The 113829-nt window shown below is 70.3% G+C and carries 100 protein-coding genes, 1 tRNA gene and 3 pseudogenes (2 of these 104 cut by a window edge); 60 read left to right on the top strand and 44 right to left on the bottom strand.

Annotated features, from left to right (window positions below):
• The 5 genes from KI385_RS19820 to KI385_RS19800 form a co-directional block, all read left to right on the top strand.
• Nucleotides 1-851: the 3' portion of an amidohydrolase family protein gene (locus tag KI385_RS19820; protein WP_342593462.1), read on the top strand. It extends 382 nt beyond the left edge of the window; 851 of the gene's 1233 nt are visible here — the last part of the coding sequence; the start codon falls outside the window, past its left edge; it ends in the stop codon at nucleotides 849-851.
• A gap of 134 nt (nucleotides 852-985) precedes the next feature.
• Nucleotides 986-1570, top strand: a complete 585-nt coding sequence (locus tag KI385_RS19815; RefSeq protein ID WP_238573493.1) for a hypothetical protein — start codon at nucleotides 986-988, stop codon at nucleotides 1568-1570.
• A gap of 290 nt (nucleotides 1571-1860) precedes the next feature.
• Entirely contained in the window at nucleotides 1861-3111 is a 1251-nt protein-coding gene (locus KI385_RS19810) for a helix-turn-helix domain-containing protein (RefSeq protein ID WP_238573492.1), read from the top strand.
• A 132-nt stretch (nucleotides 3112-3243) separates the two neighbouring features.
• Nucleotides 3244-3564 (top strand): hypothetical protein, encoded by a 321-nt coding sequence (locus tag KI385_RS19805; protein WP_238573491.1) that lies wholly within the window; start codon nucleotides 3244-3246, stop codon nucleotides 3562-3564.
• Complete coding sequence (locus KI385_RS19800) at nucleotides 3561-3914, top strand: hypothetical protein (protein WP_238573490.1); 354 nt, start codon at nucleotides 3561-3563, stop codon at nucleotides 3912-3914. The genes KI385_RS19805 and KI385_RS19800 overlap by 4 nt, the downstream gene beginning before the upstream one ends.
• Nucleotides 3915-4596: 682 nt before the next feature.
• Here KI385_RS19800 and KI385_RS19795 read toward each other — a convergent pair.
• A complete protein-coding gene (locus KI385_RS19795; protein WP_238573489.1) occupies nucleotides 4597-4905 on the bottom strand; it encodes a hypothetical protein in 309 nt (102 codons plus the stop codon).
• A 298-nt stretch (nucleotides 4906-5203) separates the two neighbouring features.
• Complete coding sequence (locus tag KI385_RS19790; protein WP_238573488.1) at nucleotides 5204-8011, bottom strand: toll/interleukin-1 receptor domain-containing protein; 2808 nt, start codon at nucleotides 8009-8011, stop codon at nucleotides 5204-5206.
• Nucleotides 8012-8247: 236 nt separating this feature from the next.
• Here KI385_RS19790 and KI385_RS19785 point away from each other — a divergent pair, with 236 nt between their 5' ends.
• The 7 genes and pseudogenes from KI385_RS19785 to KI385_RS19755 form a co-directional block, all read left to right on the top strand.
• Nucleotides 8248-9120 (top strand): DUF4231 domain-containing protein, encoded by an 873-nt coding sequence (locus KI385_RS19785; RefSeq protein ID WP_238573487.1) that lies wholly within the window; start codon nucleotides 8248-8250, stop codon nucleotides 9118-9120.
• A gap of 273 nt (nucleotides 9121-9393) precedes the next feature.
• Nucleotides 9394-10302: an LLM class F420-dependent oxidoreductase gene (locus tag KI385_RS19780; RefSeq protein ID WP_238577762.1), complete on the top strand. Its 909-nt coding sequence runs from the start codon at nucleotides 9394-9396 to the stop codon at nucleotides 10300-10302.
• Between the two features lie 113 nt (nucleotides 10303-10415).
• Nucleotides 10416-11201, top strand: a complete 786-nt coding sequence (locus tag KI385_RS19775; RefSeq protein WP_238573486.1) for an SDR family NAD(P)-dependent oxidoreductase — start codon at nucleotides 10416-10418, stop codon at nucleotides 11199-11201.
• 118 nt (nucleotides 11202-11319) lie between these two features.
• Complete coding sequence (locus tag KI385_RS19770; protein WP_238573485.1) at nucleotides 11320-12444, top strand: LLM class flavin-dependent oxidoreductase; 1125 nt, start codon at nucleotides 11320-11322, stop codon at nucleotides 12442-12444.
• A gap of 120 nt (nucleotides 12445-12564) precedes the next feature.
• A complete protein-coding gene (locus tag KI385_RS19765) occupies nucleotides 12565-14304 on the top strand; it encodes an N-acyl-D-amino-acid deacylase family protein (RefSeq protein WP_238573484.1) in 1740 nt (579 codons plus the stop codon).
• Entirely contained in the window at nucleotides 14301-15800 is a 1500-nt protein-coding gene (locus tag KI385_RS19760) for an aldehyde dehydrogenase family protein (RefSeq protein WP_238573483.1), read from the top strand. Before KI385_RS19765 ends, KI385_RS19760 begins: the two co-directional genes overlap by 4 nt.
• Nucleotides 15760-16104 (top strand): annotated as a pseudogene (locus tag KI385_RS19755) (amino acid transporter); the annotation flags it as partial. The gene KI385_RS19760 and the pseudogene KI385_RS19755, both read left to right, overlap by 41 nt.
• Before the next feature lie 206 nt (nucleotides 16105-16310).
• Here the strand turns inward: KI385_RS19755 and KI385_RS19750 are convergent.
• Complete coding sequence (locus KI385_RS19750; protein WP_238573482.1) at nucleotides 16311-17216, bottom strand: zinc-binding dehydrogenase; 906 nt, start codon at nucleotides 17214-17216, stop codon at nucleotides 16311-16313.
• Nucleotides 17217-17446: 230 nt separating this feature from the next.
• On the bottom strand, nucleotides 17447-18967 hold the full coding sequence (locus tag KI385_RS19745) for a CehA/McbA family metallohydrolase (RefSeq protein WP_238573481.1): 1521 nt from the start codon (nucleotides 18965-18967) through the stop codon (nucleotides 17447-17449).
• Nucleotides 18968-19137: 170 nt separating this feature from the next.
• Here KI385_RS19745 and KI385_RS19740 point away from each other — a divergent pair, with 170 nt between their 5' ends.
• On the top strand, nucleotides 19138-19962 hold the full coding sequence (locus KI385_RS19740) for a TIGR03619 family F420-dependent LLM class oxidoreductase (protein ID WP_238573480.1): 825 nt from the start codon (nucleotides 19138-19140) through the stop codon (nucleotides 19960-19962).
• A gap of 102 nt (nucleotides 19963-20064) precedes the next feature.
• Here KI385_RS19740 and KI385_RS19735 read toward each other — a convergent pair whose 3' ends face one another.
• A complete protein-coding gene (locus KI385_RS19735; RefSeq protein ID WP_238573479.1) occupies nucleotides 20065-20304 on the bottom strand; it encodes a hypothetical protein in 240 nt (79 codons plus the stop codon).
• 17 nt (nucleotides 20305-20321) lie between these two features.
• Between KI385_RS19735 and KI385_RS19730 the strand changes: the two genes are divergently transcribed.
• From KI385_RS19730 to KI385_RS19720, 3 genes are all read left to right on the top strand, one after another.
• Nucleotides 20322-20723: a VOC family protein gene (locus KI385_RS19730; protein ID WP_238573478.1), complete on the top strand. Its 402-nt coding sequence runs from the start codon at nucleotides 20322-20324 to the stop codon at nucleotides 20721-20723.
• A 133-nt stretch (nucleotides 20724-20856) separates the two neighbouring features.
• Nucleotides 20857-23505: a bifunctional FO biosynthesis protein CofGH gene (locus KI385_RS19725; protein ID WP_281066880.1), complete on the top strand. Its 2649-nt coding sequence runs from the start codon at nucleotides 20857-20859 to the stop codon at nucleotides 23503-23505.
• A gap of 645 nt (nucleotides 23506-24150) precedes the next feature.
• Nucleotides 24151-27627, top strand: a complete 3477-nt coding sequence (locus KI385_RS19720; protein WP_238573477.1) for an ATP-binding protein — start codon at nucleotides 24151-24153, stop codon at nucleotides 27625-27627.
• 216 nt (nucleotides 27628-27843) lie between these two features.
• Here the strand turns inward: KI385_RS19720 and KI385_RS19715 are convergent, their stop codons facing one another.
• Nucleotides 27844-28098 (bottom strand): hypothetical protein, encoded by a 255-nt coding sequence (locus KI385_RS19715; RefSeq protein WP_033271241.1) that lies wholly within the window; start codon nucleotides 28096-28098, stop codon nucleotides 27844-27846.
• A 190-nt stretch (nucleotides 28099-28288) separates the two neighbouring features.
• Nucleotides 28289-29248 carry a D-2-hydroxyacid dehydrogenase family protein gene (locus tag KI385_RS19710; RefSeq protein ID WP_238573476.1) on the bottom strand — a complete coding sequence of 320 codons (960 nt, stop codon included), beginning with the start codon at nucleotides 29246-29248 and terminating at the stop codon, nucleotides 28289-28291.
• Between the two features lie 196 nt (nucleotides 29249-29444).
• Between KI385_RS19710 and KI385_RS19705 the strand changes: the two genes are divergently transcribed.
• On the top strand, nucleotides 29445-30566 hold the full coding sequence (locus KI385_RS19705) for an ADP-ribosylglycohydrolase family protein (protein WP_238573475.1): 1122 nt from the start codon (nucleotides 29445-29447) through the stop codon (nucleotides 30564-30566).
• Between the two features lie 325 nt (nucleotides 30567-30891).
• On the opposite strand, the gene KI385_RS19700 is transcribed toward KI385_RS19705, so the two are convergent.
• On the bottom strand, nucleotides 30892-31668 hold the full coding sequence (locus KI385_RS19700) for an AraC family transcriptional regulator (RefSeq protein ID WP_238573474.1): 777 nt from the start codon (nucleotides 31666-31668) through the stop codon (nucleotides 30892-30894).
• 19 nt (nucleotides 31669-31687) lie between these two features.
• Here KI385_RS19700 and KI385_RS19695 point away from each other — a divergent pair, with 19 nt between their 5' ends.
• Nucleotides 31688-32197 carry a DUF4345 domain-containing protein gene (locus KI385_RS19695; protein ID WP_238573473.1) on the top strand — a complete coding sequence of 170 codons (510 nt, stop codon included), beginning with the start codon at nucleotides 31688-31690 and terminating at the stop codon, nucleotides 32195-32197.
• A 159-nt stretch (nucleotides 32198-32356) separates the two neighbouring features.
• Here KI385_RS19695 and KI385_RS19690 read toward each other — a convergent pair whose 3' ends face one another.
• On the bottom strand, nucleotides 32357-33988 hold the full coding sequence (locus KI385_RS19690; protein ID WP_238573472.1) for a sodium:solute symporter family protein: 1632 nt from the start codon (nucleotides 33986-33988) through the stop codon (nucleotides 32357-32359).
• A 225-nt stretch (nucleotides 33989-34213) separates the two neighbouring features.
• Between KI385_RS19690 and KI385_RS19685 the strand changes: the two genes are divergently transcribed.
• Nucleotides 34214-34582: a hypothetical protein gene (locus KI385_RS19685; protein ID WP_238573471.1), complete on the top strand. Its 369-nt coding sequence runs from the start codon at nucleotides 34214-34216 to the stop codon at nucleotides 34580-34582.
• Here the strand turns inward: KI385_RS19685 and KI385_RS19680 are convergent.
• Both KI385_RS19680 and KI385_RS19675 read right to left on the bottom strand, forming a co-directional pair.
• Nucleotides 34543-35328 (bottom strand): SDR family oxidoreductase, encoded by a 786-nt coding sequence (locus tag KI385_RS19680; RefSeq protein WP_238573470.1) that lies wholly within the window; start codon nucleotides 35326-35328, stop codon nucleotides 34543-34545. The two genes, KI385_RS19685 and KI385_RS19680, sit on opposite strands and share 40 nt — an antisense overlap.
• 164 nt (nucleotides 35329-35492) lie before the next feature.
• Entirely contained in the window at nucleotides 35493-36728 is a 1236-nt protein-coding gene (locus KI385_RS19675) for an aminotransferase-like domain-containing protein (protein WP_238573469.1), read from the bottom strand.
• 238 nt (nucleotides 36729-36966) lie between these two features.
• On the opposite strand from KI385_RS19675, the gene KI385_RS19670 reads away from it, so the two are divergent.
• From KI385_RS19670 to KI385_RS19660, 3 genes are all read left to right on the top strand, one after another.
• Complete coding sequence (locus KI385_RS19670) at nucleotides 36967-37338, top strand: hypothetical protein (RefSeq protein ID WP_238573468.1); 372 nt, start codon at nucleotides 36967-36969, stop codon at nucleotides 37336-37338.
• A gap of 94 nt (nucleotides 37339-37432) precedes the next feature.
• Nucleotides 37433-39793, top strand: coding sequence for a tetratricopeptide repeat protein (locus KI385_RS19665; protein WP_238573467.1), 2361 nt, complete (start codon nucleotides 37433-37435; stop codon nucleotides 39791-39793).
• Nucleotides 39794-39868: 75 nt separating this feature from the next.
• A complete protein-coding gene (locus tag KI385_RS19660) occupies nucleotides 39869-40708 on the top strand; it encodes a hypothetical protein (RefSeq protein ID WP_238573466.1) in 840 nt (279 codons plus the stop codon).
• 140 nt (nucleotides 40709-40848) lie between these two features.
• On the opposite strand, the gene KI385_RS19655 is transcribed toward KI385_RS19660, so the two are convergent.
• The 3 genes from KI385_RS19655 to KI385_RS19645 form a co-directional block, all read right to left on the bottom strand.
• The gene (locus KI385_RS19655; protein WP_342593523.1) at nucleotides 40849-41031 is read right to left on the bottom strand and encodes a DUF397 domain-containing protein; all 183 of its coding nucleotides are present in this window, start codon (nucleotides 41029-41031) and stop codon (nucleotides 40849-40851) included.
• A gap of 195 nt (nucleotides 41032-41226) precedes the next feature.
• On the bottom strand, nucleotides 41227-42090 hold the full coding sequence (locus KI385_RS19650; RefSeq protein ID WP_238573464.1) for a helix-turn-helix domain-containing protein: 864 nt from the start codon (nucleotides 42088-42090) through the stop codon (nucleotides 41227-41229).
• Between the two features lie 249 nt (nucleotides 42091-42339).
• The gene (locus tag KI385_RS19645; RefSeq protein ID WP_238573463.1) at nucleotides 42340-43104 is read right to left on the bottom strand and encodes a GOLPH3/VPS74 family protein; all 765 of its coding nucleotides are present in this window, start codon (nucleotides 43102-43104) and stop codon (nucleotides 42340-42342) included.
• Between the two features lie 239 nt (nucleotides 43105-43343).
• On the opposite strand from KI385_RS19645, the gene KI385_RS19640 reads away from it, so the two are divergent.
• The 3 genes from KI385_RS19640 (at nucleotide 43344) to KI385_RS19630 (ending at nucleotide 49363) form a co-directional block, all read left to right on the top strand.
• Entirely contained in the window at nucleotides 43344-46196 is a 2853-nt protein-coding gene (locus tag KI385_RS19640) for a D-alanyl-D-alanine carboxypeptidase (RefSeq protein WP_238573462.1), read from the top strand.
• A 230-nt stretch (nucleotides 46197-46426) separates the two neighbouring features.
• Complete coding sequence (locus tag KI385_RS19635) at nucleotides 46427-47881, top strand: glycosyltransferase family 39 protein (RefSeq protein ID WP_425356933.1); 1455 nt, start codon at nucleotides 46427-46429, stop codon at nucleotides 47879-47881.
• Nucleotides 47882-48532: 651 nt separating this feature from the next.
• A complete protein-coding gene (locus KI385_RS19630) occupies nucleotides 48533-49363 on the top strand; it encodes an isocitrate lyase/PEP mutase family protein (protein WP_128507652.1) in 831 nt (276 codons plus the stop codon).
• Nucleotides 49364-49384: 21 nt separating this feature from the next.
• On the opposite strand, the gene KI385_RS19625 is transcribed toward KI385_RS19630, so the two are convergent.
• Nucleotides 49385-49669, bottom strand: a complete 285-nt coding sequence (locus KI385_RS19625; protein ID WP_238573460.1) for a hypothetical protein — start codon at nucleotides 49667-49669, stop codon at nucleotides 49385-49387.
• Between the two features lie 273 nt (nucleotides 49670-49942).
• Here KI385_RS19625 and KI385_RS19620 point away from each other — a divergent pair, with 273 nt between their 5' ends.
• Nucleotides 49943-50662, top strand: coding sequence for a hypothetical protein (locus KI385_RS19620; protein ID WP_238573459.1), 720 nt, complete (start codon nucleotides 49943-49945; stop codon nucleotides 50660-50662).
• Complete coding sequence (locus tag KI385_RS19615; protein WP_238573458.1) at nucleotides 50659-51945, top strand: sensor histidine kinase; 1287 nt, start codon at nucleotides 50659-50661, stop codon at nucleotides 51943-51945. The genes KI385_RS19620 and KI385_RS19615 overlap by 4 nt, the downstream gene beginning before the upstream one ends.
• Before the next feature lie 319 nt (nucleotides 51946-52264).
• Here the strand turns inward: KI385_RS19615 and recQ are convergent, their stop codons facing one another.
• Together recQ and KI385_RS19605 are read right to left on the bottom strand one after the other, a co-directional pair.
• The gene (recQ, locus tag KI385_RS19610) at nucleotides 52265-54337 is read right to left on the bottom strand and encodes a DNA helicase RecQ (RefSeq protein WP_238573457.1); all 2073 of its coding nucleotides are present in this window, start codon (nucleotides 54335-54337) and stop codon (nucleotides 52265-52267) included.
• Between the two features lie 670 nt (nucleotides 54338-55007).
• On the bottom strand, nucleotides 55008-56420 hold the full coding sequence (locus KI385_RS19605) for an aminotransferase-like domain-containing protein (protein WP_238573456.1): 1413 nt from the start codon (nucleotides 56418-56420) through the stop codon (nucleotides 55008-55010).
• Here KI385_RS19605 and KI385_RS19600 point away from each other — a divergent pair.
• From KI385_RS19600 to KI385_RS19590, 3 genes and pseudogenes are all read left to right on the top strand, one after another.
• On the top strand, nucleotides 56419-57675 hold the full coding sequence (locus KI385_RS19600; protein ID WP_238573455.1) for an aminotransferase class V-fold PLP-dependent enzyme: 1257 nt from the start codon (nucleotides 56419-56421) through the stop codon (nucleotides 57673-57675). The two genes, KI385_RS19605 and KI385_RS19600, sit on opposite strands and share 2 nt — an antisense overlap.
• Nucleotides 57675-58979: an MFS transporter gene (locus KI385_RS19595; RefSeq protein ID WP_238573454.1), complete on the top strand. Its 1305-nt coding sequence runs from the start codon at nucleotides 57675-57677 to the stop codon at nucleotides 58977-58979. The genes KI385_RS19600 and KI385_RS19595 overlap by 1 nt, the downstream gene beginning before the upstream one ends.
• Before the next feature lie 337 nt (nucleotides 58980-59316).
• Nucleotides 59317-60028: pseudogene (locus tag KI385_RS19590) on the top strand (tyrosine-type recombinase/integrase); the annotation flags it as partial.
• A 238-nt stretch (nucleotides 60029-60266) separates the two neighbouring features.
• On the opposite strand, the gene KI385_RS19585 reads toward KI385_RS19590, so the two are convergent.
• Entirely contained in the window at nucleotides 60267-60461 is a 195-nt protein-coding gene (locus tag KI385_RS19585; RefSeq protein ID WP_238573453.1) for a hypothetical protein, read from the bottom strand.
• Between the two features lie 237 nt (nucleotides 60462-60698).
• Between KI385_RS19585 and KI385_RS19580 the strand changes: the two genes are divergently transcribed.
• The 3 genes and pseudogenes from KI385_RS19580 to KI385_RS19570 form a co-directional block, all read left to right on the top strand.
• Complete coding sequence (locus tag KI385_RS19580) at nucleotides 60699-61271, top strand: hypothetical protein (protein WP_238573452.1); 573 nt, start codon at nucleotides 60699-60701, stop codon at nucleotides 61269-61271.
• Between the two features lie 447 nt (nucleotides 61272-61718).
• Nucleotides 61719-62138, top strand: coding sequence for a hypothetical protein (locus tag KI385_RS19575; RefSeq protein WP_238573451.1), 420 nt, complete (start codon nucleotides 61719-61721; stop codon nucleotides 62136-62138).
• Nucleotides 62139-62696, top strand: a pseudogene (locus KI385_RS19570) (tyrosine-type recombinase/integrase); the annotation flags it as partial.
• A 68-nt stretch (nucleotides 62697-62764) separates the two neighbouring features.
• Here KI385_RS19570 and KI385_RS19565 read toward each other — a convergent pair.
• Together KI385_RS19565 and KI385_RS19560 are read right to left on the bottom strand one after the other, a co-directional pair.
• Nucleotides 62765-62840 (bottom strand) — tRNA-Arg (locus KI385_RS19565).
• 74 nt (nucleotides 62841-62914) lie between these two features.
• Nucleotides 62915-63523, bottom strand: coding sequence for a TetR/AcrR family transcriptional regulator (locus KI385_RS19560; RefSeq protein ID WP_238573450.1), 609 nt, complete (start codon nucleotides 63521-63523; stop codon nucleotides 62915-62917).
• A gap of 63 nt (nucleotides 63524-63586) precedes the next feature.
• Between KI385_RS19560 and KI385_RS19555 the strand changes: the two genes are divergently transcribed.
• Nucleotides 63587-64420: an alpha/beta fold hydrolase gene (locus tag KI385_RS19555; RefSeq protein WP_238573449.1), complete on the top strand. Its 834-nt coding sequence runs from the start codon at nucleotides 63587-63589 to the stop codon at nucleotides 64418-64420.
• Nucleotides 64421-64506: 86 nt separating this feature from the next.
• Here the strand turns inward: KI385_RS19555 and KI385_RS19550 are convergent, their stop codons facing one another.
• Together KI385_RS19550 and KI385_RS19545 are read right to left on the bottom strand one after the other, a co-directional pair.
• Entirely contained in the window at nucleotides 64507-64827 is a 321-nt protein-coding gene (locus KI385_RS19550) for a hypothetical protein (RefSeq protein WP_238573448.1), read from the bottom strand.
• Nucleotides 64824-65024 carry a hypothetical protein gene (locus KI385_RS19545; RefSeq protein WP_238578100.1) on the bottom strand — a complete coding sequence of 67 codons (201 nt, stop codon included), beginning with the start codon at nucleotides 65022-65024 and terminating at the stop codon, nucleotides 64824-64826. Before KI385_RS19545 ends, KI385_RS19550 begins: the two co-directional genes overlap by 4 nt.
• Before the next feature lie 67 nt (nucleotides 65025-65091).
• Between KI385_RS19545 and KI385_RS19540 the strand changes: the two genes are divergently transcribed.
• Entirely contained in the window at nucleotides 65092-65754 is a 663-nt protein-coding gene (locus KI385_RS19540; protein WP_238573447.1) for a TetR family transcriptional regulator, read from the top strand.
• Between the two features lie 9 nt (nucleotides 65755-65763).
• On the opposite strand, the gene KI385_RS19535 is transcribed toward KI385_RS19540, so the two are convergent.
• Nucleotides 65764-67011: a M6 family metalloprotease domain-containing protein gene (locus KI385_RS19535; protein WP_238573446.1), complete on the bottom strand. Its 1248-nt coding sequence runs from the start codon at nucleotides 67009-67011 to the stop codon at nucleotides 65764-65766.
• 378 nt (nucleotides 67012-67389) lie between these two features.
• Here KI385_RS19535 and KI385_RS19530 point away from each other — a divergent pair, with 378 nt between their 5' ends.
• Nucleotides 67390-68052 carry a TetR/AcrR family transcriptional regulator gene (locus tag KI385_RS19530; RefSeq protein WP_238573445.1) on the top strand — a complete coding sequence of 221 codons (663 nt, stop codon included), beginning with the start codon at nucleotides 67390-67392 and terminating at the stop codon, nucleotides 68050-68052.
• Between the two features lie 168 nt (nucleotides 68053-68220).
• Complete coding sequence (locus KI385_RS19525) at nucleotides 68221-69759, top strand: MFS transporter (RefSeq protein WP_238573444.1); 1539 nt, start codon at nucleotides 68221-68223, stop codon at nucleotides 69757-69759.
• Nucleotides 69760-69909: 150 nt separating this feature from the next.
• Here KI385_RS19525 and KI385_RS19520 read toward each other — a convergent pair whose 3' ends face one another.
• Nucleotides 69910-70407 (bottom strand): MarR family winged helix-turn-helix transcriptional regulator, encoded by a 498-nt coding sequence (locus KI385_RS19520; RefSeq protein ID WP_128507692.1) that lies wholly within the window; start codon nucleotides 70405-70407, stop codon nucleotides 69910-69912.
• Between the two features lie 156 nt (nucleotides 70408-70563).
• On the opposite strand from KI385_RS19520, the gene KI385_RS19515 reads away from it, so the two are divergent.
• The gene (locus KI385_RS19515) at nucleotides 70564-71340 is read left to right on the top strand and encodes a dioxygenase family protein (protein ID WP_238573443.1); all 777 of its coding nucleotides are present in this window, start codon (nucleotides 70564-70566) and stop codon (nucleotides 71338-71340) included.
• A 70-nt stretch (nucleotides 71341-71410) separates the two neighbouring features.
• Here the strand turns inward: KI385_RS19515 and KI385_RS19510 are convergent, their stop codons facing one another.
• Nucleotides 71411-72460 (bottom strand): questin oxidase family protein, encoded by a 1050-nt coding sequence (locus KI385_RS19510; protein ID WP_238573442.1) that lies wholly within the window; start codon nucleotides 72458-72460, stop codon nucleotides 71411-71413.
• Between the two features lie 170 nt (nucleotides 72461-72630).
• On the opposite strand from KI385_RS19510, the gene KI385_RS19505 reads away from it, so the two are divergent.
• Nucleotides 72631-73281 (top strand): pyridoxamine 5'-phosphate oxidase family protein, encoded by a 651-nt coding sequence (locus tag KI385_RS19505; RefSeq protein WP_238573441.1) that lies wholly within the window; start codon nucleotides 72631-72633, stop codon nucleotides 73279-73281.
• Here the strand turns inward: KI385_RS19505 and KI385_RS19500 are convergent.
• From KI385_RS19500 to KI385_RS19490, 3 genes are all read right to left on the bottom strand, one after another.
• Nucleotides 73226-73753: a PPOX class F420-dependent oxidoreductase gene (locus KI385_RS19500; RefSeq protein ID WP_281066879.1), complete on the bottom strand. Its 528-nt coding sequence runs from the start codon at nucleotides 73751-73753 to the stop codon at nucleotides 73226-73228. The two genes, KI385_RS19505 and KI385_RS19500, sit on opposite strands and share 56 nt — an antisense overlap.
• Nucleotides 73754-73830: 77 nt before the next feature.
• Nucleotides 73831-74379: a hypothetical protein gene (locus KI385_RS19495; protein WP_238573440.1), complete on the bottom strand. Its 549-nt coding sequence runs from the start codon at nucleotides 74377-74379 to the stop codon at nucleotides 73831-73833.
• Between the two features lie 126 nt (nucleotides 74380-74505).
• Nucleotides 74506-75123, bottom strand: a complete 618-nt coding sequence (locus tag KI385_RS19490; protein ID WP_238573439.1) for a GNAT family N-acetyltransferase — start codon at nucleotides 75121-75123, stop codon at nucleotides 74506-74508.
• A 186-nt stretch (nucleotides 75124-75309) separates the two neighbouring features.
• On the opposite strand from KI385_RS19490, the gene KI385_RS19485 reads away from it, so the two are divergent.
• The 6 genes from KI385_RS19485 to KI385_RS19460 all read left to right on the top strand — a co-directional run bounded on the left by KI385_RS19485 (nucleotide 75310) and on the right by KI385_RS19460 (nucleotide 82321).
• A complete protein-coding gene (locus tag KI385_RS19485; RefSeq protein ID WP_238573438.1) occupies nucleotides 75310-76311 on the top strand; it encodes a sigma-70 family RNA polymerase sigma factor in 1002 nt (333 codons plus the stop codon).
• 260 nt (nucleotides 76312-76571) lie between these two features.
• Complete coding sequence (locus tag KI385_RS19480; RefSeq protein WP_238577759.1) at nucleotides 76572-77354, top strand: DeoR/GlpR family DNA-binding transcription regulator; 783 nt, start codon at nucleotides 76572-76574, stop codon at nucleotides 77352-77354.
• Nucleotides 77351-78298: a 1-phosphofructokinase gene (pfkB, locus tag KI385_RS19475; protein ID WP_238573437.1), complete on the top strand. Its 948-nt coding sequence runs from the start codon at nucleotides 77351-77353 to the stop codon at nucleotides 78296-78298. The genes KI385_RS19480 and pfkB overlap by 4 nt, the downstream gene beginning before the upstream one ends.
• 132 nt (nucleotides 78299-78430) lie before the next feature.
• On the top strand, nucleotides 78431-80485 hold the full coding sequence (locus KI385_RS19470) for a PTS fructose transporter subunit IIABC (RefSeq protein WP_238573436.1): 2055 nt from the start codon (nucleotides 78431-78433) through the stop codon (nucleotides 80483-80485).
• Between the two features lie 116 nt (nucleotides 80486-80601).
• The gene (locus KI385_RS19465) at nucleotides 80602-81264 is read left to right on the top strand and encodes a hypothetical protein (protein WP_238573435.1); all 663 of its coding nucleotides are present in this window, start codon (nucleotides 80602-80604) and stop codon (nucleotides 81262-81264) included.
• Nucleotides 81265-81439: 175 nt separating this feature from the next.
• Nucleotides 81440-82321, top strand: coding sequence for an NAD(P)-dependent oxidoreductase (locus KI385_RS19460; protein WP_238573434.1), 882 nt, complete (start codon nucleotides 81440-81442; stop codon nucleotides 82319-82321).
• A gap of 12 nt (nucleotides 82322-82333) precedes the next feature.
• Here the strand turns inward: KI385_RS19460 and KI385_RS19455 are convergent, their stop codons facing one another.
• Complete coding sequence (locus KI385_RS19455) at nucleotides 82334-83116, bottom strand: TetR/AcrR family transcriptional regulator C-terminal domain-containing protein (RefSeq protein ID WP_238573433.1); 783 nt, start codon at nucleotides 83114-83116, stop codon at nucleotides 82334-82336.
• 146 nt (nucleotides 83117-83262) lie between these two features.
• On the opposite strand from KI385_RS19455, the gene KI385_RS19450 reads away from it, so the two are divergent.
• Nucleotides 83263-84852: an MDR family MFS transporter gene (locus KI385_RS19450; RefSeq protein WP_281066878.1), complete on the top strand. Its 1590-nt coding sequence runs from the start codon at nucleotides 83263-83265 to the stop codon at nucleotides 84850-84852.
• A gap of 110 nt (nucleotides 84853-84962) precedes the next feature.
• Here the strand turns inward: KI385_RS19450 and KI385_RS19445 are convergent, their stop codons facing one another.
• Together KI385_RS19445 and KI385_RS19440 are read right to left on the bottom strand one after the other, a co-directional pair.
• Nucleotides 84963-86309 (bottom strand): L,D-transpeptidase, encoded by a 1347-nt coding sequence (locus KI385_RS19445; RefSeq protein ID WP_238573432.1) that lies wholly within the window; start codon nucleotides 86307-86309, stop codon nucleotides 84963-84965.
• Between the two features lie 81 nt (nucleotides 86310-86390).
• Nucleotides 86391-87623 (bottom strand): CaiB/BaiF CoA transferase family protein, encoded by a 1233-nt coding sequence (locus KI385_RS19440; protein WP_238573431.1) that lies wholly within the window; start codon nucleotides 87621-87623, stop codon nucleotides 86391-86393.
• A 329-nt stretch (nucleotides 87624-87952) separates the two neighbouring features.
• On the opposite strand from KI385_RS19440, the gene KI385_RS19435 reads away from it, so the two are divergent.
• Complete coding sequence (locus KI385_RS19435) at nucleotides 87953-88312, top strand: hypothetical protein (protein ID WP_238573430.1); 360 nt, start codon at nucleotides 87953-87955, stop codon at nucleotides 88310-88312.
• A 97-nt stretch (nucleotides 88313-88409) separates the two neighbouring features.
• On the opposite strand, the gene KI385_RS19430 is transcribed toward KI385_RS19435, so the two are convergent.
• Nucleotides 88410-89033: a hypothetical protein gene (locus KI385_RS19430; RefSeq protein ID WP_238573429.1), complete on the bottom strand. Its 624-nt coding sequence runs from the start codon at nucleotides 89031-89033 to the stop codon at nucleotides 88410-88412.
• A gap of 85 nt (nucleotides 89034-89118) precedes the next feature.
• Here KI385_RS19430 and KI385_RS19425 point away from each other — a divergent pair, with 85 nt between their 5' ends.
• The gene (locus KI385_RS19425) at nucleotides 89119-89835 is read left to right on the top strand and encodes a VIT1/CCC1 transporter family protein (RefSeq protein ID WP_238573428.1); all 717 of its coding nucleotides are present in this window, start codon (nucleotides 89119-89121) and stop codon (nucleotides 89833-89835) included.
• 267 nt (nucleotides 89836-90102) lie between these two features.
• Here KI385_RS19425 and KI385_RS19420 read toward each other — a convergent pair whose 3' ends face one another.
• From KI385_RS19420 to KI385_RS19405, 4 genes are all read right to left on the bottom strand, one after another.
• Nucleotides 90103-91218, bottom strand: a complete 1116-nt coding sequence (locus tag KI385_RS19420) for a P1 family peptidase (protein ID WP_238577757.1) — start codon at nucleotides 91216-91218, stop codon at nucleotides 90103-90105.
• A complete protein-coding gene (locus KI385_RS19415) occupies nucleotides 91211-92044 on the bottom strand; it encodes a L,D-transpeptidase family protein (protein ID WP_238573427.1) in 834 nt (277 codons plus the stop codon). The genes KI385_RS19420 and KI385_RS19415 overlap by 8 nt, the downstream gene beginning before the upstream one ends.
• 364 nt (nucleotides 92045-92408) lie before the next feature.
• Nucleotides 92409-93554, bottom strand: coding sequence for a low temperature requirement protein A (locus tag KI385_RS19410; protein WP_238573426.1), 1146 nt, complete (start codon nucleotides 93552-93554; stop codon nucleotides 92409-92411).
• Nucleotides 93555-93681: 127 nt separating this feature from the next.
• Complete coding sequence (locus KI385_RS19405; protein WP_238573425.1) at nucleotides 93682-94713, bottom strand: methyltransferase; 1032 nt, start codon at nucleotides 94711-94713, stop codon at nucleotides 93682-93684.
• 188 nt (nucleotides 94714-94901) lie between these two features.
• Here KI385_RS19405 and KI385_RS19400 point away from each other — a divergent pair, with 188 nt between their 5' ends.
• Nucleotides 94902-96230: an amidohydrolase gene (locus KI385_RS19400; RefSeq protein WP_238573424.1), complete on the top strand. Its 1329-nt coding sequence runs from the start codon at nucleotides 94902-94904 to the stop codon at nucleotides 96228-96230.
• A gap of 142 nt (nucleotides 96231-96372) precedes the next feature.
• Complete coding sequence (locus KI385_RS19395; protein WP_238577756.1) at nucleotides 96373-97431, top strand: MerR family transcriptional regulator; 1059 nt, start codon at nucleotides 96373-96375, stop codon at nucleotides 97429-97431.
• A 101-nt stretch (nucleotides 97432-97532) separates the two neighbouring features.
• Here KI385_RS19395 and KI385_RS19390 read toward each other — a convergent pair whose 3' ends face one another.
• From KI385_RS19390 to KI385_RS19380, 3 genes are all read right to left on the bottom strand, one after another.
• Entirely contained in the window at nucleotides 97533-98747 is a 1215-nt protein-coding gene (locus KI385_RS19390) for an NAD(P)/FAD-dependent oxidoreductase (protein WP_238573423.1), read from the bottom strand.
• A gap of 63 nt (nucleotides 98748-98810) precedes the next feature.
• The gene (locus tag KI385_RS19385; RefSeq protein WP_238573422.1) at nucleotides 98811-99881 is read right to left on the bottom strand and encodes a sulfite exporter TauE/SafE family protein; all 1071 of its coding nucleotides are present in this window, start codon (nucleotides 99879-99881) and stop codon (nucleotides 98811-98813) included.
• 1 nt (nucleotide 99882) lies between these two features.
• A complete protein-coding gene (locus tag KI385_RS19380; RefSeq protein ID WP_238573421.1) occupies nucleotides 99883-100683 on the bottom strand; it encodes a GntR family transcriptional regulator in 801 nt (266 codons plus the stop codon).
• Nucleotides 100684-100979: 296 nt separating this feature from the next.
• On the opposite strand from KI385_RS19380, the gene KI385_RS19375 reads away from it, so the two are divergent.
• Nucleotides 100980-102407, top strand: coding sequence for an MBL fold metallo-hydrolase (locus KI385_RS19375; protein WP_238573420.1), 1428 nt, complete (start codon nucleotides 100980-100982; stop codon nucleotides 102405-102407).
• Nucleotides 102408-102500: 93 nt separating this feature from the next.
• On the opposite strand, the gene KI385_RS19370 is transcribed toward KI385_RS19375, so the two are convergent.
• Complete coding sequence (locus KI385_RS19370; protein WP_238573419.1) at nucleotides 102501-102815, bottom strand: hypothetical protein; 315 nt, start codon at nucleotides 102813-102815, stop codon at nucleotides 102501-102503.
• Nucleotides 102816-103106: 291 nt separating this feature from the next.
• On the opposite strand from KI385_RS19370, the gene KI385_RS19365 reads away from it, so the two are divergent.
• The 8 genes from KI385_RS19365 (at nucleotide 103107) to KI385_RS19330 (ending at nucleotide 110147) form a co-directional block, all read left to right on the top strand.
• Nucleotides 103107-103640 (top strand): AMP-binding protein, encoded by a 534-nt coding sequence (locus tag KI385_RS19365; protein WP_238573418.1) that lies wholly within the window; start codon nucleotides 103107-103109, stop codon nucleotides 103638-103640.
• A gap of 302 nt (nucleotides 103641-103942) precedes the next feature.
• The gene (locus tag KI385_RS19360; protein WP_425357081.1) at nucleotides 103943-104884 is read left to right on the top strand and encodes an MFS transporter; all 942 of its coding nucleotides are present in this window, start codon (nucleotides 103943-103945) and stop codon (nucleotides 104882-104884) included.
• A 64-nt stretch (nucleotides 104885-104948) separates the two neighbouring features.
• Complete coding sequence (locus KI385_RS19355; protein ID WP_238577755.1) at nucleotides 104949-107246, top strand: molybdopterin oxidoreductase family protein; 2298 nt, start codon at nucleotides 104949-104951, stop codon at nucleotides 107244-107246.
• A complete protein-coding gene (locus KI385_RS19350; RefSeq protein ID WP_238573416.1) occupies nucleotides 107243-107842 on the top strand; it encodes a 4Fe-4S dicluster domain-containing protein in 600 nt (199 codons plus the stop codon). Before KI385_RS19355 ends, KI385_RS19350 begins: the two co-directional genes overlap by 4 nt.
• Complete coding sequence (locus KI385_RS19345; protein ID WP_238573415.1) at nucleotides 107839-108504, top strand: QcrA and Rieske domain-containing protein; 666 nt, start codon at nucleotides 107839-107841, stop codon at nucleotides 108502-108504. Before KI385_RS19350 ends, KI385_RS19345 begins: the two co-directional genes overlap by 4 nt.
• Nucleotides 108501-108977 carry a hypothetical protein gene (locus tag KI385_RS19340; protein WP_238573414.1) on the top strand — a complete coding sequence of 159 codons (477 nt, stop codon included), beginning with the start codon at nucleotides 108501-108503 and terminating at the stop codon, nucleotides 108975-108977. The genes KI385_RS19345 and KI385_RS19340 overlap by 4 nt, the downstream gene beginning before the upstream one ends.
• 47 nt (nucleotides 108978-109024) lie before the next feature.
• Nucleotides 109025-109177 (top strand): hypothetical protein, encoded by a 153-nt coding sequence (locus KI385_RS19335; protein ID WP_238573413.1) that lies wholly within the window; start codon nucleotides 109025-109027, stop codon nucleotides 109175-109177.
• Nucleotides 109178-109670: 493 nt separating this feature from the next.
• A complete protein-coding gene (locus KI385_RS19330; RefSeq protein WP_238573412.1) occupies nucleotides 109671-110147 on the top strand; it encodes a GNAT family N-acetyltransferase in 477 nt (158 codons plus the stop codon).
• Between the two features lie 50 nt (nucleotides 110148-110197).
• Here KI385_RS19330 and KI385_RS19325 read toward each other — a convergent pair whose 3' ends face one another.
• A complete protein-coding gene (locus KI385_RS19325; protein ID WP_238573411.1) occupies nucleotides 110198-110707 on the bottom strand; it encodes a DUF1877 family protein in 510 nt (169 codons plus the stop codon).
• Nucleotides 110708-111008: 301 nt separating this feature from the next.
• On the opposite strand from KI385_RS19325, the gene KI385_RS19320 reads away from it, so the two are divergent.
• Entirely contained in the window at nucleotides 111009-111269 is a 261-nt protein-coding gene (locus KI385_RS19320) for a hypothetical protein (protein ID WP_238573410.1), read from the top strand.
• Between the two features lie 40 nt (nucleotides 111270-111309).
• Here KI385_RS19320 and mscL read toward each other — a convergent pair whose 3' ends face one another.
• The 3 genes from mscL to KI385_RS19305 form a co-directional block, all read right to left on the bottom strand.
• Nucleotides 111310-111813: a large conductance mechanosensitive channel protein MscL gene (gene mscL / locus KI385_RS19315; RefSeq protein WP_238573409.1), complete on the bottom strand. Its 504-nt coding sequence runs from the start codon at nucleotides 111811-111813 to the stop codon at nucleotides 111310-111312.
• A 740-nt stretch (nucleotides 111814-112553) separates the two neighbouring features.
• The gene (locus KI385_RS19310) at nucleotides 112554-113387 is read right to left on the bottom strand and encodes an S-methyl-5'-thioadenosine phosphorylase (RefSeq protein WP_238573408.1); all 834 of its coding nucleotides are present in this window, start codon (nucleotides 113385-113387) and stop codon (nucleotides 112554-112556) included.
• A 159-nt stretch (nucleotides 113388-113546) separates the two neighbouring features.
• Nucleotides 113547-113829 carry the 3' portion of an FmdB family zinc ribbon protein gene (locus KI385_RS19305; protein WP_238573407.1) on the bottom strand. It continues 59 nt past the right edge of the window, so the window shows 283 of its 342 coding nt (coding positions 60-342); its start codon lies beyond the right edge, outside the window; it ends in the stop codon at nucleotides 113547-113549.

Below are 113829 nucleotides of genomic sequence, written 5' to 3'. Positions count from 1 at the left end.
CCTTCCCCCGTTTCTGTGGCCAAACTTTCACCGAGGCCAAGGACCGCGAACTGGGCCTGCTGGGCGTGCGGGCGTACAACGACTGGATGGTGGAGGAGTGGTGCGGCCCGCAGGCGCGCGGCCGGCTGATCCCGCTCACCCTCGTCCCCCTCTGGGACGCGGAGCTGGCCGCCGCCGAGGTGCGGCGCAACGCGGCCCGCGGCGTACGGGCGGTCTGCTTCAGCGAGATCCCTCCGCACCTGGGGCTGCCCAGCATCCACACCGATTACTGGGACCCGTTCCTGCGCGCCTGCGACGAGACCGGCACGGTCATCGCCATGCACATCGGCTCCTCGTCGAAGATGCCGTCGACCTCCGCCGACGCCCCGCCCGCCGTCGGCTCCACGATCACCTTCGCCAACTGCTGTTTCTCGATGGTCGACTGGCTGATGAGCGGCAAGTTCGACCGCTTCCCCGATCTGAAGATCATGTACGCCGAGGGCCAGATCGGCTGGATCCCGTACATCCTGGAGCGCGCAAACGTCGTCTGGGAGGAGAACCGCGCCTGGGGCGGCGTCGCCGACAAGGTCCTCCGCCCACCGTCCGAACTCTTCACCGAGCACGTCTACGGCTGCTTCTTCGACGACGCCTTCGGCCTCAAGAACCTGGACGCGATCGGCGTCGGCAATGTGCTGTACGAGACCGACTACCCGCACTCCGACTCGACATGGCCGAAGTCGAGAGAGGTCGGCGAGGCGCAGATGGGCCACCTGGCCCCGGACGTCGTGGAGCGCATCGTCCGGGGGAACGCGATCGAACTGCTGGGGCTGACGGGGGAGGGGCTCTGGGGGCCGTCGGCACCGGGCGCGTAGTTCCGTCCTCACCGCTGTACGGCCCTGGGTCCCGCCCGCAAGCACAGGCAGGTCGAGTGACCGCGCCTCCCCTGACATCGGCCCGCTTATCATGTGCAGGTCAATGCTCATGACGGGGGAACGGGGGAGAGCAGATGGCTTTCTTCACCCTCGCAGCCGAGCGCACCGCCGCATCCGGCCGGCGCGCGCGGCTCGAAGCCACATCTGCAAAGGAAGTCATGCGTCACCACCGAACACTTGCCATCGTCGGAACCCTGTTCGCCTTGGCATCGGTTTCCGCATGCGGCGGCCTGCCGTCCGCGGGTTCGCCCCAGGAGGCCGGGAACTTCCTCACAGGGACGCTCGGCTGCGAGCGCATCAACTTCGCCACGCCCCGCGAGGTGCAGCAGGTGCAGGCCATGGGGATGAGGGGCATCAACGGCGGCGGCGAGTGCGACGACCCGGCGGGCGGCGACGGTGACGCCGACTTCCTCACCATCGAGGACATGGAGGCGTTCCAGGCCGCCGTCAAGGCGGACGAGGACGAACAGGACGACCTCATGATCGGCGACGACTTCGCCGTCGACCCCAGCAGCGACGATCAGCGGCGCCAACTCCTCCAGTCCGGACTGCTGTTCCTCAATTGCACCCCGGACTTCAAGGCGCCGTCGGGCAGCACGGTCGAGGACGGCGAGGTCGACGGCTGCGCCACGACCGACTATTCGGAGGACCTTGACTGAGTCGCGTCGACGGATCCGCGTGGATGTCGTCCGCGTGGATCCGTTCCGCCGGTCGCGGACGGTCCGTCCCGTCCGCGACCGGCGGAAGGCGGTACACGGACGCCAGGGGCGCGTCTTTCTTCAGGTGCCCACTGCCGCGGAGAACCGCGAGGCCGCTGTGCAGCTGGCGCAGTCGGTTCCGGCGACGCAGGGCACCAGCGCCACCAAGGCAGGTTTTCCACAGGGGATCAACACGAACGGCCCCGCCCCGTACGCTGACAGTGACGAGCTGTACAGAGAGGGGCAAGGCCGTGTCTTCAGATGCTACGCCGGACCCGTACGCCGAGCCGGTGGTCTTCGGCCAGCGCATGCAGATCCTGCGGACCCGCAGAGGGATGAGCCGCAACGTCCTGGCCGGTCTGCTGGGCAAGTCGCCGAGCTGGGTGAAGCAGATCGAGGCCGGGCGTCTGCAGATGCCCAAGCTGCCCATGGTCCTCCGTATCGGGGAGGCTCTCAGGGTTCGGGACCTGTCCGAGCTGACCGGTGATCAGTCGATGTCGATCGGCCTGTTCGAGGGGCCAGGTCATGTGCGTCTGCCTCACGTACGTGCTGCGATCGATGCATTCCCGTTGACCACGCAGCGAGCGGCACCGTCCCCGGGGCACCTTCGTGAACGACTGACCCGGGCCTGGCGCGCCCGGCACTCCGCGCCGAACCACCGCGACATCATCGGGGCTCTTCTGCCGTCCCTCATCCAGGATGCACAGCTTGCCGTGTTGCAAGCCGACTCGGCGCGCGAGCGGCGGGTGGCGCAAGGTCTGCTCTCCGAGGCGTACAGCCTGAGCCAGTTCTTCCTCGCGTACCAGCCGGATGCCTCGTTGCTGTGGCGGGTCGTCGAGCGCGCGATGATCTCTGCGCAGGAATCGGAGGATCCGCACACCATCGGCGTGTCCGCGTGGCTGGCGACACAGGCGCATCGCGACAGCGGGCCGGCCCGTTTCGACGCAGCCGACGCGGTGAACCTGGAGACCCTCCGCTACCTGGATGCACTCCTGCCGGATGCGAGTAATGACGTGCTCGCCATCGCCGGTGCGTTGCAATTCGAGGCCGGGTACACCGCAGCCCGGCGGGGGGAGACGGGAACTGCATGGCGCTACTGGGACAAGGCCCACGCCATCGCAGAACGGCTGCCGGCCGACTACTACCACCCCGTGACCTCGTTCTCCCAGGCCGTCATGGGAGCACACGCGGTCACGGTCGCGGTCGAGCTGCACGCGGGCGCGGAGAGCGTACGGCAGGCGTCGGCCGCGGATGCTATGACGATCCCCTCCCGGCCCCGGCGTGCGCGGCACCGGATCGAGGAGGCACGTGGCTATCAACTCGATGGTCAAGCGGAGGCTGCCCTCGCGGCTCTCGGCAAGGCGTACGAAGCCGCACCGGAGACTATCCGCTACAACGGCTACGCACGGCGCATCGTCTTGGAGGAAGCGGAGTCGAAGAGCCCTGCGCAGCGGCGGAGGGCGAGTGAACTTGCCGTGAAGATCGGCGTATTGGCGGCCTGAGCAAGGGGGCACAAAGTGTGCCCCCTCTCCTCGTCGTGGGGCCATACGGTCAGTCACCGCACGACTACCGAAGACCCCCGTGACCGCGCGAACGGCCCGGGGGTACGGCCAACGCCTCGTAGGAGCGTCGACATGCCGCACTGTATCGCCCGTATCTTCGAGCCGCTGTTGCGGCTGTTACTGCCCGCGCCGGGACGTCATCGGTCGGAGGGCACGTACTCGTACGTGTCCATGCCGCCGCGTACGGATCGGCCGCCCGTACGGTCGCGGCTGGTGCGCGTACAGATTGTGCGGGGCGAGGACACCGTCATGGTGCGCCCGTATCTGGTGGCATACGAACGGCGGCAGGAGGAGCGGCTCCAATGCGTGTGGCGGCAGGCCCGGCAATCGGGAGCGCAGGGCGTGGGCTTCGGGCGCCGGACGATGCATGGGGCGGAGGTGGCCGCGCGATGAGCGAGCCGCAGGCGGTCACCCGGCTGCTGCCGTGGGTGAGCCCCGACGGGAAGACCTGCTTCCTCGTGAGCGACGGCAAGGGGGAGGGCGGGCTCTCCCGAGTCGCGGACCGCGTCGAAGCCGTACAGCCCGACATGGCGTACGGGCTGCTCGATCACGCGGCCGGAATGCTCGGGGACGGCAAGGTGCCGGAGCGGGAACTCCCCTTTCTTGGCTGCCAGTTGAGTGCGGCGCTCAGAGACGTATGCCGCCTCGCGGAGAGCAGGCGCGCGCGCCTGTCGGAGTCGGAGTCGGAGTGCGATGGCTATGAGGTCGAGCGAGGAGAGGGTGGGCGGCCGGGTGCGAAGTAACTTCCCACCAGTACGGAGGAGGAGTGCGGCGCCGTGTGAGTCCCGACGTGGCTTTGGCGGCCTGCCTGCTGGTCGCGTTTTCCGGCATCACCTGCCGGATGCCGGGTCGGCGCCGATAGGCGCGAGTCTTGGGGTTGCTGCGCGGCGGGTGGGCGGGCGTGGGTGGTCCGGCTGGCGGGCGTAGCGGTGTCGTGCGGGTGGGGTGACGGCGTCCCTGAGGAAACGGCGGACAGCATTCCGGATTCGAAGATTTTTCTAGAAAAAGATTCCATAATTGCTGTCCGTCGGGGCACACTTGACGGGTGCCGGCTCACGGGTAGGCGTCGTGACCGGGAAGGCAGGGTCGCCCCCGTTCCAGCTGCGCTCAAAGAGGAGGCTTCTGGTGAGGATCAAGGGTTATCAGTACTTCTGTGGGGAGTGCCGATTCCGCACTTCCCGGCGGAGTCAGTCGCAGAGTCTCGACGAGATGCAAGACCACTACGAAAAGCGCCACCCTGGCATTTACCCGCCTGAGCTCCTCTACCGGGTCAAGATCAAGCGTGGCCTGTTCGGATAGAGCCGGGACGGTCGCGCACTCGCCGCCTACTGTCACCAAATCTCTGACTCATGTCGCTGGGTCGTGTCTCTCCGATCGTGACCGGAGAGACGCAACCGCATGCGAAACCGAGTGCGAAAAGGCCGGTCACGGCCACATGATCACCGGCTGGCCCTCCATCACAGCGCCATGGATTTCCAAACGGGTGCCCACGTTGTTCTGCATCATCGCCACCCACTCGTTGTAGAACCGGGTGCCTGCCGGCGGCCCGCTCTCACCCGGCTCAACCCTGTGCAGCGCGAGCGCCCGGTCGTCGCAGACCAGCACCAGTTGCTCGGCGTCCTTGACGCCACTGTTCCGCAGCGCCGCAGCCGCCCTGCCCTGATCTGCGACGACGTCGTCTTCATCCAGGAGCTGTTGAAGGTCGGCGCGGGCCGAGTGCGGGTCGTTGAACACCGCCCACCGGAACCGTCCGGAGGGGCCCGAGGACGACCATGGTGCGTGGACGGCCATCCAGCTCCATCCGGGCCCCGACCGCCCTGTGGAAGCCGGGGAGTCCTTGTTCGGCATGATGCCGTTGAACGGTGATATCGCGGTGGGGTGTGCACCCAGCCGCTTCAAAGCTCCTCCTTGAGCCTGCTTCGCGCCAGGACGTTTCGGTAGCGGCGCTCGCGCACGGCGCTGCGCCTGAAGGCGATGCCTCCCGGCCACCGAGGTTGCGTTGCGAACGGCGGTGCGGCCAACTGCCCTGCCGTCAGCCGCAGGTGGGCCGGGACGGCGGGGTGGTCCCCACATAGCGGCGCCATTCGGCGTCGGTCAGATTGCGGTCGGCGATCCGGCAGAGGCTCTCGATCCAGGAGTTGACCGAGAAGTCCCAGGACAGGACCTCGCCGCCTTCGGTGGCCGTCCACAGCGTGCCCGTGCCGTCCACCATGAAGCTGGTGTGCAATCCGATGCCGCCCGTCCCCGACAACGTATGGGGCGGGATGGGGAGGTCGGGGCCGCCCAGCCGGTCCCCGGTGTCCGTGTCCCACCGGGTCAGGGTGCCGTTGTCGGCCAGGGTGATGACCGTACGGCCGTCCTCGCTCGCCGCCACCTTCACCCCGTTCGGCTCGTCGCTCTGCCAGCGGAACCGCCGCTCGTCCAGGTCCCAGCGGGCGAACGTCTTGCCGCCGTCGAGGAACAGCGAGCTTCCGCCGGCTGCCAGCGCGAACGCATTCACCTTCTCGCCGTTGAGGCGCACCGACTGCAGCTTCCGCCCGGAGCCGACGTCGTAGAGGTCGACGGCGCCCTGGGTGTTCTCCATGGCGGCCGTCCGGCCGTCGGCGCTCAAGGAGGAGAACAGCAGCTGCTGGGGGTCTTCGGAACCGCGTGGCACCGCGATCCGGGTGCGCTGCGCGGACGGGTCGGCGACATGGACGGCCCCGTCGGCCGTGGCGACGACCAGGGAGCCGTCGGCGCGCGGGGCGATGTCGAGCGGGATTCCCTGATAGCCGTTCACCGGCCCGGCGAGGGTCACCGTGCGTCGCTGCTCCAGGCGGGTGTCCTGGACCTGCCATGACTCCACCGCGCCGGCGAGGCCGGCGTACAGCATGTGGCCGTCGGGGCTGAAGGCGAGCGCGTAGTGGCCGGGGGCTTCCCCGCCCGTGAGCGTGCCGGGACGCTTCGGGCTCCAGAGGTGCAGCTTGGTGGCCTTGTCGAACGGTTCGTCCTCCATGAGGTTGCTCCAGGCGACCCGGCCGCCCGGGCCGGTGGCCAGGGGCGGGGCGACGAGCATGGTCTGCTCGTCCGCGAGGGACAGGCCGTGCGTATGAGCGATCCGGGAGGCCTGGTCGAAGTTCCACAGCGCGACCGTCCGGCCGTGTGCGGAAGCGAGCCTGGTGCCGGTGTTCGAGAACTTCAGCAGTGAAGGCCGGCCGACGCCGGTGAGCGTACGGACCTGGCTCGCCTGGACATCGGTCTGCGCGTCGACCGCCGTGATGCCGGACGCCGTACCCACGGCCATCCGGCCGTTGTCGGTCAGCGCCAGCATCGTGGCTTCCTCGTTGGGGAGCGTGGGGAAATTCGCGCAGGTGTCGGGGAGGGACTCGTGGCCGTTGACCTTCGGCAGCCGGCTGCTGGTGAAGAACCCGTACTTGAGGTATCCGAAGCAGTGGCCACCGTTGGAGACGGCCGGCGCGGCCTGGCCCGCGGGCAGTGAGAATTGCCTGCTGTCCTGGACCGTCCGCAGGTCGGGCACGGTGTAAAGGGCTCCGCCGCCCACGCCGTCGCGTAGCAGAAGGTGGGACTCGATGTTCTGGAAGACGACCACGCTGCTGTGGTGGCCGGTGCGCTTCGAACGGATTTTCTTCCTGGCCTTCTCGTAAAGCGTCACCGTGCCGTCCTCGTCCACGGCGGCCAGATGTCCCCCCAGGCTGAATTCCAGCGAGGAAACGGCCTTCGGCAGGGGAGCGAGCCGTCGCAGGGCCTTGCCCGTCAGGTCGTAGACGCCCACATTGCCCTGGCTGTCCCCGGCGGCCAGCTGCTTCCCGTCCGCGCTGAAGCCCACTGCCGTGATCCGGCCCGGCAGCGAGGTCCGGGCGCGCAGGGCGCTGCCGTCGGAGCGCCATACCGCCACCGCACCGCCCTCGTCCCCGACGGCGACCGCCGTGTCGTCCGCGCTGAAGACGAGCGCGCTGACGTTCTTCGCGCTGGGCATCATGCTCACCAGATGCGGGCTGTCCGTGGCGAGCCGGTTCAGCGCCGCGATGGCCTCGGGTGACTCCTGGATGCGGTACGCCTCGATCGCCAGCAGTGACGCCAGTCGCAGATTTCCGTCCTTCAGGTTCAGGGCGGTCGCGGCCAGCTGCCGGGAGGTCGCCAGCCGGGCCTGCTTCTGCGCTTCGTCCCGCTGGTGGAGGGCGTCCACCCACGCCAGGCCGGCCGCGACGGCGAGCGTGGTGATGACCGCGAGCGTGCCCCGTACGAGCCGTCTGGTTTTGCGCTGCTGGGTGACGTCCGCACCGATCAGGTCCTCTTTGGGGCGCCCGTGCAAGGGGGCCGCCAGATCGGCCACGCAGTGCTGGAAGCGAGGGTCCCGCAGCGAGCCGGGATCCTGTTCCGACATCCAGCGCAGATCGACCCAGCGCGGCTCGTCGGTGAACATTCCCGCCATCGTGCGTGGCAGGCAGGTGGTGCGCTCCCAGTCGAAGTCCCCCGCTTCGTGGTCCCACACCAGCTCGCCGTCGGTGACGGCGATCAGCATCCGCCGCGCCCCCAGGCCGGCGCGCCACCAGTTGATCTCCTTCTGTACCCAGGCCGAGCCGGCGGACGTCGGACAGGCGAGCAGAATGAAGGCGCCGGAATCCGCGAGATGACGCTCGATTTCGGGCCACAGCCCCGGGTTCGCCGACAGCGAGGCATTGTCGAGAAAGATGCGCAGCGCGCGTAACTGCCGCCAGCTGCGCGCGAAATTCTGCAGCCCCCGCCGCAGCCGATCGGCTTTGGTGCTGTCGGCCGTATGGCTGTAGGAAATGAAGGCGTCGTATCGGTGGGTGCGGTGCGGTGCGTTCTGGCCATCCATTCCGGATCCCCCGTCCGTCAGGTCGTCCACGGGACCATCGCGGACCCCGTCGCCGCATCATCCACATCGCCGGGAACGGTCGCAATGGCGCGTCACCGAAAGGGTTTTGGCGCCCCCCGCTTCCCGCCCCGGGCCCAGCTCTCCCTCCCCGATCCCCGGGTGGCCGCAGGCGCCCGGCTCTACACTCCTTTCGTATTTCGGACTCATGTTGCGGGGTGCGAGGGGGCGGGGCTGCTGTGAGCGACGTGCAAACGCTCGGTGAAGAGGATTTCCCGGCGGTGTTCCGGTCGGCGGACGCCGCTTCCCTGTCGGGGCAGCGCCGCCATATGTCGGGCACCAAATGGCGGCTGATGCTGGCGATCGTCGCAGCCGTCTGCGCGGTGTCGAACAAGGATGCCGCGGTGGCGGTGGTGCTCCTGGCCTTCCTGGCGACCGTCTACTTAGAAGTGTGGATGCTCACGGAGCGGCCGGAGCGGGCCTGGTACGACGGACGTGCCCTGGCGGAGTCGGCCAAGACGCTGTCCTGGCGGTACGCGGTGGGCGGCGAGCCGTTCCCGGCCACCCTGCCCGCGGACACCGCGGAGCGCAGATTCCATGAGCGGCTGGAGGTCCTGCTCCGGGAGGCCCCGGTCGACAGCATCGTCCCGGTGGGCTCGATGGCCGCCACCCGGACCATGGGTGAGTTGCGCCGGAGTCCGTTCGCGGTCCGTAAGCAGGCGTATCTCGCCGGGCGCATCGTGGACCAGCAGCAGTGGTACGGATCCAAGGCGGCCATGAACATCGCCCTGGCCCACCGCTGGCGGATCGGCCTCATCGTCGTGGAGGGGCTGGGTGTGCTCGCTGCCGTGCTGCGCCTGATGAAGGTCATCGACTTTGATCTGCCGGGTGTACTGGCGGCCGTACTGGGTGCCGGAGCCGCCTGGTTCGCGGTGCGGCAGCACGAGTCGCTCGGCCGTGCCTACACCTTCGCGGCCACCGAGCTGAGCATCGTGCACCAGCGGCTGTCCGCGACCCGTGAGGAGTCGGACTGGGCGCAGGAGGTGGCCGACGCCGAGGAGGCGATCAGTCGCGAACACACCATGTGGCGGGCGTCCCGGGGCGCCGCGTAGCCGGTTGCGCCCGCGGTGCCGCCCCCTTGCCTGATGGTGCGTCAGGCACGACGATGTCCCGCGCAAGCTATATGACGAACCGTCAGATATGGCTGGAGGGTGCGCGTGGACGGCACGAACGACACGGACGGTGTCGGCGGCACGAACAGTGTGGGCGGCGTGGGCGGCGTGGGCGGCGTGGACGGCACGGACGGCGTGGGCGGCGCGGACGGCGTGGGCGGCGTGGGCGATGGCGGCGTATGGCGGCCCGAGGGCGGGCGGCTGGCGTACGGGATGCAGCTTCCGGTGCAGTCGCAGAGCACCCTCTACGCGGAGAGCTGGGAGGCCGCGGCGGGTCCCGCCGATCTCGTCGAGCTCGCGCGGGCCGCCGACCGGTACGGATTCGCGTATATCGCCTGCTGCGAGCACATCGCGATCCCGCGGCGGCTGGCCGAGGCGATGAGCACGGTCTGGTACGACCCGGTCGCCACCCTCGCGCATCTGGCCGCGGTCACCGAGCGGGTCCGGCTGCTGAGCCATGTCGCGGTGGTCGGGCTCAGGCATCCGCTGATCACGGCCAAGCAGTACGCGACGCTGGACCGGCTCTCCGGTGGGCGGCTGATCCTCGGGGTCGGTGCCGGGCATGTGACGGAGGAGTTCGAGGCGCTGGGCGTGGACTTCGCGCGGCGTGGGGCGGTGCTGGACGAGACGGTCGATGCGCTGAAGGCGGCGCTCGGCCCGGAGGAGTTCCCGAAGTTCGCGGGGGAGCGGTTCGCGTTCGAGGGGCTGGGGCAGGCGCCGCGACCCGTGCAGACGCCGCGGCCGCCGATCTGGGTGGGCGGCTCCTCGCCCGCCGCCGTACGCCGGGCCGCGGAGCGCGGTGACGGCTGGCTGCCGCAGGGCGACCGGCGCGAACAGCTGCCCGCGCAGATCGCCAAGCTGCGGCGGCTGCGGGAGGCGGCCGGGGCCGGGGAGCCGGCGGTGATCGGCACCATCGCCGAGCCGCTGTACGTCGGCGAGCCGGGATGGGCGGTCGGCCGGCGGACCCTGTCCGGGGCGCCGGAGCGGATCGCGGACTCGCTGCGGGAGTACGGCGCGATGGGCGTGCACCAGATCCAGGTGCGGTTCCGCAGCCGCAGCCGCGGTGAGCTGGTCGATCAGATGGCGGCGTTCGCCGCCGATGTCGTGCCGTACCTGAACTGAGCGTCCGCACGTGAAGCGAGCGGCCGTACCTGAACTGGGTATCCGCGTCCGAGCCGACCGGCCGTACCTGAACCGAGCATCCGCACCTGAACAGATCAGCCAAGGAGGCTTTCATGGGCAAGTTGGACGGGCGTGTCGTCCTCATCACCGGTGCGGCGCGCGGTCAGGGCGAACAGGAGGCGCGGCTCTTCGCCGCCGAGGGGGCGAAGGTGGTGCTCGCCGACGTCCTCGACGACCAGGGGGAGGCGCTCGCCAAGGAGGTAGGGGAGGGGCGGGCCGCCTATGTCCACCTGGACGTGCGCCAGGAGGACGACTGGAGCGCCGCCGTCGCCGCTGCCAAGCAGGCCTTCGGGAAGATCGACGGCCTGGTCAACAACGCCGGCATCCTGCGCTTCAACGAGCTGACCAGCACCCCGCTCGACGAGTTCTTGCAGATCATCCAGGTCAATCAGGTCGGCGCCTTCCTCGGCATCAAGACCGTCGCGCCCGAGATCGAGGCCGCAGGGGGCGGCAGCATCGTGAACACCGCCTCGTACACGGGCGTCACGGGCATGGCCTACGTCGGCGCGTACGCCGCCACCAAGCACGCGATCGTGGGTCTGACCAAGGTCGCCGCACTCGAACTCGCGGCCAAGAGGATCCGGGTGAACGCCGTGTGCCCGGGCGCCATCGACACCGCCATGAGCAACCCGGCCCAGCTCGACCCGGAGGCGGACGGCGAGGAGGCCGCGCAGGCCCTCGACGAGCTGTACAGGAAGCTCGTGCCGCTGGGGCGGATCGGGCGGCCGGAAGAGGTCGCCAAGCTGGCGCTCTTCCTGTCCTGCGAGGACTCGTCGTACATCACCGGGCAGCCGTTCGTCGTCGACGGCGGATGGCTGGCCGGGGTCAGCGTCTTCTGAGGTATGACGATGCGTCAGTTCGCCTGGTGAGGCTCTTGACGCTCCTGGCGTGCGATGGAACAGTCGGCACATCGAATCTGACGGTACGTCAGAAAATGCTGAGGGACGGTGAACCTCCATGGAATTCGGGCTCTTTGTACAGGGATACGTGGGCAAGCGGGCCGAGACCGACCCGCTCGCGGAGCACAAGGCGCTGATGGAGGAGACCGAGTACGTCATCCAGGCGGACACCTCCGGCTTCAAGTACGCCTGGGCGTCCGAACACCACTTCCTGGAGGAGTACTCCCACCTCTCCGCCAACGACGTCTTCCTGGGCTACCTCGCCCACGCCACCGAGCGGATCCACCTGGGATCCGGCATCTTCAACCCGCTCGCCCAGGTCAACCACCCGGTGAAGGTCGCCGAGAAGGTCGCCATGCTCGACCATCTCTCCGAGGGCCGCTTCGAGTTCGGCAGCGGGCGCGGGGCCGGATCCCACGAGATCCTCGGCTTTCTGCCCGGCATCACCGATATGAACCACACCAAGGAGATCTGGGAAGAGACCATCGCCGAGTTCCCGAAGATGTGGCTCCAGGAGGAGTACGTCGGGTTCCAGGGCAAGCACTGGCAGCTGCCGCCGCGCAAGATCTTCCCCAAGCCGTACGGGGCCTCGCACCCGGCGATGTGGTACGCGGCCGGATCACCGTCCTCCTACGCCATGGCGGCGAAGAAGGGCCTGGGCGTCCTCGGCTTCAGCGTCCAGAAGGTCTCCGACATGGAGTGGGTGCTGGAGCAGTACAAGACGGCGATCCGGGACGCCGAGCCCGTCGGCGACTTCGTCAACGACAACGTGATGGTGACGTCGACGGCGATCTGTGCCGAGACGCATGACAAGGCCGTGGAGATCGCCGTCAACGGGGGGCTCAACTACCTCCAGTCGCTGGTCTTCCGCTACCACGACACCTTCCCGCGGCCCGAAGGCATCCCCGAGTGGCCCGAGCTGCTGCCCGACTACACCGCCGAGATCATCGAGCTGCTGATCGCCGAGGAGCTGATGATCTGCGGCGACCCGGACGAGGTGCTCCGGCAGTGCAAGCGCTGGGAGCAGGCCGGCGCCGATCAGCTGAGCTTCGGGCTGCCGATCGGGGTGTCGTACGAGGACACCATGAACACCATCAAGCTCATCGGTGAGCACGTGATCCCGAAGATCGACACGGATCCGGTGCACCGGACGACCCGGTTCCGGCAGGCGGCGGGCAGCTGATTCGCCGGGTTCGCCGAGCGATCGGACGAGTATCAGCCGGGTTCACAGAGTTCCGCCGGGTTCCGCCGGGTCCCGCAGAGTTCAGCCGAGTTCCGCCGAGGGGAAGGGGGCGCTCCGCCCATGCTCGACCACCTGATCAAGGGCGCGACCGTAGTGGACGGGACGGGCGCGCCCTCGTACACCGCCGATGTCGGCATCCGCGACGGGCGTATCGCGGTCATCGCCCCGCCCGCCACCGTCACCGAGGAGGCGAGGGCGAGCGAGGACGCGACCGGGCTGGTCCTCGCCCCCGGCTTCGTCGACCCGCACACCCACTACGACGCCCAGCTCTTCTGGGACCCGTACGCGACCCCGTCGCTCAACCACGGCGTGACGACCGTCGCGGGCGGCAACTGCGGCTTCACCCTGGCCCCGCTCCACCCCGAGCGGCCCGAGGACGCCGACTACACCCGCCGGATGATGTCCAAGGTCGAGGGCATGTCCCTGGTGGCGCTGGAGGAGGGCGCGCCCTGGTCGTGGAGTTCGTTCGGCGAATATCTGGACGCCCTCGAAGGGCGGATCGCCGTCAACGCGGGCTTCATGGTGGGGCATTGTGCGCTGCGCCGGTACGTCATGGGCGCCGACGCGGTCGGCGGTCAGCCCAGCGAGCGGCAGCTGGCGCAGATGCTCGACCTCTTCCACGAGGCGATGGCGGCCGGGGCGTGGGGCCTGTCCACCACCCAGTCGTCCACCCACTCCGACGGTGACGGGAAGCCGGTCGCCTCGCGGCACGCCCGGCCGGCGGAGCTGCTCGCCCTGTCGCGGGCCGTGGGCGAGCACGAGGGCACCCAGATCGAGGCGATCGTGGCCGGGTGCCTGGACCAGTTCAGCGACGACGAGATCGATCTGTTCGTGGAGATGAGCGCGGCGGCCGGGCGCCCGCTGAACTGGAATGTGCTGACGATCGACGCCGCCGTTCCCGAACGGGTGCCGCGCCAGCTGATCCCGAGCGAGCGGGCCCGGAAGGCGGGCGGCCGCATCGTGGCGCTGACGATGCCGATCCTCACCCCCATGAACATGTCCCTGGGCACCTTCTGCGCCCTGAATCTCATCCCCGGCTGGGGCGAGATCCTCGGCCTTCCGGTCGACGAGCGGATCGCCAGGCTCCGCGACCCGGACGTACGGGCCGAGATGCTGCGACGTGCGGACAGCAAGGAGGCGGGCGTCTTCCGGCGGCTCGCCCACTTCGGCCGCTATGTCATCGGCGACACCTACTCGGACACGAACAAGGGCCTGACGGGGCGGGTGGTGCGGGACATCGCGGCCGAACGCGGTCAGGAACCCTTCGAGTGCCTGGTCGAGATCTGCGCCAACGACCGCCTGCGGACGGTCCTTTGGCCCATGCCCACCGACAACGACCCGGACTCCTGGGCCCTGCGCGCCGAGACCTGGCAGCACGAGGATGTGATGCTGGGCGGCTCGGACGCGGGCGCGCATCTGGACCGGATGTGCGGCGCGCCGTACACCACACGCTTCCTCGGCGACTGTCTGCGCGGCCGCAAGCTGGTCGGGCTGGAACAGGCGGTGAAGATGCTGACCGACGACCCGGCGCAGCTCTTCGGCCTGCGGGAGCGGGGGCGTATCGCGCAGGGCTGGCACGCGGATCTGGTGCTCTTCGACCCGGAGCGGATCGACGCGGGCAAGGCCACCCTTGTGCACGATCTGCCCGGCGACAGCCCGCGGCTGGATTCCCGGGCGATCGGGATCAACGCGGTGTGGGTCAACGGCGTGGAGGCCATCCGGGGCGATGTGGTGAGCGGGGCCGTGCCGGGGAAGGTGCTGCGCTCCGGGCGGGACACCCGGACGGTGAGCACCCGGTGACGGCGGTGACGACGGTGGCGGGGAAGCCGGGGAAGCCGGAGGAGCCGGGGAAGCTGTTCATCGGCGGCGAGTGGGTCGAGCCGGACGGCGGCCACTACGAGGTCGTCGACCCGGCCGCGGAGTCGGTCGTCGGGCTCGCGCCCGAGGCGAGCCGGCAGCAGGTGTACGAGGCGGCGTCGGCGGCGCGGGAGGCCTTCGCGGCCTGGTCCCGTACGAAGCCGGAGCGGCGGGCCGCGATCCTCGACCGGGCCGCGGAGCTGATGCAGCGCGACTTCGCGGCGAACGCCGAGCTGGCGCAGGCGGAGAGCGGGGCGACGACCGGGACGGCGCGCGGGATGCAGGTCGCGGTGGGGGTGGCGCGCTTCCGGCGGTATGCGAAGGGGGCCCTGGAACCCGTCGAGCAGGGGCTGCCGCCGCAGATCAACGAAGCCGGACCGATGGGCAGGGCGGGTGTGCTGGGCGCGCTGGCCGTACGTCAGCCGGTCGGGGTCGTCACCTGCATCACCTCGTACAACAACCCCTGGGCGAACCCGGCGGGCAAGGTGGCGCCGGCCCTGGCCATGGGCAACACCGTCGTGGTGAAGCCCGCCCCGCAGGATCCGCTGTCGGTGTACCGGATGGCGGCGGCGCTGGAGGAGGCGGGGGCGCCGGCAGGTGTGGTGAATGTGGTCAGTGGGGCATCCGTGGAAGTCGGCGCGGCGGCCGTCGACTCACCCGACGTCGACATGGTGAGCTTCACCGGCTCCACGGCCGTCGGGCAGCGCATCGCCGAAGTGTGCGGTCGTGGCATGAAACGCCAGCTCATGGAGCTGGGCGGCAAGGGCGCCGCGGTGGTCTTCGACGACGCCGACCTGGATTCGGCGGTGGCCGGCATCGGCACGACGTATGCCTTCTACAGCGGGCAGATCTGCACCGCGCCGACCCGGGTGCTCGTGCAGCGGGGCGTGTACGAGGCGCTGGTGGAGCGGCTCGCCCGGTACATCGGCCATCTGAAGGTCGGCGATCCGCGCGCGCCGGGCACGGTGGTCGGGCCGGTGATCTCGGCCGCGCACCGCGACCGGGTGGAGTCGTATGTGGAGCTGGGACGGAAGGAGGGCGCCCGGGTGGTGGCGGGCGGTGAGCGGCCGGTGGATCTGGAGCGGGGCTTCTACGTAGCGCCGACACTGCTGGCCGACTGCACCAACGACATGCGGGTGGTGCGGGAGGAGATCTTCGGTCCGGTCGTCGTGGTCGTGCCCTTCGACGAGGAGGACGAGGGCGTGGCGCTCGCCAACGACAGCGACTACGGGCTGATCGACTACGTGTGGTCGGGCGACGTGGCCCGCGCCTTCCGGGTGGCCCGGCGGCTGCGGGCCGGCGGGGTTGGGGTGAACACGGTCGGGCGGAACATGGAGGCGCCGTTCGGCGGGTTCAAGAAGAGCGGGGTGGGGCGGGACGTGGGCTCGTACGCGCTCCATGCGTACAGCGAGCTGCAGGCGATCGTGTGGCCGGGGTGAGGCCGACACCCGCAACAAAGGCCTCAGTGGCAACTCCGTAGGGCTGCTCGGCAGCGCGGTCATCGGCGTTTCGACCGTCGCACCCGTCTCCTGCCTCACCTCGACGCTCGGACCCACGGTCGGCGAGGTCGGGGTGCAGATGCCCGCCGTCTTCCTCGCGGGCTTCCTGCCGACGCTGCTGGTCGCCTTCGCCTACCGCGAGCTCAACAAAGCGGTCCCGGACTGCGGCACCTCCTTCACCTGGACGGTCAAGGCCTTCGGGCCGCGGGTCGGCTGGATGTGCGGCTGGGGGCCGGTGATCGCGAGGCCAGTCTGAGCTGCGGAGCGACGATGCCTGCGCCAGGACGCCACGAGTCATAGTGGCCGGAGCCACGACGTGAGCGGAAGCAGCCGGACGTACCTGGGCAGGAGGGCCGTTCTGCCGCTCGGTGGAGGACATCCGCCTGTGGAGCGATGAACGGCGTAGCGGCGCAGGAGACCGTGGAGATCGGCGGGAGAGGCCCTCCCGGCTCACCCGATCGTCAGGACCGCCTTGCCGCGTATCTCGCGGTTGAGGAGGGCGGTGGCGGTCTCGCCGGCCTGTTCCCAGTCGGCCACCCGGTCCACGCTCGCCTGGAGCCGGCCCTCCGCCGCCAGGCGGACGAGGTGGGCCAGATCGGCGCCCGTGTCGCCGCCGGCCTGAATGCCGATCAGCGTCAGCCGGCTGGCGATCAGCTGGTACGGCTGGATCGGGGTCGGCTCGCCCGAAGTCGCGCCGATGGAGATGACCTTGCCGTCCGGAGCGATCCGGCCCAGCAATTCGCCGAGCAGTGCGCCGCCGACGTTGTCCAGGACGATGTCCACCGGGGCGTCGAGATCCGCCGGATCGGTCAGGACGTGGTCCGCGCCGAGCGCGGCCAGGCCCGTACCGCGCGCCGGGCTGCCGACGAACGCGTACACCTCGGCGCCGGCCTGGTGGGCGAGCTGCACCGCGAAGCGCCCCACGCCGCCGGATGCGCCGGTGATCGCGACACGCTGTCCGGGCACCACCCCGGCCGTACGCAGCGCGCGCAGCGCCGTCAGGCCCGCGACGGGAAGCGCGGCGGCCGTGGTGAAGTCCACCGTGTCGGGCAGCACGGCGAGTTCGTCGACGGGGACGGCGCGCAGCTCCGCCCAGCCGGCGTTCCAGCCCCAGGTGATGACGCGGTCCCCGGGCTTGGGGCCTCGGCCGCTGGCGGCGGCCTGCTCGACGACGCCCGCGGCGTCCCAGCCCGGGACGGTCCCCTCGGCATCATCGTCGGACTTGGGCAGCTCGCCGTAGTTCAGCGATATCGCGCTGATCTTGACCAGGACCTCGTCGGGTCCGGGGACGGGATCGGCGACAGCGCCAAGGGCGAGCCGGCCGGGTGCGGAGTGATCGACAACGAGGGCGCGCATCCGAAATCCTCCTCATGGAGCTGCGTGACGCAGCGTGGTGCACTGGCAGCCCGTGGTGCACTGGGAGCCCGTGGAGCCCTTGGAACACCGGGGTGCAGTGATGTGGGCATAACCGGTGGCTCACTCCGGTTATTCCGCGCGGTGGTCAGGAGAATGGCGGGTTGGTGGTTGGTGGCGCCGGTTCGGTCGGGCGCGCCGCGCGAGAGCCGCCGGCCGCCCGTCGGGCGGCCTCAGGCTCGGCGGCCCAGGAAGACCGGATTGGTCATCGCCGCCATCGGACCCGGCAGGCCCGCCGTGGTTGACGGGTGACGGACCTCCGCACGTATGTAGGCCGCGTAATCGGGGGTGGTCTGCCAGCTGACCGTGCCGTCGCCGGAGGGCGGCAGCGGGGCCGAATACAGCCGCCCCTGGTCGGTGACGAAGGAGACCGTGCAGCCCGGGGCGCCGGAGACCTTCAGTTGCGCGGTGACCTTCGCCGTGCGGGATACCTCCAGCCGCTCGGCGATCCCGGCGTGTTCGCCACGCTCACCGGTGACGGAGAACGCCAGGTCGACCTTCGACGACTCGGCGATCCAGACCCGGCCCGCCCGGATGCCGTCCTGCAGGGCGCGGCGGGAGAGATCGTCGGCGAGCACCACCGTCTGCGGCAGGCCGACGACATCCGGGTCGCGATGGGCGTCGCTGTGGCCGACGGCCGGCAACCAGTCGGCGCGGCCACGGGTGTGCGCGACCAGGGTGTTGTCCCACTCGGCGAGGGTGATCTCGTCATCGGGGGTGTACGGGCCGTTCCAGACCTCCACGGCATCGGCTTCGTTCAGCCCGAACTTCCAGTTACAGCCGATGCACGTGGCGTGCGGATGTGCCGGGATGACGAGGCCGCCGGCCCGTCGGATGGCGCGCGCGTACTTGCCGAAGGCGTTGTCGCGGGCCCGGTAGCGCCAGTCGATGAAGACCCCGGGGTCGGTGCCCATCGCCACCACGTGCCCATTGCGCGTGGTGACCTCCTCGCCGGTCAGGATCAGCAGGTCGTCGCCCCACAGGCCGTCCCATGCGCGGTGCGCGGAAGTGGTGTTGTGCTCGGAGGTGTTGATGAAGTCCAGCCCGGCCACGCGGGCCAGCGCCGCGATCTCAGCGGGTGTGCGCTTGCCGTCGGAGTGGATCGAGTGCAGATGGTTGTCGCCGCGGTACCAGGCGCGCCCGCGGCCCCGGGCCCGCTCGGGCGGATAAACGGGCGCCGGGGTGTGCCCCTGGGAGCCGTACCGCAGGGTGATCGTGACGTCGTAGGACAGCCCTTGCGGTGCGACCGTGTACGGGCCGAGGGCGATATGCCAGGTGCCTGCGTTGACGGGTCCCGGGAGATAGCCGGGGGTGGCATCGTCGGCGCGCAGGAAGAACTCCGTACGCGCCCCGCCCGACCAGCCACGGAAGCCGGCGCCGCCGAGCTCCGTGCCCCGCTCGTCGAAGATGCCGATATCGCAGGCGTTACCGGCCGTGCCTGCGGGGACGGTGGGCTTGTCGTAGCTGTAGGAGACGGCGATCTCCCGGACCCCGTGCGGCACTTCGACCGGCAGATGGACGAAGTCCGGTGCGCCCGTGGGTAGATGGCCGGTGACATGGCGGGTCTGCTCGCCCGGCCCGCCGCCGGACTGCCCGGTCCCGGACGCTGCGTCGGCGAAGCTCACACGTCCGAGCGTAAGCGCGCCCGTCGCGCCCGCAACCGCCGAAAGTCTCAGAACATCGCGTCGTTCCATCCCCGCCCCCGCGCCGTGTCGTGATGTCTCGTACCGCTGTGCGGCCGGCTCGTTGCGCCGTGTGAAAACTGTTGTACGCGGGTGTGACACGGAGGGAAAGGGCTGTGGATAACCGGCGGGCGGTGAGGCAACATTCGGTCACCCACACGCCTGACGGAGGTGTCCCCAGCATGCGGATCGCGACCACGATCTTCCTGACCGACGAGACGATCCGGCCGGACCGGCTGGCTCGCGAGCTGGAGCAGCGCGGATTCGCCGGCCTCTACCTCCCCGAACACACCCACATCCCCGCCAGCCGGGACACCCCTGCCCCCATGGGCGATCCGCTGCCCCGCGAATACGGCCGCACCCTCGACCCGTTCATCGCGCTCGGCCAGGCCGCCGCGGTCACCGAGCGGCTCGCCCTGGGCACCGGCATCACCCTGGTCGCCCAGCACGATCCGGTCGACCTCGCCAAGCAGATCGCCACCCTCGACTTCCTCTCCGGAGGCCGCTTCACGCTCGGCATCGGCTACGGCTGGAACGTCGAGGAAGCCGCCGACCACGGGGTGAAGTGGTCGACCCGGCGCGAGCTCACCCGCGACCGGGTGGCCCTGATGCGGGCCCTGTGGGCCGAGGAACCGACCGCGTACGAGGGTGAATTCGGGTCCGTACGCGCGTCCCTCGCCTACCCCAAGCCGGCCCACGGCGCGCCGCGCATCCTGCTCGGCGGTGCGGCCGGCCCCAAGCTCTTCGGGCACATCGCCGAGTACGCGGACGGCTGGCTGCCGATCGGCGGACGAGGGCTGACCGAGACCGTTCCGGTGCTGCGGCAGGCCTGGGCGGACGCCGGGCGTACGGGCGAGCCGGTGGTGGTGCCGTACGCGGTCCACCCCTCGCCCGGGAAGCTCGCCCACTACCGCGAGCTGGGCCTCCAGGAGGTGGTGCTGCAACTGCCACCGGCCGAGGAACCGGAGGTGCTGCGCACCTTGGACGACTTCGCACAGTATTTGTGACAACGGGGAGCGTGACGAGGACGGCTCCGGCCCCGCCTTAGGACCAACGGAGTACGGCCCTCCGGCGCGGGTCGGTACCGAAGACCGATCCGCGTCCGCCCCTCAAGTCGTAGCGTCGAAGGTGAAGGACCCGCAGATCAACGGCCCGAGGGAGATCAACGGCCCGAGCTGATCCGGCAGATCCGGCTGATCCGGCAGATCCGCCCAACGGATCCAGCTGATCCAGCCGATCCGGCAGACCTGGCTGATCCGGCAGATCGACGAGATCGACGAGATCGACGAGATCAATGAGATCGACGAGATCGACGAGATCAACGGACCAAGGAACTCCGGCGGACCCACGAGATCAAGGAGACCCCATGCCGAGCCTCGACCACACGATCGTGCACAGCACCGACCGCTTCGCCTCCGCCCGTTTCCTGGCCGACCTTCTGGGCGCGCCCGAACCCAAGGCGTTCGGCCCCTTCGCCGCCCTCAAGCTGGACAACGGGGTCGCCCTCGATTACGCCGAGCATGTCGCCGGCGGCGCCGAGTTCGTCCCCACGCACTATGCGTTCCTGGTGACCGAGGACGAGTTCGACGCGATACTCGGCCGCATCCAGGCGCGCGAGCTGCCTTACTGGGCCGACCCCCGGCACAGCAAGCCACAGGAGATCAACACCCTGGACGGCGGTCGTGGCCTCTACATCAACGACCCCGACGGCCACAACATGGAGTTCCTGACCCGGACGTACTCCGACGAGCTGCTGGCCAGCATGTAAGCGCGCCGTGAGCCGCCGCCGGGAATTGCCCCCTTTGGGCAGGGACGGAACCTCCGTCCGTAGTGATCAGTGGCACATCAACCACCCGTTCGACGACGGCGGCGCTGTCGGTGGGCGCTCGTATCCTCGGAGGATGACTTCCAGCGCGCAGGGACCTGACCAGGCATCCGACCAAGGAACCGACCGCGAAACGGGCGCCCTGCCCGGCCCTCGGAGCCGGCCCACGGCGAACGCGATGCGCCGCGCGCTCAAGCGGGCCCGCGACGGCGTGGCGCTGGATGCCGGCGAGGCCGCGGTGCTCCTTCAGGCCCGTGGTGAGGACCTGAAGGACCTGTGCGCTTCCGCGGCCCGGGTGCGCGACGCCGGCCTGGACGCCGCGGGCCGCCCCGGCGTCATCACGTACTCGCGCGGTGTCTTCATCCCCCTGACGCGCCTGTGCCGGGACAAGTGCCACTACTGCACCTTCGTCACCGTCCCCGGCAAGCTGCGCCGTGACGGCCACGGAATGTTCATGTCGCCCGACGAGGTGCTGGACATCGCGCGCCGCGGCGCCGAAATGGGCTGCAAGGAAGCCCTCTTCACCCTGGGCGACAAGCCCGAGGACCGCTGGCCCGAGGCCCGGGAGTGGCTGGAGGCGCACGGCTACGACGACACGATCTCGTACGTACGCGCCATGGCCATCCGCGTCCTGGAGGAGACCGGGCTGCTGCCGCACCTCAACCCCGGGGTGCTGTCGTGGACGGACTTCCAGCGCCTCAAGCCTGTTGCCCCGTCCCTGGGCATGATGCTGGAGACGACCGCCGAGCGCCTGTGGAGCGAGCCCGGCGGCCCGCATTACGGTTCGCCCGACAAGGAGCCGGCCGTCCGACTGCGCGTCCTGGAGGACGCCGGCCGCTCCAACGTCCCCTTCACCACGGGGCTGCTGATCGGCATCGGGGAGACGTACGAGGAGCGCGCCGAGTCCCTCTTCGCGCTGCGCCGCATCCAGCGTGCGTACCACGGCATCCAGGAACTGATCATGCAGAACTTCCGCGCCAAGCCGGACACGGCGATGCGCGGAATGCCGGACGCCGAACTGGAGGAGCTGGCCGCGACGATCGCGGTGGCCCGGCACATCATGGGCCCCTCGACCCGTATCCAGGCGCCGCCCAACCTGGTCGACGGCGAGTATGCGCTGCTCATCGATGCCGGGATCGACGACTGGGGCGGGGTGTCCCCGCTGACCCTCGACCATGTGAACCCCGAGCGCCCCTGGCCGCAGATCGACGAGCTGACCGAGCGCTGCGCCACGGCCGGCTTCGAGCTGCGTGAACGGCTGCCCATCTATCCGGAGTTCCTCCAGCGCGGCGAGCCCTGGCTCGACCCCCGGCTGCTGCCGCACGTCCGCGCGCTCGCCGACCCGGAGACGGGCCTGGCCATCGAGGACGCCCCCGTAGTGGGCCGCCCCTGGCAGGAGCCCGACGAGGGCTTCTCGACGCAGTCCACGGGCCGTACGGATCTGCACCACACCATCGACACCGAAGGCCGCACGGCCGACCGGCGCGATGACTTCGACGAGGTCTACGGCGACTGGGAGGCGCTGCGCGAGGCCGCCGCCCCGGGGATGGTCCCGGAGCGCATCGACACCGACGTACGCCAGGCGCTCTCGCAGGCCGCCGACGACCCTACCAAGCTCACCGACGCCGAAGCGCTGTCACTGCTGCACGCCGACGGCGCCGCCCTGGACACCCTCTGCAAAATCGCCGATGACCTGCGTCGTGACACCGTAGGCGACGACGTCACCTACATCGTCACCAGGAACATCAACTTCACCAACGTCTGCTACACCGGCTGCCGCTTCTGCGCCTTCGCCCAGCGCCGCACCGACGCCGACGCCTACACCCTCTCCCTCTCCCAGGTCGCCGACCGCGCCCAACAGGCCTGGGACGTGGGCGCGGTGGAGGTCTGCATGCAGGGCGGCATCCACCCCGACCTGCCCGGCACCGCGTACTTCGACATCGCGCGCGCGGTCAAGGAACGCGTCCCCGGCATGCATGTGCACGCCTTCTCGCCCATGGAGGTCGTCAACGGCGCGACGCGCACCGGGCTCTCCATCCGTGAGTGGCTCAGCGAAGCCAAGGCCGCCGGTCTGGACACCATCCCCGGCACCGCCGCCGAGATCCTCGACGACGAGGTCCGCTGGGTCCTCACCAAGGGCAAGCTGCCCACCGCCACCTGGGTCGAGGTCGTCAAGACCGCCCATGAGCTGGGCATCCGCTCGTCCTCGACGATGATGTACGGCCATGTCGACCAGCCGCGCCACTGGCTGGGCCACCTCCGGCTGCTGGCACAGATCCAGCAGGAGACCGGCGGCTTCACCGAGTTCGTCACCCTCCCCTTCATCCACACCAACGCCCCCGTCTACCTCGCCGGCATCGCCCGCCCCGGCCCCACCACCCGCGACAACCGTGCGGTGACGGCCATGGCCCGGGTGCTGCTCCACCCGCACATCACCAACATCCAGACCAGCTGGGTCAAGCTCGGCCAGGACGGCGCCGCCGAGATGCTCCGCTCGGGCGCCAACGACCTGGGCGGCACCCTGATGGAGGAGACCATCTCCCGTATGGCGGGCTCGAGTTACGGCTCCTACCGCTCCATCCAGGACCTGATCGCCATCGCCTCCCAGGCCGGCCGCCCGTCCCGCCCCCGCACGACGACCTACGGCCCGGTGACCGAGGAACGCCAAGCCGCCGCACTCGCGTCGGACGGGCATCTGCCGGAGCTGCTGCCGGTGGTGGAGTAGGCGGGGGGGGGGGGCTCCGCTGAAGCTGCTTCGCTTGTCGCAAGGGGGCAGGTTTCCCGGTACATCCGCCTGTTCCTCGCGAAGGGGGTAGGAGCCCCGGTGCATCCGCTCGCCCGAGGGGGGAGGCTCCCCGCTGCATCCGCCCGCTCCTGGCGAAGGGGGAGGCTCCCTGCTGCACCCGCCCGCTCCTGGCGAAGGGGGCAGGTTCCCCACTACACCCGCCCACCCCCCGAAGGGGGGTGGGCGGCGGGGAAAAACAACAACAGGGGGTGGGCGGCGGGGAAGGGGAGGTTAGCTCGGTGGGCGGCGGCGGAAACCACACATGGCAGTGCGTGCGCACGAATCGGGTCCCTCGCTGATCCGGCCAGCGGTTCACGTTGCACGCAAGCCCAGACACGCACCCCGCAGACACACAGCCGCAGACACGTCGGCCGCAAGCAGGCGCGCAGGCCGCAGGCAGACAGCCCGCAGGCACGCAGGCCGCAAGCAGGCACGCAGCAAGCCCCGCATCGTGGGCGGTAACTCGATGACCTGGCCTGGCCGACGAGTTATCCGGAGTTATCCACAGGCCCAGATCCTCAACTCCGCCGAAGGCTAATCTGCGGGAGCAGGGCAGCAAGAGCCGACGCGGAGGGGGTGTAGGCGGTGGGGCGCAGACTGTCGCGGCAGGAGTTGATCCGGCTGCGTCGCCGGGAGGGATTCGTCGGGCGGCGGGGCGAAATCGCGGCCTTCCGTGACAACTTCGCGCGGTCCGTGGAGGATCCGGCGCATCAGTTCCTGTTCCATGTGCACGGCCAGGCCGGCGTCGGCAAGACGTCCCTGATCCGACAGTTCGAGGACACCGCACGCGAGCACGGCGCGCCGATCGCGTACGTGGACGAGGCGGTGCACGGCATCCCCGAAGCGATGGCCGGCATCAGCGCTCAACTGGCCGCCCAGGTACGTTCTTTGAAGGTCTTCGACAAGCTGCTCGCCACGTACCGGGAGCGGCGGCACGAGGTCGAGGCGGCGGCGGTCGCCGCGGAAGGCCCGTCCGACCCTGCGGACACGGGCGATCCCCAGGGGGCCGCCCCCTCGCCGGGCAGCATCATCATGGCCCAGGCCGGGCTCGCCGGCCTCGGGTTGGTGCCCGGCGTCGGCGCCGTCACCGGAGCACTCGACCCCCGCCAGGTGGCGCGCGGCGCGGACCGGCTGCGCGGTCTGCTCAGCGCCCGGCTGCGCAACCACGATGACGTCCAGCTGGTGATGGCACCGGTGGAGGCACTGACCCCGGTCTTCGTCCGAGAAGTGAGCGCCGTCGCCGACGAAGTGCCCTCACTGTGCCTCTTCTTCGACACCTACGAGCGGACCGGGCCGCTGCTGGACATCTGGCTGCGCGACGTCCTGGTCAGCGACAGATACGGCCCGCTCGCACCCAATGTGGTGGTGACCCTTGCCGGCCAGACCGCGCTGGACCGCCGCTGCTGGGCCGACTACCTCGACTGCGTGGCGGACCTGCCCCTGGACGCCTTCACCGAGGCCGAGGCGCGGCAGTTCCTCGCGACCAGGGGCATCGCCGACGAGCACATCGTCGAGGTGATCCTGCGGCTGTCCGGCGGCCTGCCGGTGCTGGTCTCCACCCTCGCCGAGAACCGCCCGCGCGCAGCGGAGGCCGTCGACGACCCCAGCGATACGGCCGTCGAGCGCTTCCTGAAGTGGGAGACGGACCCGGTCCGCCGTGAGGCGGCACTGGCGGCGGCCCTGCCACGCCATCTGGACGAGGACATCTTCCGGGCCGCGGTGGATGCGGCCGCCGCCGAACAGTTCGGCTGGCTGTGCGGACTGCCGTTCGTCGCCGACCGGGCCGGGCGATGGCAGTATCACGAGGTGGTGCGTACGGCGATGCTGCGCCTCCAGCGGCGTAGATCACCGCAGACGTGGACGGCCCGGCACCGCCACCTCGCCGAGGCGGCCCGGCACCGCCGTACGGAATGCGCGACCGACGCGCACCCGGCGGAGTCCTGGACCGACGAACGCCGGCTGGAGTACCGGCTTCGGGAGACCTACCACTCCCTCTGTGCAGACCCTCGGCCCTCCCTCTCCCAGGCCCTGGCCGACGTCCTGGACGCCGCTGAAAACGAATGGCCCGCGGTACGCAGAGTGGTGGAGGCCATCCGCCAGGCAGGCGAGGACGGGGGCGCCCACGAGGTCAGTGACTGGGGCGACCGGCTGACCGGCGCGCTCGCCGAGGGCGGCGGCGGCCTGATCGAGGTCCTCACCGCACTGCTCGCCCGCCCCGGTCTGGACGTGGCTCAGCAGGCCCGCATTCACCGCATCCGCGGCCGTGAGCACCGTAAGGCCGAAGCCTGGCCGCAGGCGTTCGCCGACTTCGACCGCTGCCTGGAGCTGGAGCCGCGGAACGCTCCTGCGCTGCTCGGCCGCGGTCTGACACATCGCTATATGCGCAGCTTCGAGCGCGCCGCCGAGGACTACATCCGTGCCCTGGAGATCAACCCCGATTCGGTGGAGGCCGCATCCCAACTCGGCGAGGCCTACCGCCTACTGGGCCGCTTCGAGCAGGCCATGACCGAATTCGACCGGGCCCTGGCCCTTCAGCCCCGGCATGCCTTCACCATCGCCAGCCGCGCCGTCTGCCTCCGCCGCCTCGGCCGCCACGAGGAAGCCCTGGCGGGCCTGGAGCGCGCCATCGAGATCAACGCGAAGTACGCCTGGGCGATGGCCGAACGGGGCGCGACCTACCGTGACATGGGGCAGTACGACCTGGCCCTGGCGGAGTTCGACCGAGCACTGGCCGTCAATCCCACCTACGTATGGGCCTACGCCCGCCGAGGCATCACCCTGCGCGTCATGGGCCGCTACGAGGAAGCCCTTGCCGCCCTCGGGCGCGCGGCCGAACTCCAGCCGGCCGACCCCTGGGTGTGGGCCGAGCACTGCAACACGTACCTGGACATGCAGTGTGAGGAGCAGGCGCTCGAAGCCGTGGACCGAGCCCTTGCCATCGACCCCGCATACGCCTGGGCCCACATGGCCCGGGGAGCCACACTGCGTGCCCTGGGCCGCCATGAAGAGGCACTGGCGGCTCTCGGCCGCTCCCTGGAGCTCGATGGGGACGAAGCCCGGGCGTGGGGACTCCGCGGCGAGGTGGCCGGCCATCTGGGCCGCTACGAACAAGCCCTCGCGGACCTTGACCGTTCGATCCTCCTGGACCCCGTGTACGCCCCTACCCACGAGCAACGCGCCATCGTGCTGCGGACTTTGGGCCGCGCCGAGGAGGCCCGTTCCGAACTCTCCGCCGCTCTTCGCCTCACCCCGGACTGCCACCGGGCCCTGGCGACCCGGGGGAAGATCAATCTGCTCACGGGCCGACTCACCGAAGCGCTGACGGACTTCGACCGGGCCATCGAACTCGGCGCGGCCGCCGGCCCCACCTTCGCCCAACGCGGCAGAGCCCACCGCCTACGGGGCGACGACTCCCGCGCCCTGGCCGACTTCGACCGCGCCCTCGCCGACGCCGAGCCATCCGCCACCCTCCTGGCACTCAAGGCGGGCTGCCTGCGCCGGGCCGGTCAACTCGACGCGGCGCAGGGGGCGGTCGAGGCGGCGCGGGGAGCGATGGACGCCGGCTCCGGCGAACCGGTCGCCGGCCTGCTCGTCCGGTACGAGGCGGCGTTGCTTGCGGGCATGGTCAGCGGCGTGGACGCGACGACTGGGGACACCTGGGAGGCGCTGCTGCGGGCCGAGGGGATGGAGGAGATATCGGCAATAGCGGGCATGCCGGGCGGGCCCGATGGCGACGGTAGTCACCGTAACCACGGCACTCACGGCAGCGACGGGAACGCCAGCAGCGACGGAAACGGCCGGAGCGGCGGCAACCGTGTGATGGGGGCGGGTGCGGCAGCGGCAGCTGTAGCAGTCGTCAGTCGCTGTGCCCTGCGAGATTGGGCGGGCGCCGAGGCCGTCGTGGGCGAGCTGGTGGACGGCCGGCCTTGGGAGACCGTTGCCGAGACCGAGCTGGGGGTGCGCGACCTCGCGTGTCTGCCGGGCGCGGACGTCGAGCGGCTCGAGGCGATACGTAGCCGGCTGATACGCCACATGCGGGCGACGGCCGCCGCCCTGGGGTGACCGAGCGGGCGTGGTGAACGAGCAAGTCAGGTGACTGCCGCCCAGGAGGCTCAGTAACCAAGGAGGCTCAGCGACTGAGGAGGCTCAGCGACTGAGGAGGCTCAGCGACTGAGGAGGCCCGTTGGCCGAGGCGACGGAGGCGTAGTGGCCGGGGTGATGTGGCTGCCGGGGTGATGTTGGGGCCCGGAGCGGGGGAGCTGGATTGGTTGGTGGTTCTCACTCTCCCTCGTATTCAGCCTCGTGCTGCAGGATGCACTGCTGCCATTGCGACAGTGCCTCCTCGCGGTCGCCTCCGCTGTCCTGGGCGGCGACGATCAGGGCGTCGGCGGCCATGGCGGCGAGCCGTACCGCGATATGGCAGACATCGCGCTGGGGGAGCGGCCGGAGGAGTTCCACCGCGCCGTCGCTGTCTCCGGAGAGCGCGGAGGCGACGACGGCCATGGTGGTGCGATCCCACTCGTACTCGGACATGGGGAGAGCATGCCCAGCGGGCGGCGCAGCCATCATCGAACGGATGGCCGCCGATCGGGGAGGGGTGAGGAGGGGCGGGGAGGGGGAGGGGCCCCTCCCCCTCCCCGCCCAGTTGCCCCCACCCCAGCTGTCCGCCCAGCCGTCGGCCCAGTTGCCTGCCCAGTCGTCAGCGGAGTCGTCAACGGAGTCGTCAGCCCAGTTGTCGGATCGGGGTTCCCGCCAGGAAGGCGGTGATGTCTTCGACGGCCTGTTGGAAGTAGCCCTCGTAGTTGCGGTGAGTGACATAGCCGAGGTGGGGGAGGGCGAGGACGTTCGGGAGGGTGCGTAGGGGGTGGTCGGCAGGCAGCGGTTCGTGGTCGAAGACGTCCAGGCCGGCGCCGGCGATCCAGTTTTCGCGCAACGCCTGGAGCAGCGCGGGCTGGTCGACGATGGCGGCGCGGGAGGTGTTGACGAGGTAGCTGGTGGGGCGCATCCGGCGGAGTTCGTCGGCGCCGAGGAGGCCGCGGGTGCGGTCGCCGAGGACGAGGTGCACGGAGACGAAGTCGCTGGTCTCCAGGAGCTCTTTCTTGGTGGCGGTGGCGCGGACGCCCGCCTCCGCGGCGCGTTCGGCGGTCAGATTCCGGCTCCAGGCCACGACGTTCATGCCGAATGCCTGGCCGATCCGGGCGACCCGGGTGCCGGTCTTGCCCAGGCCGAGCAGTCCGAGCGTACGGCCGTGCAGATCGGCGCCGAGCGTGCTCTGCCAGGGGCCGCCGGTCCGCATCGCGGAGTTCTCGGTGACGATGTTGCGGGCGAGGCCCAGGATCAGCGCCCAGGTCAGTTCGACGGGCGGTTCGGTGTGGCTGGCCGTGCCGCAGACGGTGACGCCGTGCCGGGCGGCGGCCTCCAGATCGATGGCGGCGTTGCGCATTCCGGAGGTGATCAGAAGCCGGAGGCGAGGCAGCCGGGCGAGGAGCGAGGCGGGGAAGGGGGTGCGCTCGCGCATCGCGACGACGATCTCGCAGTCGCCGATCGAGGCGACCACCTCGTCCTCGGAGCGGAAGGGCTGCCGCAGTGTACGGACGTCCACGGAGTCGGCCACGGAGGACCAGTCGGCCATGGAGAGGGCGACGCCCTGGTAGTCGTCGAGTACGGCGCAGCGCGGAGTCATGCTGGGTTCCCCCGGAGGTGTGGCGGACGGCGGATGGCCGGATGGTGTTCATCGGGACCGTACCGGCCAAAAGCCTCCTAGTGAGTGACTGTTCGCATTACTCACCTGGCCAGAAATTGATCAATCCTGGTCGATTACAGTGCTGCGCCAGGGGCATCTGCAAGGCCCCGGAACGTTGTGAGCTTCGGGAGGCGCAGTGAGTGCAGCGGGAGGCGGCGCCGCCATCTGGGGGCGCGCGGAACAGCAGGATTTCCGCAGCCGGGTACGCGGCTGTCTGCTCGGCGGCGCCATCGGCGATGCGCTCGGCGCGGGCATCGAATTCGACTCGCTGGACGCGATCCGTGAGGCGCACGGCCAGGAGGGCGTGACGGATTTCGTGCCCGCTTACGGGCGGCGCGGCGCGGTCACCGACGACACCCAGATGACCCTGTTCACCGTCGACGGCCTGATCCGCGCCCAGGTACGGCGCGACACCGGCGCCTGGCACCCGCCCACCGACGTCCACCGCGCCTATCTGCGCTGGGCCGCCACCCAGAACGACTGGGGCCCGGACGAGCGCAAGAAGGACGACGGCTGGCTCGCCCGCGAGGAGTGGCTCTACTCCCGCCGCGCGCCCGGCCGGGCCTGTCTGAGCGGCCTCGGCGACGAGGCGATGGGCACCCTCGACAAGCCCAAGAACCCGGACTCGAAGGGCTGCGGCGCGGTGATGCGCTCCGCGCCGTTCGGCCTGCTGGTCGGCTGGGAGCCGCAGCTGGTCTTCCAGCTCGCCGCCGAGTGCGCGGCACAGACGCACGGCCACCCCACCGGCTACCTGGCGGCCGGCGCGTTCGCGGTCATCAGCCACTCCCTGGCCCGCGGCGAGGACCTCGACGGCGCCGTACAGAAAGCGCTGGCGCATCTCGCCACCCGCCCCGGCCACGAGGAGACCACCGACGCCCTCAAGCGCGCGCTCGGCGCCGTACGGCAGGGCATGCCGACGCCGGCCCGGGTGGAATCGCTGGGCGAGGGCTGGACGGCCGAGGAGGCGCTGGCGATCGGCGTGTACTGCGCACTGGTCGCCGAGGACATCCGGCACGGCCTGCTGCTCGCCGTCAACCACGGCGGCGACAGCGACTCCACCGGCGCCATCTGCGGCAATCTGCTGGGCACACTGCACGGCGAGACGGCGCTGCCGCCGGTGTGGCTGGTCGAGCTGGAGGGCCGGGACACGATTCTGCAGCTGGCCGACGACTTCTCGATGGAGATGACGCAGGGGGCGGCGCTGCACGGGCCTGCCGGGTCGTCGCCGGGGTGGCTCGCCCGGTATCCGCGCGCGTAGCAGGCCGGCGGTCACGGCCACGGGCCACGAACCGCAAGCCACCGGCCACGGGCCACGAACCGCAAGCCACCGGCCACGGGCCACGAACCGCAAGCCACCGGCTACGGGCCACCATCCGCAAGCCACCGGCTACGGGCCACCATCCGCAAGCCACCGGCTACGGGCCACCATCCGCAAGCCACCGGCTACGGGCCACCATCCGCAAGCCACCGGCTACGGGCCACCAACCGCAAGCCACCGGCTACGGGCCACCAACCGCAAGCCACGAGTCCCAACAGCCACCCACCGTAAGTCGTCGGCCACTAAGCGCAGCACACCCGCCCGCTCACTCCCCCCGAAGCTCGTGCGCCCAGTAGCCCGCGGCATACGTCTCGTCGATGATCACGCAATGGGCGGCCAGCAGCCGACTCGGGCGCAGACCGAAGGTGGCGTGGAAGGTGCTGCTGAGGTGGGAGGGGCTGGAGAAGCCTGCCTCCGCGGATGCCGCGGTGAGGGTGCCGTGGTCCAGCAGTGTCCGCGCGGCGCGCAGCATCCGCGCCCACATCCGGTGGCGGCGGAAGCTGGTGCCGGTCTGCTCACGGAACAGGTGCAGGAACCGGGACCGGGACAGACCGGCTCGGACGGCGTACTCCGTCGCGCCGTCGGGCAGCTGCGGCTCCCGGAGCAGCCGGCGTACCGCGGCCCGGATCCGCGGATCGATGTCCGGGCGCTCCGCCGGCTCGGGCGCCGCGCAGAGCCGTACGAGGTCCGTCTCCGCCACGGCGGAGACCGTCACCGCCTCCTCGCCCGCTCCCAGGGCCTCCCGGCAGGCGCGTTCCGCGGCCGAGCCCGGCTCGAAGTAGCAGAAGGTCATCCAGCCGCCGTGCGCCTCGATCCGGTGCGGCACCCGGGGCCGTATCAGCGCACTACGGGCCGTACGGCGCACTCCGTCCGCCGTCTCGACGGTGAACTCCGTGTCGACGCCGAGGGCGAGGCAGGAGACCGAGCCGGAGTGCAGATCCAGTTCCAGCGACGGTCCGCTGTAGACGGCGTGCCCGAGCCACAGATTGAGCTGCGCCGACGGGCCGCGGCAGCACGTTGATGAAAGCGCGTCCTCGGTCATGCACGGCATCCTCGCGCACATGACGCACACCCTCATCCAGATGACGCACACCCCCGCCACCCACACCCTCACCGACATCGGGCACACCCTCGGCGCCGACGTCCTCGCCGCCAACACCCCTGCCGGAAGCGCCCTGTTCACCACCGTGCACACCGCCCTGGCGCTCTTCTTTCTCGGCATGGGGCTGTACGGACTGTCCGCGCCCGCCCGTCTGGTCCGCCCGTTCGGCATCCGTCTCGACGGGGCGGCGGCCCGTACCGAAGTACGGGCCGTCTACGGCGGGTTCGGCGTCGCGATGGCCGCCCTGCTCGGCTGGGCCGCGGCCGATCCGTCGGATGCGCTGTGCCGGGGTGCGGTGCTCGCGGTCGCGGTCGCGCTGCTCGGGATGGCCGGCGGCCGGCTCGCGGCACGCCTCACCGAGCCGCCGGGATCGTGGTACCCGTCGTGGTTCTACTGCGGGGTGGAGGTGTGCGGTGGGGGCGTGCTGCTGGCCACGGTCATGGCCACGGCACCGGTCCCGTCAGCCTGAACCGCAACCCACGCCACGCCACGCCGACGCCACACCCACACCCACGGCGCCCCGAACAGCAACCCACCACCATGCCACCGCCCCCCCCACACACACCGCCCCTGCCACCACACCGCCCCCCATCGCCACGCCACCACACCCCCCCACCCTCACCCCACCTCAGGCGCCTCCCCCCTGAACACCCTCCGACGCATCCCCCAACGACGCATCCCTCAACGACACACCCCCGGACACTCCCCCGGACACACCCTCCACCCCGCCCCCCTGCTCCGGAAGCGCAACCAGAACCGCCGCCCCCGACCCCTCGTCATCGTCATCACCCGAGTTGATGCGGTCCAGCACCCCATCCCGCTCCTCGGTGTCCTCCGGCCGGACGAAGCCGAGCAGGATGAAGAGGACGAGCGAGGTGGCGACCGGCGAGACGATCTGGATCTGCAACTGGATGTCGCTCAGGCCGTAGTTGGTCAGCCAGAAAGCGAACAGACCGGCCGCCCACGAACCCAGTGCCGCCGTGGGCCCGGACTTGCGGAAGGTCCGCAACATGCCGAGCAGGAACGGGATGGAGATCGGTCCGACCAGTCCGGCCACCCACTTGATGACGACGGTGATGATGTCCTTGAACGTGGGCGAGTTGACCTGTGTCGCTATCGCCATCGAAAGACCCAGGAAGGCGACCGTCGACAGCCGCGCGGCCAGCAGCCCGGCCCGGTGCGACCAGTCCCGTGCCTTCGCCGAGAGCGCCGGCGCGATGTCCCGGGTGAACACCGCGGAGATGGCGTTGGCGTCCGAGGAGCACATCGCCATCGTGTGGGAGAAGAAGCCGACGATGACCAGCCCCAACAGGCCGTGCGGCAACAGGCGTTCGGTGAGCAGCGCATACGAGTCGGAGGCGTCCGGCTTCTCTGCCTTGACCAGCAGCGGCGCGACCCACATGGGGAAGAAGAGGACCGCGGGCCAGATGAACCACAGCGCCGCCGAGAGCCGCGCCGAGCGCTTGGCCTGCTGGGCGCTGCGGGTGGCCATGAAGCGCTGGGCCTGGTTCCACATGCCGCCGCTGTACTCGAAGGTCTTGATGAAGAGATACGCGAGCAGGAAGGTGAGGGTGTACGGGCCGACGGTCGGCTGGGTGTGGCTGTCCGGCAGTCTGTCCCATACGGTCCACAGCGAGCTGAAGCCGCCCAGCTCGCCCATGACGGTGACCAGCATCGCGATACCGGCCAGCAGCTGGATGACGAACTGCCCCAGCTCGGTGAGCGCGTCCGCCCACAGGCCGCCGACCGTGCAGTAGACGCCGGTGATCACACCCGTGATGAGAATGCCCTGGTTGAGCGAGATACCGGTGAAGACGGACAACAGGGTGGCGATGGCGGCCCACTTGGCGCCCACGTCCACGATCTTCAGCAGCACGCCGGACCAGGCCAGCGCCTGCTGTGTCGGCAGGTTGTAGCGGGTCTTGAGGTATTCCAGCGGCGAGGCGACCCCGAGCCGTGAGCGCAGCCGGTTGAGCCGCCCGGCGAACAGCTGGGCGCCGATGGCGATGCCGATCGCGATGGGGAAGGACCAGGTGACGTAAGAGGTGACGCCGTATTGGTACGCGATGCCGGCGTACCCGGTGAACATCACCGCGCTGTAGCCGGACATGTGGTGGGAGATGCCGGACAGCCACCACGGCATTTTGCCGCCCGCGGTGAAGAAGTCGCTGACATTGTCCACCCGTTTGTGCGACCACACACCGATCGCGATCATCACGCCGAAGTAGCCGATGAGCACGGCCCAGTCGAGACTGTTCATGCCCCCTCCAGGGGTCCGCCTTGTGAATATGCATCACTTCGCCGTGACGCGTTCTGTGGGGCGGGGTCCCCATGCGGGGGTGGGGACTTCGGGGATTGAACCGCTCGATGAGCGGGCCGGTCAAGGCATCAGCGGTCATGGATGTGAACCAGGATCAGCAAACCGAACGATTTTACCTTGTCTTGACCCTCGGGGGCGTTGTCCGGACCAGGGTGCCGACCCACGATGAGGCACACACTTCGCCGGGCGACGTATGCCCGAACGCACGAACCGAACCGAACCGACACCGACATCGGCACCGACACCGACACCAGCATCGACACCGACACCAGCATCGACACCGACACGGGCATCGACACCGACACGGGCATCGACACCGACACGGGCATCGACACCGACACGGGCATCGACACCGACACGGGCACCGACACCGACACGGGCATGGGCCTCGGCATCGATCCCGGCAGCAGCAACGGCCGCACGGGCGCGGGACCCCGTACGGCCGGCTGTCCGGAACGCGACGCAGACGCCCGGAAGGAGGCGGTGCCCGACGGCTACCGCATCAGCTCCCCCGCATTGACCAGCAGCGACTGACCCGTGATGGCGCGCGCCCGGTCGGAGGCCAGAAAGACCGCGGTCTCGGCCACATCCGCGTCGGTCGCCAGCTCGGGCAGCGCCATCCGCCCGGTGAGCCGGCCGAGCACCTCGGACTCCGGGACGCCTTCGGTGTGCGCCTGGAACCGTACGTACGCCTCCACGGGCGGGCCCCACATCCACCCGGGCTGCACGGTGTTGACCCGTATCCGGTCCGGCCCCAGCTCGCGCGCCAGCGAGTACATCGCCGAGACCAGCCCGCCCTTGGACGCCGCATACGCCGCCTGCTGCACCTGTGAGGGCGCGGCGACCGACGACTGGGTGCCGATCATCACGACCGATCCGCCGCCGCGCGCCGTGAGCGACGGCAGACAGGCGCGGGTCATCCGCAGTGTGCCGAAGAGGTTGACGTCGACGACGTTGCGCCAGGAGTCGAAGTCGGCGTCCCGCAGGCCTCCGAAGAGCGAGTCCAGGGCGGCGACATGGATCACCGCATCGATGCCGCCGAACCGCTCCACGGCCAGCGCGGCCAGCGACTCGCACTGCCCCTCGTCGCCGATATCGGTCGCCCGCCAGGCCGTACGTCCGCCCGAAGGGTCGATCTGTGCCGCCGACTTGGCGAGGTTCACCTCCGTACGGGCCCCCAGCACCACCGAGGCGCCGTCCCGTACGCAGGCCGCCGCGACCTGATGGCCGAGCCCGGCCCCGACGCCCGAGACGATGACGGTCTTGTTCCGCAGCAGCATGCGCGCCTCCCGGTCCCGGCCCAGTGTCTGACGGTCCGTCAGTGGCGTCAGGGTAGGGCCGGGGCGCGGGGAAGACCAGGGGCGTTCATCAGTGCCTGTACTCGATCGAGGCGCTGCGGGCGGTGGTGGCGTCCTCGGCCCCCTCCCGCCTCGCCCCTCCCGCCTCACCCCTCCCGGCGCGCGCCCTCCAGCGCGGTCTTCAGCGCGGTCTTCAGTCGGCCCAGCCCCTCGCCGATCTCCGCCGGGGAGTGCGTCACGAACGACAGCCGGACGGCCGTGGGGTCCGGCGTGCCGGCGAAGAACGGCGCCCCGGGGACGTAGGCGACGTCATGCCGCACCACTTCGGGCAGCAGCGCCGTCGCGTCGTACCCCTCGGGCAGCGTCGCCCACACGAACATGCCGCCCGCCGGACGGTTCCAGCGCGAGCCCTCGGGCAGCGCCGCGGACAGCCCGTCGACCAGCGCATTCCGCCGCTCGCGGTAGGCGTCGCGCACCCGCGCCAGATGCGCGTCCAGGTCCGCCACCGTCAAGTACCGTGCCGCGGCTGCCTGGTCGACGGTCGAGGTGTGCAGATCGGCGGCCTGCTTGGCGATGACACAGGCACGCCGCAGCGCGGCCGGCGCGCGCAGGGTGCCCAGCCGCAGACCGGGCGCCATGATCTTGGAGAACGAGCCGAGCAGCGCCGTACGGTCCTCGGCGCCGGGGAAGGAAGCCACCCACGGCACCGGATCGCCCTCGAAACGCAGCTCCCCGTACGGGTCGTCCTCGGCGATCCACAGCCCGCGCCGCGCGGCGATCCCGGCGACCGCGGCCCGCCGTTCGGCGGTCAGCGTCCGGCCGGTCGGGTTCTGGAACGTCGGGATGATGTAGAGCAGCTTGGGCCGCTCGCGCGCCGCGATCTCGTCCAGCGCCGCCGGGTCCAGGCCCTCGTCGTCGGTCGGCACCGGCACCACCCGGGCGCCGGCGAGGGAGAAGATCTGCAACGCCGCGAGGTAGCAGGGGTCCTCGACCAGGACCACGTCGCCCGGCTCCAACAGGGCCGTGGCCAGCAGCGACAGGCCCTGCTGGGAACCGGTCGTCACCAGCACGTCATCGGCTTCGGTGGCCAGCCCGCGCGCGGTGCTGCGTGCCGCGACGGCCGCCCGCAGCGCCGGATCGCCCTCGCTGGTGGAGTACTGCAGAGCCCGTCGGGGATCTTCGGCCAGCACATGCCCGAAGGCGTCGGCTATGCCCGCCGCGTCGAACAGCTCGGGCGCGGGCAGCCCGCCGGCGAACGAGATGACCTCGGGCCGGGCGGTGAGCGCCAGGATGTCGCGTACGGGCGAGCTGCCGGTCCGTGCCGCACGCGTGGCGAGCTCGGGGACGGGCGTGACGGCGTCGGCAAGGGTCGCGTCCGGCATGGCGGCTCCAATCGCTCCAGGTCTGCGGTTAACCCGCGTTAGCTGCAGATACCAGGCAGCTTAGGCGCCGCGGCGGGCGGTGTGCAGGGGTGCCCGCATGGTGAGCTCCCACATGAGGAAAGCCTCGGAACGATGTCGTGCGGTCCGGCTACGGTGACGTTCAGACGAGGGCTGCTTCGAATGGGGGCACGGAATGGATCCATTGGTACTCGCGGCGGGAACTGCCTTGGTGAGCAGCATGGCTACCGATGCCTGGCAGCACGCCCGCGACTCAGCGGTGGCTCTGTGGCGCCGAGTGCATCCGGACCGGGTGCCTGCCATCGAGGCCGAGCTCGCTGACGTCCGGTCGGAGGTGATCGCGGCCCGGGAAGAAGGGGACGCGCAGGCGGAGGAGGAACTCGCCGCCGACTGGCAGCGCCGACTGCGCAGGCTCCTCCGGGACGATCCGTCCCTCGCGAATGAACTGCGCCGCGTCCTGGACGAAGAGCTGAGTCCGCTGCTGGCCCCTGCCGAGCAGACCCGCATCGGTCAGGTGCAGATGACCGCGACAGCCTCCGGCCATGCTCGGGTCTATCAAGCGGGTGGTAACCAGATCATCCGGGAAGCGTGAGCGAGGCCCGCACGGGGGTATTCCCTGTGTCCTGAGGGGCGCACTCACGGGGCGAGGCAGTCAACCAGCAGTGCCGGCAGAGGAGTTCAAGAGAATGTCGGAGCAGCATCCTCGGGGGAACATCGGGGCTCCCGAAGTCGTGGCTCACGGGCACGGGAGGGTATTTCAAGCAGACAGGGACCAGCACATCACTGAGCACCACCACCACTACAGCAGTGATTGGACGGGACAGACCTTCCCTCAGCAGTCTCCCGAAGGCATGGGAACAGGGCCGGACTCGATTCGGGTGCCCCTGGCGGCGCCGAAACCGGTCGTCGTACGTAATCGGGACGAGGCCAAGGCGAAACTCCTTTCCGCCGTGACGACTCGGGGCGGCGCGCGGATCCATGTGCTGCACGGAATGGGCGGATGCGGCAAAACCACTCTGGCGCGATTCGTTTTCGACGAGACGGTCAGCGGCCGTGCCGTTGAGGGCTTCTGGGTGAATGCCGCCAGCCGTTCCGCGCTGCGTGCGGGCATGCTGTCCGTTGCCGCTGAGCGAGGTGCCACCACCGCGGAACTCGACGCGGTCCATCGAGGGCACCGACCAGCCGCGGACCTGGTCTGGGGTTATCTGGATCGGCCGGGCACGCCGTGGATCCTCGTGCTGGACAACGCTGATGACCCCGCCTTCCTCGACGGCGGATGGATCAGGGCCAGCCGACACGGGACCGTCCTGGTGACAACACGGCAGGCGCAGTCGCCGGTTTGGGCGGACGCTGAACTCCACCACATCGATCTCCTGCCGCCGCGGGACGCGGCCCGGGTGCTGAGTGACCTCGCGCCCTCCACGGGAAGTGACGAGGACGCACTGGAGCTGGCGCAGGCTGTGGGCCGTCTTCCGCTGGCTCTCACGCTCGTCGGATCGCAGCTTTCCGATCAGCTGCTGGAGGCGGTGACGATGGCCGACTTCCGCCGTCGGCTCGCTCATGAACCGAGTGTGCAGATCGATATCGGGAACGTCCCCTGGGACTCCGATCTGCGGCGGACCCTCGGCAGCACCTGGCAGCTCTCGCTTGATGCGCTGGCGGAACGAGGGCTGCCGGATGCCGGCGCGCTGATGCGTTTGTTCAGCTGCTTCGCCCCTGATCCACTGCCCATCAGCCTTATCCGGCCCGGAGAGTTGGAAGCTGCCGGACTGGGAAGGATCGAACCGCCGCTTTCCAGCAACCGAGTTGCCGCATGTCTGCGAGGGCTCATCGGTCAGGCCTTGGTCCTCGTCGACGATTACCCCGGCCAGGGTGGTGAACCGCCCACTCGCATCGTGCAGCTCCACGCGCTGGTGCTCGACACGGTCTTCAGGGGCATCCCGGCACGCATGCGTGCACCCCTGCTGGCTGCGGCTGCCGCTCTCTTCCTCCAGGCTCTCCCGGAGGAAGTCCCCACACCCGCTGGAGATCGCATGCGAAACATGATGGTCCCGCACGCTGTCCAATTGCTGCAGAACGCGGAAGCGGAAGGCGGCGAGCAAGTCATTGCCGCCGCCTTGACGTCGACCCGACGGCTCCGCGACGACTTGATGGCGCGAGGTGAGGAGCTAAGTGCGCATCCGTTGGCGCAACTTGTGGTCGACGTGGCCCAGCGGAATATTCCGTCCGATGACCCGGTTCTCCTCGAGGACCGGTATCAGCTCGCCAGAACTCTTGTCTGGGCCGACGATCACAATGCTGCGATCTCCTTGCACCGTGAGGTGCTGACACAGCGCGAGCGCACTCTGGGTGCCGATTCCCCGGACACGCTGCGCAGCGCGCATGAGCTGTTCTTCGGCCTCTACTTCTTGGGGGATTGGCCGGCTGCCGAGCGTACGATCCGCCGGGCCGCGGAAGGGCGCGAGCGGGTCTTGGGTGAGAGCCACCCCGACACATTGCACAGCCGCGGCCTTCTGGCGGAGGTGCTGTGCCGCATGGGGGACGAGGAGGAGAACGTCCGGATCTCCGAAGAGATCTGTGAGGTCAGCGAAAGGGTACTGGGAGCGGAGCATCCCATCACCATCAGCAGCACCCTCACCAGGGCATTTGTGCTCGACGAAGTGGGCAGGCCGGCGGATGCCGAGGGCCCGGCCCGCCGCGCCCTGGAGGCCTGTAGGCGGGTCCACGGTGAGCAGCACTGGTTCGCCATGGCCAGCGCGAATCGGCTCGCCATGGTTCTTCGGGGCCTTGGCCAATGCGAGGAGGCCCAGCGGCTGGCGGAGGAGGTCCTCGGCGTTCGGCAATTGATGCTCGGGGATGAGCACCACCACACGCTGCTCATCCGCATCGAACTCGTCCGTATTGCGCATGCTGCCGGGCGTGTGGAGGAGGCGGTCGAGTTGGGGAGGGCGACGCTCGAAGCCTGTCGGCGGGCGCTCGGCGAAGATCACCAGGAGACGATCGACTGCCTCGCCGCGTTGCGCGCGGCGGAGGACGCTGTGCGGTAGCCGCACCCCTAGCCAGTGATCTGACAGAGCGTCAGAATGGTGCTCTGTCGGATCTGCCTGCCCTGGGGGTATGCGATGAGTGATGTCACGCACGTGGAGGCGTACGCCCAGTTGGCCGGCGTGGGTCCGTACGGCGTCAGTCCGGGCCATGCGCTGATCACGATGGTGGAGCCGCACGCCGGCCATGAGCGTGCCTATAACAGATGGTACGAGGACGACCACTTCATTGCCGGCGCCATGGCCATGCCGTGGATGTATGCGGGCCGTCGATGGGTGGCGACGCGTGACCTCCAGCTCCTGAGGTATCCGACGGAGTCCGCAGTCGCCCAGCCGGTAACCAGCGGGTGTTATATCTCGATATACTGGGTGACAAAGGGGCGCTATTCCGAGCACATCAAGTGGAGCGTGGGAATAAATCGGCGGCTCAATGAGGACGACCGCGTCCATCGCGATCGGACCCACGTCTTTACGGCCTTCCATGAGCATGTGGCCACGGTCTACCGGGATGGCGCCGACGGGCCCCGTGATTTCCATGCCTTGCATTACCCCTACGACGGTTTGGTCGTGGAGGTTATCGATACCGCCGATGCCGGTCAGCGTTCCGAGCTTCTCGAGTGGCTGTGCGCGGAGCACCTCAAGGAAAGACTGCCCGGATCCCAGGTGGCCATGGTGATGGCCTTTCGTCCCCATCCGCTGCCGGAAGACCGCATGTCATACGTCAAGCAGGTGGAGGGGGTGGAGAGTCGAGTGACGCTTCTATGGTTCCTGGAGCAGGATCCGCGAGCGTGCTGGAGCGAGCGATTCACAGGGCTCGACTCCCTCGTGGCGGATCGTGGCCTCGGCTCTGTCGAATTGGTTGCGCCCTTCATCCCCACGTTGCCGGGGACCGACCGCTATGTCGATGAGCTCCGTTGAGTGGAGGTCTCAGTTCGGGGAGCGGCGGAGGTGCGGTGGCCGGCGGTCGGGGACTGCGTAGTGGGCGAGGCTGAGCCCCCTCGGCCAGGACGGCGGACCAGTCGAGAGGGCTCGTCTTGTGACGCGGGGCAGTGGTGGCGTCAGGCGCTACCAAGGCGTCCGCGGTCGATATCCGAAAGCAAAGCCGTCCATGCCTGCTCCGAAAAGGAGAGGGCCGGTCCGCTAGGTGCCTTGCTGTCGCGTACGGCGACCGCTGACTCATCCAGGCGGGCGACCTCGACGCAATTTCCGTCCTTACCCGAGTATGTCGACTTCCGCCACATCAGAGTCGTGTTGAGCTTCCTCGTCATTTGCACTCCCGTGTGTTCGGGTTGGCGAGAAGTGGTGACTTCTCGGAGTGCTGACGACGCTACGCTCCAACATCGCTAACAGGGGGAGTCGATCACTCGACCGGATGACATATGCCGGAGTGCTCTTCCTCGGAGTGCGGTGATGGTGTACTTTCCGCCCCCGCGGTCTCAGGTGGCGTACTCCTTGGCCACGTCTGAGATGAATTTTCTCGTCTCGTCCGCATTCAGCGCCTGGGCCCGCAGATGCTCGTACATGATTCCGTACTTGTGGACGTCTCCATGCTTCTCCAAGTAGAGGTCGCTGGTGACGCCTTCCAGATAGACCGTGGTCGAGTCCGAGGGGTCGTCGAACTCCAAGATGGAGAACGTTCCGGTCATTCCGGGGTGTGAACCCACCGAGTACGGGACCACCTGGAGGGTTACATGGGGGAGCTGGCTCAACTCGACCAGGTGCTCCAGCTGTTCGCGCATCGTCTGGCGGTCCCCGACGACGCGACGGGTGGCCGACTCGTCGATCACGGCCCAGAAGCGGAGCGGGGTCTCGGGGGCGTGCAGTCGCTGCTGTCGCTTGAGGCGCACGCCGACCCGGCTCTCGACGTCCTCCGGAGTGGCTTCGGGCCACATCCCACGGATCACGGCCTCCGCGTACTCGGGCGTCTGAAGGAGGCCCGGAACCAGAAGTGACTCGTAATTCCGCACGGAGAGCGCATCGGCTTCCAGGCCGATGTAGACGCTGTAGCTAGGCGAGAGGCTCCCGAATGCATGCCACCAGCCCTGCTGACGGGACTCCTTGGCCATTTGCATGAGGGATTCGACCATGTGCTGGTCCTCGACCTCGTAGACCGCGCACAGATCGCGGACATCGCGCTGGCTGATGCTGCGGCGGCCGTTCTCGAGTCTGCTGATCTTCGACTGGGAGACCAGTAGCTTCTCGGCCACCTCTTCCGCCGTCATGCCCTTGAGCTCGCGGAGCCTTCGCAGCTCCTGGCCCAACCGGCGTCGCCTGACGGTGGGATTGACACTGGACGCCACGGGAAGTGCACCTCCGGCTCCGTACTGCTGTTGTTTCCTGTTCAGCAGACTGCCACTCCGGGGTGACACCGCGCAGTGAAATGCACACAGAAGGCGAGCGAGCATGTGCGCGGGGTGGCGGGCCGGCCGTCGTCCAGAACGGCCGGTCCGCCACCCCGCGCTCCTTGCTGCGGCTCCCGAACGGGATTGTGGGGATGGTGGTGCGGTGGGTGCACCGGTGGTGCCAGGGGGCTTACGCGGCTTACGGCGTCAGCGGGCGCCCACCCGGGCCATCCTGCTGTGGCCGTGCCGTGACTGACCCGGCACGCCGGCCGGTTCCGCCGTGGCACGGGCCGTCGCCGGTTGCCGTACGGCTCCCGCGCTCGCGGCCTGCGGCCGCCGAGGCTGTGCCGCGGCGCCGTTCTGCACATCCATCACGGCGTGTGCGACCAGCCCGCCCATCGGGTCGTGCCGGATCAGATCCCGGAGACGGGAGCGCGATGAACGCCCTTCGTTCCCTGGGTACAGATGCTTGCCGAGTCCGACCGCATGGGCCAGCGCGGCGAGCGCCGCGGTCCGCGGGTCCGGGGGTACGCCGGTGCGGATCGCGTTGTCCAGCCGGGCCCTGATTTCCCGGCTGATGGCCGTCTCCGTCGCCTGGTAGCGCGTCGTCGGCAGCACCCCGCACATCTGTCCCGCCACGGCATGCACCATGCCGCACCGTTCGAGATGCGTGAGATACGTCTGGCGCAGCCCCAGTCGGGGCCCGCCGATCCAGTGGACCGCGCGCACCGGACTGCCGCGTCGGCGCAGCAGTTCGAGTGCGGAGTCCAGAGTCGGATCTCCTGTCGGCCGTGCCATCACCACGGCGATACGATCCCCATCTGGGGCTATCCGTCCTGCCAGAGCCAGCTCTACTAGCTGTGCCCCGGCCAGGCCGAGGTCGAGCGACTGCGGCTGCGCTGTGGTGCCCGTGGTCGGGTCCAAAGCGAGCAGCAGAAGCTCCTCCGGAATTGTTCTGCGGCTCCTGCCCATCCATGCCTCCCCGCGTGGATGAATGACAGGGTGACCCCTCTCACATTCATCTGTCGAGAGTGCGTGGGGGGTTCGGTAGGGAACCGGTAGGTATGTCGTTCTCGTCTTGCACGTCGGCGACAGCTATCCGTGGGGTGCGGCGCGTACCGGTACGCGTGGCGGCGCGCTGGCGTCACGCGTACACAGGACACTTGGAAACACTGGGCCAGGCAGCAGTGCGACGTATGAAGGAGACATCGGTGGCGGGCGAGTCCCCCGACAAGTCGGACAAGAAGCAGTCGTCGGGGGAGACGACGCGGAGCGAACGCGATCCGCGCCTGTCGGTCCTCCGCGGGGAGCCGGACGAGCCGGCGAAGGAATCCGGGACGGAGGCCGCGGCGGAGTCGGACTCCGCGGGTGCGCCCGAGGCGTCTGAGGCGGCCCAGGAGGCCGCTGAGGGTGGTGAGGGCGCCGGGGGTGGTGATGACCGCCTCCGGGCCGCTGTGGCCGCCTGGGTCGCTGGGAGCGATGACGAGGGCGATGACGAGGGCGCTGACGAGGCGGCGGAGTCGGAGTCGGAGTCGGAGTCGGAGGGTGGCTCCGAGGGCGGCTCGGGTGAGGCTGAGGCGTCGGTGGGTGCGTCCGCCGAGGCGTCCGGGGGCGCCGAGGGGGATGCCGACGGTGCCGAGGTGAAGTCGGACGTGAAGTCGGACGTGAAGTCGGACGTGAAGCCGGACGTGAAGCCGGACGTGAAGCCGGACGTGAAGCCGGACGTGAAGCCGGACGTGAAGCCGGATGCAAAGTCGGACGTGAAGCCGGAAGCGAAGGCTGCGGCAAAGGTCGATGCAAAGGCCGAGGTAAAGGTCGACGCGAAGGCTGACGCGAAGGTTGCGGCAAAGGCCGAAGCCGGCCGTAAGGGCTCCGAGTCGGAGGTCGATTCCGAGCCTGAGTCGAAGGCCGAGTCGAAGGCCGAGCCCGAAGTCGAGCCTGTCGCGAAGCCCAAGGTCGTCGATCAGCCGACTGCTGTGTTCAAGACCGTCGGGCCGCAGAAGGGTAAGCCCGACGAGGCCGCCCGGGACGGCAAGGGTGACGACGAGGCCGAGGCCGACGACGCGACCCGAGTGTTTGCCATTGCGAAGGTCAAGGGGAAGGGGGCCGCGGCCGAGTCTGTCGACCAGGCGACCACCGCATTCAAGATCACCCCGCCCACCAAGGGCACGACCGCGGCCAAGGACAAGCCCGCGGCCAAGGACAAGTCCGAGACCAAGGGCAAGCCCGAGACCAAGGACAAGTCCGAGACCAAGAGCAACGACAAGAGCAACGACAAGGACAAGGGCGAGGAAGGGGCCGGCGCCAAGAGTGCCCCTGCCGCCGAGCGTGACGCCGAGCGGACCAGCCAGTTCGTGGCGCTGAAGTCGGCGGACGACGGTACGGCGGGCAAGTCGCTGGGTAAGACGGCGCCCAGGACTCCCGCCCGTACGCCAGACAAGGCCCCCGATAAGGCCCCCGATAAGGCCGCCGATAAGCCCTCTGGCAAGGCCACCACGGACAAGCCGGCGGACAAGCCGGCGGACAAGCCGGCGGACAAGGCAGCGGACAAGGCAGCGGACAAGGCGGGAGACAAGCCGGCGGACAAGCCCGCCGCCGGCAAGGCTCCGGGCGCCCTGCCCGCCGCCGCGCCGACCGCACCGTCCAAGCCCGCCGGCCGGCCCGGCGCCATGCCGCCCGCCGCCCCCACGGGCGCCACGGCCGCCGCGGCGCCCGCCACGCTGCCGGAATCCGAGCGGACCAAGCAGCAGCCGCTGCCGCCGCTCGACCTCCTGGCGAAGCTCACCAACACCCCGCCGCCGCCCGAGACCCCGCTGCGCACGGTCGTCCGCCGGTTCAAGATCTGGACCCCGCTGGCGGTGCTGCTGGCGATCATCTTCGTGATCGTCCAGTCGGTGCGCCCGCTGCCCGCCCCGACGGTCGTCCTCGGCGACGCCAAGTCCTCGTTCACCTTCGAAGGCGGCAAGCTCTCCATCCCGTGGCCCGAGCACGGGCAGGCGGCGGTCAAGGTCGTGGGCTCCGGTGATCTGGGGACGTTCGGCGAGCAGAAGCCGGTGCCGACCGCGAGCGTCGCCAAGATCATGACGGCCTACGTCATCCTCAAGGACCACCCGCTCAAGAAGGACGAGAAGGGCCCGCAGATCGAGGTCGACGACAAGGCGGTGACCGAGGGCGGCTCCACGGACGAGTCGCGGATCAAGGGGCTCAGGGCGGGGCAGAAGTTCAGCCAGCAGGACATGATCAAGATGCTGATGATCCCGTCCGGCAACAACATCGCCCGGCTGCTGGCCCGTTGGGACACCCGGTCCGCCAACGAGGGGGCGTTCGTCAAGAAGATGAACGCCGCCGCCAAGGACCTGGGCATGAAGAACACCACCTACACCGACCCCAGCGGCCTGGACCCCAAGACCGTGAGCACCGCCGTCGACCAGCTCAAGCTGGCCGAGGCCGTCATGAAGTTCGACGCCTTCCGGCCGATCGTCGCCATGACCAACGCCGAGATCCCGGGCCTGCCGGCGCGGATCAACAACAACAACGATAATTTGCTGCTGGCCGGGCTGAGCATCAAGGGCATCAAGACCGGCTCCAGCACGGCGGCCGGCGGCACGCTGTCCTGGGCGGCCTACAAGACCGTGGACGGCAAGGACCGGCTGATACTCGGCACGATGATGGACCAGCACTTCAAGGGCCTGGACCCCAACGGCTCCAACAGCCTCACCATGGTCAAGGACAACAGCCAGAAGGTCATCGAAGCGGTACGTAACGCGCTGAACTCGGCCACGGCGGTGAAGAAGGGGCAGGTCGTCGGCTATGTCGACGACGGACTGAACGGACGGACGCCGGTCGTCGCCACCAAGGACGTGAACGCGGTCGGAGTCCCGGGCCAGAAGCTGGAGTTGAGCATCAGCGACGGCGGCAAGACCCTCCCGCACGAGGCGAAGGCCGGGACCACGGTCGGTGTGCTGACGGTCGGCAACGGCCAGAGCATCCAGAAAACGCCGGTGGCGCTGCAGAAGGATCTGGTCGTGCCGTCCTTCGGAGCGAAGCTGATCCGGCTGGGGTGAACGGCCCTGGGGGGTGACTCCCCCGGATGAGTGGCCCTAGGGGGGAGGCACCCCCTAGGGCCCTTGCTCGAAGTCCATCCGTCCTCCCCCCTGTACCTCCCCGTCTCACTCAAGCCCGTCCGTCCTGTGCGTGACCGGAGCCCGTCATCGACGTAGCACAAGCGCAAGGCCAGAAGACGACATACGCGTCCGCCGTCGCGGCTCGTGGTTCCCGGGCGGCACGGGGCGCGGTGGTGCTGGTGCCCTCCGGGCTGATGCTGTTCCTGGGGGAGTGGGGAGTCCGCCGGAAGGACGCCATATGGCGTGACGAGGCGGTCACCTACGACATGGCGCACCGCAGGCTGGCCGACCTGTGGCCCACGCTGCAGCACGTCGATGTCGTACACGGCCTCTACTACACGCTGATACACGTCTGGTTCCGCGTCTACGAAGCCACCCTCGGCGGCGTCTTCGGCCAGGTGATCGGCCTGCGGTTGCCGTCCGTCGCCGCGATGACCGTCGCCGCGGCGGGCGTTGCCCTGCTGGGGCAGCGTCTGGTCGGGCGGCGGGCGGGTCTGCTCGCGGGCCTCACCTTCGCGCTGATCCCTGTCGTGCAGCAGTACGCGCAGGAGGGACGCTCCTACGCGTTGGTCTGCGCGGTGGTCGTCTGGGCCACGTATCTGCTGGTGCTGACCGCCGCCCGCCCGCGCCGAAAGCTGTGGCTCGGCTATACGGCGCTGATGCTGTTCGCGTGCCTGCTGCACGAGTTCGCGTGTCTGGCGCTGCCGGTGCACGGCGCCGCGGTGATGCTGGCGCGGCTGCCCCGACGGGTGCTGCGCGCCTGGGCACTCTTCGCCGTCACCGTCCTCGCCGGACTGGCCCCGCTCGCGGTCTACAGCACCCGGCAGTCCGCGCAGATCAGCTGGCTGATGTGGCCGGATCCCATCCAGCTGTTGACCTTCGCTGTGCTCGCGGTCCTCGGTATCGCCTGTGCCCGCGTCCGGGTGCGCTCCCGCGGTCCGATCGGCCTGCGTGCCCTGGCTGTCCCCCTGCTCCTGCTCCCCACCCTGCTCCTGCTCCTGCTCTCCCATGTCGAACCCGCCTACGTCGACCGTTACGTCCTGTACTACGTCGTCGGATTCGCGCTGCTCGCGGGCGCCGCCCTGGCCCGGCTGCTGCGGCCGGCGGGCGAACTGGGCCAGACCAACGGCCGGCGGCTGCGGTGGCTGGCGGTCGTGGCGCTGGTACTGGCCACGCTGTTGCCCGTGGACGTCCATCTGCGTAGCCCGGACAGCCGGGTCGACGACGCCACCGCCATCGCCCAGGCCGTCCGGCAGCTCTCCGGACCGGGCGACGGGCTGCTCTTCACACCGTCCCGCCGCCGGATCTGGATGGCGCCCCGGCCGCACGACTTCCGAGGTCTGCGCGATCTCGCCCTGGCCAAGAGCCCATCGGTGTCCCACACCCTCTACGGAACGGAGCTGTCCGGCGACGAGATCCGCGGCCGGATACTGGCCAGCCGCCGCATCGTGGTCGCCGGGGACCCGGCCGGGCAGCCGGCCGACAACAGTGACCAGGAGATCGCCAAGCGGGCCACGCTGCGCTCGGCGTTCGTGGTGTGCGACACCATGGAGGTTCGGGGGGCCCGGATGACGCTCTATGCACGGGTGGGCGGCACGGGCGGTGGGGGCAGGGGAGGCTGCTGAGTCGGAACACCGGCTGTTCATGGGGATGCGGCCGCAACCGAGGCATACCTCGTGGAGGCATTGCGGTATCGGGGTGGCACCGTGCCTGAGCACCGATAGAGATATCCCCGCAACAAAACCACGAAGGGGCCGTCAGCTTGCTGACGGCCCCTCGCGAATGGTCGTGGGAATGGGAATTCAGCAGTACGGGAGGCTCCCGGTGCCTGGCAAATTGCCAATGTATGCCCAGCCGCTTACCCCGGTGGTGTTTTCCTTGAGCTTCGCCATCCAAGCATCTCCTGCCAAGGCCATGCAGTACCCGGTGACCGAGTGGCTCTTGTATCCGAGCCCCCCTTCGGGTGCGAGGTTTGAGCCTTCCATTCCTGCTGATCGGTAAGGCGCCGGCCAGGTGCCTGCCCGTTCGGGGGCGTGCGGCTGCTGTGAGCGCCGCGCGCGTGGGGCGCCGCGGCCACCAGGCCCCCAGCGCATCGCCCGCCCGTCACACCAGGCTCGTCGGCCCCGTCCTTTCCCGGCAGGCTCCGGGAGCGCGGCCGTGCCCTCCGGGGTGAGGCGAAGCCGACCGCGCGAGCTGTACGCCGGAGTGGTCATGACTCCCCTGTCCGCCGCGAGTCTTCGGTGCACAGCGAAGGGAGTCGTGCCTACGGTGCCCGTATGAGCACCTCCCCGGAGTACGCCACCTTCCATTTCCATGCGCTGCACCACGCCGACCAGCCGCTGCTGCTGCCCAACGCCTGGGATGTCGCCTCCGCCGTCGCGCTCGCCGGAGCCGGGTACGCGGCGATCGGCACGACGAGTCTGGGCGTCGCCGCGGCCCACGGCTATCAGGACGGGCGCGGCCTCGCCGAGACCCGGGACGCGACGCTGGCCCTGGCGCTGCGGCTGAACGGCCGGCTGTCCTGCCCGTACACGGTCGACATCGAGGGCGGGTTCGGCGGCGGCCCCGGGGAAGTCGCGGACCTGGCGGCCCGGTTGGCGGACGCCGGAGCCGCGGGGCTCAATCTGGAGGACGGGCTGCCCGGCGGCGAAGGGCTGCAGGATCCGGCCCGTCAGGCCGAGTTGATCAGCGCGGTGAAGGAGCGGGCGCCGGGCCTGTTCCTCAACGCCCGGATCGACACCCACTGGCTGGTGGACACCCCGCCGCCGCTGTCGGATGCGCTCGCGCGCGCCGAGACCTATCTGGCGGCGGGCGCGGACGGCGTCTTCGTACCGGGTGTCGTCGCCGACGAGGACGTATCGGTGCTGGCCGCCGAGGTCCCCGCCCCGCTGAACATCCTGTTCGCCCCGGGACGGCACACCGTCAGCCGACTGGCGGAACTCGGCGTGCACCGCATCAGCACCGGCTCGCTGCTCTTCCGTACGGCCCTGCAGGCCACCCTCGGGGCGGCCGACGCCATCCGTACGGGCCAACCGCTGCCGGAGGTGTCAGGAGCGGGCGGCGAGGTGATGGGGTATGCGGAGGTGCAGCGGTTGATGGGGGAGTAGCCGGCGGGGGAGCGGGCGGGCTCAGATCTGCCGGCCCCGGCTGCCGTGGCGCCGGCGGTGCACGGCGATGACCGCAGTCGCGACGCCCAGCGCTCCCGCTCCGCCTATCAGCCCGGCCTTGGGGAGGTGGCCGGCCTTCTCGGCCAGTCCCGCCAGCCCGTTGTCGGGCAGCATGATCGACGTCCGGCTCTCCGTGGGCGCGAGGGAATCGGTGGCGAAGGCGGCGCCCGCGGGAAGCAGCAGGACGGCCAGCGCACCGGTCGCGACGGTGGCGGTACGGATCACGGAGCGGCGCAGGGCCGGCATGGGTACTCCTCGTCGTGGGCGGCTCGGGCCGCCATCAGGGGCGCGGTACGTGACGGCACGTTACGGAGCGTCCTTAACGGCGATCCATACGTTGTGTAACAGTCACCAAGATCTCTGGAATCGGTCGTGTGACGGAGCGCCCGTCCGGCCCGGGCAAAAGCCCGCAAAGGTCGTCGGAATGGCCGCTGTGAAGATTTCCTGCGCCGGCACCTTGGATAGCTTGGTGTCGAACTACGTCCGTATATGTAGCGATTTGCAGGCATGGTAATGGACATGGCAAGCGCTCGGGGTGTGTCCTGGGGCCCATGCGCGGCAGCAGAGGCGGTGGGCGACGACATGCGACGGTGGCGACCACGCACGGTGCCGGCCCCCTGCGCCGTCCTCGCCACGCTCGCCGCCCTCGCCTCGCTCACCCTGCTCACCGGCTGCGCGGGCACGGGCGGCCTGCATGACGAGGGGCGCGCCAGGGACGTCAAGGCGCCACTGGCGCTGTGGCCGGAGTACTCGCCGGCCCCGCTCGGCCGGGACGAGAATCCGGCGGCCCTCAAGGCCGTACCGGGCGTCCCGCGCATCCCCGGCGGCAGCATGGCGGACGCGGACCCGCTCGCCGTCCTCGACGCCGACATCGGCGCACAGGGCCGGACCCCGCCCGCCCCTAAGTCCGTACGCCGCCCCGAGCTGCACGACCTCACGGACGACGGCAGGCCGGACCTGCTCGTCGTCGTCGACCTCGACCCCCGCAACAGCGAGCTGCGCGTCTACAGCGTGCAGAACGCGGTGGTGACCCGGGTGCTCGCACTGCGCGGGGTGCTGGACGGTGTCGATCTGGCGGCCGGGCATCTCGCCATCCGTGAACCCACCAAGGATCCGCGCTACGTCAGCGTCACCGACTACGTGTGGGACGGCAATTCGATGGGCCTGTGGGACCTCACCCTTGACGAGGCCCGTAAGCGTAAGCCGCAGACCCCGCATGCCCGCGACGGCGGCCCATGAGAGGCCCTGCGGTCTCCCTCCGCTGGAAGATCGCGCTGACCGTGACGGCGGTGTGCTGCGCGGTCGCCGCCGTCCTCGGTGTCCTCGTCCACAACGCGGTGGCCCGCCAGACCGTCGGCCAGGTCCGCAAGGAGACCCGCACCGACCTCGACACCGCCCTGGACCTCTTCGAGTACGGCACCTCCCGCGAGGGCATCAACTCCCTTCTCGATCCGCCCGAACTTCCCGGAGAGCTCCGCGAGGTGGCGCGCTCCGGGCATCGCGGCACCATGGTCGGGACGTATCGGGGCCGCCCCGTGATGTGGGCGGCGGCGCCCGCCGACGACCGGGTCATGGCGGTCTGGTCGCCCTACGGCAACACCCGCCGCTCCCTGGAGAACCTCGATACAGCCATCCTCGGCTCGGCCGTACTCGCCGCCGTGGCCGTCGCCCTCGCCGGACTGTTCCTCGCCCATCGCATCAGCCGCCGGCTGGGCACCACGGCGGCGGTCGCGCGCCGTATCACCGCCGGCGACCTGGACGCCCGGGTCGGCGACGGCGACGGCGACGGTGCGGGCCTGGGGGCGCGCGGCGGCCCGGCGGGGCGGGACGAGGTGGCGGCGGTGGCCGCGGCCCTGGACTCGGTGGCCGGCTCCCTGCAGAGCCGCCTCCAGGCCGAACAGCGCTTCACCGCCGATGTCGCCCATGAGCTCCGTACGCCCCTCACCGGCATCCTCGCCTCGGCCGAGCTGCTCCCGGAGGGCCGCCCCAAGGAGATGATCAACGACCGGCTGCGGGCGCTGCACCGCCTCACCGAGGACCTGCTGGAGATCTCCCGGCTGGACTCCGGCGCCGAGCACGCCGACCTCGACGCGTACGAACTCGGTGCGCTGGTCGCACGCTCGGTACGCGCCACCGGACTCGACACCGAGATGCGGATCGTCTCCGACACGGTCGTCGAGACGGACCGCCGCCGTCTCGACCGCGTCGTCGCCAACCTCGTCATCAACGCACACCGGCACGGCCGGCCCCCGGTCGTCGTCACCGTCGACGCCCCGCCCGGCGGCCCGCCGACCATCGCGGTACGTGACCACGGCCCCGGCTACCCCGTCGACCTGCTGCACCACGGCCCCCAGCGCTTCCGCACCGACGCCCCAGGCCGCGGCAAGGGCCACGGCCTGGGCCTGACCATCGCCGTCGGCCAGTCCGCCGTCCTGGGCATCGACCTACGCTTCAGCAACGCCCCCGACGGCGGCGCCCGCGCCGTTCTCCGGCTGCCGCCTCAGGCTGCTGTTGAGCCGTGAGCCGTGAGCCGTGAGCCGTGGGCCGTGGGCCGTGGGCCGTGAGCCGTGGGCCGTGGGTCGTGGGTCGTGGGCCGTGAGCTGTGAGCCGTGAGCTGTGAGCCGTGGGTCGTGGGCCGTGGGCCGTGAGCTGTGAGCCGTGGGTCGTGGGCCGTGAGCTGTGAGCCGTGAGCTGTGAGCCGTGGGCCGTGGGCCGTGGGCCGTGGGCCGTGGGCCATGGGCCATGGGTCGTGGGTCGTGGGTCGTGGGTCGTGAGCCGGCCCGTGCCGATCCGTGATCCGGTGACGTCATCACCGGTCGGCGCCATCACCGGTCGATGTCTTCACCAGTCGATGTCATCCGGCGGCTCCGGCAGCGCCTCCTCGTCCTCCGGCTCCGGCGGCAGACGATCCCCCCGCACGGGCTGAGCCGCTCTCGCAGTCGCTCCCGCAGCCGCCCCCGCTCCCGCAGTCGCCCCCGAAGGACCGGCACCGGCAGCCGCATCCGAAGAACCGGCGGCCGCCCCTTCGCCGCCCTCCGCTCCCCGCCCCGCCAGCTCATCCAGAATCTGCTGGCCGTACTTCGCGAGCTTGTTCTCGCCGACCCCGCTGACCGCGCCCAGCTCGGCCGTCGTCGTCGGCCGGAGGGTGGCGATCTCCCGCAGCGTCGCATCATGGAAGATCACATACGCGGGCACGCCCTGCTCCTTGGCCGTACGGCCCCGCCAGCCACGCAGCGCCTCGAAGACCGGCAGCGCCTCCTCCGGCAGATCCACCGGCGCCGCCCGCTTGGCCTTCGCCGCCTTCGCCTTGGCCGCCCGTGCGGCCTTCTCCGGCTCCCGCCGCATCGGCACCTCGCGACGGCCGCCCAGCACCTCGCCGCTGTTCTCCGTCAGCACCAGCGTGCCGTAATCACCTTCGACGGCGAGCAGCCCCTGCGCCAGCAACTGCCGTACGACACCCCGCCATTCGGCCTCCCGCAGATCGTCCCCCACCCCGAAGACGCTCAGCCCGTCATGATCGAACTGAATGACCTTGGCGGTCTTCTTGCCCATCAGGATGTCGATGATCTGCCCCGCGCCGAACTTCTGTCCCCGCTCACGCTTCAGCCGTACGACCGTCGACAGCAGCTTCTGCGCGGCCACCGTGCCGTCCCAGGTCTGCGGCGGGGTCAGACACGTATCGCAGTTGCCGCACGCACTGCTCTCCTGCCCGAAGTAGGCCAGCAGCCGCACCCGCCGGCACTGCACCGTCTCGCACAGCGCCAGCATCGCGTCGAGATGGGCCGACAGCCGCCGCCGATGTGCCTCGTCGCCCTCCGACCCGTCGATCATCTTCCGCTGCTGCACCACGTCCTGCAGCCCGTACGCCAGCCAGGCCGTCGACGGCTGTCCGTCGCGCCCGGCACGCCCGGTCTCCTGGTAGTAGCCCTCCACCGACTTCGGCAGGTCCAGATGCGCCACGAACCGCACATCCGGCTTGTCGATCCCCATTCCGAACGCGATCGTGGCGACCACGATCAGCCCGTCCTCCCGCAGGAACCGCGCCTGATGCTCGGCACGCATACGGGCATCGAGCCCCGCGTGATACGGCACCGCGGCGATGCCGTTGTCCACCAGGAACTGCGCGGTCTTCTCCACCGACGCCCGTGACAGGCAGTAGACGATCCCCGCGTCGCCCGCATGCTCGTCCCGCAGCAGCTCCAGCAGCTGTTTCTTCGGCTCGCTCTTCGCCGCGATCCGGTACTGGATGTTCGGCCGGTCGAAGCTCGCCACGAAATGCCGGGCGTCCTCCATGCGCAGCCGTGAGGTGATCTCGGTATGGGTGGCGTCGGTCGCGGTGGCGGTCAGCGCGATCCGTGGCACCTCGGGCCAGCGCTCGTGCAGCATCGACAGCGCCAGATAGTCCGGCCGGAAGTCGTGGCCCCACTGGGCGACACAGTGCGCCTCGTCGATCGCGAAGAGCGAGATCTTCCCCCGGTCGAGGAGGTTCAGCGTCTGCTCGACCCGCAGCCGCTCGGGCGCCAGATACAGCAGGTCCAGCTCCCCGGCCAGGAACTCCGCCTCAACGAGCCGCCGCTCCTCCAGATCCTGCGTCGAATTGAGAAACCCGGCCCGCACCCCGAGCGCCCGCAAGGCGTCGACCTGGTCCTGCATCAACGCGATCAGGGGCGAGACCACGACCCCCACACCGCTCCTGACCAGCGAGGGAATCTGATAACACAGTGACTTGCCGCCACCGGTCGGCATCAGGACGACCGCGTCCCCGCCCCCTATGACGTGCTCAATGATCTCCTGCTGACTGCCGCGGAACGCCTCATACCCGAACACCCGGCGCAGCACCTGCACCGCCTCGCTTGCGTCTGAAGCGTCTTCCACATCCATGTCCACGACCACTTCCACGTCCGCCAGAGCCATTCCAGAAGCGTACGAGCTCCGCGGGGGTCCCCGTCGACCCTGTGGATAACTCCCGCCTGCCTCTTCAGATCGCCACGAACGGGATGATTGCCACCAAAACGGCAGAGACGTGCGCCCTCTCCATGGACGAACTCGGCCAACCGCGCGGCGCGCCGGAGCAGCAAGGAGCCATCGCACCCCGGCGCCGGCGGCCGCGGCGAGGACGGGGATGTTCCGCCCGCCCACAACGGGCACCCAGCGCGGCACCCGCTCACCCCATGGCCGCACCAGCCCGAGGGTGAGCAGCCCCAGCGCCTCGGCGACCAGACTCGGCCCGATCAGGTAGAGCGACGTCCAGCCGGGGAAGTTGCTCTCGTGCAGCGGATGGCTCGCGTCGAACCCGGAGGGCATCCCGAACGCTATGGCGCATCGCCACAGGCCCGAGGGCAGCAGGGTGAGCGCGGCGGCGTGGGCCGGCCACCGGATCGGGCGGGGGACGGACGGCGGCGGCTCGGACGATGTCCGGGGGCGTGGCCGTGAGCGTGGGCGAGGACGCGGACGTGGCCGCGGGCTTGGAGGGGCCACCCTCCGCGGCAAAAGGGAGCGCGACGGCCACGGCGGACGCGGCCTGAACGCCCTGCGCGAGCGTGTACGGGCAACCGGCGGAACGCTCTCCTACGGCCCGTACGCCTCATGCCGTAGCGCACGCTCGTGCCGCCTCACCGAGGCGGCGGACGCCCTCCGCGAGGTCGGCGGGGTCCTCCGAGGCCGCGAAACCGAGCCTCAGGCAGGCGCCCGGTTGCTCGGCCGGGAAGTAGCGGGCGCCCGCGTTGACCGCCACACCATGGGCCCGTGCCGCGTCCGCGACGGCGGAGTCCTCAAGGCCGGGCGGGAGCTGGACCCACAGATGCAGGCCACCCTCCGGGATCCGGGTCGGCGTCCAGTCGGGCAGTTCGCGCGCCATGGCTCCGGCCAGTGCCGCACAACGCTCCCTCAGGTGCGTGGAAAGGGCGCGCAGATGCCGGTCCCACGCGGGGGTGCTCACCAGCTCCACGGCCGCCTCCTGCAGCGGCCTGGCGACGAAGAAGTCGTCCACCCGGCGCATCCCCTGCAGTCTTCGCATCACCGGTCCACGGGCGATCACCGCCCCGATGCGCAGGCTCGGCGAGGCCGGCTTGGTCAGCGAGGTCAGCTGGACCACCGTGCCGTCGCGGTCGTCCGCGACCAGAGGGAGAGGCACCGGGCCGCCATGGCCGAGGTGGCGGGCGAAGTCGTCCTCGATGAGGAATGCCCCGGCGGCGCGGGCCACGTTCACGACCTGGCGGCGTCGCGCCGGCGCGAGCACGGTGCCGGTCGGATTGTGGAAGGTGGGCTGGCAGTACAGCAGCCGGGCCCCGGTCACGGCGAAGGCGTCGGCCAGTAGATCGGGGCGGATACCGTCGCCGTCCATCGGTACGGCCACCGGGCGCAGACCCGCCGCGCGGGCGGCGGCCAGCGCGCCCGGGTACGTCGGCGACTCCACCAGCACCGGGCTGCCCGGCGCGGCCAGCGCCCGGAACAGCATCGACAGTGCGCCCTGGCCGCCGCCGGTGACCAGCACGTCCTCCGGGCCGACGGCGCTTCCCGCCGCTTGGGCGAAGATCGCGCGCAGCGGTGCCAGGCCCGCGGCGGGTGCCCGGTCCCAGGCGCCGGGACGGCGGGCCGCGCGGGCCAGCGCCGCGCTCAACGCTCGTTCCGGGCGGAGCGATGGGTGCAGATAGCCGCCTGCCATGGCGATCGCGCCCCTGGGCGGCGCATCCGAAAGGCTGTCCGCGGCGCCCGGATCGAAGTCACGTCCGGCGAGTGCCACTGCCTGCCAGGAGGTGTCCGGCGCATCGGCTGCCGAGCGAGCGCGGCGCGGGGCGACGTAGGTGCCGCTGCCCGGGCGGGTGACCACCTCACCCTCGGCTGACAGTTGGGCGAACGCCCTCGACACCGTCACCGGACTGACGCCGTGATGCAACGTCAACTCCCGGCTGCTGGGCAGCCGGTCGCCGGGCACGAGGCGGGCGATCTCCGTACGGAGTATCCCTACCAGCGTCTCAGTACTGCTACTCTCAGACATGAGACAACAGAGTAACGCTTCCCTCCCTGCTGGAGAATCGCTCCTCGACACCGCGGCGGAGATTGCGGCGCTGCGCGCCGACACCCCGGGCTGCGAGTCGGTCATCCACTTCAACAACGCGGGCTGCGGCCTGGTGGCCCGCCCGGTCCTCGCGGCGATGACCGACCACCTCCGACTGGAGGCGGAAATCGGCGGGTACGAGGCCTCCGCCGCACGGGAAGTCCAGGTCCGCGACTTCTACGGGTCGATCGCCGACCTCCTGGGCACCGGCCCCGGCAACATCGCCTTCGCCGCCAGCGCGACCCATGCGTACACCAAGGCCCTGTCGGCGATCGACTTCCGGGCCGGCGACACCATCCTCACCACGCGCAACGACTTCATCTCCAACCAGATCGCGTTCCTCGCCCTGCGCAAACGGTTCGGCGTCGAGATCGTCCACGCCCCCGACCACCCCGACGGCAGCGGCGTCGACGTCGGCGCCATGGCGGCGCTCATGCGTTCCCGCCGCCCCCGCCTCGTCGCCGCGACGCATGTGCCCACCAACTCCGGACTCGTGCAGCCGGTGGCCGAGATCGGCCGCCACTGCCGGGAGCTGGGCCTGCTCTACCTCGTGGACGCCTGCCAGTCGGTGGGGCAGTACGCGATCGACGTGGACGAGATCGGCTGCGACCTGCTCACCGCGACCTGCCGCAAGTTCCTGCGCGGCCCTCGCGGTTCGGGCTTCCTCTACGTCTCCGACCGCGTTCTGCGGGACGGCTACGAGCCCCTGTTCATCGACATGTACGGCGCCCGTTGGGTCGGGCCCGACACGTACCGGCCGGTGGACAGCGCGGCACGGTTCGAGGAGTGGGAGTTCCCGTACGCCACCCTGCTCGGCTGTGCGGCGGCGGTGCGTTACGCCCTTCGGGTCGGCCTGGAGCCGATCTCCCGCCGGACGCCCGCGCTCGCCGCCCGGCTGCGCGACCGCCTGGCCGGCATCCCCGGCATACGGCTCCTCGACCGCGGCCCGGCCCCGGCGGCGCTCGTCACCTTCGAGGTCGAGGGCTGGCAACCGCAGCCGTTCAAGACGGCCCTGGACGAGCAGGGCATCAACTCGGCCCTGAGTTTCCGGGAGTTCGCGCAGTACGACTTCGACGACAAGGACGTCGATTGGTGCCTCCGCCTGTCACCGCACTACTACAACACCGAGGACGAGGTCGACACGGTCGCGGCAGCCGTCGCCGAACTCGCCGAGCACGGGCAGAGAACCCGCTGATGGCGTCGGCGCATGTGGCGGCGGCCGGCCCGGAGGCGGCTGCCGGGAAACCACCCAGGACCCTCTGGCACAACGGGGACTTCCTCAAGTTCTGGCTGGGCGAGACCGTGTCGCTGCTCGGCACCCAGGTGACGACCCTCGCGCTGCCCCTCACCGCCATCCGCGCGTTCGGGGCGAGCGACGAACAAGTGGGACTGCTGCGGTTCGTGCAGCTCGCCCCCTACCTCGGCCTCGCCCTGATCTTCGGGGTGTGGGTGGACCGGGTCCGCAGGCGCAGGGTCATGCTCGCGGCGAACCTGGTCCGGATGGTCCTGCTGGCGCTGGTCCCCGTCCTGTACTGGGCGGACGCCCTCAGCATGGTCACCCTGACGGTCATCGCGTGCGCCGTCGGTGTCGCGTCGGTGCTGTTCGACGTGAGCTGGATGTCGTACGTCCCCACCCTGGTCCGCGACCCCGGTCACTATGTCGAGGCGAGCGCGAAGACGGGCGTCAGCTCGTCCACGGCGGATGTGGCGGGGCCCGGTCTGGCGGGCGTCCTGGTGTCGGCGCTGACCGCACCGGTGGCGCTGATCGTGGACGCCTTCTCGTACCTGGTCTCCGTGATCTCCCTGCTGCTCATCCGCACACCCGAGCCGCGTCCGGAGCAGGGCGCTCGCCGCCACATCTGGTCGGAGCTGCGGGACGGCCTCGGCTGGGTCATGAGGGACAGGATCCTGCGAGCCCTGGCGCTCGTCGGGTTCTGCTGCAACTTCTCCATGATCACCGTATGGACGATGTTCCTGCTCCACGGCACTCGCGACCTCCACCTCGCCCCGTCGGTTCTCGGCGGCATCTTCGCCACGGCCTCGGTGGGCGGCCTCATCGGCGCGTTGATCTCCGGACGGGTGATCAAACGGTTCCGCCTCGGACGCGTCTACTTGCTGGCCCAGTCGGCCCTGCTGCTCGGCCCGATCCTCCTCGCCACCGCCGCCGGACCGAGCTGGCTGGTGATCGCGATGTGTGTGGCGTCCTTCTTCGTCACGTACCTGGGCCTCGGCGTCGCCAATGTCATCATCGTCAGCCTCCGGCAGACGAGCACTCCCGCGTCGATGATGGGGCGGATGACCGCGGCTTTCCGGACGCTGCTGTTCGGCGGCGGCGCGCTCGGTGGCCTGTCCGCCGGTCTCCTGACCGGCGCGCTCGGCGGCAAAGGCGCCCTGACCGTCGCGGCGATCGGCTCCGCCGCCGTGGCGATCGGACTCTTCGCGTCCCCGGTCACCAGGCTGGCAGCCCTGCCGTCACCGGCGGAGCTACGAGTGCAGTGAACACCAACGCTGTTGTACCGAGGCCGTCGTGGTGTGCTTTCCGCGATCGTGGCTTCTCCCCCGGAGACCGGACCGAACCTGCGACACCCGCTTGAGAAGCTGGTTCAGATCAAGAGCCTGACCAGCGGAAACACGGCGAAAAGGCCGGTTGACCCGGGAAGACGTATCTTCCCTTCTCCCTTCTCCCTTCTTCCCTTTTCCCTCGGTACCCCGGCCTTACTTGGCCTCACGTGTACGGCATGTGTACGGCGTCCGTACTGCTGAGGCGGAGTGGCGCCGCTCGGTGAGCGACCACCGGGCGGCGCCTCGGCGGGTTCCTTCCAAGGCAAGGAACCCGACCACGGCGGTCCGCGAGCAGCTGATCGCGCGGAACGTCGCATCCCTGTCGAGCCGCCGCGCGTGAAACAGCGGGAGATCAGCCCGTGGTCCCTGAAGGAAACGCTGTTGTTCCTGGAGGCTGCGCGCCGCGACCCGCTCTATGCCGCGTTCGTGCCGGCCATCTGCATGGGCCTGCGGCGCGGTGAGCTGGCGGGCCTGCGCTGGTCGGACGTGGACCTGGACAACCGGGTGCTGCACGTCCGTCACCAGACTCAGCGCCGCAGGGGCACGCTCTACGACGACGACCCCAAGAGTCGGCGTCGCCGGGTCGTCCCTATGCCTGCTCTGTGTATCGCGGTATCGCGCCGCTGCGCCGGCACCGGCTGCGGCAGCGGGAGACATTCGCGGCCTCGGGCGTCGTGTGGTCCGCACACGGATACATCTTCGCGACGAGGAACGGCCGGCCGGTGGAGCCGCGGAACGTCTACCGGTCCTTCACCCGGGTCGCTGCGGACGCCGGTCTGCGGGTAGTCCGGCTGCACGACACCCGGCACGGCTGCGCCACCCTGCTGACTGCCGCCGGCTTCGCGCCGAGGGTCATCAGGGAGATCCTCGGGCACAGCCAGATCAGCATCACGATGGACGTGTACACCCACGTCGTCCATGACACGCAGCGGGAGGCGATCAGCCACATGGACCGCCTGCTCAATCGCCGTCTGCCAGCCACCTGAGACGCGACTGCCGTCAATTGGTGCCGTCAAAAGGCCCCGGACCATGATCGGTCCGGGGCCTTTTGGCTGGTGCCCCCGGCAGGATTCGAACCTGCGACACCCGCTTTAGGAGTTCGATCTAGGGGCCGCCACAGCCTCTTCCCTGGAGCCCAGTGGCTCCGCCCGGAGTCGTTCAGTTCTGCCGCTGTTCACTGTTGTTGATGTCAGCTGCGGATGCCACCGGCATGCTTGTGGCCGCTCAGATCGGACGGAAGGCGCTCGGGTCGGTTCCCGGCGGAAGGCTCCTGGTCATGTTGATGTAGACCGGACCGTGAGGAGTTGGGGTCTGCAATGCTTCCCACTGGTCTAGATCATGAGAGCAGAACCTCTTCAAGAGGCTGATGAGATCCCTGAATTCATCGTCCGACAGCTGGCCATCCTCGATCTGGTCCATGTGGGCAGGCTAGACGACGAACTCTTGGCTGCCGGAGCAGCCTGAGCAACCATGGTCTCCATGGCTCCCCCCCCGTCGGTCACGCTACGGGCACTGCAGCCACTCGTTGCGAACTACCGGCCCACAGCGGGAGATCCATCCGAACGGCAAGGCCTCTACGCGGCCGCCTACCTCGATCGCCCTCCCGTCTCGGAGTAGAGCCTGGATCACCCCGGGCTGAGCCCATAACCTGACGGCATGGATTCAACCTTCCTAGCAGCGGTCATCGCTGCAGCGGTTACCGCCGGTGGATGGCTGGTCAATCACACGTTATCGGCACGGGCCGATCTGAAGCGGAGGAAGGCCGAAGCTCGGCTCACCCACATTGAAAATCAACTTGAGCAGCTATATGGACCGCTTCTGTTTCTGATTAAGGAAGGACGGTCAGCCTTCCATGACTTCTGCGAAACGCTCGGGCACAATTACGTGTTCGCGCCGGGCAGGCCTCTCAGCCCTGAGGAACAGGAGCTGTGGCTGTTCTGGGTCGACCGCGAGTTCATGCCACGCAATGAGGCGATCCAGGACCTCCTGTCCTCAAAGACGCACCTGATTGCAGGGCACCAGATGCCGGACTCCTACATGGCATTTATCGACCACTACAACTCCTGGCGCGTGACCCATCTGAGATGGAAGGAGAAGGGCGTCCCATACTCCTGGCACTCCAAAGTCAACTGGCCTCAATCGTTCGAGACCGACGTGATCACAACCTACGAACGACTCAAAAGCCTGCAGATTCAACTGACAGGGCTGGTGAGGGGTATGGAAGCCTGAACGGACCTAGCGGGCCCCCTGCGACGTGCAGCCAAACGTAAGAGTCTCCGACTACTTACGGGGGCCTCGCGTTGGCCACTCAGTGGGGTTGCACCTGTGACCTTCTGATCCGTAGCTCTACAGAGATCGGTCAACGAGGGCCATAGAGGCCGCCGCTCGGCGCCTCAGAGCTGCTGTCGCTCATGGGCGGTTGCTGTGGTTGCTGTACTTCGTTGCTGTACAGCAACGGCTCCGGAGGCCGCTTGGCTGTTCGCCATAAGGCCTGGTCACAGTGCTGCGGGCCACGCCTGTGCGGTGCCCTGTCCATGGATAGCCCACGCGTCCTGAACTCTGCTTTGTAAGCATGGTGATCTACAGGTCGCCGGCGATGGGCGAAAGGGGGCTCTAGATCGCTGGTGGGCGCGTGTCAAGCTCCTGCGATCGTGATCTTATGCCTAGCATTACCGCATGGATTGGAATGCTGTTGCAGCCGTTGCTGTTGCCGTGGCTGGCGTGATTGGTGTTCTAGCTGAGCGTCATTTCAAAAAGCCTCGCCACCGGGATATAATTAAAGCCGACCTTGAGATTCTGGCGCTATTGCCAGCCGAAAGCGCCATCTCGCATCAATTGAGTAACCACATTGACGAAACCATCCGGAGAGTTATTTCCGTCGAAGACGGCAAACGGCGCGACGCAGAAACGGTCATCGGCGGGTTGATCTTTCTTGGCGTATCGGGTGGTCTGGTGTCTGGTGCTGCGGCCAACGGTGGCGCCTGGTGGTGGTTGGCTGCGGCCGCAGGGCTCATCGGCGTCTGCGGGATTACGGCTGTGTGGGAAGGGGCGCGTCGTCAAGTGAGGGACAGTGAAGGTTTTCCGGTAGAGCGGTAGTCCTTCGTTCTTGCCATCACGATGGGCCCCCGCCGGGGCGAAATCTTCGGACTCCGCTGGGCCGACATCGACCTGGAGCAGCGCGTGCTCTACATCCGCCAGCAGACCCAGCGTCGGCGTGGTGTCCTCTATGACGACGATCCCAAGGGGCGCCGTCGTCGAGCGGTCCCGCTTCCCGCGATGTGCATCGCCCCGCTGCGCTGGCACCAGATGAGGCACGCAGATGCGAAGGCACGGGCGGGGGAGAAGTGGCAGGAGGGCGGCTACGTCTTCACCACTCGGACAGGTCGCCCGGTCGAGCCGCGGAATGTCTACCGGTCCTTCACTCGCGTTGCCCAGTCCGCCGACCTCCGAGTGATCCGGTTGCACGACGCCCGCCACGGATGCGCGACGATCCTCACTGCTGCCGGCGTCGCTCCTCGCGTCGTGATGGAGATCCTCGGGCACAGTCAGATCAGCATCACCATGGACGTGTACACGCACGTCGTCCAGGACACTCAGCGTGAGGCCATCAGCCACATGGACCGGCTGCTCAAGAGGCGCCCAGACCGCGATTGACCGTCGCCGTTGATGTCATTCCTCGATGTCAAAGACCCCCAGCCAAGATCGGCTGGGGGCCTTTGCGCTGGTGCCCCCGGCAGGATTCGAACCTGCGACACCCGCTTTAGGAGAGCGGTGCTCTATCCCCTGAGCTACGGAGGCGGGGGGATCCGAAGATCCGGCGCCTAGCGTAGCGGATATGGGATGTGGGCTGGTAGATAGTGCGTTTTTGCAGGTCAGTGGGTGTGTGGTGGGTGGTGTAGGGCTGCGCCGTTGAGGACGGTGTGGACGGCGCGGGGGACGAAGTCCGCGTCGAGGGGGAGTTGGCGGAGGGCGACGCGGAGCCAGGCGGCGCCGGCCAGGAGGTCGACCAGGAGCATCGGATCGGCGTCGGGTGCCAGCTCGCCGCGGGCGATGGCGCGGGTGAAGACGGGTTGTTCGCGGGTGAGGCGGTCGGCGAAGAAGTCGCGTACGTGGGTGGCGAGTTCGGGGCTGTGGGTGACGGCGCCCAGTGCGGCGACGGCGATGTCGGAGGCCGGGGGTGTGGTGAGCAGCGACGTGATCGTGTGCAGCAGGGCTTCCAGGTCGCCTTGGAGGCTGCCGGTGTCGGCCGGTTCGATGTCGAGCCGGCGGGCGCCCATGAGCGCGGCGCCCAGGAGGGCGCCTTTGGAGGGCCACCAGCGGTAGATGGTGGTCTTGTTGACGCCGGATCGTTCGGCGACCCCCTCAATGGTCAGACCTTCGTAGCCCTTTGCCGCGAGCAGGTCGAGTGTGGCGTCGAAGATCTCCTGGGATTTTCGCGGGCCGTGGCCCCGGCTGGAGGGGTCGGGCGATTTGTTGCTCATGAGGAGAGGGTAGCAAGGAGCACAACGCAACGGTGCGTTGTGTTTTGGTGTTAGCGTCGGACCATGGAGTCCAGAGAGACCGCGCTGCCCATCGTTTTTGTGCACGGGATCCGTGTGAGCGGCACGATGTGGCGGCCTGTGAGGGAACGTATCGGTGATCGTCATCCCACGGCGGCGCCCGACCTGCCGGGTCATGGAGTGCGGCGTGGCGAACGGTTCACGATGTCCGGCGCCGTGGACGCGGTGGCCGAAGCGATCGACGAGCTGGGCGGCCGGGCGCTGGTCGTGGGGCTGTCGTTGGGGGGCTATACGGGAATCGCCACCGCCGGGTGTCATCCCGGTCGGGTCGCCGGTCTGGTGGCGATGGGGTGCACCGCGCTTCCGCGTGGGCTGTTCAGTGCGGTCTACGGGGGAGCGGCCTGGGCGGGGGCCAGGTGGCCCGAGGCGGGGAATCGCCTCAGCGCGTGGGGGTTCCGGCGGGTGCTGCCCGGACCTGTGGCCGAGGCGATGGCGTCGGGCGGGCTGGCGTGTGAGGTGATGCCGAGTGTCGTGGCGGCCGTGGAGGGGATGGAGCCGATGGCTTCACTGGCTGCCTATGCGGGGCCGGTGTGGCTGGTGAACGGGGCGCGCGATCCGTTCCGCCGTGATGAGCGTGCGCTGCTGAGGGCTTGCCGCGACGGCCGTCTCTCCGTACGGCCCGGGCAGGGGCATATCACCAGTCTTGCCGATACGGCGGCTCTGGCGCGGACGGTGCTCGACGCTGCGGCGGTCGCGGTGAAGGGTGAGGGTGACGCGGTCGCGGCGAGTGGGGCTGTCGCGGCTGCGGTGGGGGAAGGGGAGGGTGAGGGAGGGGGAACGGGGACGGGTGATGGTGGCGCGGGTGAGGGCTTGCGGTAGCGGGGCGGTCCGGGGGCCCGGTTCGCCGCCGGCTGTATTGCCGTGCTGCCGTAGCGGCGGACCGGGTGCCCGGCCGTCCTGGGGTGTCAGCTGCCGATGTGCCAGCTGACGGTGCCGTCCGTCGTGACGAGGAGGGCGAGCAGGAGGAGGTCGACGGCGCCGAGGGCGATGCCCAGGAGGGCGCGGCCGCGGCGGTCGGTGCCGCGGGCCAGGGCCAGGCCGCCGAGGACCAGGGCGCAGGGGCCGAGTACGAGGTTGAGGACCAGGGTGCCGAGCAGGCCGAGGATGAAGGAGGCCACGGCCATGCCGTCGGCGTGGGAGCGCGGACGGGAGGCGGAGCGGCGCAGGGCCTTGGCTGCGGCCGGTGCGGTCCGTGTCGTCGGCGTGGCTTCGGTGAGCGCGGTCATCGGGAGGTCACCTCGGCCTGGTGGCGGCGTTCGCGGAGGAAGAAGACGAGCAGCCAGCCGGCGATGACGGCGGCCGCGACGACGGTGACGGGGACGGGGAGGTGTGCCGCGGTGCCCAGCATGATCCCCATCAGGAGGAGGGCTGCGACGAGGAAGAGCATGATCTGCCTTTCCGATTCCAGAGGACAGTTGTTCACTGAGTTCCTTCAGTCTACGACTGCCCGCGACTGGAGTAGTTCGGAGAACGGTTGTTTACTGGATGACATGAGTCACAGTCTTGGAGTCCGGCAGGCCCAGAAACAGAAGACCCGGCAGGCGCTGCTCGACGCGGCGCTCGGCCTGCTGGAGGAGCAGAGCCTGAGCAGCCTGGGTTTGCGGGAGGTGACGCGGGTGGTGGGGATCGCCCCGACCGCGTTCTACCGGCACTTCCGGGACATGGGTGAGCTGGGTGTCGCGCTGGTGGAAGAGGCGCTGGGGAGTCTGCATGTGATGGTGCGGGCGATCCTCGCCGAGCAGGACGCGGCCGAGGAGCGGATTGACCGTACGGTCGCGGTCGTGGAGCAGCATGTGCGCCAACATCCGCTGCACATCCGGTTCGTGGCACGCGAGCGGCACGGCGGCGTACGGGCCGTACGGCAGGCCATCGCGGGTGAGCTGGACCGGTTCGCGCAGGAGGTCGCGGCGGCGCTGAAGTCCCAGCCGGTGTCGGAGGGGTGGCGCGACGAGGAGGTGCGGATGCTGGCGGAGCTGTATGTGGACCGGCTGGTGACGACGGCTGCGGCGTTGCTCGACGCCGAGGAGGACGGTGTGGAGGGGGCGGCCGAGCAGGTGGTGCGGAGGGCGCGCCGTCAGCTGCGGCTGATCAGCATCGGGCGGCGGCACTGGAGGGAGGACAGGGGAGGGAGAGAGGAAAGGGGGGAGGGGTGAGGTTGTGGGTCAGGTGCGTGCGGGGGTGACCCGTACGCGGTAGGTGCCGTCGGGGTTCTTCGTGAGGACGGTGACCGCGGCGCCGGTGGTGTGGTCGGTGTAGGTGTCGCCGGGGAGGAAGGTGGCGTCGGTCAGCTCCGGTTCGACGAATTTGCTGCTCTTGTAGCAGCCGCCGCTGTGCGGGGTGGCGTCCACGATGCGCAGCGGGCCGCGGCCCGAGGGGACGTCGGTGGCGACGCGGTAGACCAGGACGCCGGGCCGGCAGACCGTCGGATCGAGCAGGCCGCGGGTCCGGGCCTCGGCGACCAGGGCGGTGCGGGGCGAGGTCGGGATGACGACGATCTTGGTGCCGCCGGGGGTGGAGACCGGGGTGAGGGTGTGTTCGCCGGGCGTCCCGTTGTGCGGCGCGCAGTGCACCTGGTCGGGGGAGAGCCAGCCGAGCTTCCACTTGTGCCAGCCGACGAAGTCGTTGCTCGGCCCCCAGTCCTCGTCCATCGGGTCCCAGTGGCCTACGGGGGGCGTGGTGTGGCGCTCGTCGGTGTAGTAGAGGTCGGGCAGGCCGAAGCTGTGGGCGTTCTCGTGGTTGAGGACGCGGAAGGCGCTCACCCCGGTTTGCCGGCTCCAGATGAAGGACGTGTTCCGGAACGGCACCCCGTCGGCGGTCTTCATCCCCATGTCCCCACCGCTGAAGGTGACCGACAGGACCGTACGTGTCGCGGGCGGGCCGGCGTTGGGCGAGGCGATGACGTTGATGACGTCGTAGTCGCTGAAGTCGACGGTCGGGTCGACGGCGCGGACGACCTCTTGGGACAGGGCGTGATAGCCGCTGTCCGAGGCCGGGTCGAAGCTGGCGCCGCGCTGGATGCCGTACGCCGCGAGCGGTCGCGACATGCGGATCCACCGGAACAGCGGAAGGGGGTGGTAGGTCAGCCTGCCGTACGAGCTGATGCGGAAGTAGTCCGTCGCGGCCGGGAAGAACTCGGCGAAGCGGGCCTCGGGGGACATCGTGGCGCGGGCGTCCGGGAAGTCGATGAAGAGGGTGAGCGCCCGTACGACGCCGGACGAGCGGGCGAAACCGGCGGGGGTGTCCGCGGATTCGGCGACGTCGTTGCTGATGCCGCGCAGTGCGCACGGGCCGCTCGGCGGGGCGCCGGGCGCCGAGGGTATGGCCACGGCGTTGGGCGGCGAGCCCAGCGCTATGGCCGCGGCCGCGGTGGCCGCGCCCACGGCCAGAACGGCGGACACCTTGTGCTTCATATCGATCACCTTGTGTCGAGGGGTGATCGCTCGCGCGCGGAGTTACGTCAACCGGAGTCAACCGGCGTCAGCTGGAGTCGCGGGGCAGGGCCGGATGGGTCGGTCCTTGGGGTGGCCCTCGGGTTGGTCCTCGGGTCGGTCCTCAGGTTGGTCCTCGGGTCGGCCCTCGGGTTGGTCCTCGGGTCGGCCCTCGGGTAGGGCCTGTGATGGGGGAGTCTCCGGGAGCCGGTCGTGAATGTGAACCAGATCACATGCGGGACGTGAAATATCCGGGGACGGTCTCCCCGTTTAACCAGGCGTCCGGACGAAACGGGGAGCGTCTCCCCGGTTCGGCACCGAACGTCGATTCGGCACCGAAAGTCGAGAGGAGTGAGTCGCATGACCGCCGTCGCCAGCTGCGCGAAGACCGGGCAGCAGGGGCAGCCGCCCCGTCTGCGGGCCGATGCCCTGCGCAACCGGGAGCGGATCATCGCGGCCGCCCGCGAGACCATGGTCGAGTTCGGGGCCGAGGTCTCGCTCGATGAAATAGCTCGACGTGCGGGAGTCGGCAATGCGACGCTTTATCGTCACTTTCCGGATCGCCTGGAGTTGATCCACCACGTCACGCTCTCCGTCATGTCCCGTACCGCGGACGCCGCGGAGAGCGCCCTTGCCGAGGAGTCCGATGCCTTCCAAGCGCTGAGGCGCTTCGTCCACGCTGCGGTGGAGGAGCGGATCGGGGCGCTGTGCCCCTTGCTCTCCGATGGCATCGACCGTGACCACCCCGATCTGCTCGCCGCGCGCGAGCGCCTGGAGGCGGCCGTCGAGGCCGTCATGGGTGCCGCGCGCGACAGCGGCCAGCTGCGCACCGACATCGCCGTCGGTGACCTGATGGTCGCGATCACTCAGCTCACCCGCCCGCTGCCGGGCAGTGCCTGTACCGACTTCGAGAAGTTCGTGCACCGGCATCTGCAGCTGTTCCTGGACGGTCTGCAGGCGCCCGCCCGCTCCGAACTGCCCGGTTCGGCCGCCACCTTGGAAGACCTGAGGCGCCGCTCGTAACCGGGGGCAGCGCGCCGCACAAACAGGCCTCACACGTCCCGCCCGTCTTACCCGTCCGCCCGTCTTACGCGTCCCGCCGGTCGCCCCACGCGCCCCGGCCTTCGCACGTCTTCCCGCGTCCCGTTCTTCGCCCTTGTCCGCTCACCGCACCACTAGGTGGATCCCGCCATGCCTGAAACAGCCACATACGCCGATCCCCGGCGCTGGAAAGCGCTGATATTCATCGCCCTCGCCCAGCTGATGGTCGTCCTCGACGCGACCATCGTGAACATCGCGCTGCCCTCCGCGCAGGTGGATCTCGGTATCACCGACGCCAACCGGCAATGGGTGATCACCGCCTACGCGCTCGCCTTTGGCGGGCTGCTGCTGTTCGGCGGGCGGGTGGCCGACCTGTGGGGACGGAAGCGGACCTTCATCATCGGGCTGGTCGGATTCGCGGTCGCCTCCGCGCTCGGCGGGGCCGCGGCCAACCAGGGGATGCTGCTGGGCGCGCGTGCGCTGCAAGGTGTCTTCGGTGCGCTGCTGGCGCCCGCCGCGCTGTCGCTGCTGGCGGTGACGTTCACCGAGGCCAAGGAGCGCGCCAAGGCGTTCGGCATCTTCGGTGCGATCGCCGGTGGTGGCGGCGCCGTGGGCCTGATCCTCGGCGGTGTGCTGACCGAGTACATGAACTGGCGCTGGACCTTCTTCGTCAACATCCCGTTCGCCGTGGTCGCCGCGACCGGCGCCTTCCTGGTCATCCGGGAGCCCGCGGAGGGCCGTAACCCCTCCCGGCTGGACGTCCCCGGCGTCATCCTGGCCACGCTCGGCCTGGTCTCGCTGGTCTACGGGTTCACCCGCGCCGAGTCCGACGGCTGGCTGGCCGGCCCGACGCTCGGCCTGTTCGTCGCGGCCGCCGTGCTGCTGCTGGCGTTTGTGCTGGTCGAGTCCAAGGTGAAGGCGCCGCTGCTGCCGCTGCGGGTGGTCGCGGAGCGGAACCGCGCCGGTGTCTACGCCTCGCTGGGCCTGGCCGTGATCGGCATGTTCGGTCTCTTCCTCTTCCTGACCTACTACCTGCAGATCGTGAAGGGCTATACGCCGGTCGTGACCGGTCTGGCCTTCCTCCCGATGATCGTCGGCATGATCACCGGCTCGACGCAGATCGGCGCCCGGCTGATGACCCGCGTCCGGCCGCGGCTGCTGATGGCGCCCGGCTTCACGGTCGCCGCGCTCGGCATGCTCGTGCTGACCCAGATCGACCTGGACACGTCCTACCCCGCGCTGATCCTGCCCGGGTTCCTGCTGATGGGCCTCGGGATGGGTACGGCGTTCATGCCGGCCATGTCGCTGGCCACGCACGGTGTCCAGCCGCGGGACGCCGGTGTCGCCTCCGCGATGGTCAACACCTCGCAGCAGGTGGGCGGCGCGATCGGTACCGCCCTGCTGAACACCATCGCGGCCAGCGCCACCACCGCGTACGCCACCTCGCACGCGGCCGGCGCGCGCTCTGCGGACCTGCTCAAGCTCCAGTCGATGGTGCACGGCTACAGCACCGCCATCTGGTGGGCGGTCGGCATCCTGGCCCTGGCGGGCGTGATCGCCTTCACCTTCATCAACACCGGACGGCCGGGCGCCGGTTCGCCGGTGGCCTCCTCCGACGACGGTGAGGGTGCGGCCGTGGGCGCGTCCGAGGACGGGGACGAGGTCCAGATTCCGGTGATGGTGCACTGAGGCAGGAGGGGCCGCGCGGTCCGCAGGGTCCCTGAGGGCCCGCGAAGGCCTTCCGCCGCCCCGGCGCCCGTACTTCACCTGAACCGGTGTCGTCCTCTTCCGGCCCTCTCACCCACCCGCGCGCCGGCCTCTTCCGGTTCCGCTGATCCGTCAGCGGAGCCAGGGGAGGTCGGCGCCTTGCGGTTGCAGTCCTTCGGTCATTACCTGGCAGATCTCGGCCAGTTGGCCGATCTGTTCCGTGGAGAGACGGTCGAATATCGCCGCGCGGACGGCGGCGACGTGCCCGGGGGCGGCCTTCTCCAGTACCCGCATTCCCTCGTCCGTGAGGTGGGCGTTCTGGCCCCGCTTGTCGGAGGGGCAGTTCTCCCGGCGCACCCAGCCGTTCTTCTCCAGGCGGGCGATCGCGTGGGAGAGCCGGGAACGGGTGATCTTCGCGTTCTGTGCCAGCTCGGTCATCCGCATCCGGCGCCGCGGCGCACGGGAGAGCTGGACGAGCAGGCCGTAATAGACGTGCGGCATCCCGGCGTCGCGCTGCAGCTGACGGTCGAGGTGGTCCTCCAGGAGCGTGGTGGCGTGGAGGTAGCACTGCCAGGCGTATTGCTCCTCGTCACTGAGCCAGCGTGGCTCGGTTGCGGGTTCGTTGCTCATACCATCCACTCTCTCACCGCTCGGAGAGTTATTTAAGTTTTAACAACGCCAGGTTAGGCTGGAATCTGACGCTTGAACATTCAAGTACCAGTTCGTGCGGTGGCTGAATGTCGATGGCGTACCGACTACCGCCCAGTCTGCCGCTGTGGAGTTGTTATGTCCGTAATGCCTGCCCTATATCTCAGTCATGGAGCGCCGCCGCTCGCCGACGACCCCTGGTGGCCGGACCAGCTGGCCGCCTGGTCCGCACGGCTGCCGCGCCCCGCGGCCGTACTGATCGTCTCCGCCCACTGGGAGGAGGCGCCGCTCGCGCTCGGCGCCACGGAGACGGTGCCGCTGATCCACGACTTCTGGGGCTTCCCGGAGCACTACTACCAGGTGACCTACCCGGCCCCCGGTGCGCCGCGGCTGGCCGAGCGGATCCGTAAGACGCTGCGTACGGCGGGCACGCCCGTGGTGGACATCCCCGACCGGGGACTCGATCACGGTGCGTATGTGCCGCTCGTCGAGATGTACCCGGACGCCGACATCCCCGTGCTGCAGATATCCCTGCCGACGCTCGACCCGCGGCGGCTCCACGAGATCGGCCGCAAGCTCGCGCCGCTGCGCGAGGAGGGCGTGCTGATCATCGGCAGCGGTTTCTTCACCCACAATCTGGCGGCGCTGCGGCAGCTCGGGGACGGTACGCCCGCCTGGTCGGCGGAGTTCGACGACTGGGGGCGGCAGGCCCTGGAGTCCCAGGACCTCGACGCCCTCTTCGACTTTGCGCACAAGGCGCCGGCCGGGCGGCTGGCCCATCCGCGCACCGAGCACTTCGCGCCACTGTTCGTGACCCTGGGGGCCGCGGACGCCCAGGGGCAGCTGGACAGCGGGCGAAGTGTGATCGACGGGTTCTGGATGGGGCTGGCGAAGCGGTCGGTGCAGTTCGGCTGAGAGCGGCCGGGGCGTAGGGGCCTATGGGCGCAGGGGTGTAGGGGGCGTGGGCGCAGGGGGTGGCCTGCCGTCAGTCGTCCTCGGCGATCAGGGACACGGCGTTCAGGGCCGCCGACAGGGCGCGGGTGTCGCCGTCCTCGGAGGCCGCCGCCACGTCCAGAGCGGTGTCCGCGAACTTGATCGCATGCTCGTTGCCGTTGGCGACCGCCCGCTCGAAGACCTCTTCGGGCGTGACCGAGGAAGCGTCCGGTGCAGGTCGCGGGGTGCCGGCGGCGTAGATGGCGGTGACCGCCGAGGTCGCCGCCCAGGCGACCGCGAAGGAGCTCGCCCACAGATCCCGCGGGAGCGCGGGCAGGGTGCGCAGCACCGCGTTCGGCGCGGTGGCGGCGTGCACCAGCATGATGCCGTTCCCGTGCCCGTAGTCGGCGTAGTTGAGGGTGGCGGCCCGGACGAGCGCCGTCAGGCCCGCGCGTACGGCCTCGGGGTCGTCGGGGACGTACAGCGACTCGGTGGTGCTCAACCACCCGGGGGTGTCGGCCAGTTGGGCGTAGCCGTTCACGGGTGTCACGCGCTGGTCGGCGATGCGGGGGAGAGCGGCCAGCGCCTCGGTGGGGGTGGCGCTGCCCGCGGGGTGCACGGCGGCGGGCAGCGGCAGATGACGGGCGGCCCAGTAGCCGAGGGCGTGCGCGAACTCCGCGAGGCGCGGGGCGTCTTCCCCCTCCGTCAGCAGGCTGCGTACGGCATGGCCTGAACGGATGACCGGATGGGTGGCGGCACCGGCGATGCCGGGCAGCAGACGCGGCCACCACTCGGCGAGAATCTCGCGCCAGGGACGCTCGGCGACCCGGTCGGTGAAGTACGCGGTCCAGTCGGTGACCCGGCTCGTATCTCCCAGCGCCTCCCGCCAGTTGGCGTCGGTGATACGGGCGCGGGCACTCGGTACGCCCTCCAGCTTGTTCTCGTACGTGTCGAGCCAGCGGTGGACGGTGTGGGCCTGGCCGTTGCGGACCAGGGCTTCGACGGCCATCGGGCCGTGGTTGCTCAGAAAGCCCTTGAACTCCGGGCCGGAGGTGTGCAGGCGTTGCAGGGCTTCGTCGAGTGTGCCGCTCGTCGTATCCATGGCCCGAGGCTAGGTCGGCGGGTACCGGGCGGGTAACGGGCTTCCGGCCTACACCGCTGGTCGTAAGGCCGGAGGCGATCGGTCCGCACGAGCGGGGCGGCGGTTGCCGTGATTCCGGATGGTTCCCATACCGGACAGAAGGTGTCGGGTATTGAGTGGAAGCTTCCGGCATGACGAGTGAGAAGACAGACGGCGAGGGCGGTGCGGCCGGCGGTGCGGGCAGCGGAGACGGTGTGGGCAAGGCGGTCGGCTGGGCGGCGGTCGAGGAGGCGGTGCCGGAGTTCGCCGAGCGGGTGCGGAACCGGTTCGGTGCGTATCGGCACCATGTCCTGGCCACGCTCCGCAAGGACGGTGCGCCGCGGCTCACGGGCCTGGAGGCGGACTTCCGCCACGGGGAGCTGTGGCTGGGCACGATGGTGGGCTCGCGCAAGGCGCTTGACCTGCGGCGCGACCCTCGCTTCTCGCTGCACGCCAATCCGGGGCCGGGCACCGACCTGGCCGGCGGTGACGTCCGGGTGTCCGGGCGGGCGGTCGAGGTGACCGACGCCGAGATGGTCGCGCGCTATGCGGCGGCGGTGCGGCCACCGGAGCCGTTCCATCTGTTCCGGGCGGAGCTGACGGAGGTGGTGCGTACATACGTCGAGGATCCGTGTCTGGTGCTGGAGAGCTGGGTGCCGGGCCGGCCGCTGCGCACCATCCGTCGGACGTCGGACGTCGGACGATGCGGCGCGGCAGGTGGAGTGAGGCGGTCCGGCGCCTTGGGGCTCAACCGACGTTGCGGGCCCGGGGGCGGCCGTCATCCGGTTCGAGGTGCCAGCTGATGATGCGGCGCGGGTGGATGCGGATCACGTCGTTGCTGAAGAACTCGGGGGCCATGGGAGGCGCGTCGAGGGTCAGCAGTTCGGCGTGGCCGCGGATCTCCACACCGCGGCCCCAGCCGGGCGCGATCGGGTCGTCGGCCGGCGCCATGTCGTCGATGAGCAGGGAGACTTCGGGACGGGCCTGGGCGTTGCGGTACTTCTGGCTGCGGCTCAGCGCGGGCCCGCCGATGTCGATGGTGTCGTCGTCGTTGAGCACGAAGCCGACCGGGCGCACCTGCGGGCCGCCGTCCGGCCCGGTGGTCGCGAGGCGGGCCAGCGGCCGGCCGGCGAGGTAGGCGCGCTCCTTGGGTGTGAGGGCGTTCGTGGCGGCGGTCGCGGACGCGGTCGAGGCGGCGGCCGAGGGCGCGGCGGCCAAGGACGCGGTCGTGGCGGCGGATGAGGACGCGGCGGATGAGGATGCGGCGCTTGTCATGCCGATGACGCTAGGACCTCAATTGCGGTTGAGGTCAAGGGGCGCGCCTCAGAGCCGCGCCTCAGAGCGTCGCCGCCTCAGTGCGTCGCCACGGGGAGGCGGTGGTGGTGGGTCCCGTGGGGGCGGTGTTCGCCGTGCGGTTCGCGGACGCGGTGGGTGCGGAAGACGTAGAGGGCCACGACGAACATGCAGGCGGCGAAGGTGAAGCCGAAGGCGGACGACTTGAGGATCGATTCCCCGCCGAGGCTGTAGACCCAGCCGATCGAGCAGCCGAAGAGCGTGCCGTAGGCGAGCGCCCGGGTCTCGGTGACCATGGACGACTGGAAGTGGGCCACCACGAGCCCCAACACCCCGGTGACCACGGCCGCGGCCAGCCCGTACAGCATGGCCGGGCCGCCCTTGGTGCCGTCGGTGTGGGTGCGGAAGATCGTGAAGCAGCCGAAGGCGAGCGCCGTGATGATCGGCAGCGACACTCTGGGCGGGATGCGCTTGGCCCTGGCGGCCATTCCGGCCATGCCCGAGGCCCGCTCCGGGGCGTGGGCGTTGGCCGTCGCACCGCGTTCGACGTCGACGGTGCCGTGTGAGCGGGCGGCCCTCGCACCGTGCCGCTGAGCGTGCTGGTCCATGACGGGCTCCTCTCGATTGCCCCGCTGCCCTCCAGTCCAGGCGACACCCGGGTGCCGTCCGCGTCAACTGGATCAGCGGGCAACGGAGTCGGAGCGGAGCGGGCGGCGTGGGCGGCGCGGGCGGGCTCAGCCCAGGTCCTTCTGGTACCAGGCCACGTCCCAGTAACGGCCGAACTTGCGGCCCACCTCCGTGTACGTACCGATGTGCCGGAAGCCGAAGCGGGTGTGCAGGCGGGTGGACGGCTCGTTCGGCTGGGTGATCCCGGCGTAGGCGCGATGCACGTCCTCGTCGGCCAGCGCCTCGAACAGGGCCTTGTAGAGCAGCGTGCCGACGCCCCGGCCGGCGGCGTGCGGCGCGCAGTAGACCGTGACCTCGACGGAAGGGGCGTAGGCGGCCTTCGGGCGGAACGCGCTGCTGGTCGCGTAACCGAGCAGTGTGCCGCCACCGGGCAACGCAGTGCCGTCACCAGGCAGCGCACCGCCCGGCAGGCCGGCTACCGGCCCCACCGCCGGCCCGTTGTGCGGTTTTTTCGCCTGATCTGTCGTCTCCTGGGCAACCAGAAGACGGTGCGGGCCGTCTTGGGGGTGGGAGAGCAGCCACGGGCGGCGCTCCTCGGGAGTGAAGGGCTCCATGTCGAATGTGATGCACGTCTCACGGATGTAGTGGTTGTAAAGATCCGTAAGGGCCGGGAGGTCCGCTTCGACGCCCGCCCTGACCTGCACTTCCCGGTGCTCTTGCAGCACATGACCTCCCTGGGTGGCCGTGCAGGGTACTGCATGATCAGAAAAATAGAGCTGCCGCGTGGGAATTCTGTCCGGATTCCAGCCGTTGTTTCCTTCGGACGGACCACGCGGTGAGCATCGGCACTCGGTGCACCGACCGGCCCGCCCACCGTCCCGCGACCGACTCATCGCAAAGGGAGCACACGCATGGCAACCCGTGCCGTCGCCCGTCGTCAGGAAAGCACCAGCGCTTCTGACGGGGCCAACAGTGTTCGCGCCGTAGGCGGGGAGATCGCCGACCGCGACCTGGTCGGCATGTACCTCGACGAGATCGCGCGAACACCCCTGCTCGACGCCGCCAAGGAGGTTGAGCTGTCCCAGACCATCGAGGCGGGTGTCTACGCCCAGCAGATCCTGGACGGCGAGGTCACCGACGGCAACGCCGCAGGTGCCGGCCGCGAGGAACTCGAGGCGCTGGCCGCGGAGGGCGCCAGGGCCAAGGATGTCTTCATCCGGTCCAACCTGCGCCTGGTCGTCGCGGTCGCCCGCCGCTACCCGCGCGCCGGGCTGCCGCTGCTGGATCTGATCCAGGAGGGCAACGCCGGTCTGGTGCGTGCCGTGGAGAAGTTCGACTACGCCAAGGGCTTCAAGTTCTCGACGTATGCGACGTGGTGGATCCGTCAGGCCATCACCCGCTCCATCGCCGACCAGTCGCGCACGATCCGGCTGCCCGTGCACCTCGTCGAGGAGCTTGGCCGGATCCGTCGTGTGCAGCGCGAGTTCAACCGCCAGAACGGCCGTGACCCGGAGCCGGAGGAGGTCGCCGGCGAGCTGGGCTCCACGCCCGCCCGCGTCATCGACGTACTTGACTGGGCGCGCGACCCGGTCAGCCTCAACATGTCGGTGGACGACGACGGCGACACCCAGTTCGGCGATCTGCTGGAGGACACCTCCGCGGCCTCGCCCGAGCAGTCCGTGCTCACGCTGCTGCGCAGCGAGGAGCTGGAGGATCTGATCGACCGCCTCGACCACCGCACCGCCTCGATCATCAAGGCCCGGTACGGCATCGAGGACGGCCGCGAGCGCACGCTGACCGAGGTCGGCAAGCAGCACGGCCTGACCCGCGAGCGGATCCGGCAGATCGAGAAGCACGCGCTGCTCGAACTGAAGCGGATGGCGCGTGACACGGGATTCGACGCGGCCGCGTAAGCCCCCCGTACCCGATAGGACGAGCCCCGGTGCCACTTCTGGCGTCGGGGCTCCTTTGTGTCCCGCGTGTCTTCTGCGTCCCGTGTGTCTTCGCGTCACGTGTGTCCTGTGCGTCCCAGGGCGGGGCGACCGACGCCCTCCCCTACCCGCCGATGTCCGTTTGAGTCTGACTGAAGCCCGAATCCGTTTACTTCTCGGAAATCCAGGCGTAGCATCGCAGTGAAACCACAGGTTCGGGCATGGAACGGACACAAACACTGATGTATGCACCGGAGCGCCAGCAGGAGATCCTGCGTCTTGCCCGTGAGGGCGGACGGGTCGATGTGCTCTCCCTCGCGGAGGAGTTCCAGGTCACCGCCGAGACCGTGCGGCGCGATCTGAAGGCCCTGGACCGGGCCGGCCTGGTGCGCAGGGTGCACGGCGGCGCCATCCCGGCCGGCCGGCTGGACTTCGAGCCGGACCTGGCCGAGCGGGACGCCGTCGCCGCCGACGAGAAGCAGCGCATCGCCCGGGCCGCGCTCGCCGAGCTCCCCGGAGGCGAGGACGGCGCCGGCAGGTCCGGCAGCGTGATCCTGGACGCCGGTACGACCGCCGCCCGGCTCGCCGCCGAGATCCCGCTGGAGGCCGAGCTCACGGTCGTCACACACGGCCTGCCGGTCGCGGCCCGGCTGGCCGACCACCCCGGCCTCACCCTCCACCTCGTAGGCGGCCGAATCCGGCGCCGTACGCGCGCCGCGGTCGACGACTGGGCGCTGCGCGCCTACCGCGAGATCAACGCCGATGTGCTGTTCCTCGCGACCAACGGCTTCTCCCTCGACGGCGGACTGACCACCCCCGACCTCGCGGAGGCCGCGGTCAAGCGGGCGCTGATCGCCGCCGCCCGCCGGGTCGTCCTCCTCGCCGACTCCGCCAAATTCGGGCAGCAGCACTTCGCCCGCTTCGGCGAGCTGTCGGACGTGGACCTGCTCATCACCGACACCGGCCTGAGCCCCGACGACGCCCTCGCCATCGAGCGCGCGGGCACGGAAGTGGTACGCGCATGATCCTCACCGTCACCCCCAACCCCAGCCTGGACCGTACGTACGAGATCCCGGCGCTGGACCGTGGAGCCGTGCTGCGGGCCACCGCCGACCGGATCGACCCCGGCGGCAAGGGCGTCAATGTCTCGCGGGCGGTCGCCGCCGCCGGACACATCACCCTCGCGGTGCTGCCGCTCGGCGGCCCCGCCGGCGCCGCCCTGGCCGGGCTGCTGGGCGCCGAGGGCATCGAGGTGGCGGGCGTGCCGGTGGCCGGCCAGACCCGCTCCAACATCTCGGTGGCCGAACCCGACGGCACGCTCACGAAGATCAACGCGACCGGCCCCGAGCTGACCGGCGACGAGTCGGAGGCGCTGCTGCGGAAGGTCGGCGAGCGTTCGGCGGGAGCCGACTGGATCGCCTGCTGCGGCAGCCTGCCGCGCGGGCTCGCACCCGAGTGGTACGCCGAACTGGTCGCCCGCGCCCATCGCGCCGGCGCCCGGATCGCCCTGGACACCTCCGGACCGTCGCTGACCGCGGCGCTGCGCGAAGGCCCGGACGTCGTCAAGCCGAACGCCGAGGAGCTGGCGCAGGCCGTCGGCCGCCCGCTCGCCACCGTGGGCGACGCGGTCAAGGCCGCCGAGGAGCTGCGGGCGTGGGGCGCCCGCGCCGTACTGGCCTCCCTGGGGGCGGACGGCCAGCTCCTGGTCGACGAGGACGGCACCCATTTCGGCAGCGCCCCGGTCACCGCCGTCCGCAGCAATGTCGGCGCGGGCGATGCCTCGCTGGCCGGTTTCCTCGCGGCGGGCGGTACCGGCGTGGCGGCGCTGGCCGCCGCGGTGGCGCACGGCGCGGCCGCCGTCCAGCTGCCCGGCAGTCTGATGCCGACGCCGGCCGATCTCGATATGGCGGCCGTGACGACGACGGACGAGGTGCCGCTCGACCGCGCGCTGACGGAGCCGGTGTCATGACTGCCCGCCGCACCGCTCCGCGCGTCCTCGGCCGCCCGCGAGGCATCGATCTTCTGCGACCTCCGGGTCCCCAGCCACCCCCCGTTCCGTCCCCACCGCCGTCCGGCGGTACCGCGCGCAAGGGAGCCCGCGATGAGTGAGCTGATCACCGCGGAACTGGTCGACCTCGACCTGTCCGCAGAAACGAAGGACGCCGCCGCACGCGCGCTGGCCGAGCGGATGGTCACCTCCGGTCGCGTCACCGACCTGGAGGGCTTCCTCGCGGATGTGGCCGCACGCGAGGCCCAGATGCCGACCGGTCTGGACGGCGGGATCGGCATTCCGCACTGCCGTAGCGCGCATGTCACCGAGCCGACGCTGGCCTTCGGACGCAGCGCCTCGGGTATCGACTTCGGTGCGCCGGACGGCCCGGCCGACCTGATCTTCCTGATCGCGGCCCCGGCGGGCGGCGACGCCGACCATCTGTCGATCCTCTCGACGCTCGCCCGCCATCTGATGGACGAGTCCTTCACCGGCGCGCTGCGGTCCGCCACCGAAGGGGAGGCCGCGGCGGCACTGATCCGCGGCGACGAGCCTGCGGCGGAGTCCGCCCCGTCGGCTGAAGCCGGGGCCGACGTGGAGACGGGCGCGGAGACGGGCGCGGAGACGGACGCGGAGGCGAAGGTGGGCGCCAACGCCGAAGCCGAAGCGGAGACCGCTCCCGCCCCCGCCCCCTTCCGTATCGTCGCCATCACCTCCTGCCCCACCGGTATCGCGCACACCTACATGGCCGCCGAGTCGCTGGAGAAGGCCGGACAGGCCGCCGGCGTCGAGGTGTTCGTCGAGACGCAGGGCTCGGCCGGGTTCAAGCGGCTCGACCCGCAGCTGGTCGCGGACGCGGACGGCGTGATCCTCGCGCATGACGTCGAGGTACGGGAGAAGGAACGGTTCGCCGGGAAGCCCACCGTCGACGTCGGGGTGAAGGCGGGCATCAACCGCCCCGCCGAACTCATCGCCGAGGTACGCGAGAAGGCCGAACGCGGCGAGGTGAGCGCCCCGGCGCGGGCCGGCATGCCCATGGACAGGGGCGCCGACGCCACCGACCGCTTCGCCACCCGTCTGCGCAAATGGTTGATGACCGGCGTCAGTTACATGGTGCCATTCGTCGCCGCGGGCGGCCTGCTGATCGCCCTCGCCTTCGCCATCGGCGGCTACACGATCAACAAGGCGCCGTCCGTCGCCGAACACTTCATCTGGACCGAGTCCACCAGCTGGGCGGCCCTGCTCTTCCAGATCGGCAGCGTGGCCTTCGGCTTCCTCGTCCCGGTCCTGGCCGGTTTCATCGCGTACGGCATGGCGGACCGGCCCGGCCTCGTCCCGGGCTTCGTCGGCGGTGCCCTCGCCCTCACCATCAACGCGGGCTTCCTCGGCGGCCTGATCGCCGGACTCATCGCGGGTGCGGTGGTGCTGGCGATCCAACGGGTAAGCATCCCACCGGTGTTGCGCGGCATCATGCCGGTGGTCGTCATACCGCTCATCTCGTCGGTGATCGTCGGTTTCCTGATGTTCCTCGTGGTCGGCAAGCCGATCGCCGCGTTGCAGAAGGGCCTGACCGACTGGCTGTCCGGTCTCTCCGGCGCCAACGCGATCATCCTGGGCGCGCTTCTCGGCCTGATGATGTGCTTCGACCTCGGCGGCCCGCTGAACAAGGTCGCGTACGCCTTCGCGGTCGGCGGTCTCGCCAACCCCAACGAGGGCAGTCTGAAGGTCATGGCCGCGGTGATGGCGGCCGGTATGGTCCCGCCGCTGGCGATGGCGCTGGCCACGACCGTCCGCGGCCGGCTCTTCACCAAGGCCGAGCGGGAGAACGGCAAGGCGGCCTGGGTGCTCGGTGCCTCGTTCATCACCGAGGGCGCGATTCCGTTCGCCGCCGCCGATCCGCTGCGCGTCATTCCCTCCGCGATGGCCGGCGGCGCGGTCACCGGCGCCCTGTCGATGGCCTTCGGCTGCACCCTCCGCGCCCCGCACGGCGGGATCTTCGTCGTCCCCCTGATCGGCCAGCCGTTGCTCTACCTGCTCGCCATCGCCGCGGGTACGGTCGTCAGCACGGCCCTGGTCATCCTCCTCAAGGGCCTGCGCAAGTCGCCGGCCACCGGGTCGGTGGACACATCGGCCCCCGAGGACACCGAGGTAACGGTCGCCGCCTGACCGCCACTCGCGGCCGCGAGGCGTTGTTACCCGCGTGTTAGTGGATCTTTAGCCGGTTCGGTGAGAGTCGAGGTCATCACGCCGAAGGGCACCACTCACCAGCTCGGGGGATTCCTGTGTCGCTCTCTGTCGCCACCCGCCGCCGCGGGCGTCGTCTCGCCGCCGCCTCGCTCATCGCCGCCGCGGCGCTCTCGCTGACCGCCTGCCAGAACGGGGACGACAAGGCGTCGGCCGCGCCCTCGGCCTCGTCGAGCAGCCAGGGCGCCTCGGACGGCGGCTCGGACGGCGGCTCGAAGGCGACCGGGGGTTCGTCCACCGGAGGCTCGTCCACCGGGGGTTCCGCGTCCGGCGGCTCCGCTTCCGGAGGTTCCGCTTCCGGGGGTTCCGCGTCCGGTGGTTCCTCCTCGGGTGCGTCCGCTACGGGTGGGCAGCAGGCGGGCGGCGGTTCCGGTGGCCAGGGCGGTGCGTCCACCGGCCGTAAGGGCGTCAGCGGCACCTGGGTCGGCACGCTGCAGTGGCTCACCGAGGACAAGCTCACGGTGGCCCCGAAGAGCGGCGCGGAGCAGGCGTTCTTCCTCGCCGACAGCACCAAGGTGCTTGGCGCGGCGGCGATCTGCGAGGCCCCCGACGGCCGGGTCCACGCGGACGGCTCCGGCTACGGCACCATCCCGTGCACCCTCGCCGACCTGCGCAAGGCGGCCAGGCTCGGCAGCGTCGAGGTCCGGGTCACGGTGGACGGCGGCGCGGCCACGAAGGTCGTCGAGCACTACCGCCAGTGAGGGGCCACCCGTACGGGCACCCGCGCACCCACCCGGCACCGCACTCACCTTGAGGTAAGTACGCACTAAAAAGTAGGTACTTGTCCGGTACCGGACTCCCGCCAAGACTGGTTCAGCGGCCGTCGGAGCATGTGACGGCCGCTGAACCAGTGGCAACGAGGCGGGAGTTCGGTTCGTGACGACGGCAGGGAAGAGTGTGGCGGTCCTCGGTCTGGGGAGCATGGGTACGGCGCTGGCGGCCGCGCTGCTCGCGGCCGGCCATCAGGTGACCGTGTGGAACAGGACGCCCGGCAAGGACGAGGGGCTGGTCGGGCGGGGTGCGCGGCGCGCCGGTTCCGTGGCCGAGGCGGTCACCGCCGGTGAGGTGGTCATCGTCTGCATCCTCGATTACGCCGATATCGGCCCCCTGTTGGAGGGGCAGGGCGTCGGGCGCGCGGCGCTGCAGGGGCGGGTGGTGGTCAATGTGACCAATGGGGCGCCCGAGGAGGCCCGAGCGATGGCGGAGCGGGTGACGGCGCTCGGCGCCGCCTATCTCGACGGCGGGATCATGGCCGTCCCCGAGATCATCGCGCGCCCCGAGGCGTTTGTGCTCTACAGCGGTTCGCGGGAGGCGTTCGAGGCGCATCGGGAGCTGCTGGACACGTTCGCCCGCAGCGTCTACCTGGGGGAGGACCCCGGGCTGGCGCCGCTGAACGACCTCGCGCTGCTGAGCGGCATGTACGGGATGTTCGGCGGCTTTGCACACGCGGCCGCGCTGGTGCGCTCGGCGGGCGGTCCGGTGGCGGAGTTCACCACGACGCTGCTGCTGCCGTGGCTGCGGGCGATGGCCGGCGGCCTGCCCGCGATGGCGGCGCAGATCGACTCCGGCGATTACGCGGTCACCGGCTCACCCCTCGCCATGCAGGTCTCGCACGACAGCATCGGGGAGGTGAGCCGCGCGCAGGGTGTCAGCGCCGAGCTCTTCGCGCCGCTGTTCGCGCTGATGCGGCGACGGGTGGCGGACGGCCATGGGAGCGAGGGGTTCGCGGGTGTGGTGGAGCTGGTGCATCCGCGCTGAACTGACGGAAGGTCAGATTTCCAGCCGGGCCGCGATGCCGTCGAGGACGCTGTCCAGGCCGGTTTCGAAGCGCCACTGCGGGTCGTCCTTGCGGGTGGCTTCGTGGATGTAGCGCCGGTAGGTCGGATAGCGGCCGGTGCTCAGCAGATAGCGCATCTGGGGGGCGAGGGCCAGCCGCAGGTCGTCGGTGCTGGTCCAGCCCTGCTCCTTCATCAGGAGGTACTGGGCGCATTCGGCGGACACCGCACCGTGGACATAGGAGTTGACGGTGCCGAGCACGGACATCATCGCGTCGATGTCGAGCCCCAGCCCGTCCAGGGCGGAGAGCGCGCGCTCGGCCACGGCCATCCGGTGGGGGGTGAGCGCGCGCAGCGCCTGCGGTGAGGAGATCTGGATGAGCCAGGGGTGGCTCAGCACGATCTCGCGGGTGCGCAGCGCGCCGGCGCGCATGACCTCGCGCCAGTCGTCGATGTCGTCGGGCAGCTTGAGGTCCGCGTAGACCGCGTCCGTCATCAGGTCGAGGAGGTCGCCCTTGCCGGAGACATAGCGGTAGGCGGCCATGGGGGCGACACCCAGTTCGGTGGCCAGGCGGCGCATGGTGACGGCGTCGATGCCGTCGGCGTCGGCGATCCGTACGGCGGCCGCGGCGATCTTCTGCGGCGTGAGGGCGGCGCGGGGGGCCGGCGCCGGGCGGTCCAGGCGCTCCCAGAGGGAGATCGCGGCCGGGGCCGCCGCGTCCGTGGCGGGGGTGGCCGGCTCCCGGTCCTTGCCGTCGGCGGCTTTCCTGCTGGCCATGGGGCGCCTCGATTCCTTCCCGGATCCTCCCGGAGCGTGGCGTACAACGTATCAGGAGTAGACGTTGTACACGCTCGTGTGTACGTTGTATCCCGCTCGATACGCCGTACACGAGGCGTGTCGTACACACATCTGGAGGGGGCGCAGTGAGGGTGGCGGGGGAACCGGCCGACCGGGCCGAAGGGGCTGTAGGAGCCCAGGGGGCCGACGAGGCGGCGGGAAGCGGAGCGCGGCGACGGCGGCCGCGGTCGCTGTACTTCGGGGTGTTCGGGCTGCTGCTGGGGATGTTCCTGGCGATGGTGGACGGCATGATCGTGGGGACCGCGCTGCCCACGATCGTCGGTGAGCTCGGGGGGCTGGAACAGCTGTCGTGGGTGGTGACGGCCTATCTGCTCACCACCGCCGTGGCGACACCGATCTGGGGGAAGCTGGGCGATCTCTACGGCCGCAAGGGCACCTTCATGGCGGCGATCGTGGTCTTTCTGGCCGGGTCGATGCTGTCCGGGCTGTCGCAGGACATGGGGCAGCTGATCGCCTTCCGGGCCCTGCAGGGGCTGGGTGCGGGCGGGTTGATGGTCGGCGCGCTGTCGATCATCGGGGTGCTGGTGCCGCCCCGGGAGAGCGGCCGGATGCAGTCGATGATCGGCGGCATGATGCCGGTCGCGTTCATCGGCGGGCCGCTGCTGGGCGGGTTCCTCACGGACCATCTGAGCTGGCGGTGGGCGTTCTATGTGAATGTGCCGCTCGGGGCGGTGGCGCTGGTGATCGTGGGGGTGGGGATCCGGCTGGCACGCACCGAGCGGAGCACGGCGCGGATCGACTACCTGGGCGCGGTGCTGCTGTCCGTCGCCATCCTGGCGCTGACCCTGCTGGCCAGTTGGGGCGGTGTTCGCTACGGGTGGGGATCGCCGCAGATTCTCGGGCTGGCGGCGGTGGGCGTGGTGGCGCTGGCCTGGTTCGTACGGGTCGAACGACGGGCCGCGGAGCCGGTCATCCCGCCCCGGCTGTTCCGCAGCCGCAACTTCACCGTGGCGCAGATCCTGAGCTTCCTGGTCGGCGCGGTGATGCTCGGCGCGACCAGCTATCTGCCGCAGTACATGCAGTTCGTGCGGTCCCTGTCGCCGACGGCCAGCGGTCTGCTGTTGCTGCCGCTGATGTTCGGGATGCTCGGCGTACAGCTCGGCACCGGCGCGCTGATCAGCCGCAACGGCCGCTACCGGATCTATCCGATCGTGGGCGGCGGGGTGCTGACCGCCGGCGTCCTGCTGCTGTTGCTGCTCGGTACGGACACCGCGACGGCCGTGGCCTCGGCGCTCACCGTCGTGGCGGGGATGGGCATCGGGTTCGTCATGCAGAGCACCATGATCATCACCATGAACAGCGCGGCGCCGCGTGACATGGGGGCCGCCAGCGGCACGGTCACGCTGCTGCGGACGCTCGGTGGCTCGCTCGGCGTCGCCCTGCTGGGCGCACTCTTCACCGCCCGGCTGCGCGGCGGACTCGCCGACCGGGTCGGGGAGTCCGCCGCGCGACGGCTGACGGCGGGGTCCGGGCAGCTGACGCCGCAGCTGCTGGACGAGCTGGCCGGGCCGGTGCGGGGCGCCTACCGGGCGGCGGTCACCAGCGGGCTGCACGGCGTCCTCATCGGCGCCGCGGTGCTGGCCGTACTCGGCTTCGCGGTGGCGTGGTGCGTACGGGAGGAGCCGCTGCGGAGTGCGGAGGAGCCGGCGGGCTGACGGGCCGGCGGGCCGGTGGGCCGCTCGGGCACGCCGAAGACGAAAGGCGGTGGCCGGCCCCTCTCGGGGACCGGCCACCGCCTTTGCGCGTCAGCCGCGGGCGTCGTCCGTCAGGCCGCGCTGCCCGCCTGCCACTCGGACCAGGACAGGTTCCAGCCGTTGAGGCCGTTGTCCGGCTTGATGGTCTGGTCGTCCGAGTTCTTCACGATGACGACATCGCCGATCAGCGACTCGTTGAAGAACCACTTGCCCGGGGTGTCGCCACCGCCGCCCTTCTGGTCCCGCAGGCCGACGCAGCCGTGGCTGGTGCCGGAGTTGCCGAAGATGGACGTGGGGCCCCAGTAGTTGCCGTGGATGAAGGTGCCGGAGGCCGACAGTCGCATGGCGTGCGGGACATCAGGGATGTCGTACTCGCCCTTGCCGTCCTTGTTCTTGAAGCCGACCGTCGAGCCGTCCATCCGGGTCTGCTCGAACTTCTCCGAGATCACCATCTGGCCGTTGTAGGTGGGGTTCTGGGGGCTGCCGCCGGAGATCGGGATGGACTTGTAGGTCTTGCCGTCCCGCTTGACCGTCATGGTCTGGGTGTTCATGTCGACCGTGGAGACCTGCGAGCGCCCGATCGTGAAGGTCACCGTCTTGGACTGCACACCGGTGATGCCCTGACCGCCCTTCACCCCGTCCAGGTCGATCTTCATGGTGACCTTGGAGCCGGCCTTCCAGTAGTCCTGAGGACGGAAGTCCAGGCGCTGGGCGCCGAACCAGTGGCCGACGACATGCTGGCCGCTGCTGGAGGTCACCGTGATGTGGGACTGGACGTCCTTCTTGTTGGTGATCACCTTGTCGAAGTTGAAGGACACCGGCATGCCGACGCCGACGGTCTTGCCGTTGTCGGGGGTGTAGCTGCCGATGAAGCTGTTGGCCGAGGAGACCGTTGTGAAGGTGGCGTTCTCGGTGGCGGACCGGCCCTTGGCGTCCTTGGCCTTCGCCACGATCCGGTACTTGGTGCCGCGCTCCAGCTGGACGCCCGGCTTCCAGGACGTGCCGTCGGCCGATATGGCACCGGCGACGTCCTTGCCGGAGTCGGCGTCGGTGAGCTTCACCTCGGTCAACTTGCCGCCGGTGACCTTCACACCGGTGTCGTTGATGCTGGCGTTGGTGGAGCCGTCCTCCGACGAGACCTTGATCTTGACGTCGGAGGCGTTCTTGGCTGCCGCGGCGTCCGCGCCGGCCTGGCCGTTCTTGCCGTCATCGTTGCCGCCGGCCGAGGCGTCCCCGCCACAGGCGGACAGGGTCAGCGCACCCGCTGCGAACAGGGCCGTCACGGCAAGCGTGCGGCGCATCCGCCGGTTACGGCGCGGAGCACCGGACGCCGGCTGCTCGACTGACGGGAGCAGCTGGTGCGGGGTGCGGGACCGAGCGGGCGCGGGGGTGTCCGGCGTTGTCACGAGCTGCTCCATCACAGGGGGTTGTGGTTCCGTGCTGGTAAACAGCACGAGCGGGCGGATTTGGTTGCGGGTACGGCCACCTTGTGACGAAGGTCACATCTGCGGCGGTAGGGAGCGGTCGGCCGGTCCCGACAGCCAGGTTCGCAGTGCCGTGCCGTGTTCGTCCAGGCGGGGTGGGGCGGTGGGTTGGGCCACCGGCGTCCCCGAGAGGCGGAGCGGGCTGGTGACTTGGGGGATCCGCCCTTCCCCGACGGGGGTGACCGGGTCGAGTCCGAGGCTCCTGGCCAACTCCAGCGCCTCGGAGAGGGTGTTGACCGGGCCGCAGGGAACCGATGCCGCGGTCAGTCGCCCGGCCCAGTTTCGCGGGGTGTCGGCGGCCAGCAGGTCTTCCAGTGATTTGATGAGATCTGTGCGGTTTTGTACCCGATCCTGATTGCGGGCGAACCGGGCATCGTCGGCAAGTTCCGGCGCGCCCAGCGCCTGCGCCAGCGCCCGGAATTGGCGGTCGTTGCCCACGGCCACCGCGAGCGGCTGCCCGTCCCGGCAGGCCAGCGTCTCGTACGGGGCGATGCTCGGATGGCGATTGCCCATCGGGTCCGGATCGCGGCCGGTGGCCAGCTGGCCGGACGCCTGATTGACCAGCGAGCCCAGCAGGGACGAGAGCAGATTCACCTCCACCAGCTGGCCCTGGCCGGTGCGGTCGCGGTGGCGCAGCGCGGCGAGGATGCCGGTGGTGGCGTCCTTCGCGGTCAGTACGTCCACCAGCGCGACGCCCGCCTTCAGGGGCGTACCGCCGGGCTCGCCGGTGATGCTCATCAGCCCTCCGACGGCCTGTACGACGAAGTCGTAGCCGGGCAGCCGGGCGCCGGCGCCGGAGCCGAAACCGGTGATGGTGCAGTGCACCAGGCCCGGGTTGGCGGCGCGGGTCGCGGTGTGGTCCAGGCCGTACTTGGCGAGCGAGCCGGGGCGGAAGTTCTCGATCAGTACGTCGGCCCGGCGGGCCAACTCGCGGGCCGCGGTCGCATCGTCCGGATCGCCGAGATCCAGGGCCAGGCCGCGCTTGGAGCGGTTCGCGGCGTCGAAGTACGCGGCGGTGCCGTCCTGGGCGAACGGCGGCCCCCAGGCGCGGGTGTCGTCCCCGGTGCCCGGCCGTTCCACCTTGATCACCTCGGCGCCGAGGTCGGCGAGCGTCGCGGCGGCCAGCGGCCCGGCCAGTACCCGGCTGAAGTCCGCGACGAGGATGCCGTCCAGGGCGCGGGCGGGTGGCTCGGCGAGGGTGTCGGCGTCGGCGGGCGGTCGGGGCTGCGGCCGGGGCGGCTGCGGCACGTGGGTACTCCTCACGTCGCGGACGATGTGCCGTCATCGTCAAGGACGATCTTCGCCCGGGGAAGCCTCCGGGGTGTCCAACGGGGCGGGGCGAATCCTGTCGGGGCGGCCTCTTGGGCGGCTTCGCGGGCGGTCTTTCGGGCGGCTTCGTGCATGGGGCGCGGGGCGGGGGGTGGATGACCGCTCTGCGGTGTTGTGCCGGGAATGCGACGAAATGTCATAGGAGATGCGTCACTTTGGGGCTTAAGTCCCAAGATCCCCCTGTCGGAAGCCCTGAGGTGTGGTGTCTACTGGCTCCAGCCCGCGCCTCATCCGTCCTGGAGGACCGCATGCTCCTCTCCGCTTCGATTCTGCAGCAGATCGGCTTCGCCCTGCTTTTCGCGCTGGGCGTGCTCTGGGCCGTCGGCATGATCAGACTGCTGCGCCGGGGGCGGTACGAGGCGGCGATGCGGCGGGATCGGCGGGAGATGCGTGCACGATACGCGCCCCGTGGGCCGCAGGGTTCGTCCGGGCGGCCCCTGTCGGGACCGGAGCTGCCCGGACACGGGCCGGCGGTGCCGCCGGAGCTGCTCGGCTCGGTGCCCCGGCAGACCGGGCCGGCCGGGCCGCCGTCGGAGTGCGTGGAGCTGAGCGCCGCCGAGCGGGAGACGTTCGAGGAGCTCGTACGGCAGCTGACCAGCCGGAGTTGATATCGGCCGGCCGGTTCCGGCTGATCAGCTGACCAGCCGGAGTCGATAGCGGCGTGGCCGGTCGACCAGCCGGAGTTGATACCGGTGTGGCCGGTGATCAGCGGACCAGGCTCAGTCTCAGCAGGGCCAGTGCGGCCAGCATCTGCACCGATACCGACGTCAAGGACTTCAAGGTCGACAGGTGGTGCTGGCCACGTATGAGCAGCACCGCCAGTACGTAACCGAAGCCCCAGGTGGTCCAGGTCGCGGCCTGCACGAACGTGGCGTCGGTCGGCAGCCAGGCCGCTATCCCCAGCCGCGGCAGATCCGTCACCCAAAAGAGCACGATGAACAGGCTCGCGGTCGGCGCGAAGCGGCCGCTGCCGCCGAGGGTGCGGGCGATGGCATGGGTGACCGCGCCCAGGGCGAGGCTGGCGGCCAGCACTCCCGCCTCGGCCAGCCCGGCCAGTTGCAGCGCCGCCGAGCGGTCGGCCGCCCACTGGCCGCGGAACGCGTCCGCCGACAGCACCCCGATACCGCCGCCGATCAACGACAGCAGCACCGCCGCGCTCCACGCACTGCGGTCCCGTGCCTCGTCCAGGACTTCCACCGGCCGGTACCAGAGCCCGAATATCAGCCGGTGCCACCACAGGCGACGGCGTGGGGCGGGCTTGCGGGGGGCCGGCTGGACGAGCGTGGGGGGTGGAGGTTGCGGAGGCCGGGAGGGGGGCGGTGCGGACATACCGCCGTTTCTACCACCGGCCAATTCGGGACGATGCGGGGGCGTCGAGCGGGGCCACGGTCGGTGCGGATGAGACGCTCTGCAGGTGACGTTGCAGACACCCGAGCACGGTGAGGCGCACGGCGGCGGGCTCGGCACCCGGCTCAACTGGCTGCGGGCGGCGGTCCTCGGTGCCAACGACGGGATCGTCTCCACCGCCGGGCTCGTCGTCGGTGTCGCCGGAGCGACTGACAGCCGAGGCGCGTTGTTGACGGCGGGGCTGGCCGGGCTGCTGGCGGGGTCGATGTCGATGGCGGCCGGCGAGTATGTGTCGGTCTCCACCCAGCGGGACTCGGAGAAGGCCGCACTCGCGCAGGAGAAGCGCGAGCTGGCGACGGAGCCGCAGGCCGAACTCATCGAGTTGACCGAGTTGTTGGTGGACAAGGGGCTGAACGAGCGGCTGGCGGGGGAGGTCGCGGAGCAGCTCACCGCGCATGATGCGTTGCGTGCCCATGCGGAGGTCGAGTTGGGCATCGATCCCGATGAGCTCACCAATCCCTGGCATGCGGCGGGGGCGAGCTTTCTGGCGTTCACGGCGGGGGCGTTGTTGCCGTTGCTGGCGATTGTGCTGCCGCCTGCCGCGCATCGGTTGTGGATCACGGTGGTTGCGGTGTTGGTTGCGTTGGCGGTGTGTGGGTGGAGCAGTGCGCGGTTGGGGGCTGCGCCGGTGGGGCGGGCGGTGGTGCGGAATGCTGGGGGTGGGGCGGTGGCTATGGCGGTGACGTATGGGGCGGGGGTGGTGTTGGGGGCTGCGGGGGTTTGACGGCTGGCTTGGCTGTCGCCGTCGGCTTGGGCCGGGTGCGCTGTCGCTTGGTGGGTGGGTGGGCCGGAGGGGACACCCGGTACCCCTCCCCCAGCCTTCGGCCGGGAGGTGCCCCCACGGCGCGGGCGTCTCGGCTCCATAGGATTGATTACCCCGGCGTTTGCTCCAGGTCCTGCGGGCGGGACACCGGGCATCCCCTCCGGCCTCCGTGCATCGGCGTCCGTCCCGCCGTACCGATTGCCCTTACGGCCGGAGCTGTCGCTGAGGTCAGCCGTTCCCGTACAGGTCCCGGTACGAAGGAAACACGCCCCCCGGGCCGTCCACCGTCTCTGCCGACAGGGCCGCCCGGACGATGGCGCGGGTGAGGACGTCTGCGCCGGCGGTGAGGATTTCGTTGAGGGCGCCGGCCTCTGCGTGTACGCCGAATGCCGGGTCGATGGTGGCCGCTTCGGGGGTGAGGGGGCGGGTGGCGGTGGACAGGGCGAAGACCGTGTCGCCGTCGGACAGGAGATGTACGGGGCGGACGGCGCGGGCCAGGCCGTCGTGGGCGGTGCCGGCGAGTTTGTGGGCCTGGGCGCGGGTGAGGGTGGCGTCGGTGGCGACCACGGCGAGGGTGGTGTTGAGGGGTGGGCGGATGGCCGCGGCCGAACGGGACTCGGATATCCGCTGGGCCTCGGCCAGGCGGCGTAGGGCGGAGGTGTGTGCCTCGGGGGAGGGGAGGGCGGTGTGGCCGTCGGTGAGGCGGCCGTAGAGGGCGCCGGTGCGGGGGTCGGTGAGGGAGCCCGCCGCGTTGACGGCGGCGAGTGCGGCGACGGTGGTGCCCGAGGGGAGGACCGTGCTTGCCGTGCCGATGCCGCCCTTGAGGCCGCCGGCCACGGCGCCGGTGCCGGCGCCGGTGTTGCCCTGGGCGACGGGGGCGCCGGGCCCGGTGGCCGCCGCGGCCTCGGCGGCGGCGCGGCCCAGTGCGGCGTCGGGGCGGGCCCGCCAGTCGCCGCCGCGGCCCAGGTCGAAGAGGGCCGCGGCGGGTACGACCGGTACGACCTGGGAGGGGTCGGGGCCGACGCGGAAGCCGCGCGCGTGGTCCTCCAGCCAGCGGGCGACACCGGACGCGGCGTCAAGACCGAAGGCGCTACCGCCGGTCAGCACGATCGCCTCGATGCGCTGGACGAGGTTGCGTGGGTCGAGCGCGTCGGTCTCCCGGGTGCCGGGACCGCCCCCGCGTACGTCGACGGCCGCGACGGCGCCGCCCTCGGGGGCGAGGACGACGGTGGTGCCGGTCAGATGGCCGTCGCCGATGCGTTGGGCGTGGCCGACCCGGAGGCCGCGGACGTCGGTCAGTGCGTCCCGCGGCCCCGGGGTCGGCGCGCCGGGTCGGTCAGTAATCGGCCGGTCCCATCACGATGACCGGGTGCAGGTCCGGATCGAGGGTGCGCAGCAGCTGCCGCATCACCTTGGGCTTGAGGCTCACACAGCCCTGAGTGGGGCCGTCGTGGTCGACATGCAGCCAGACGCCGCCGCCCTTGGCGTCGCCCCAGGGGCGCTGCGGGTCCAGGGGGGAGGTGCCCGGCTCCCGGTTGTAGTTGATGGCGATGACGTAGTCGAAGGCGCCGGCCAGCGGCTCGCCCTCCACGCCGGTGCCGTCGGCGACAAAGCTGCTGTTGTGGTCGTAGGGCAGCTTGGTGCCGTCGGGGGCGGGCAGCCGGCCGCCGGCGTCGGTGAGCGTGTAGACGCCGATGGGCGAGCGCAGGTCGCCGTAGCGGTGGTCATCGGTCCAGCCGTGCGCGGCGTTGTGCGCGGACCAGGTGGGACCCGGCTCCCAGTCGTCCGAACTCTCCTCGCGGGTGTAGAGGACGACCTGGGACTGGAAGGAGTCCATGTCCTTGCCGGTGACGACCAGTACCTGTCGGGAGTTGGCCGGTATGCGCTTCCGGGCGGCGTCGCTGAGGCCTGGGATCGGGCGGCCGGCAGCGATGTTCCGTGCGGCGTTCGGGGCGGATTTCGGCGCGGCAGCGGGAGTGCGTGGCGTGTCCGGGCCGGAAGCCGTCGAGGACGTGGTGCTCTTGGCGTCGGTCCGGCCGTCATGATCGTCGCCCGATGCCGGCCATGCCCACAGGGCGGTGCCGATCAGCGTGGAGAGGGCGAGACCGCTCACGGCCTTGCTGCGCCGGGACAGTCTCGTCCGCGCGCGGGACTGAGCGTGGCGGGCCATGTCTGGCGTCTCCTCAGGTGCGGACGGTGGTCGGCCCCAGGGCTTCCGGGGAGGAAAACCCCTGTCATAAAAAGGGCAATCTGCACCCTACCGCGTCTACGTCGGCACGCCTCCGCTGGCTGTGGTGAACAGAGGGGAACAAGAGGGCGAAGGAACGAGAAGTAAGGGCCATTGGTGGCTAATTGACGGGTAATGGGGTGGCGCGGGGGTGGGGCTGTGCTGGTGAAGAAGGGGCCCGGGTGGGGGAGCAAGATGGCCGGATCTGATGCGGGATCAGGGTGACGGACGGTCGGGTACGGCCGTTCGGCACGCTTATGGGGGACGGGGGGAGGGCGTTCGTCGAGACGGGTGACGGAGGGGCCGGTTACTCCGCCAGTGCGGTGCCCTGCCGGCTGGTGAGGGTGACCCCGACCGCGACCGTGGCGGACGCCACCAGGCCGGCCGCCAGGACCGCGCCGCGTCCGGCGAAGGTGCACGCCAGGACCAGCAGCGAGGACACCGGCAGCACCAGCTGCTGGGCCAGGCCGCGCTTCTGGTGCCGGGAGTGGATCAGCCAGACCGTGAGCATGAACAGGGCGGCCGGCACCGTGACACACGCGGACGCGCCGAGCGTCGACAGATGGGACCTGCCGACCGACGCCTCCACCGCGACCTCGATGCCCGCGCCGACCGCGGCCGCCGAGCCGAACACGAGGTAGTGGCCGTAGCCCCACAGGAACGCCTGCCTGTTCGAGCGCAGGTGGAGGTGGATGGGTACCGCGAAATAGATCCAGTACGCGGCGAAGACCAGCAGCAGCCCGCCGCCCGCGATCGGCAGCAGACTGCCCAGCGCGTCGTTCTCGTCCAGCGCCGACTGCACCGCCACGGTGGCCGCCGCGATCGTCTCGCCCAGCACGATGATGGTGAACAGGCCGTAGCGCTCGGCGATGTGATGCGGATGCCAGCTCGTCTGCCGCTGCCGTTCGGCCAGTGCGGGCACCGCCAGCTCCAGCAGGGCCACGACCACGAACACCCAGCGCACATCCCTCTCGGGCAGAAGCAGCAGGCCCAGCCAGCCGACCTGGCACACCGTCACCCCCAGGGCGTAGCGCAGCGCGGTGCGCCGTTCGGCGCCCCAGCTGCCGAGTGCGGCCCGCAGCCACTGGGTGACCATCGCCAGCCGCATCACCAGATAGCCGAGCCAGATGACGGTGAAGTCGTTGTGCTCGAAGGCGCGCGGCACGCCGGCGGCCAGGATCAGCACCCCCGCCATCTGGACGAGCGTCACCACGCGATAGAGCGGGTCATCGGTGTCGTACGCCGAGGCGAACCAGCTGAAGTTCATCCAGGCCCACCAGATGGCGAAGAACAGCATCAGATAGCCGGAGATGCCGTGCCCCGGGTGGCCCTCGGTCAGCGCATGCGCCAGTTGGCGGCCGGCCTGCGCGATCGCCACGACGAAGCACAGGTCGAAGAAGAGCTCCAGCGGGGTGGCGGCGCGGTGCTCCTCGTCGCGGCGGCGCGCTCGCATGAGGACCGGCACCTCAGCTCCTCTCGTCGGCCGGTGAGGCCGTCATCAGTAGAGCGCGGGCGGGCGATGCCGCCAACGAGGGGAGCGGGGTGCGGCGTGTCGTGTCGTGCCGTGAAGGTGTCGGGGCTTATTCGGCGACCGCTTCCACGATCGACGGGAAGGCGGATGTCGACAGCACCCGGGTCAGCCGGAATCCGCCCGCCGACAGCAGCGTCGCGAACTCCTCCGCGGTCCGCTCCTGCCCGTCGACCACCGCCATCATCGCAACATCCATGGTCTTGCCGAAGTGCGGGGCGTTGCCCTGCGGCAGTACGCAGTCGATGACCAGCAGCCGGCTGCCGGTCGCCATCGCCCGGTGACAGGTGCGCAGAATGCGCCGGCACGCCTCGTCCGGCCAGTCGTGCAGGACGTGCTTGAGGACGTAGACATCACCGCCCTCCGGTACGGACACGAAGAAGTCGCCCTCCTGGGTGCGCCAGCGGCCCTTCAACTCGTCGCCGTCCAGGAGGTGGTGGGTCAGCGGCGGCGCCTGGTCGAAGAGCACACCGGTCAGCTGGGGGTGGCGGCGCAGCGTGGCGCGCAGCAGTCCGCCGCGGCCGCCGCCGATGTCCACGACCGTGCCGGTCTCGGGGAAGGGGTACGCGGCGGCCACGGCATCGTCCACCGGGGAGGACAGCGAGGACATCCCGTCGTCCAGGAGCTGGCGGGCGACCGGATCCGACTGCAGATGTTCGAAGAGGGGCGCCCCGAAGAGCCGCTCGAAGGACGCGCCGCCGTGCCGTACCGACTCCGGCAGCCCGGCCGAGGTCCGCAGGAACAGCTCGTCCGTCATCATCATGACGGCGGTGTGCAGCGAGTCGGGCGCGTCGGTGCGCAGCGGTCTGGCGGCCGGTGTCAGCTGGTAGGCGCCCGCGGCGTCCTCACGGAAGATGCCACGGGTGGCGAGGTAGCGCAGCACGCGGCGCAGGTGCGGGGCGTGGGTGTCGGTGGCGGCGGCCAGCTGCTCGACGGTGCGTGGGCCCTCGGAGAGACGGTCGGCGATGCGGTAGTGGGCGGCGGTGCGTAGGGCGGCGGAGAAGAGATGGCCCATGGCCTGGTCCATCAGGTGCGTGGTGATGTCGTGCGGTTCGCCGGTCGGTCGGTGGGATGAAGCGGCCAACGTCAGCCTCCGGTCGTCGGCTCGGGCCTGCTGGTCCCGGTCGCAGGCTGGGTGATCCACGGTTGCAGCCGGGGGCTTCGGTGTCACGGAAAGCGGGGTGGCCAACCGCTAAGTCCGGCCAGCAGGACGGGGCGCCCGGGGCGGGCCGCCGCTCGATGCCGGGCGGCGGTTCATGGTCGAATGCGCGTATGAGCGACCGTGACAAGACCGGCTCGACCGATCACGCCGCAAAGCCCGCGCCCGCCGCCGTCCTGGCCCCGCTCGACGACCGCCTCGCCGACCTCGTGGCCCTCTACGAAGACCTGCACCGGCACCCCGAACTCGGCTTCCAGGAGACCCGCACCGCCGCCGAGGCCGCCCGCCGGCTGACCGGCTGCGGCTACGACGTCACCACCGGCATCGCCGAAACCGGCGTGGTCGGCGTACTGCGCAACGGCCCGGGCCCGGTGGTCCTGCTGCGCGCCGACATGGACGCGCTGCCCGTCACCGAGAACTCCGGCCTGGACCACGCCTCCACGGTCCCCGGCCGGATGCACGCCTGCGGGCACGACGTCCACGTCACCTGTCTGCTTGGTGCCGCCGATCTGCTCGCGGCGGGCCGCGCGCACTGGTCCGGCACCCTGATCGTGCTCTTCCAGCCCGCCGAGGAGGTCGGCAGCGGCGCCCGCGCCATGCTCGACGCCGGCCTCTACAGCAAGGGCCTGGTCCCCACCCCCGATGTGGTGCTGGCCCAGCATGTCGCCCCGTTCGGCGCCGGGCTGATCGCGTACTGCCCCGGCGCCTGTATGGCCGCCGCCGACAGCCTGGAGATCACCTTCCACGGCAGTGGCGGCCACGGCTCGCGGCCCGAGACCACCATCGATCCGATCCTGATGGCGGCGTCGTTCGTGCAGCGGGTGCAGTCCGTGGTGGCGCGCGAGGTCGCGGCCAAGGACCGGGTGGTGGTCACCGTCGGCTCCTTCCACGCCGGGGACACCGCCAATGTCATCCCCGACCGGGCCGTCGTACGGCTGAGCGTCCGCACCTTCGACGAGGCGGTACGCACCGCCGTGCTGGCCGCCATCGACCGCATCGCGCGCGCCGAGGCCGCCGCCTCCGGCGCGGACCGCGCACCCGGGACCGAGGTCCTGGACTCCTTCCCGGTCACCGTCAACGACTCCACGACCCTGCGGGAGGTCAATGAGCAGTTCACCGAACTCTTCGGTGCGCAGCGGCTGTTCGCCTACGAACCGGCGACCGGCAGCGAGGACGCCGGACTGCTGGCGACCGCCGCCGGGGCGCCGCTCTACTACTGGTGGCTGGGCGGCTGGGACCCGGAGGAGTTCCAGGCGGCGCTGGCGGCCGGGCGACTGGCGCAGGACATCCCCTCCAACCACTCGCCGCGCTTCGTCCCCGTGGTCCGCCCGACCCTCACCATGGGCGTCGAGGCGCTGACCGCCGCGGCCCTGAACCGGCTGGCACCGCCGGCGAAGGGTGCCGGACAGGCCCCTCGGGACGGGTCGGCGGCCGTCGTTTGACCTTGTCCTTGGGGGAAGCCCCAGCATCGGTCGGGCCGGGCGAGGCGCCCGGTACGAGGAGGACGGACGGGTGGACAACGGACGGGCGGACAACGGACGGGCGGACAACGGCGTGGGTGCGGTGCGATACGGGAACGGTGAGCTGCTGACCATCGGGGCGTTCGCACGTGCCTCGCGGCTCTCGCCGAAGGCGCTGCGCCTGTACGACGAGCTCGGCCTGCTGACCCCGGCCCGCGTCGACCCGCACAGCGGCTACCGGCACTACGCCCCGGCCCAGCTGGAGCGGGCCCGGCTGGTCGCCTGGCTGCGCCGGCTCGGCATGCCGCTGGCCCGCATCCGCGAGGTGTGCGAGCTGGCGCCGGGCGCGGCGGCCGGGGCGGTCGCCGCGTACTGGGCGCAGGTCGAGGCCGACACCGCCGCCCGCCGGGACCTGGCCGCCTTCCTCGTCGACCAGCTGTCCAGGAAGGACACCGTCATGACCGAACCGCGAACCCCTTTGACGATGCGCTACGCCGCCGGGACCGACCGGGGCCTGGTCCGCCCGGCCAACCAGGACGCCGCCTACGCCGGACCGCGGCTGCTGGCCGTGGCCGACGGCTACGGCCCCAGCGGTGGCCCGGCCGCCACCGCCGCGATCGAGGCGCTGACGGAACTGGAGGAACGGGACCTGACCTCGGCGGATCTGCTGGCCGCCCTGGAGCAGGCGGCCCGGCAGGCGCACCGCGCCGCCCCCTCGGCGGACGAACCGACCGGCAGCACGCTCACCGCGCTCCTCCGCTCCGGCGCCCAGCTCGCGCTGCTGCACATCGGGGACTCGCGCGCCTATGTCCTGCGCGACTCCGGTCTCTTCCGGATCACCCACGACCACAGCGTCGTCCAGTCGCTGATCGACGAGGGCCGCCTCACACCCGAGGAGGCACCGTCCCACCCGCAGCGCGCCCTGCTGCTGCGGTCCCTCGACGCGGACACCGACTTCACCCCCGATCTCCAGCTGCTGGAGGCCCGGCCGGGCGAGCGCTATCTGCTGTGCACCGACGGACTGCCCTGGGTGGTCCCGACCGAGACCATTCAGGACGTCCTGGCCGCCGCCGACGGCCCCGAGCAGGCGGTGACGGAGCTGATCGCGCTCGCCAGGGAGGCGGGGGCTCCGGACAATGTGGGGTGTGTGGTGGCGGAGATGGTGGCTGTGACGACGGCGTAGGGCCGATCCGTCACGTCGGGTGCGCCGGGTCCGTTACGTCGGCCCGTTACGTCGGTTCCGCCGGTGCCCTGTGCGCCGGTCCCGTCGGTCCCGGCGCACCTTTACGCCAGTCCCTTGAGCATCCCCTTGAAGTAGAGCTGCGGGAGGCCGTAGCGCTTGAGGAACCACATGTCGGTGCGCTCGCGGGTGGTGTCGATGAAGGGGATCGAGGGGGTGGGCCGCAGGTCGTAGTCGAACTCGGCGAGCAGCATCTTGTGCCGGGCGGTGACCAGGGGGCAGGAGGTGTAGCCGTCGTAGCGGGCGGTGGCGGGGCGGCCGCGCAGTCCGGCGAGGAGGTTGGTGACGACGACCGGGGCCTGCTTGCGGATCGCCGCGCCGGTTTTGGAGGTGGGGAGGTTGGCGACATCGCCTAGCACGAACACCTCGGGGAAGTCCGGGTGTTGGAGGGTTTCCCGGTCGGTCTTGACGTACCCGTAGGGGGAGTCGGGGTCGGCGAGCGGGCCCTCGGCGAGCCACTCGGGGGCGCGCTGCGGGGGTACGGCGTGCAGCAGGTCGTAGCGGATGGTCTCGGCGGTACCGGTGGCGTGATCGGTGATCACCGCCTCGCGCGCGTCGCCGTCCAGCTGGGTCATCTCGGAGCGCAGCCGCACCTCGATGCCGTACCGCCGGGCCGTCTCCGTCAGCGCTCGGGAGAAGACCGGCACCTTGAACATCGCGGGCTCGGGGAGCACGAGGATGGTGCGGATCGCGCCCAGTACGCCGCGCTTGCGCCAGTGGTCGGCCGCCAGGTACGCGATCTTCTGCGGGGCGCCGCCGCACTTCACCGGACCGGACGGCATGGTGAACACGGCCGTGCCGCTGCGCATCCGGCGGATCAACTCCCAGGTGAGCGGGGCGAGATCGGGCCGGTAGTTGCTGCTCACACCGCCGTGGCCGACGGCGCCGGCCAGGCCGGGCACGCCGTCCCAGTCGAGTTGAAGTCCGGGGGCGAGGACCAGCCTCCCGTAGGAGAGGACCCGGCCGGAGGCGGTGGTGACCGTACGGGCGGCCGGATCGACGGCGGTGGCGCGCTCGCGCAGCCAGCGCACGCCGGGCGGTATGACGTCGGCCTCGGTGCGCAGGGCGGCGCGCAGCGGGGCCTGGCCGCCGCCGACCAGCGTCCACAACGGCTGGTACCAGTGCGTTTCGGAGGGCTCCAGCAGCGCGATGTCCCGGACGCCGGCACGGCGTAACCGGGCGGCCACGGTGATGCCCGCGGTGCCGCCGCCGACGATGAGGACCTGATGGTGGGACGGGGTGGCGCTTGCGGGGGTCATGGGCTTCCTCCTGATAGGTAGGCGGTGGGGAGTTGTGGTGGCTTACGGGCTACGGGGCCACGGTTACGGGGACCAGAGGTGCGGGAGGGCGGCGGCCGCCATGGTGACCGCGAGGATGGTGACGAGGGAGGCGAACGCCGTGGTCAGGACCTGGGGGCGCAGGCGGGTGGTGAGGCGGTTGCCGAGGTGGCTGCCGAGCGCCGCGGCGGCGGCGAAGCCGGCCAGCAGAGGCCAGTCCAGATTGCTGGTGCCGGCCCGGGTGCCCAGCGCCGTAAGGGAGTTGATGAGGATGACGAGGAGCGAGGTGCCGATGGCGACCGGCATCTCCAGGCCCAGGATGAGGGTGAGGGCCGGTACGACGACGAAGCCGCCGCCGACCCCGAAGAAGCCGGTCAGCAGCCCGACGACGAAGGCGGTCACGGTGATGCGGGCGGGGTGGGGGATGGGCCGCATGGGATCCCGTAGGCGGTCCGTGCCTGCGTGATCCCGTGAGGAGTCCGCTCCCGCGTGAGCCGGTGTGGGGGCGGCCCCTGTGTGGTCCGGTATGGGGTCGGTCCCTGCGTGGTCCGGTGTGGGGGCGGCCCCTGTGTGGTCCGGTAAGGGATCGGTGCCTGCGTGGTCCGGTACGGGGTCGGCTCCTGGATGATTCCGTAAGGGGTCGGCTTCGCTGCGGTCCCGTAAGGGTGCGGTCTCCGTGGGATCCCGTAAGGGGGTGGTCTCCGTGGGATCCCGTAAGGGCCGCACGGCTCCAGTCGACCGCCGCTCGCGCAGCCCCCGTAACAGCAGCATCGCCGCCACCACGAGCATCAGCCCGGCGAACGCCGCCATCAGCACCGTGGGGTCCAGTGCCGCGCTCCATCGGGAGCCGAGGTAACTGCCGGCCGTGCCCAGCGCCCCGAAGACCGAACCGGCCGCCCAACGGACCCGGCCCGCGCGGGCATGGCAGACCAGCCCGGTCACCGCGCCGACCGTGACGATGACCAGCGCGCCCGCGGTCGCCTCGTGCGGCGACTGCCCCAGCAGATACACCAGCGCGGGCACGGCCAGCACCGAACCGCCGCCGCCGAGCGCGCCCAGCAGCAGCCCGATCAGCAGCCCGCACGGCAGCGCCGTCGCGGCTATGAGGATGGACACGCTACGAGGACGGACACGACGCCCGCGGCGCGAGAGCGACCGCCCGGCTGTCGTCCGACCACTCCGCGACGAAGGTGAACCGGTCGCCGCGTACCACCGTCTCGCGCCACTCCACCGGCCGCTCCCCGGCCATGGCCAGCCGCTCGATGGCGAACGCCGCCTCGCGGTCGGCCAACCCCAGCAGCCACGCCTGCCGGATGTCCGGCAGGAACGGCTGGATCCGCTCCCGGCCACCGGTGACCTTCACCCCGCAGCGGCGCGAGAGCTCGCCGTAGAGCGAGGTGTGCCCGAAGTCGGTGTCCAGCAGCGGCTCGGCGACCTCGGCGGGCAGATACGCGGTGTCGTGGGCGAGCGGTTCGCCGTCCGCGAGCCGCAGCCGCTCCAGCACGATCAGCGGCGCGTCCGGGATCAGCCCCAGCTGCCCGGCGACCGTCCCGTCCGCGGTCCGCTCCAGCCGCAGCACCTCGCTGCGCTGCTCCACGCCCTGGCCCTCCAGCTCGCGGAAGAGGCTGTAGAGCGAGCCCAGCGGCTGCTGTATGCGGCGGGTGTCCAGCCGGCTGACGCGGCCGCGTTCGGCGATCACCAGACCGTCCGCGCGCAGTTTGCGCAGCGCCTCGCGGACGGTGTGCCGGCTGACCTCGTACTCGTCGGTGAGCCGGTGCTCGGCCGGGAACTCCTCGGTGAACGCGCCGGCCTCCATCCGTCGGCGCAGATCGGCGAAGAGCTGCGCCCACAGGGGGAGCGGCGAGCGCCGGTCCAGGGGGCGGGGGCCGTGCGCGCCGTCCGGCGGCTCGGTCGTCATGGTCGATTCCTCCGCGGACGTACGGGGCGGGTGTTGCGGGTGCGGCGCGCGCTGTCGGTGGTGTCGATGCTGCCGGTTGCGGGTGTTGCGGGTGTTGCGGGTGTTGCCGAGGTTGTCGGTCTTGAAGCGGCATCAGGTGATGTGACGTCAGGGTCTTTGCCGGGAGCGGCCCCAGCTTGTCGACCGTCACGCGGCTACCTAATGTACGTACATCCGTGCATCCGCACAACGCGCCCTGTCCGAGCGGCCCCGAGCCGCCGCGTACGGGCACCGCGAATCCCCCCTGGAGGCCGACCGTGCACTTCGCGCAGTACTACCTCGACTGCCTCTCCCAGGCGTCGTACCTGATCGGCGACGAGACCACCGGACGCGCCGTCCTCGTCGACCCGCGCCGCGACATCGACGACTACCTGCACGACGCGGACGCGGCCGGCCTGCGCATCGAACTCGTCATCGAGACGCACATTCACGCCGACTTCCTCTCCGGCCACCTCGAAATCGCGCGCGCCACCGGTGCCACCATCGCCTTCGGTGAGGCCGCCGAAACCGGCTTCCCCATACGGCGGTTACGGGACGGCGAACGCATCTCGCTCGGCGGCGAGGACGGCGCGGGGGTCACCCTCACCGTCCTCGCCACCCCCGGCCACACCCTCGAATCCATCTGCCTGGTCATCCACGAACACCCCGACGACGCCGCGCCGTTCGGTGTACTCACCGGTGACACCCTCTTCGTCGGCGATGTCGGCCGCCCCGACCTGCTCTCCGCCGCCGGGCACTCCCCGCACGAGATGGCCGTACGCCTGCACCACTCCCTGCACGGCAAACTCATGGTGCTCCCGGACGCGACCCGGGTCTTTCCCGCACACGGCGCGGGCTCGGCCTGCGGCCGCAGCCTCTCCACCGAGACCAGCTCCACCATCGGCGACCAGCGCCGCCTCAACTACGCCCTGCAGCCCATGCCGCAGACCGAATTCGTCCGCCTGGTCACCGCCGACCAGCCCGCCACCCCCGGTTACTTCGCGCACGACGCGGCCCTCAACCGCGACGGCCACCCCTTTCTGGACGCCGCCCCGCCGGCCGCCCTCACCCTGGAGGAGGCGCTCGCGGCCCGCGACCGGCAGGGCGCCGTCCTCCTCGACTGCCGCCCGCTGGCCGCCTACACCCGCGCGCACCTGACCGGGTCGCTCCACACGAGCCTGGACACCCGGTTCGCGGAGTACGCCGGCAGCGTGGTCGCCCCGGGCACCCCGATCGTGCTGCTCGCCGACCCCGGCACGGAGCGGGAGGCCCGCCTCCGCCTCGCCCGCATCGGCTACGACCGCGTACTCGGCCATCTGCCCGATCCGGCCGCCGTCCTGGACCGCGCGCCCGCGCTCATCCGCCGCAGCCATCGCATCCGGTACGAGGAACTGGGCGTGGAACAGCCGGAGTTGAGCGATTCCCGCGTCCCTCCTCGGGTCGATTCCCAGTGGGCCGACGCGCAGCTGATCGATGTCCGCAATCCGGCCGAGTACGCGGCGGGCGCCTTCCCCGGCGCCCGCAACATCCCGCTGGCGACCCTCTCCGGCCGCCTCGCCGAACTGGACCCGGGCCGCCCGGTCGTCCTCTACTGCCGCAGCGGAAACCGGTCGGTGATCGCGGCGGCGCTGCTGGAGGCGCGCGGCTTCGCGGATGTGTGCGATGTGGTGGGGGGCTATGAGGCGGCGGGGGCGGGGGTGGGGTGAGTACACGGGTCGGTTGAGTGGGGCGACCCGTTCCGGCAGGCTCAGGCGTCGCCTGCCTCACCTGCGGCACCCGTGCCTTCCGTGCCACCCGCGTCACTCACCTCCCCCACATCGGCCCTCCCGCCGGAGTACGCGTACGAGCGCCAGCGCCCCCGCGGCGGCGAGACACACGGCCGCCGGGAGCGCCGGAGACGGCCGGGCGCCGCTGCCCGTACCGGCGACGGCCCCGCCGTTGCTCAGCGCCGGCCCGAGCCCGGCCGTCACCGCCGTCACCGCCGTGGCCACCCCGGACGCCTCGCCCGCGCGCTCGCGGCGTACGACGGCCTGGGAGCCGGTGAGAGCCAGGGCGCCGGCCACGCCCAGCGCCCAACGGGCCTGCGCGCGTGGGTGCGGTGCGGTTTTCGGCATGACGGACACGGGGCCCCCTCTCACGGGTCTGCCTCTCGCGCATGCGGAGGAAAAACGGGAAACAGAAACAGGGGAGGAGGGGGGATGGAGTGCACCGGAACTGGGCAGTACGCCAGGGGCGGGTCGCGGGCGAGGCCACAGGGGCCCGGAGCGACGGTCCGGAGGGAGCCGGAGAGATCCGCGGGGTGTGCTGCCGCGCGGGTGCGAGAAGGGGCGGGTGCCGGTCCCGTACAGCGGACGTTCAGCGATCGTTGATCGGTGATCACCATGCTGATCCGCATGTTGCGCCCTGTGACCTCAGAGCATGTAGATGACGCCCGGGAAGTTCAAGAGCCGGAGGCGTCGCGGATCGCCCTCACCTGGACCGGGGAGCCAGGACGCCTGGAGGAGCTGACGCACGGCATGCTCCTCGACCAGGCCGCTCAGGCCGCGGCCGCGCTCACCCGGCTCGGGGTGCGGGCCGGTGACCGGGTCGCGGTGCATCTGCCGCTGGTGCCGGAGTCGGTGATCGCCACGCTCGCCTGTGGCCGGCTGGATGCGATACGTACCACGCTGCCGGTCTCGCTGACGGTGCCCGAACTGGTCGCGCGCACCCGGGAGTCGGATGCCCGGGTGCTGATCACGGCGGATGCGGCGTTCTGGGACGGGGCGGTACGGCCGGTGAAGGCGCTGCTCGACCATGCGCTGGCGCGGGGCGCCGCCGCGGGCGGCGTACCGGAGCGGCGGGTGCTGGTGGTGAACCGGTGCTCGCGGCCGGTGTCCTGGAAGCCGGGGCGTGATCTGTGGTGGCACGAGGCGCTGAACGGTTCGGCCGGCACCCGCTGAAGGGCGGGGTGCAGGGCCGGCGGCCCTCACCTCCTGAGCGGTCCTCTCCCACCCAGTGGTCCTCACCCACTGAGCGCTCCCCTGTACGCCCCTCACCCATAAGGCGACATAACGGGCCATACACCTCATGAACGCCTACCGTGGGGCCCGTGCCACAGTCATCAGACGCCCCAGCTGCCCCGGCCGCGGAGCCGGAGGCAACAGCGGCGGCGCCCCGGCCCAGGCCGTCGGCCGTCCGCGCGACGCTGGTGGCCTCGGCTGTCGCGCTCCTCCTGATCGTTGCCATCATCCTGGGCAGCCGCATGCTGCGGAACTTCGACTCCGCGCTGCTCCCCTACGCCGTGGCCACCGTCTTCCTCGCCTTCGGCGTCACCTACCGCTACACCGTCTGGGTCAGCGAACCGGCCGCCCGCCGACTGTTACGGCACGGCTGGCGCACCCTGTTCTCCAGGGAGAACTTCCGCAAGGCGCCCACCGCGCTGCCCCGGATGATCGCCACCTACCTCGGCTTCCAGAAATTCCTCGGCGCCCGCTCGACCGCCCGCTGGGCCGCCCACCAACTCCTCTTCTGGGGCTGCGTTCTCGCCGCGGTCATCACCTTCCCGCTCACCTGGGGATGGTTCACCTTCACCTCGGCAACCGGCCCCGGGCCCAGCTATGAAATGCGGATCTGGGGCTTCAAAATCATCGGCTTCAACTCCGCCGATGTCATCGGCTGGGCCTTGTTCCACGGCCTCGACCTCGCCGCCGTCCTCGTCATCGCGGGCGCCGGCTACTTTCTGTGGCGACGCCTGCGGGACCGCACGGCCACCACCGGACAGCGCTTCGGCTATGACCTCGTCCCGCTGCTCGCGCTCATCGTCATCTCCGTCACCGGACTCCTGCTGACCTTCTCGGCGGTCTTTCTGCACGGCGGCGGCTATGAATTCCTGGCGCTGCTGCACATGGTGTCCGTCGTCTTCACCCTCATCTACCTCCCCTTCGGGAAGTTCTTTCACATCGTGCAGCGGCCCGCCGCGGTCGGGATGCAGCTGTTCAAATACACCGCCCGGCAGGACGAAAAACTCTTCACCTGCCGCCGCTGCGGCGAACTCGTCGACACCGCCCCGTACGTCGAGAATCTGCGCGGCACCATGCGCGATCTCCGCCTGGACTTCGACGAATGGGCCGAATACTGCCCGCGCTGCAAACGGGTGCTGCGTGGCAGCGCCTATCTCACCCGTGTGAAGCGGGGCTTCAAGTGACCGCACCGCTCATGGCCGCGCCCGGGCCGCGGCCCATGGAGCCCACCAGGGGACATCTGTGACGCTGCCCGTCGACCCCACCATCGCCCCGCCCGGCACCCGCACCTTCCACGACGCCGGCGGAATCCCCGCGGACCGATGGCATGCCGACCAGACCGGCGAAACCCTCGTCCCCACCCATTGCTGTTTCTGCGGTGTGCAATGCGGCATGTATCTCCGCGTCAACCAGGCCGGAAAGGTCTTCGGCGTCGAACCCCGCAACCACGACATCAACCGGATGCGGCTGTGCCCCAAAGGCATCAACGCCTACCAGCAGGTCAACCACCCCGACCGGCTCACCACCCCACTGATCCGGCGCTACCGCGACAAACCCTTACAGGAATGCACCTGGGACGAGGCCCTCGACTTCACCGTCGCCGAAATCCGCCGCATTCAAGAGGTCTACGGGGCCGACGCCTTCGGCATGCTCGGCGGCGCCTCCCTCTCCACCGAGAAGACCTATCTCGTCGGCAAATTCGCCCGGGTCGCCCTCCGGACCAGGCACGTCGACTACAACGGCCGGCTGTGCATGGTCAGCGCGGCCGGCGCCAACAAACTCGCCTTCGGCATCGACCGCGCCGGCAACCCCTTCTCCGACATCCTGCTCAGCGACTGCGTACTGATCGCCGGATCCAATGTCGGCGAATGCTTCCCGGTCATGACGCAGTACATCTGGGGAGCCCGCGACCGCGGCGCAAAACTCATCGTCGTCGACCCCCGCGAAACCCCCGTCGCACGCACCGCCGACCTGCACGTACCGCTCAAGCCCGGCACCGATTCGGCCTTCTTCAACGCGGTACTGCACGTCATCGTCCGCGACGGGCTCACCGACGAGAAATACCTCGCCGACCACACCACCGGCTGGGACGCCGTCAAAGCCGCCGTAGAGGACTTTCCGCCGGACCGCGCCGCCGGCATCTGCGGCGTCGGCGTCGAACAGATCGAGCAGGTCGCCCACTGGTTCGCCGGTGCCGAACGCGCCATGGCCTGGCACGCACGCGGCGTGGAACACCACAGCCAAGGAGTCGAGAACTGCCTGTCGATCATCAATCTGTGCGTCGCCACCGGCAATATCGGCCGCCCCGGCGCCGGTTACGGCACCCTCACCGGCCAGGGCAATGGACAAGGCGGCCGCGAGCACGGCCAGAAATCCGATCTGCTGCCCGGCGGCCGCTCCATCACCGACCCGGAACACCGCCGCGAGATCTGCCATATCTGGGGCATCCCGGAGGACGAACTCCCGTCCGCCGGAACCTCCATGATGGAGATGGTCCATCAAATGCGAAGCCGTGAAATCCGCGGCCTCATCGCCACCTGCAACAACCCCTTCGTCTCCCTCCCCAACCACCATGTGGTCAAAGAGGGCTACGACACCCTCGAATTCCACGTCCAGCTCGACTTCTTCCTCTCCGAAACCGCGGCCAACGCCCATGTCGTCCTCCCCGTCACGGTCTGGGCCGAGGACGAAGGCGTCATGGCCAACGCCGAGGCCCGCGTCGTCAAACACAACAAGGCCCAGGACCCGCCGCCCGGCGTCCGCACCGACACCTGGATCCTGTGCGAACTCGCCCGCCGCCTCGGCACCGGCGACAAATTCGCCTTCAGCACCTCCCGCGACGTATTCGAAGAACTCCGCATCGCCTCCGCGGGCACCGTCAACGACTACTACGGCATCACCTACGAACGCCTTGAGGAAACCGGCGGTATCGCCTGGCCCTGCCCCACCACCGAACACCCCGGCGCACCAAGGCTTTTCGAGGACGGCAGGACCTACCACCCGGACGGGAAGATCCACCTCCAGGCCGTCGCATGGCACCCGCCCATCGACCCCTACGACGAGACCTATCCGCTCTCCCTGACCACCGGCCGCACCGTCGCCCACTACCTCTCCGGCAACCAGACCCGCCGCCTGGGCGCCCTCGTCGAACAGACCCCCCGGCCCTGGGTCGAGGTGCACCCCTCCCACGGCTTCCGCAACGGCCAGCCCGTACGGGTCGTCACCCGCCGCGGCAGCGCCGTCTACCCCGCGCTCGTCCTGGAGTCCATCCGCCCCGACACCGTCTTCGTCCCCTACCACTGGCCGTCCCCCACCGCGGCCAACATCCTCACCATCGACGCCCTCGACCCCCGCTCGAAGATCCCCGAGTACAAGGTCTGCGCCGCCCGGATCGAGGCCGCCACCACCCTCGACGAGGTCCCCGCACCGCCCACCGGACCCGGCCGCGTGGCATACCCCGAAACGCGGGTCTCCCGCACCGACCCGAGGCCACCGACCGCACCCCAGGGCCTCGGCACCGCGGAAAGGGACTGGTCACCGCCATGATGGGCAGAACGATCTTCATCGACCCGGGCCGCTGCATCGGCTGCCAGGCCTGTGTCTCGGCCTGCCGCGAATGCGACTCGCACCGCGGCAAATCGATGATCCACCTCGACTACCCCGACGAAGGCAGCTCCGTCGCCTCCCTCCCCACCGTCTGTATGCACTGCTCCGACCCCGTCGCCCCCTGCGCCGAGGTCTGCCCCGCCGACGCGATCCTGGTCACCCCCGACGGCGTGGTGCAGCAGGCCGACACCACCCGCTGCATCGGCTGCGCCAACTGCGTCAACGCCTGCCCCTTCGGCGTACCGAAGATCGACCTGGCGGCGAAGCTGCAGATGAAGTGCGACCTCTGCTACGACCGCACCTCCCACGGCCTCGCGCCCATGTGCGCCACCGTCTGCCCGACCGGCGCCCTCTTCTACGGCACCCTCGAAGAACTCCGGACCGAACGCCCCGGCGTCGAGGTCGCCGACTCCTTCACCTTCGGCGACATCGTCGTCCACACCGGCGTCGCCATGGTCGTCCCCGCCGACAAAGTCCGGTGGCCGGTGCCGGGCGGACTCCCGGTGATCGAGGTCAACGGGGTGGATGTCCGATGAGCACGGCACACCGCCGGCCGGAGGCGGGCCACGACGAGGGGGGCGGGCCCCCGGAGCCGGCTCACGACCGTCTGAGCGCCGACTCCCTCACCACCCGCCGCGACTATCTGCGGATCGTCGCCACCGTCTCGGGCGGCCTCGCCCTCGGCGGGCTGGCGGTCGCCGCGGGAGCGCTGCCCCGCCACGGCGACGACGACGGCGACCTCAAGCTCGTCGCCGACAGCATCCCCCGCGGTGAATCCGTCGCCTTCCGCTACCCCGGCGACGAGGACCGCGCGGTGGCCGTCCGCCTCTCCGACGGCTCCCTCGTCGGCTACTCCGCCGTCTGCACCCACCTCGCCTGCGCCGTCCTGTGGAGCAAGGACCGAGGCGAGGAGGGCGAGCTGTACTGCCCCTGCCACGAAGGCTCCTTCGACCCCCGCACCGGCGACGTCACGGCCGGACCACCGCCCCGCGCGCTGCCCAAGGTCGTCCTGTACGAACGCGAGGACGGCACCGTCTGGGCCATCGGCACCGCCCGCTCCGGCGAAAGCATCGAACAGGGCCTGTGCCGCGAACTCAACGAAAGACAACCGGACCTCGCCGCCCAACTCGGCTGCCCGGGCACACGCGGCGACGGGATGACGGCCGAGGTCACCCACCCCACAGGCGGCGCCCCATGACCGACTCCCCACCGCCCCCTCCGGAGCCACCGCCCCCTTCTGGGCCTCCCCCTTCTGGGCCGCCCCCTTCTGGGCCTCCCCCTCCTGGGCCGCCCCCGCCCCCGCCCCCGCCCCCCTCCCCTCCGCCACCCCCGCCCTACCGCCCCGGCAGCGCGGACCCCCGGCTCAACCGGCCCGTGCGCGAGCGCTATCCGCAGATCCGGTCGACCAGCGGCTACGCCGACCCGCGGGTACACAGCACCGGCCCCGGACCCGGCGCCGGCACCGAGCAGGAACCGGAACGATCGGCGAAGCTCTCCGGCCGGCTGATGCTGGCGATGACCGTCGTCATCGGCCAGCTGTGGGCGCTGTCGATCGCCGTCAACGCCTGGATGCGCGGCGACACCGATACGGCCTGGTGGTGCGCCGGATTCCTGCTCCTCTCCTTCCTCGTGGTCCTGACCCTGTGGTCCCTCGACAAAAACGACCGCTAACCGCCAACCGCCCCCGTGCCCCCTCCCACCAGAAAGGCCGGAATCCCATGCCCCGCCGTATACCCGCGCACCCCCGCCACGCCCTGCCCGGCACCGACCGGAACCGCCTCCTCAAGCGCGGCAACGGCTCCCAGAGCCCGCCGACCCGCCCCCACAGCGGCCGCCCGCACCCCATACCCACCCACGACAAGGGCACCTGAGCCGAGTCAGAACGAGCAGCGAACACGAGACGGGCACCAATGCCACAGGGCACGGGCACCAATGCCACAGGGCACGGGCACCAATGCCACAGGGCACGGGCGCCAAGGCCCACAGGGCACGGGCACCAATGCCACAGGGCACGGGCGCCAAGGCCCACAGGGCACGAGCACCAATGCCACAGGGCACGGGCACCAATGCCACAGGGCACGGGCGCCAAGGCCCACAGGGCACGGGCACCAAGGCCCACAGAGCACGGGCACCAAGGCCCACAGGGCACGAGCTCTGTCGAGAGCCCATGAACGCCGGCCCCAGATCAGTTACATCGGCACATCGGCACATCGGTACGTCGGTACGGCGATCGGCGACGCCGAACACTTCACCTCACGTACTGAGCCCGCATCACACGCCATGGCCCCTTGCGCCGATACGCGGCAGGCGGGCCGGGCCATTTATTCCGTCGAGCGCTCAGCGCGTACCCATTAGATTTCCGGTATGACGTCAGCGCTGCGCCTGGAGAAGGTCACCCCGGACAATGTCGAGGCCGCCTGCCGGCTGAAGGTACGGCCCGACCAGGAGGGGCTGGTGGCTCCGGTTGCCCGGTCGCTGGCCGAGGCGTATGCGCAACCCGATATCGCCTGGCCGCGATTGATCTTCGACGGCGAGCAACTCGTGGGCTTTGTCATGGGCTTCTTTCTGGTGCAGTTCGATCCTGACAACCCGGACGACAGGTACCGCTCGGGAATCTGGCGACTGAACATCGCCGCCGACCAACAGGGCCGGGGATACGGCCGGTTCGCCGTGCAGTCCGTGTGCGACGAGGTCCGGCGGCGCGGGCAGCCCCGCGCGACAGTGAGTTGGGTTCCCGGCAAGCACGGCCCTGAGAAGTTCTACCTCCGCCTCGGATTCGCCCCCACCGGAGAGCTGAGCGGCGATCAGGTCGTCGGCGAACTGGCCCTCCCCACCACCTGAGAACCTCGGACCGTACCCGGGGAATCCGACCCTGATCCGTCAGGCAACCCCTAGTACCGGGCCATCTTGATCACGGCCTGGCCCGCCGAGGCGGTCTGTCGGTAGAAGTCGCGCAGGTTTGTGTGGTGGCTGACGAAGATTGCCTTGACCTCGGCCTCGTCCCAGTTGCCGAACGGTGCGCGGATCTTGGCGCCGGCGGCTTCCCAGAGGGTGTCGAACGGTGCGGCTATGAGGAAGTCCGCCGCTGTCCTTGTCTCTGCCGGGGTGAGGATCAAGAGGGGCGGCTGGGAGTGGTCGGGGTGGTAGACGGGGCGGCCTCCGAAGATGGGCAGTTGCCAGCTTTCGCTCCCGCCGGATCCGTTCTCCGTCTCGTCGAGGGTGGCGGCCGCGGCGTAGAGAGTGTTGACGAGGCTGAAGTCCTTCTCGATGGCATCGGCGATGCCCGCGGCGCACTCGGCGGGAAGGTCGTCCCAGGCATCGCACATGAACTCCTCCAGCCAGGTGTAGTCGTCCCGGATCTCGGCTTCCGGTACGGCACGAAAGTGCAGGTGATAGCTCATGGCGGCGGCTCCCCGATCGAGCGGCCCGTGGGTCGGGCCGGATGCGGGGAAGGTAGCGCGGGGCACTGACAATCGGCCGGGCGCTGCCAATGGGCCGGGCGCCGGCAATGGGCCGGGCGCTGCCAATGGGCCGGGCGCCGGCAATGGGCCGGGCGCTGTGCACAGGGTTGTGCTGAGGGCTGGGCCGGCGGGCTGTGCCGAATGTCGTGTCGGGGCCGTACTGAGGGGCCGTACGGCCGATGGGGTGCCGCGGGGCTGCCGGGGAGGAGGGTCGTGTGTGGTCCGCCCGTACCCTGGAGGGGTGAGCACCACCCCCGAATCCGAGCCGGCCCCCGGGCCCCAGGTCACCTCCGCAGCCGATGACGACCAGGCCGCGGCCCCCGCGCCCTCGTCCGCCGCGCGCCCGGCGCCCAAGCCCGCCGCGCGCCTGATCTTCGACGACCCGCTGAGCCAGCAGTCGTCGGACGACACCGACCGCGGCTGGGGCGAGTCCTCGGCCCCCGGTGACAGCGCAGCCGACCTCGCCCGCTTCCTCGACGAAAAGCCGCCCCACCACCTCTGAGCGAGGCGACGGGGCGGCATGTGCCGGCCTTCGGCGTCTGCTACTCCCGAGTCTTCTGCGCGCCGATGGTGCCCGAGGTGGAGGTGGGCACGGAGGGCGCGGCGGTGCGCTGGGCGATCAGTGCGTCGCGGATCTCGATGAGCAGCTCGACCTCGGTCGGGTCCGCCGGGGAGTTGTCGACCGGCTGCTTCGCCGCCTGGCGTTCCTTCCACTTGTTCATCGGAAGGATCATGAGGAAGTAGACGACCGCGGCGGTGATCAGGAACGTCAGCGCGGCGCTGAGCACCGAGCCCCAGAGAATGTAGATGCCGTCGGTGAACTGGCCCGTCTTCTTGTCCACATGGCATTCGGTGAGACAGGCCTTGTAGTTGTCGAGGTTCTGCGAGCCCAGGGCACCGATGATCGGGTTGATCACGCCCTTGACCACGGCGTTCACGATGTTCGTGAACGCGGCACCGACGACCACCGCGACCGCGAGTTCGATGACGTTGCCGCGCATCAGGAATTCCTTGAATCCCTGCAGGACGCCCTTGCTCTCGCTCACCTGACAGCCTCTTTCCACGTTCACTACGGACGGTGCACCAACAATCAGCACCGCAACTTACGGCAGGGCGGGGCAGAGGTGTCCAGTCGCGCAACTCGAACCAGCGATCGGCCAGCGCGTCAGTGCAGATTTGGCGGAGGAGATGGATCCTGCGGGCTCCGTGGACGGATACCGCGGTATCGGTGCGGTGGGCGCGCCCCCATTGGCGCGCGGCAGCTGCCACGCCACTCGCAGCAGTCTCGCCTGACGTGGGAAGAGACGCCACTTGATCTTGGGGCATCGCTACCGCCCTCCCCAGGCCGTCGCCGACGGGCAGCCGGGGGCCGGAGCGGCTCGTACGGCACCGTACGACGCGCCACCTGCCAGTGCTGCGGCGGTCATCGCCAGGCCGGCGGCCAGCATCCGCTGTCGCGTGGTCCGTCCCCAGCGGCATCGGCCGCCGCCGGCCCGTACCGGAGCGAAGTGCGGTACCTCACACGGTGGGGGAGCGGGGAGCGGCGGGGAGTGGAGATCGGGATCCGGGGAGGGAGAGGAGTAAGAGGGGGAGGGAGAGGGAGGGGCGTACGAGAGGGGAGGAGGGGTGTGGGGCACGTGATCACCGCCTGGGTCAGGGGTTCGGGCGAACCGGCGATCACCACCGTGCCGCACTCCGCGCCCGCTCGCTCCAGGGTGTGGACGACCGCGTGACTGTGGACAACTCGGCCACCCGGGAGGGGGAGGCCGAGCCGGCCGTTACGGCGTTATGGCAGCTCGATGCCCAGGTCCCAGCCGGCGTGGGCGTCGGCGCACAGGCAGTCGCGGTCGGCATTGTCGGGGAGGGCGGCGACCGCGTCGAAGAGGACCTCGCGCAGCCGGCCGACGTTCTGGGCGAAGACCTGCAGGACTTCGTCGTGGGAGACGCCGTCGCCGGCCTCGGTGCCCGCGTCCAGGTCGGTGACCAGGGTCAACGAGGTGTAGCACAGGCTCAGTTCGCGGGCCAGAACGGCTTCGGGGTGGCCGGTCATGCCGACCACCGACCAGCCCTGTGCGGCGTGCCAGCGCGACTCGGCGCGGGTCGAGAAGCGGGGGCCTTCGATGACGACGAGGGTGCCGCCGTCGACCGGCTCCCAGTCGCGGCCGCGGGCGGCCGTGACGGCGGCCTGGCGTCCGGTGGGGCAGTACGGGTCGGCGAAGCTGAGGTGGACGACGTTGGGGATCTCCCCGCCGGGCAGCGGGTGGCCGTCGAAGTAGGTCTGGGTGCGGGCCTTGGTGCGGTCCACGAGCTGGTCGGGGACCAGGAGCGTGCCGGGGCCGTATTCGGGGCGCAGCCCGCCGACCGCGCACGGGCCGAGGACCTGGCGTACGCCGAGCGAGCGCAGCGCCCACAGGTTGGCGCGGTAGTTGATGCGGTGCGGCGGGAGGCGGTGGTCGCGGCCGTGCCGGGGCAGGAACGCGACCTGGCGGCCGGCGATCTCGCCCAGGAACACCGAGTCGCTGGGGCTCCCGTAGGGGGTGTCCACCGTGATCTCGGTCACGTCGTCGAGGAAGGAGTAGAACCCCGACCCGCCTATCACGCCAATTTCCGCGTCAGCCATGCCGGTCACACTATCGGGGTACGGCGGCCGGGCGATGCCCGGTCGGCGGCGCCGGACGGCAGCGGTAAGACACCGGTAATGCGGCGGAGCGCACCGGCAATACGGCGAAATGCAGCGGATCCCGCCGTCCGATGATGGCGGGATCCGAAAGGCTGCAGGTCAGGCCGCGGAGCTGGTGCCCGAGGAGCTGCTGGACGACGCGGCGGCCGGAGTGGACGGCTTGGCGTCGGAGCTGCTCGACGAGGAGCTCGACGAGTCCGAGGAGGACGCGGAGCTCGACGCGGAAGACGAGGAGCTCTTCGCGGGGCTGCTGCTGGACGACGAGCCGCGGCTGTCGTTGCGGTAGAAGCCGGAGCCCTTGAAGACGATGCCTACCGCGGAGAACACCTTCTTGAGGCGTCCGTTGCAGCTGGGGCACTCCGTCAGCGCGTCATCGGTGAAC

Source organism: Streptomyces inhibens (assembly GCF_022221585.1).
Classification (GTDB): Bacteria; Actinomycetota; Actinomycetes; order Streptomycetales; family Streptomycetaceae; genus Streptomyces; species Streptomyces inhibens.
This window is presented reverse-complemented; position numbering and strand designations above follow the sequence as displayed.

Bases quoted from the DNA above. Each gene is read 5' to 3' on its own strand.
- KI385_RS19815 (WP_238573493.1), top strand. From the start codon at position 986: ATGGCTTTCTTCACCCTCGCAGCCGAGCGCACCGCCGCATCCGGCCGG.
- KI385_RS19805 (WP_238573491.1), top strand. From the start codon at position 3,244: ATGCCGCACTGTATCGCCCGTATCTTCGAGCCGCTGTTGCGGCTGTTA.
- KI385_RS19800 (WP_238573490.1), top strand. From the start codon at position 3,561: ATGAGCGAGCCGCAGGCGGTCACCCGGCTGCTGCCGTGGGTGAGCCCC.
- KI385_RS19790 (WP_238573488.1), bottom strand. From the start codon at position 8,011: ATGGATGGCCAGAACGCACCGCACCGCACCCACCGATACGACGCCTTC.
- KI385_RS19780 (WP_238577762.1), top strand. From the start codon at position 9,394: ATGCAGCTTCCGGTGCAGTCGCAGAGCACCCTCTACGCGGAGAGCTGG.
- KI385_RS19775 (WP_238573486.1), top strand. From the start codon at position 10,416: ATGGGCAAGTTGGACGGGCGTGTCGTCCTCATCACCGGTGCGGCGCGC.
- KI385_RS19770 (WP_238573485.1), top strand. From the start codon at position 11,320: ATGGAATTCGGGCTCTTTGTACAGGGATACGTGGGCAAGCGGGCCGAG.
- KI385_RS19765 (WP_238573484.1), top strand. From the start codon at position 12,565: ATGCTCGACCACCTGATCAAGGGCGCGACCGTAGTGGACGGGACGGGC.
- KI385_RS19750 (WP_238573482.1), bottom strand. From the start codon at position 17,216: ATGCGCGCCCTCGTTGTCGATCACTCCGCACCCGGCCGGCTCGCCCTT.
- KI385_RS19745 (WP_238573481.1), bottom strand. From the start codon at position 18,967: ATGGAACGACGCGATGTTCTGAGACTTTCGGCGGTTGCGGGCGCGACG.
- KI385_RS19740 (WP_238573480.1), top strand. From the start codon at position 19,138: ATGCGGATCGCGACCACGATCTTCCTGACCGACGAGACGATCCGGCCG.
- KI385_RS19730 (WP_238573478.1), top strand. From the start codon at position 20,322: ATGCCGAGCCTCGACCACACGATCGTGCACAGCACCGACCGCTTCGCC.
- KI385_RS19725 (WP_281066880.1), top strand. From the start codon at position 20,857: ATGACTTCCAGCGCGCAGGGACCTGACCAGGCATCCGACCAAGGAACC.
- KI385_RS19715 (WP_033271241.1), bottom strand. From the start codon at position 28,098: ATGTCCGAGTACGAGTGGGATCGCACCACCATGGCCGTCGTCGCCTCC.
- KI385_RS19710 (WP_238573476.1), bottom strand. From the start codon at position 29,248: ATGACTCCGCGCTGCGCCGTACTCGACGACTACCAGGGCGTCGCCCTC.
- KI385_RS19700 (WP_238573474.1), bottom strand. From the start codon at position 31,668: ATGACCGAGGACGCGCTTTCATCAACGTGCTGCCGCGGCCCGTCGGCG.
- KI385_RS19695 (WP_238573473.1), top strand. From the start codon at position 31,688: ATGACGCACACCCTCATCCAGATGACGCACACCCCCGCCACCCACACC.
- KI385_RS19690 (WP_238573472.1), bottom strand. From the start codon at position 33,988: ATGAACAGTCTCGACTGGGCCGTGCTCATCGGCTACTTCGGCGTGATG.
- KI385_RS19685 (WP_238573471.1), top strand. From the start codon at position 34,214: ATGAGGCACACACTTCGCCGGGCGACGTATGCCCGAACGCACGAACCG.
- KI385_RS19680 (WP_238573470.1), bottom strand. From the start codon at position 35,328: ATGCTGCTGCGGAACAAGACCGTCATCGTCTCGGGCGTCGGGGCCGGG.
- KI385_RS19675 (WP_238573469.1), bottom strand. From the start codon at position 36,728: ATGCCGGACGCGACCCTTGCCGACGCCGTCACGCCCGTCCCCGAGCTC.
- KI385_RS19670 (WP_238573468.1), top strand. From the start codon at position 36,967: ATGGCTACCGATGCCTGGCAGCACGCCCGCGACTCAGCGGTGGCTCTG.
- KI385_RS19665 (WP_238573467.1), top strand. From the start codon at position 37,433: ATGTCGGAGCAGCATCCTCGGGGGAACATCGGGGCTCCCGAAGTCGTG.
- KI385_RS19660 (WP_238573466.1), top strand. From the start codon at position 39,869: ATGAGTGATGTCACGCACGTGGAGGCGTACGCCCAGTTGGCCGGCGTG.
- KI385_RS19655 (WP_342593523.1), bottom strand. From the start codon at position 41,031: ATGTGGCGGAAGTCGACATACTCGGGTAAGGACGGAAATTGCGTCGAG.
- KI385_RS19645 (WP_238573463.1), bottom strand. From the start codon at position 43,104: ATGGGCAGGAGCCGCAGAACAATTCCGGAGGAGCTTCTGCTGCTCGCT.
- KI385_RS19630 (WP_128507652.1), top strand. From the start codon at position 48,533: ATGAGCACCTCCCCGGAGTACGCCACCTTCCATTTCCATGCGCTGCAC.
- KI385_RS19625 (WP_238573460.1), bottom strand. From the start codon at position 49,669: ATGCCGGCCCTGCGCCGCTCCGTGATCCGTACCGCCACCGTCGCGACC.
- KI385_RS19620 (WP_238573459.1), top strand. From the start codon at position 49,943: ATGGCAAGCGCTCGGGGTGTGTCCTGGGGCCCATGCGCGGCAGCAGAG.
- KI385_RS19615 (WP_238573458.1), top strand. From the start codon at position 50,659: ATGAGAGGCCCTGCGGTCTCCCTCCGCTGGAAGATCGCGCTGACCGTG.
- recQ (WP_238573457.1), bottom strand. From the start codon at position 54,337: ATGGCTCTGGCGGACGTGGAAGTGGTCGTGGACATGGATGTGGAAGAC.
- KI385_RS19600 (WP_238573455.1), top strand. From the start codon at position 56,419: ATGAGACAACAGAGTAACGCTTCCCTCCCTGCTGGAGAATCGCTCCTC.
- KI385_RS19605 (WP_238573456.1), bottom strand. From the start codon at position 56,420: ATGTCTGAGAGTAGCAGTACTGAGACGCTGGTAGGGATACTCCGTACG.
- KI385_RS19595 (WP_238573454.1), top strand. From the start codon at position 57,675: ATGGCGTCGGCGCATGTGGCGGCGGCCGGCCCGGAGGCGGCTGCCGGG.
- KI385_RS19585 (WP_238573453.1), bottom strand. From the start codon at position 60,461: ATGGACCAGATCGAGGATGGCCAGCTGTCGGACGATGAATTCAGGGAT.
- KI385_RS19580 (WP_238573452.1), top strand. From the start codon at position 60,699: ATGGATTCAACCTTCCTAGCAGCGGTCATCGCTGCAGCGGTTACCGCC.
- KI385_RS19575 (WP_238573451.1), top strand. From the start codon at position 61,719: ATGGATTGGAATGCTGTTGCAGCCGTTGCTGTTGCCGTGGCTGGCGTG.
- KI385_RS19560 (WP_238573450.1), bottom strand. From the start codon at position 63,523: ATGAGCAACAAATCGCCCGACCCCTCCAGCCGGGGCCACGGCCCGCGA.
- KI385_RS19555 (WP_238573449.1), top strand. From the start codon at position 63,587: ATGGAGTCCAGAGAGACCGCGCTGCCCATCGTTTTTGTGCACGGGATC.
- KI385_RS19550 (WP_238573448.1), bottom strand. From the start codon at position 64,827: ATGACCGCGCTCACCGAAGCCACGCCGACGACACGGACCGCACCGGCC.
- KI385_RS19540 (WP_238573447.1), top strand. From the start codon at position 65,092: ATGAGTCACAGTCTTGGAGTCCGGCAGGCCCAGAAACAGAAGACCCGG.
- KI385_RS19535 (WP_238573446.1), bottom strand. From the start codon at position 67,011: ATGAAGCACAAGGTGTCCGCCGTTCTGGCCGTGGGCGCGGCCACCGCG.
- KI385_RS19530 (WP_238573445.1), top strand. From the start codon at position 67,390: ATGACCGCCGTCGCCAGCTGCGCGAAGACCGGGCAGCAGGGGCAGCCG.
- KI385_RS19525 (WP_238573444.1), top strand. From the start codon at position 68,221: ATGCCTGAAACAGCCACATACGCCGATCCCCGGCGCTGGAAAGCGCTG.
- KI385_RS19520 (WP_128507692.1), bottom strand. From the start codon at position 70,407: ATGAGCAACGAACCCGCAACCGAGCCACGCTGGCTCAGTGACGAGGAG.
- KI385_RS19515 (WP_238573443.1), top strand. From the start codon at position 70,564: ATGTCCGTAATGCCTGCCCTATATCTCAGTCATGGAGCGCCGCCGCTC.
- KI385_RS19510 (WP_238573442.1), bottom strand. From the start codon at position 72,460: ATGGATACGACGAGCGGCACACTCGACGAAGCCCTGCAACGCCTGCAC.
- KI385_RS19505 (WP_238573441.1), top strand. From the start codon at position 72,631: ATGACGAGTGAGAAGACAGACGGCGAGGGCGGTGCGGCCGGCGGTGCG.
- KI385_RS19500 (WP_281066879.1), bottom strand. From the start codon at position 73,753: ATGACAAGCGCCGCATCCTCATCCGCCGCGTCCTCATCCGCCGCCACG.
- KI385_RS19495 (WP_238573440.1), bottom strand. From the start codon at position 74,379: ATGGACCAGCACGCTCAGCGGCACGGTGCGAGGGCCGCCCGCTCACAC.
- KI385_RS19485 (WP_238573438.1), top strand. From the start codon at position 75,310: ATGGCAACCCGTGCCGTCGCCCGTCGTCAGGAAAGCACCAGCGCTTCT.
- KI385_RS19480 (WP_238577759.1), top strand. From the start codon at position 76,572: ATGTATGCACCGGAGCGCCAGCAGGAGATCCTGCGTCTTGCCCGTGAG.
- pfkB (WP_238573437.1), top strand. From the start codon at position 77,351: ATGATCCTCACCGTCACCCCCAACCCCAGCCTGGACCGTACGTACGAG.
- KI385_RS19470 (WP_238573436.1), top strand. From the start codon at position 78,431: ATGAGTGAGCTGATCACCGCGGAACTGGTCGACCTCGACCTGTCCGCA.
- KI385_RS19455 (WP_238573433.1), bottom strand. From the start codon at position 83,116: ATGGCCAGCAGGAAAGCCGCCGACGGCAAGGACCGGGAGCCGGCCACC.
- KI385_RS19445 (WP_238573432.1), bottom strand. From the start codon at position 86,309: ATGGAGCAGCTCGTGACAACGCCGGACACCCCCGCGCCCGCTCGGTCC.
- KI385_RS19435 (WP_238573430.1), top strand. From the start codon at position 87,953: ATGCTCCTCTCCGCTTCGATTCTGCAGCAGATCGGCTTCGCCCTGCTT.
- KI385_RS19430 (WP_238573429.1), bottom strand. From the start codon at position 89,033: ATGTCCGCACCGCCCCCCTCCCGGCCTCCGCAACCTCCACCCCCCACG.
- KI385_RS19415 (WP_238573427.1), bottom strand. From the start codon at position 92,044: ATGGCCCGCCACGCTCAGTCCCGCGCGCGGACGAGACTGTCCCGGCGC.
- KI385_RS19410 (WP_238573426.1), bottom strand. From the start codon at position 93,554: ATGCGAGCGCGCCGCCGCGACGAGGAGCACCGCGCCGCCACCCCGCTG.
- KI385_RS19400 (WP_238573424.1), top strand. From the start codon at position 94,902: ATGAGCGACCGTGACAAGACCGGCTCGACCGATCACGCCGCAAAGCCC.
- KI385_RS19390 (WP_238573423.1), bottom strand. From the start codon at position 98,747: ATGACCCCCGCAAGCGCCACCCCGTCCCACCATCAGGTCCTCATCGTC.
- KI385_RS19380 (WP_238573421.1), bottom strand. From the start codon at position 100,683: ATGACGACCGAGCCGCCGGACGGCGCGCACGGCCCCCGCCCCCTGGAC.
- KI385_RS19370 (WP_238573419.1), bottom strand. From the start codon at position 102,815: ATGCCGAAAACCGCACCGCACCCACGCGCGCAGGCCCGTTGGGCGCTG.
- KI385_RS19360 (WP_425357081.1), top strand. From the start codon at position 103,943: ATGCTGCGGAACTTCGACTCCGCGCTGCTCCCCTACGCCGTGGCCACC.
- KI385_RS19350 (WP_238573416.1), top strand. From the start codon at position 107,243: ATGATGGGCAGAACGATCTTCATCGACCCGGGCCGCTGCATCGGCTGC.
- KI385_RS19345 (WP_238573415.1), top strand. From the start codon at position 107,839: ATGAGCACGGCACACCGCCGGCCGGAGGCGGGCCACGACGAGGGGGGC.
- KI385_RS19340 (WP_238573414.1), top strand. From the start codon at position 108,501: ATGACCGACTCCCCACCGCCCCCTCCGGAGCCACCGCCCCCTTCTGGG.
- KI385_RS19335 (WP_238573413.1), top strand. From the start codon at position 109,025: ATGCCCCGCCGTATACCCGCGCACCCCCGCCACGCCCTGCCCGGCACC.
- KI385_RS19330 (WP_238573412.1), top strand. From the start codon at position 109,671: ATGACGTCAGCGCTGCGCCTGGAGAAGGTCACCCCGGACAATGTCGAG.
- KI385_RS19325 (WP_238573411.1), bottom strand. From the start codon at position 110,707: ATGAGCTATCACCTGCACTTTCGTGCCGTACCGGAAGCCGAGATCCGG.
- KI385_RS19310 (WP_238573408.1), bottom strand. From the start codon at position 113,387: ATGGCTGACGCGGAAATTGGCGTGATAGGCGGGTCGGGGTTCTACTCC.